The organism is Glycomyces albidus, from assembly GCF_009451885.1.
GTDB classification, from domain to species: Bacteria; Actinomycetota; Actinomycetes; order Mycobacteriales; family Micromonosporaceae; genus Glycomyces; species Glycomyces albidus.
The window spans coordinates 1-106,719 of the sequence record NZ_WIAO01000021.1 but is presented as its reverse complement, the minus strand read 5'-3'; the positions used below and the strand labels follow the sequence as shown (position 1 = coordinate 106,719).

The following is a 106,719-nucleotide window of genomic DNA, read 5'->3' as shown; positions in this document are numbered from 1 at the left end:
AGGCGTTCCCACTGCTTATCGGTCAGATCCCCGCGCCCTGATAGGCTCGACACAGAAGCCTCCTATTGAAATCGTTGCAGCACAACAGATTCAACAGGAGGCTTCCTCAGTTCGTAAACACGGCCTAGCGCCAGGCGGACAGAGGATTGTCCAGTCGGCCCGCGTAGATCAGGCTCTCCTCCTGGTTCTCCAGGTTCACCATCTGCTGGTTGTTCTTGAGCTGCAAGCGGTTCAGGCACGAGAGCGTGAACGACTCCTCGAACAGTGGGTACCGCTCGAACGCGTCGGCGAGCTCCGGGTGCGCGGCCTGGTAGTCCTTGAGCGCCTCGGCCGCGACCCGCCAGAACTCGTCCTCGCTGAGCACCCCGTCGATGTGCAGGATCCCGGCGAGGAACCGCAGGAAGCAGTCGGCGACGTCGGTGAGGATCGACAGGGCCCGCACGTCGTCGGGCACCTCGGCGCGGATCCGCGCGATCGCCTCGGGGACCTCGGTGGACGGCTCCAGGACCGCGCACTCCTCGCCGATGTCCTTGAGGAACACCCGCTCCACGGCCCCGTCCTTGAGCACGAGGATGATGTTCTCGCCGTGCGGCATGAACACCAGCCCGTACTTGTACAGGCAGTGCACGAGCGGCACCAGGTACGCGTCGAGATAGCCGCGCAGCCAGTCGGCCGGGCGCAGCCCCGAGCGGCGGATGAGCGCCGACGCGAACGGCTTCCCGTCGCGGTCGACGTGCAGCAGGGACGCCATGGTCGCAGCGCGCTCGCCCTTCGCGAGCTTGGGGACCGGGCTCTCGCGCCACAGGGCCGCGAGCATCTTCCGGTACGGCGAGCCCTTCGGGGCCTGCGAGTACGCCGGGTGCCGGTAGCCGACCGCGGCCCGCTCGCGCAGGACGGTGACGCCGTGGCGCTTCAACGTGGCGTCGCCGTGGACGAGGTCGGCGACCCAGTCGCAGATCGCGGGCGTGACCTCCATGTACTCGGTCGACAGGCCCCGCATGAAGCCCATGTTCAGCACCGACAGGGCGGTCTTGACGTAGTCGCGGCCCGGGTCGGTGCGGTTGAAGAACGTCCGGATCGACTGCTGCGCCTGGAACTCGTCGTGGCCCTCGCCGAGGGGGACGAGCCGCCCGGCGGCGATCTCGGGCGCGAACGTCACCGAGATCTTGTTGCGCCACTGCCACGGGTGGACCGGGATCAGGTAGACGTCGTCGTAGGTCAGGCCCCGGTCGGTGAGCATCGACGCGAAGTACTCGCGGGAGTCGGCGTCGACCTGGGTGTCCAGGAGCCACGTGAAGTCCAGTTCGGGCGAGGCCGCGAACATCGCGTGCTCGCGGAGGGCCGCCAGCCACATGAGCCGCACGCCCGCGCCGGCCTCGGGCGCGTACGCCTGGTAGTCCTCGGAGGTGAACCCGAGCCTGCCGGACCCGGCCACGAAGCACGGGTGGCCGCCGGTCATGGCCGCCTCGATCGCCTGGAAGCCCGAGCCGACGAGCGCCGCGGCGCTCGGCTGGTCCTCCGAGAGCTGGAACGCCCCGCGGTTGACCGTGGCGGCGACCTCCTCGAGGTAGACCGGGAGCACGGTGTCGCTCAGGCCGAGTTCGCCCCTGAACGCGAGGAAGAACGCGGCCGCGTCCGCCTCCAGCGCGGCGCCGCCGGCGCCGGTGCGCTCGATCGACGCGGGGTCGACGACCCAGTGGTCGAGCTTGAACCGCCGCGCACGGAAGCGGTACCGCTCGCGCTCGGCGCCCAGCACGTAGGCGTCGCCGTCCTTGACGGGCACGAGGAGGCGCTCGTGCGCGAACTCGCCGATCGCCTTGGCGAGCAGGTTCCTGGTGGCCGCCCGCCACAGCTCGGGGGTCAGGTGGTCGATGGCGCTCATGCGTTCACTCCCTTGGCGGCGGACCGCTCGAAGTCCATGCGGGTGCAGAAGCTCAGCAGCGCCTCCTTGTCCTTGAGGCGCACCGTCCTCTCCGGACGGAAGCCGACGTACTCGTTCAGGCGGTGGATCGCCTCGTTCCCGGTGTCCGGCTCGACGACGACCCGCCGGGCGCGGAACCCGTCGAACAGCAGGTGCATCACGGCGGTCATGACGCCCTTGGTGAATCCGGGGATCGGCTGGTCCGCGGGGGCGGTGAGCACGTGCATGCCGACGTCGCCCTCCTCGGGGTCGTACGCCGACGCCAGCTCCGAATGCGCGGGGTCGTACACCTCGACGAGGAACCGGGCCCGGTAGTGGTACAGGCCGATGTACGCGAAGTGGTGCGGGTCGGCCTCGATGGCCTCGTGCTCGGCGAGCACGTCGGCGACCGAGGCGTGCTGCATCATCCAGTACCGCGCTTTGGGGTGCGTGACCCATTCGTGCAGCAGCGGCGAGTCGGTCGGCGGGTCGACCGGGCGCAGCCCGAAGTCGCCGAGCCGCTCGTGCAGGTGGTAGAAGGTCTCGGGGGCAAGCATCTGCGTGGTCATGACGGTGATCCGAACTCCTGGAAGCCGATTCGCTGCTCGATGGGGTAGACCTCCCGGCCGGTCATCGACCGGATGATCCAGGAGTTGCGGTAGGCGGCCATGCCGAGGTCGGGGGCGGTGAACCCGTGGGTGGCGAGCTCGGCGTTCTGGACGAAGACCTCCCCCGCGCCCGCCTTGTCGACGCTGTAGTCGCGGCGGGGCTCCAGGCGCCCGGTCGCGTCGAAGCGCAGCCGGTCGCGCACGGGGTCGAGGAAGCCGGGGACGCGGTAACTGTAGCCGGTCGCGAGGACCAGGCCCTCGGTCGCCAGGTCGAAGCTGCGGTCCTGCTCGTGCTGGCGGACGCCGAGCCGGACGCTGCCGCATCCGGTCGCCTTCTCCACGGTGCAGTTGGTGAACAGCCGGGTCGGGACGGTCCCCATGGTGAACTTCTTCTCGTACAGCACGTCGTAGATGTCGTTGATCAGCTCGGCGTTGATGCCCTTGTACAGGCCCTTGTGCGCGTGGTTGAGCTCGTCGCGCTTGGCCGCGGGCAGGCCGTGGAAGTAGTCGACGTACTCCGGGCTGGTCATCTCGAGCGTGAGTTTCGTGTACTCGAGCGGGAAGAACCGCGGGGACCGCGTCACCCAGTTCAGCTCGTACCCGCCGGTGTCGATGCCGCCCAGGAGGTCCCGGTAGATCTCGGCGGCGCTCTGGCCCGAGCCGACGACGGTGATCGACTTGCAGGCCCGCAGCCGCTCGCGGTGCTCCAGGTACGACGAGGCGTGGCACACCGTGTCGGACTCGAGCTCGCGGCACGCCGGCGGGATCCACGGCGGGGTCCCGGTGCCGAGCACCAGGCGCTTCGCGAGGTCGATGCGCTCGCCGCCGGGGCCCTCGGAGCGGACGGCGTAGACGCCGTCCTCCCAGGTCACCTCGGTCACCTCGCGCTCGAACGCGAGGTTGTCGAGCTTCGCGGCGGCCCAGCGCAGGTAGTCCTGGAACTCGGTGCGGAGCTGGAAGAACGACTCGCGGATGTAGAACGGGTAGATCCGCCCGTTCTCCTTGAGGTAGTTCAGGAACGAGTACTCGGAGGTCGGGTCGGCCAGGGTCGCGAGGTCGGCCATGAACGGCACCTGCATGGTGGTGCCCTCGATGAGCATGCCCGGGTGCCAGTCGACGTTCGGCTTGCGTTCCAGGAAGAGCCCGTCGAGGTCGTCGATCGGGGCGGTGAGCGCGGCGAGGCCGAGGTTGAACGGCCCGAGCCCGATGCCGATGAAGTCGCGGAGGCCGGCGCGGCCCGGGGCGGTGCGGCCGGATGACGAGTGGACGGTCACACCGACTCCTGCACGGTCTTGCCGTGGCGGGCGAGCGCCTCCAGCACGGGGACGATGTCGTCGAGGCGGGTCTCGGGGTTGAGCAGCGTGAGCTTGAGCGCGATGCGGCCTTCGACGCGGGTGGCGGCGACCATGCCCTCGCCGGAGGCCGCGAGCGCCTCGCGGGCGAGGCGGTGCGTGTCGTCGTCGGCTCCGGCGAGGCGGAACAGGACGGTGGAGAGCTGCGAGGGCGGCGCGGCGACCTCGAAGCGGGCGTCGGCGGCGAGCCAGTCCCAGGTCTGGTCGGCGAGCGCGCAGACCCGGTCGAACATCGCGCCGACCGCGTCGGGTCCCAAGGTGCGCAAGGTCATCCACAATTTCAGGGCGTCGAAGCGGCGAGTGGTCTGGAGGCTCTTGTCGACCTGGTTCGGGAGGGCGCCCTCGGCCGGGTTGAGGTAGTCGGCGTGGTGGGTGACGTGGCGCAGGGCGGCCCGGTCGCGGACCAGGAGCGCGGAGGAGCTGACGGGCTGGAAGAACGACTTGTGGTAGTCGACGGTGACCGAGTCGGCGGACTCGATGCCGGCGAGGAGCGCCCGGTGCTCGCGGGAGACGAGGAGGCCGCAGCCGTAGGCGGCGTCGACGTGGAGCCAGACCCGGTGCGCGGCGGCGATCTCGGCGATCGGCGCGAGCGGGTCGACGGACCCGAAGTCGGTGGTGCCGGCGGTGGCGACGACCGCGGCGGGGATGAGGCCCTGCTCGCGGCAGGTCTCCAGCCGGGCGTCGAGTGCGGCGGGGTTCATGCGGTACCAGTCGTCGGCGGGGACGGTGACGACCGCGTCCTCGCCGAGTCCGAGGAGCCTGGCGGCCTTGACGACCGAGAAGTGGGAGTGCGGGGAGGCGAAGAGGCGGAGCCGGGGGAGCACTTCGACGCCGCGCATCGAGGTGCCGGTCTCGATGCGGTGCTTGAGGAGTGCGGCTTCGACGGCCTCGTCGCGGGCGAGGAGGAGCGCGTGGAGGTTCGACTGGGTGCCGCCGGAGGTGAAGACGCCGTCGGCGTCGGCGCCGAGGCCGATGCGCTGGGCGGTCCATTCGATGAGGCGCTGCTCGATGAGGGTGCCGCCGGCGCTCTGGTCCCAGGTGTCGACCGAGGTGTTGACGGCGGCGAGGACGGTCTCGGCGGCGACGGCCGGCAGCGCGACGGGGCAGTTGAGGTGCGCGAGGTAGCGCGGGTGGTGGAACCAGACCGCGTCGTCGAGGTACAGGGCGCCGACCTCGTCGAAGGCGGCCTCGAAGGACTCCAGGGGCCGGTCGAGGTCGACGGCCGCGACGGCGGGCGCGAGCGCCGCCGGGACGGCTCCGGTCCAGGGCCGCTCGACGGAGGCGAACCGGTCGGCGATGCGCTCGGCGACGTCGGCGATGAGGCCGCGGTAGGCGGCCGCCGAGTCGCGGCCGAGGAGGGCCGGTGGGGCGGTTCGGTTGCGCGGCGCGGGAGCCGGACGGAGGTCGGCGCTTGTCAGCACGGAGGTCGCCTTTCGTAGAGGAACAGCGCAGGGGACGTCTCTCTCGGGGAACGTGTAGGTTAGGCTAACCTAAGTGTTGGACGGGCGGAAGGGGTCTTCCCGAATGGTGATGTTCTCCACGCTTCTTTACCGGTTCATCCGCTAATCGGCTTTTGTGCGGCACCAAGGCGACACTGCGGTCGGCATCCACTCTGGACTCGACAGGCGATGAGGAGCGCATTGCGGCGCAATGGGATACGGCGCCTCTGCGGGGTGCGAGGGGGAGTTGCGGCGGCGCCCGGGGGGAGCCGCCGCCGCGCTCAAATCATCCCCAACCGGGACGGCACTGTCTGTCACCAATCCGACAACGACCGGTGCGGCCCCGCAGCTCGGCCCCGGTTCGAGCCGTTTCCGGAAGGGACGCAAAAGGACCGGCGGCGAACCGCCGGTCCTCGCCTCGCGTCCTATCGGGTTTCGGCGATCCACGCCTCCACGACGCCGGTCATCGTCTCCAGCGGGATCGACCCGCTGGTCAGGATCCGGTCGTGGAAGTGCCGCAGATCGAAGGCGCCCCCGAGCTCCCGCTCGGCGCGGGCCCGCAGGCCCTCGATGTGCTTGCGGCCGATCATGTACGCCAGCGCCTGGCCGGGCCAGGCGATGTACCGGTCGACCTCGTTCGCGATGTTCACTTCGGACAGCGCGGTGTTGTCGCGCATGAACTGCACGGCGCGCTCCCGCGACCACCCGAACGCGTGCATCCCCGTGTCCACGACCAGGCGGCAGGCCCGCCAGGCGTCGAACGAGACCATGCCGAGCCGGGCCAGGTCGCCGCTGTAGAGGCCGATCTCGTCGCACAGCCGCTCGGTGTAGAGGCCCCAGCCCTCGCCGAAGGCGGTGACGTACCCGAACTGCCGGAACTGCGGCAGGTCCTTCAGGGTCTGCCCGAGCGCGAACTGGAGGTGGTGCCCGGGGACGCTCTCGTGGAACGCGAGCGCCTCGTACTCGTAGCGGGCCCTGCTCTGCGGCGCATAGGTGTTCACCCAGTGCGTGCCCGGCCGCGACCCGTCCGAGGCGGGGACGGTGTAGTACGCGAGAGTCGAGCCCTTGGCGGCGGTCGCGGGGATCTCCTCGATGCTGCACGGCGCGATGTCGTAGTCCAGGAACGCGGTCGGCAGGGCGGCCTCGGCCCGCCGCAGCGCCGCGGTCACGTCGTGCAGGATCTGGTCGGCGGTCTCGTACCGCAGCGACGCGTCCCCGCGGAGCCGGTCGACGACCTCGGCGACGACGCCCGTCCCGAGCGCGCGGGCGCCGATCTCGGCGAACTCGCCGCGGAGCCGCTCGACCTCTTCGAGCCCGGTCCGGTGCACCGCCTCGGGATCGAGGTCGGTGGTGGTGAACTGCCGGGATGCGGCCCGGTATCCCTCGTCGCCGCCGGGCACGTTGCAGATCCCGACGGCCTCGTCGCCGCGCGCGACCGGCAGCAGCTCCCGCTCGAGGGCCTCGCGCCAGCGGGAGAGCGCGGGCCGGACCCGCTCGGCCACGAGCGCCCGGGCCTCGGCCTTCCACTCGTCCACGTCGACGCCCGTTGGTGTCGGCGCCGCCAGGACATCCCGTTCTATATCGGTGGCGAGGTAGTCGTCCAACTGCTCGATCACACCCTGTACCCCGGTCCGGGTCTGGTGCCGCCCTTCGGAGCCGGCCTGCCGGTACCGCTCCAGGACCGCGTCGAAGTACGCCCCGAGCTTGCCGAGCCTGACGAGGTAGTCCCGGCTCCGCTGCTCGGAGTCGAGACTCTGCCGCGGCAGCGACGACAGCATCGACGTGACCGGCCCGCTGATCGTGTTGCTCAGCGCGACCTCGCCGAGCCGCGCCCTGATGACCGCGGACTGGTCGCTCACGAGCCGGCCGAGCATCGAGTAGGTGATCCGGTCCTGCCCTTCGAGGGCCGTCGCGTCGAGCGCGGAGAGCCCCTCCGACACCTCGGCGTGATGCCCGAGCCGCACCTCGTCCCCGTCCCGACTCGGGTCCGGCAGCAGGTCGTCGTAGCCGGGAATCCCGTAGAAGCTGGCCGATGTGGGGTTGTCGGCCAGGTGAAAGTCGAAGTACCGCTGCGCCAGCGCAGCGAGCTGAGGATCGCCCATGTGCACCCTTTCCAGTGAGTGCCCCGACCCTAGCGTTCCCCCTAGCCGCCCGGCAAGTGCCTTCGGTGTCGAGACCGCGATCCCGGTCCGCCCTGCCGACCCGGCCCGCGCCGCGACTCCGGCGTCGAGCGCCCTCGGCTAAGGCGTTGCGCCGCCGCCGACGCGCGTGCGAAGCTGGCCCGATGTCCCTCCCCTCCACCCGCGACGAGGCGATCGCGTACGAACGCCGCGGCCGCACCCTCAAGTACCTCCACTTCTGGAACGAGCGGGCCCGATCCGACGGCGCCGTCGGCCGCGGGTGCCTCAGCCAGTGGTGGCCGAGCGAGTTCACCGACGACGGCCACCGGTACCGCACCGCCGAGCACTACATGATGGCGCACAAGGCATGGCTGTTCGGCGACACCGAGAACGCCGAGCGGATCCTCGCCTGCGGGCACCCCGCGCAGGCGCAGAAGCTCGGCCGCCAGGTGCGCGGGTTCGACCACGGCACATGGGAGGCCGAGCGCTTCGGGATCGTGGTCCGCGCGAGCCTGCTCAAATTCGGGCAGCACCCCGAACTCCTCGGCTACCTGCGCGGCACCGCCGGACGCGTCCTCGTCGAAGCGAGCCCCAGGGACCGCATCTGGGGCATCGGCCTCGCCGAGACCGACCCGGGCGCGTCCAGCCCCGCCGCGTGGCGCGGGCTCAACCTGCTCGGCTTCGCGCTCATGGAGGCCCGGACCCGGCTGACGGCATGAGCGAAGGCCGGTCGGAACCGACCGGCCTTCGCTCTCACGTCGTCCCTGCGGACTAACCCAGGCCGTTGTCCGCGAGCCACTGCGACGCGATGTCCGGCGTGGACGCCTGGTCGACCGTGCTCTGCACGTTGAGCGCCACCAGGCCCTCGGGCGTGAGCGCGGCGCTGACCGCGTTGACGACGTCGGCGATGTCACCGGCGACGGACTCGCTGACCAGCGGCACCACGTTCGAAGCCAGGAACAGCGACTCCGGGTCCTCCAGGACCACCAGGTCCTCGGTCTGGATCCGCGGGTCGGCGGTGTACACGTTCGCGACGTTCACAGTGCCGGCGAGAAGGTCCTCGACGGTCGTGTCCCCGGTCGCCGAGAACTCGACCTGCACGCCGTACGTCTCCTCCAGGCCCGTCGGGCCGTAGGGGCGCTCGGCGAGCTCCGGCGGGCCGCCCAGCGTCAGCGTCTCGGACACCCCGGCCAGGTCGGCGATCGTGGTGAGCGCGTTGGCGTCCGCGAACTCGCGCGTGACGGTGTACGAGTCCTGGTCGGTCGCGCTCGCCTGGTCGAGCACGGTGAGGCCCCCGGGCAGCGCCTCCTGGAGCGCCGCGTACACGTCCTCAGGGGACCGCGCGGCCGTCTCGGGGTCGAAGTACTGGAGCAGGTTGCCGGTGTACTCGGGGAACAGCGTGATGGCGCCGCCCTCGACCTCCGGCATGTACGCGTCGCGCTGGCCGATGCTGAACCGGCGCTCGACCTCGTGGCCGGCGCCTTCCAGGGCCTGCGCGTAGATCTCGGCGACGATCTCGTTGGAGTAGTACGCCTGGGAGCCGACGACGATGGCATCACCGGACGACTCCGACCGATCCTCCTCGCCGAGGGGGTCGTCGGAGGAGCAGCCGGTCAACGCGATCGCGGTGCCGAGGACCGCCGCGGCGGCCGCGGCGCGAACGCCTCGCACTCTGAACATGGGTCTTCCTCTCAAGGGTGGGTGTCTGCGGTGTCTGGGGTCGCGGGGGCGGCCGGTTCGGGGTCGAGGCGCCGCCCGGTCGGGTGCCCCTGGTCGGCGCGGATGCCGTGCGGCACCGCGGCCCGCTGGGCGAGCGCGAACAGCGCGTCGAGGACGAGCGCGAGCAGGGCGACCAGGATCGCGCCGCCGAGGACGACCTCGTAGCGGCGCAGGCTCAGTCCGGTGATGATCGGCAGGCCCAGCCCGCCGAGGTTGACGTACGCGGCGATGGTCACCGTCGCGACCACCTGAAGCACCGCGGAGCGGAAGCCGGCGACCAGCAGCGGCAGCCCGAGCGGGATCTCGACGCGCCACAGGATCTGCGCCCCGGTCATCCCGACCGCCCGCGCGGCGTCGACGACCCGGCGGTCGATCGCCTCGAACCCGGCGTACGCGCCGGCGAGGAGCGAGGGGATCGCGAGGATCACGAACGTGACCGTCGCGGCCTCCGGTTTGCGCAGGACCCCGAAGACCAGCACCAGGAGCACGAGCAGTCCGAAGGACGGGACGGCGCGTGCGGCGCCCGAGAACGCCACGGCCACTTCGCGTCCGCGTCCGGTGTGGCCGATCGCCCAGCCGAGCGGGACGGCGATGAGCGCGGCGATGGCGACCGCGGTCGCCGTGAAGGAGAGCTGCTGCGCGAGCAGGTGCTGGAGCGCGTTCGGGCCGGTCCACTGCTCGGGTGCGAAGAGCCAGGCGAACGCGTCGGCGAGCAGGTTCACGAGGCGGCCTCCGCGGCGGATCGGCGGGCGGGCGCCGCGCCGCGGGCCCACGGCATGAGCGTGCGCCCGGCGGCCATGAGCGCCAGGTCGATCAGGAGCGCGATCACGGCGACGGCGACGATCCCGGCCAGCACTTCGGGGACGATGCGCCGCTGGAGGCCGTTCGTGAACAGGTAGCCGAGGTTGGTGACGCCCACGAGGATGCCGACCGTCGCCAGCGAGATCGTGCTCACCGCGGTGACGCGCAGGCCCGCGAGGATCACCGGCCCGGCCAGCGGCAGGTCCACGGCCCAGAACCGGCGTGCGGCGCCGTAGCCGACCGCGGTCGCCGAGCGGCGCACCGCCGGGTCGACCGAGTCGAGGCCGTCCGTGACGGCGCGGACCATGATCGCGATCGCGTAGATCGTCAGCGCGATCACCAGGTTCGTCTCGCTCGTCGCCGGGTAGCCGGCGACCACCGGGAGGATCATGAGCAGCGCGAGCGACGGGATCGTGTACAGCAGGCCGGTCACGGTGATGACCCAGCCGCGCAGGAGCCGGTACCGCCAAGCGACCCAGCCCAGCGGCAGCGAGAGCGCGAACCCGGCGGCGATCGCGATGACGCTCTGCCGCAGGTGCTCGAGCGTCAGGGAGCCGATCAGGTCCAGGTTCTCGGAGACCCAGTCCATCTACCCCTCGCCTTCCACGAGGACGCCTTGCGTGCGGCCCTCGGCGTCGACCAGGACCCGGCCGCGCGGGGTCTGCTTGACCCTGAGGGCGCGCTTGCCGCGGTCGGCGCCGATGAACGCCGCCACGAAGTCGTCGGCGGGGTTCTCGGTGATCTCGCTGGGGCTGCCGACCTGGAGCCGCCGCGCGCCTTCGGCGAGGATCGCGACCTGGTCGCCGAGGAGGAACGCCTCGTCGACGTCGTGCGTGACGAACACGACGGTCTTGTCGAGGTCCCGCTGGAGCCTGATGAGCTCCCGCTGGAGTTCGGCGCGCACGATCGGGTCGACGGCGCCGAACGGCTCGTCCATGAGCAGGATGTTCGGGTCGGCGGCGAGGCCGCGTGCGACGCCGACGCGCTGCTGCTGCCCGCCGGAGAGCTGGCTCGGGTACCGGTCGGCCATCGCCGTGTCGAGGCCGACGACGTCCATGAGCTCGAGCGCCCTCGCCCGCGCGGCGCGGCGGGTCCGGCCGTTCAGGCGCGGGACGGTCGCGATGTTCTCGGCGACGGTGAAGTGCGGCATCAGGCCGCCGTTCTGCATGACGTAGCCGATGCTGCGCCGCAGTGCGACGCCCTGCTTCGCGGCGACGTCCTCGCCGTCGATCTCCACCGTGCCCGAGGTCGGCTCGACCATCCGGTTGATCATGCGCAGCAGCGTGGTCTTGCCGCAGCCGGACGAGCCGACGAACACGGTGGTGCGTCGCGAGGGGATGACGAGGTCGAACGAGTCGACGGCGACCGTGCCGTCGGGGAAGCGCTTGGTGACGTTCCGGAACTCGATCATCGGGCTCCTCCGGGTGCACGGATGCGCGGGACCTCGGCCGGTGCCCGCACATCGCCCCGGTCGGCCGGGCCTGCGCCCGCCATCGGGTCCGGGCGCTCACGCGACAATACCCGACTTGGACCGGTATCGATCATGCTCGGCGGCACGGGTGCTCCGGTCCCGGTGGGCCGAACCGGGACCGGCCCGAGGGCGCGCTCGCGGCGGTAGGGTTGGCGCCGAACGCGGGCGAGAGGAGCCGGACATGGCGGAGCAAGTGGACGTGGTCGTGGTGGGCATGGGCCCGGGAGGCGAGTCGGCGGCCGCCGAACTCGCCCGGGCCGGACTCTCCGTCATCGGCGTCGAGCGCCGCCTCGTCGGCGGCGAATGCCCCTACTACGGTTGCGTCCCGACGAAGATGATGGTCCGCGCCGCCGACGCGCTCGCCGAGGCCGGCCGCGTCGCCGGGCTCGCCGGAGCCGCCGACGTCTCTCCCGACTTCGCGCCGGTCGCACAGCGCATCCGAGGCGAGGCCACCGACGACTGGAACGACCAGGTCGCCGTCGACCGCTTCGAGGACGCCGGCGGGCGCCTCGTCCGCGGCGAGGCGGTCATCACCGGGCCCGGAGCGGTCCGCGTCGGCGACCGCGACTTCACCGTCGTGAAGGCGATCATCCTCAACACCGGCACCGAACCCGCCGTCCCTCCGGTCGCCGGCCTCGCCGACACTCCCTATTGGACGAACCGGGACGCGGTCGCCGCGACTGAGGCCCCCGAGTCGCTGATCGTCCTCGGCGGCGGCGCGATCGGCCTCGAGCTGGCGCAGGCGTTCTCGCGCTTCGGCACCCGGGTCGCGGTGTTCGAGGCCGCCGACCGGCTCCTGCCGCTGGAGGAGCCCGAATCGGGCGAACTGGTCGCCAAGGTGTTCGCCGCCGAGGGCATCGAGGTCAACACCGGCACCGCGGTCGAGTCGGTGGCGTACGACGCGGGCCGGTTCACCGTCAAGGCGGGCCCGCTCGAAGTCGACGCCGAGCGGCTCCTCGTCGCCACCGGCCGCAGGCCGAACATCGCGAACCTCGGCCTCGACGCGGTCGGCGTGGACGCGAGCGGCCGCTCCCTCGACGCCGACGAGCACCTCCGCCTCACCGACGGGGTGTACGCGATCGGCGACATCGTCGGCGAGGGCGCCTTCACGCACATGTCGATGTACCAGGCCAAGATCGTCGCCGACCACGTCCTCGGCAGAGGCGGCCCGGGCGCCGAGTACCACGCCGTGCCCCGCGTGACCTTCACCGACCCCGAGGTCGGCGCGGTCGGCCTGACCGAGCGGCAGGCCCGCGACCAGGGCATCGCGGTCGCGACCTCGGTCTCGGAGATCCCGAACTCCTCGCGCGGCTGGATCCACAAGGCCGGCAACGACGGCTTCGTCAAACTCGTCGCCGACACCGACCGGGGCGTCCTCGTCGGCGCCACCGCCGCCGGACCCGCCGGCGGCGAAGTCCTCTCGATGCTCACCCTCGCCGTCCACGAACGCACGCCCCTGGACCGCCTCCGCCGCATGATCTACGCCTACCCGACCTTCCACCGCGCCGTCGAGGACGCCCTCTCGCGCCTGTGATTCCGGAGCACGGGCGGCCGATCGAACCGGCGGCCTGTCAATTATCCGACTCGGCATCGCCGTATTCGCGGTGCGGTGCGCGAACGGCGTGCGCGGCGCCGACCCGGAGAACACAATTCGCGAGCCGAGACGCCAAGGGGCGCAAGCGGAACCGATTGCAGCGGCATTTTGTGCGAAAGCGCAGTTCACTGATGCTAACCGAATCGAAGTTAGTCGATCCTCATCAATGCGGCGGGCCGCAGCTCTGCCATCATTCGAAGTCTGGACGTTACAAGTGCAATGGCGCACTGAGAGAACGAATTCGATGGCAGAAGTGCGCCTTGGTCACCCCGATTCGCAGTGGCGCTTCCGCCTATTCCGTGGAGGTGCACGATGCCCAGAAGGCGATGGCCCACCGAGAGCGAACTGAACGAGCGCCTGTCCCTCGCCGCGGCATGGCTGCTGCGGCATCGGATCGCCGGCCGGCAGATATGGCCGGTGTCGGCCGGCGGCGACGAAGCGTCCCTGTGGGGAGGGACCGTCGACGCGGTCTGCGCGGTCGCCGCCCTCCGCCGATGCGGGCGGCAGATCGCCGCGGTCCTCGACGACGTCGACCTCGGGGCGACGAAGCGCTGGATCACCACCCAGCAGAACAAGGACGGCTCGTTCAGCAGCGGCGAGTTCGCGTTCGCCGGGGCGGAACCGACCGCGTGGGCGCTCATCGCCCTCTACGAGATCGCCCCCGGCACCAGGAGCCGCGAGATCGACCGCGGCCTGGCCTACCTCGAGACCTGCGTCGACACCGGCGACGGCTCGGTCGCCTCCACGCCCTCGGGCGAGCTGCCGCGCACGATGCCGTCGGCGCTGACGCTGTGGGCCTTCGCCCTGTGGCGGCACCGCGACGACCTCCAGGACAAGATCGTGTCCTACCTCCTTCGCTGCCAGGACAACGCGAGCCACGGCTGGGGCGTCACCAGCGCCGCCCGCCCCAACCCGGCCACCACCGCGCAGGTCCTGGTCGCGTTCCAGGCCGCCCGCGTCCCGGCCGAGGCGTTCCAGCTCGCGGTCGAATACGTGGTCGACCAGCAGCGCGACAGCGGACGCTGGCCGAACAGCCTCGACGAATGGCACACCGCCTACGACCGCACGGCCCTCCAGGTGACCAACAAGTGCGCCAACAGCGGCACCGCCTGGTGCCTGCTCGCCCTCGCGCGGCTCGAGGACCACCGGTCCCGGACGGCCTGCCTGCGCGCCGTCGACTTCCTGCTCAACACCGACCAGACGGTCTCGGGCCCGAACCTGGTCCGCGGCTCCTGGGCGCTGTGGGACGACGGCGCCCACCGGCACGTCTGGCTCACCGGCCAGGTCGTCGTCGCCATCGCGGCCTGGCGGGGCGCGCTCCCGCCGCGGGGCCTGCGCCGCGAGGGCATGCGACTCACGAACTGGCTCCTGAGCGTGGTCGACTTCCTCGTGAACCGTGCCCCGCTGATCTCGACGCTCGGCGTCATCGGCGCGGTCGTGGCCCTGACGATCGACACGTCCGACGCCGGCCTCCGCGACCGACTCGTCGGCGACGGCGTCACCTTCCGCCAGAGCCTCCTGACGTCAGGCCTGGGCACGGCGATGCTCGGCGCGATCTCATGGGTCTTCCGAGGCGCCCGCAACTGGCGGGCCCGAGCACGAGAATGAGCGCGGCCGACTTCCCGCCCGATGCCGGTGACACTGCGGCAACTGCCTTGGCCGCCGGGTCCGCCGGCCCATAGACAGCGGCCATGGCCCGCCTTGACTTAGAGGATTGCTGACTTAGAGCCATGCTAACTTAGAGAGCATCTGAGTCAGGTCGAAACCGGTCGGAGGCGGTCGTGCGCAAGGCTTCGTTCGTAGGGCGCAAACGGGAGATGGCAGACCTGCGGTGGCGGCAGGAACTGGTCGAACGTGACGGCGAGGGCGCCGCCGTCGCCATCCGGGGCCGTCGGCAGGCGGGCAAGTCGAGACTGGTCGAGCAGTATTGCGTCGAGGCGGCCCTGCCGAGGCTGTACTTCCAAGCAAGCAGAGGGGTCGGAACCGCCGAATCGCTTGAGCTGTTCATGGCCGCGCTTCGGGCCTCAGACCTTCCGGGGGCCGCTGCTCTGCCGAGCGCGGGACCTCGAACGTGGCTGGAGGCGTTCGAGCTGCTCGCGCTCGCCGTGCCCGAGGACCGGGTCTCGGTCGTCGTCATAGACGAGATCCCATGGTTGTTCCAGCAGGATTCGCGCCTCGAAGGCTATCTGCAGACGGCATGGGATCGGCTGCTCAAGCGCAAACCGGTGCTCCTGCTATTGGTGGGCAGCGATATCCACATGATGGAGGCGTTCATCGGTTATGACCGTCCGTTCTACGGGCGTGCGGATCCGATGGTGGTCAAGCCGTTGAACCCCGCGGACACTGCGGAGCTCACCGGCCTGGGCGGAGTCGACGCGCTCGACGCCTACCTGATCACCGGCGGATTCCCTGCGCTCTGCAGAACTTGGGGCGACGGTTCGAACGCCCTGGACTTCTTTGCCGAGCAGTGCCGCAGAGCGACGAGCCCGCTGTTCACCATCGGTGAGCAGATGCTGGACTCGGAGTTCCCGCAACCGGACCAGACCCGCAAGGTGTTCTCGGCGATCGGGAGCGGTGAGCGGACCTTCGGGAACATCGCCGCCCATGCGGGGCGGGGCCCCCACGAGCCGATCAAGTCGGGCTCGCTCGGTCCGATTCTCAACCGGCTCCACGACAAGCACGCGATCGCATTCGATCAGCCGCTCGCCACCCGACCCGGCAATGGCGGCAAGCTGTACCGCGTCGCCGATTCGTACCTGCGGTTGTACCTGGCGATGCTCGCCGGCGCCCATGAGGAAGTGAAGCGCGACCGTCATGCGCATGCGCTCCAGATGATCAAGCGGCGATGGGAGAGCTGGCGCGGTCGGGCGATCGAACCGGTGGTGCGGGAAGCGCTCGCTCGTGCGTCCGCTTCGGATGAATTCCCTTGGCCGGAGGCGGTCGAAGTCGGCGGCTGGTGGCCGCGAAGCTTCGATCCCGAGGTGGACCTCGTCGGTGCAGACCGCGGACCCGTGGCGAGGAAGATCTTCTATACGGGCTCGATCAAATGGCTCGGCACGCCCTTCGACCGCCATGATCTGAACAGTCTCAGGAAGTCCGCGAGGTCGGTCCCCGGGGCTTCGGAAGATGAGAGCGGCACGGTGGTGGTCAGTCGATCCGGTGTGGCAGACGGCGTGGTCGCCGACCTCGTGTGGGGGCCGGAGGACGTCTTGGCCGCATGGGAGTGATCCGCGCACCCGCAAGTCGGCCGCTACTCGGATCAGAGGGGGCGACGCGCCGGGGAAAGAAAGGACCCGGACGGCTTTCGCCGACCGGGCCTGTCCCACTGTCTCAAGGTGGCTCCCCAACTTGGACTCGAACCAAGAACCTGCCGATTAACAGTCGGCTGCTCTGCCAATTGAGCTATTGGGGAAGGGGTTCTAGCTCGGCTTCTGCCGTGCGGCGAACCGGATACGAGAGTACAGGAGCGGCGGGACGGGGTGCCACCGGGGTGGGTGTGGCGTGGGCCCCGCGGGAGTGGAAATCGGCGGCGCGTTTCCCGCATGGACCGGCGGGGCACCCCTTGATGCGGCAGAATGGCCGCTGTGTGCGGCAACGCACAGTGAACTCCAGAGCACAGGTCGATGAAGCAGCGTCCGGCCCGAGGGTCGGCCGGGGGAGGCAAATATGCGGAAGTGGTATCTCGTAGCCGGGTTCGCGGTCGGGTACATCCTGGGGGCCAAGGCCGGCCGGGAGCGGTACGAGGAGATCGTGGACTACACGCGCCGGTTCACCGGCAACGACAGGGTCCAGCAGGTCGCGACGTCGGTCCGCTCGCAGGCCAACAAGGCGGTGAACGCGGCGCAGGACAAGATCAAGGACACGAAGTTCGGTGAGATCATCGAGAACTTTACGGCCAGCGCCGACGAGCCGCCGAAGGCCGAGCCGTGGGACTCGGCGGGGGTGACCACCCCGGCCCGCAGCGATCGCGCCATCCGTGAGGATTCGCCCGGCTTCTGAATTCCGTGAACCGATGAAGACACGTGCGAGGGCCGAGACCCCAGGTCTCGGCCCTCGCGCTGTGCCTCGGTCAGGCCTTGAGGGCGGCTTCGAGCCGCAGGTCGTTCACGTTCCGGCCGGCCTTCGCCGTCCAGACGCCGCCGACGGCGGTCCAGGCGTGCGTCGCCTCGTCCCAGTACTGGAACGAGCGCTCCTCGAGCGGGATCGCGACCTCGACGGTCTCGCCGGGGGCCGCCTCGATCGCGGCGAAGCCGGCGAGGCGGGTCGGTTCGATGCCGCCGGGGACGTCGGCGGCCGGGTCGGGGGACAGGTAGAGCTGGACGACTTCGCGGCCCGTCCGGGTGCCCGTGTTCCTCACGGTGACCTTGGCTTCGGCGCCGTCGACGGTGAGGGTCTCGTACTCCCAGTCGGTGTAGGAGAGGCCGTGGCCGAACCAGAAGGCCGGCTCGGTGGTCCCGCGGTGCTGCCAGGCGCGGTAGCCGATGAAGACGCCTTCGTCGTAGTGGAGTTCGCCTTCGTCGGTGGGGACGACCCGGGTGACGGGGGCGTCGGCGAGGGTCTTGGGCCAGGTGGTGGTGAGGCGGCCGCCGGGTTCGGCGCCGAGGAGGACCTCGGCGAGGGCGCTGCCGCCCTCCTGGCCGGGGAACCAGGTGAGGAGGATGCCGGCGACGTCGTCGGCCCAGGGCATCTCGACCGGGGAGCCGGTGTTGACGACGACGACCGTGTTGGGGTTGGCGGCGGCGACGGCGGCGACGAGTTCGTCCTGGCGTCCGGGGAGGCGCAGGTCGCGGCGGTCGAAGCCCTCCGATTCGGTGAGTTCGGTGGTGGAGACGACGACCACGGCGATGTCGGCGTCGCGGGCGGCGGCGACGGCCTCTTCGATGAGCGTGTCCTCGTCGGGGCGCGGTTCGGTGTGCATGAGCCCGAACAGGACCGAGGGCGGGAATCCGGGCGGGAACTCGAACGGCGTGTACTCGTGGCGGACGCGCACCTGCTGTCCTGCGGTCAGGTGGATGCGGAAGCGCTCGACGCCGGGGCCGAAGAACGCCTCGAACGGGTCGTCGCCGGTGAAGACGTGGTCGCCTTCGAAGCGGGTGTCGCCGTCGATGAGGACCTTGTGGTGGCCGTTGCCGCGGGTGCCGAAGACGTGTTCGCCGGTGGTGGTCACCGTGTAGACGCCGTCGAGGACGGCGTGGTGGAAGTCGTCGGGGTCGACCTCGCCGGGCAGGTAGCCCATCCATTTGACGTCGCCGCTCGCGAGCGGTTCGGCGGGGGGTTCGGTGCCGTCGTTCCGGACCGGGCGCACGGTGAGGTCGAAGCCGCGCTTCGCGGGCAGGATCTGCTCGAACAGGTCGACGCCTTGGGCGTAGTGGACGCGGTCGCCCAGGGCGGCGCGGAGGCCGTCGAGGGGGGAGACGACGTGCGGCGGGAACACGGTCGCGGAGCCGCCGCCGAGGATGCGGGCCTCTTTGGCGGCCGGGCCGATGAGGGCGAGCCGGTGGATCGCGTCGGCGTGCAGCGGCAGGATGGGGGCCGCGTCGGTGCCGTCCTTCCCGGTGGGGGCGGCGTTCTTGGCGAGGACGAAGGAGCGGCGGGCGATCTCGCGGAGGAGCCCGTCGGGGTCGTCGATCGCGTCCTGGCGGCCGGCGACCGCGGCCTCGACGCCTTCGAGGGCGCCGACGCGGGCGGCGAGTTTGAGGATGCGGCGGACGTTCGCGTCGACGGCGGCCTCGGTGGTGCGGCCTTCGCGGACGGCGTCGACGAGGTGCTTGCCGAAGACGGTGAGGGGTCCGGGCATGGCCAGGTCGAGGCCGGCTTCGACGTCCTCGACGGTGTGGCGGGCGGCGCCCCAGTCGGAGACGTTGAACCCGTCGAAGCCGAACTCCTCGCGGAGGACGTCCATGAGCTCCCGGTGCGCGGTCATGGTGGTGCCGTTGACGGTGTTGTAGGCGGTCATGACGCCCCACGGGTTGACCGCGGCGGTGACCATCTCGAAGGGTCGGAGGTAGAGCTCGCGCAGGGCGCGCTCGCCGATGACGTTGTCGACGGTGAACCGGTCGGTCTCGGCGTCGTTGGCCACGTAGTGCTTCATGGTGGTGCCGACGCCGCGCTCCTGGACGCCCGCGACGTACGCCTCGGCGATGCGCCCGGTCAGGTAGGGGTCCTCGCTGAACGCCTCGAAGTGGCGGCCGCCCAGGGGCGACCGGTGGAGGTTGATGGTGGGCGCGAGCAGGACGTCGACGTCCTTGCGGCGGGACTCGGACGCGAGCAGGTTGCCGATGCGCCGCACCAGGACCGGGTCCCAGGAGGCGGCCTGGGCGGTCGGGCTCGGGAGGGCGAGGGAGGGGTCGGCGGCGGTCCAGAAGCGGCCGCGCACGCCGATGGGGCCGTCGGAGACGGTCATCGACCGCAGGCCCGCTTCGGGGGCGGCGACGGTCCGCCACATGTCCATGCCGGCCAGGAGGTCGGCCTTGGTCTCGAGGTCGAGCTTCGCGAGCGCCGCCTCAACGGCGTCGTCGTAGTCGGGCCTGTCGGCCGGGACGGTCCAGTCGCTCATGTCGGGGGTCCTCTCTGTCGGGGCTTCGCTGCGCCGGATCCGAGTCTGCCACCGCTACCGAGCGTCCGGTAGTGGCTGTGGCCGTATTGTGATTATCTATGCTGGAGGTCCATTGAGACCGAGCGCAGATCGGGGCGCCCCATGACGAATCCGCCGAGACCGCACGGCGTCCGCCACGGCGCCCGCGGGCAGGCCCGCCGCGAGGAGATCGTCCGGGCCGCGATGGAGGTCATCGCCGAGCGCGGCTACCGCGGCGCGAGCCTGGCCGCCGTCGCCGAGAAGGTCGGCCTGACCCAGCAGGGGCTCCTCCACTATTTTCCGTCCAAAGAGGACCTTCTGATCGCGGTGCTCACCATGCGCGACGAGTGGGACCGCGGCGACCGGGTCGCCGGCGGCGACCCGATGACCGTGGCCCAGACCGTCGGCGTGGTCGAGGCCAACGCGCACCGGCCCGCGATCATCCGCACCTTCTCGGCGCTCCTGGGCGAGTCCGTCACCGAGGACCACCCGGCCGAGACGTACTTCCGGGAGCGCTACCGCCGTGTCCGCCGCGAGATGGTCGCGACCCTGCGCGAGCGGTGGGGTGACCGGCTCCCTTCCGGGCTCACCCCCGAGGAGGCCGCGCCGCTGGCGGTCGCGATCATGGACGGTCTCCAGTACCAGTGGCTCCACGACCCCGAAAGCATCGACATGCCCGCATCGTTCCGCGACTTCCTGCGCCTGCTCGACCCTGCTTCCTTCAACGACGCTGCCCCTTACAACGACCCCGGCGCCCCCGACGAGCCCGGCTCCGCCGCGTGACGCTGCCCGCGCTCGCCGCGCTCGCCTGCCCCAACTGCGGCCAGGGCCTCGACCAGGCCGACCGGCGGCTCTCCTGCCCGTCCGGGCACTCGTTCGACCTCGCCAAGCAGGGTTACGCGCCGCTGCTCGCGCCCGGCTCGAACGCGACCACCGGCGACACCGCCGACCAGGTCGCCGCCCGCGAGGAGTTCCTGTCCTCCGGCGCCTACGACCCGCTCCTCGAAGCGGTCGCGAACGCCGCCGTCACCGGCGCGCCGGGCGTGATCCTCGAACCGGGCTGCGGCACCGGGCACTACCTGGCCGCGGCGCTCGCGAAGGACCCCGCGCGGGAGGGCATCGGCCTCGACACCTCGAAGTACGCGCTGCGCCGCTGCGCCAAGCGCGAGATTCCCCTCGGGGGACGGGAAGAACCGCGACGAGCCGCCGAACCTCGGGTGCGGCTCGCCGCGGTGCTCGCCGACGCGTGGAACCGGCTTCCGGTACGCGACGGCGCCGCCGCCGCGGTCCTCAACGTCTTCGCCCCCCGCAACGCCGACGAGATCGCACGCGTCCTCCACCCGGAAGGCGCCCTGGTGGTCCTCACCCCCCGGAGGGACCACCTGCGCGAACTCGTCGACGCCTTGGACTTGCTGAGCGTCGACCCCGCGAAACCGCAGCGGACCGCCGACCAGCTCGGCTCGGCGTTCGAGGCCGAGCGGACCGACGAGATCTCCTATGCGATCGGCCTCGGACACGATGCGGTCCGACGCCTCGTGGGCATGGGCCCCAGCGCCCGCCACGTCGACCCGGCCGAGCTGGACCGGGCCGTCGCCGCACTGCCCGAACCGTTCGGCGTCACCGTCTCGGCGACCGTCGCCCGCTGGCGCCGGCGGGGCTGAGAGCGGTCCGCGGGCCGCGCCCCGCCCGCGCCGCGGGTCCCCCCGCCTCCCGGTGCGCGGCAAGCGCGCCGCTTCACCTCTTGTCCTCGTTTGCCATGACCGATACGGTACGAGGCATCACCCCTGAACCACCTGGAGACGAGTTCAATGTTCGATGAGAAGCGGGCAGGCGGTCTCGCGCTCGCCGCCGCGGGGCTCCTCGCGCTCGCCGGGTGCAGCACCGGCGACGCCGCCGCGGAGGAGCGCGTGACCGTCCCCGAGGACGCGGGCGTCGAGGAGCTGTCGGTCGAGGTCCTCGAGACCTACGACCACGACCCCGGGTCCTTCACGCAGGGACTCGAACTCGGCGAGCACCCCGAGTTCGGCACCGTCCTCTACGAGAGCGCCGGCCTCTACGGCGAATCCGACGTGCGCATCACCGACCCCGGCACCGGTGACGTGCTCGCCTCCCAGGACCTCCCCGCCGAGGACTTCGCCGAGGGCCTCACCCTCACCGGCGACGCGGTCTGGCAGATCACCTGGCAGGAGCACCGCGCCTACAAGCGCGACCCCGTCACCCTCGAGGTCGTCGAGACCGTCGAGTACGAGGGCGAGGGCTGGGGGATCTGCTCCGACGGCGAGCGGCTGGTCATGAGCGACGGTTCGTCCACATTGACGTTCCGCGACCCGGTCACGTTCGCCGAGACCGGCACCGTCGAGGTCACGCTCGAAGGCGAACCGGTCTTCTCCATCAACGAGCTCGAATGCGTCGGCGGACAGGTCTGGGCCAACCTCTGGCAGACCGACCAGATCGTCCGCATCGACCCGGCCACCGGCGAAGTCGGCGCCGTCGTCGACGCCGCCGGCCTCCTCACCGACGAGGAGTCGGCCGGAGCCGACGTCCTCAACGGGATCGCCGCCGCCGCAGAGGAAGGCACGTTCTACGTCACCGGGAAGCAGTGGCCGAAGCTGTTCCTCGTGCGCTTCGTCTGATCACCGCTTCGTCTGATCACAGTGCTCGGACGGTGACGGTCCGGCGATTGCGCCGCTGGTCGGGGTGGGCCATGATGGCCTCATGGCCATCACCCCCCTTGACCGAATGCTGGAGTACAAGATGCACCTCTTGGCCGACTCCCGGCAGCCCCGCGTCTTCGCCGCCTGGTGGCAGGACCTCACGACCGCCGCGTTCTCGGCGTGGTTCATCGGCGGGCTGATCCTCGACGTCAACGCCCACGCCCGCGGCTGGGCCGAATCCTTCTTCACCTGGTGGCACCTGGCGTTCTACACCGGCTTCGCCGCCACCGCCGCATGGATCGCCTGGGTCCTCGTGCGCGCCCACCGCCGCGAGGGCCGCACCGGCATGGCCGCCGTCCCGCACGGGTACGGGCCCGCGATCATCGGCATCCCGCTGTTCCTCGTCTCCGGGATCGCCGACATGATCTGGCACGAACTGCTCGGCATCGAGACGAACCTCGACATCTTCTTCAGCCCCTCGCACCTCGGCCTCGCCGCGGCCGGCATCCTCATCACCCTCGCGCCCTGGCTCTCCGCGTGGCGCCGCGAGACCCTCTCGGTCGAGCCCGAACCGATCCCGATCGAGGCCCGCCTCGCCGCGCCCGCCCTCTCGCTCGGCTTCCTCGTCGCCAGCCTCGTGCTGTTCCTGAACTACCTGGTGCCGTTCACGAGGACGCCGCACGAGACCGGCATGGGCCTGTCCGGCCACGGCTTCTTCGACAGCGGCCCGGTCGCCGGCATCGTGTTCACCACGGTCCTCGTGCTCGCGCTCGCGGTGTTCGCCACCGGCCGGTTCCGGCTGCCGCTCGGGTTCTTCACCGTCGTGTTCGCGTACCCGTGCATCATGGCCGGGGCCTTCACCGGCTTCGCGAACGGCGCGTACGTCTGGGTGCTCCTGCTCGCCGGCGCCTGGCTCGACTTCCTGGTCTGGCTCATCCGTCCCGAGCTGCGCCGCCGCCGCGACCTCATCGTCCTCGCCGGCGCCTGGTCCCTCCCGGTGTGGGCGGCGTTCATGATCGCCACCGGCGCGGCCTCCGGGCACTGGCCCGCCGCCGAGATCGGCCTCGGCGCCCCCGTCGTCGCCGCGGCCGTCGGCTGCCTGTTCATGCTCGTGGTCCAGCCCGAGCACCGGGACGCGGTCCGGCCGACCCCGGCCGAACCGTCCCCGTTCGACGACGTCATCGCCCGCGCGAAGGCCATGACCGCCAACCGCGAGCAGCAGTAGCGCAGCGGCCGCCGACCGGTCGGCGGCCGCTCGCCTACTTCAGGGCCGCGAGGCTCTTCGCCATGAGCTCCTCGGTGATCAGCGCGGTGCTCGTGCCCCTGGTGCGGCACGCGTACGCGCCCGCGATGCGGCCCGCGTCGAGCGCCTCCGCGACGTCGCCGCCCTTGCCGCGGGCCCACAGGAGCCCCGAGACGAACGCGTCGCCGGCGCCGTTGGAGTCGACCGGCGCCCACGACGCCCACTCGGGCGAGACGTCGCCGAGCTCGGCGACCGGGTCGATCGCCCGGTACCGCTCGAGCGAGCCGCCGCGTTCGAGGACGTACCCGCCGTGCTCGCCGTCGGTCGCGACGACCAGCGAGGCCCGGCCGTGGTCGATGATCCATCGCATGGCCTTCTCGGGGTCGCCGCCGAGGCGGGCCGCCGACAGGGTCACGAGGTCCGCGCGGCGCGCGAAGTCCTTCTGGTGCTCGGCCTCGCCGTCCCAGCCGTGGAGGTCGGTGGAGACCGTGACGCCCTCGGGGATCGCCGCGAGCACGTCCCGGGTGTGGTTGGGGATCGACACGTGCACGTGGGCCGCCTCGGCCACATGGGGTCCGAAGAACTCGGCGGGCATCCGCAGGTCGGGGTCGTGCCGGTAGTCGTAGAACGAGTAGCGGCGGCCGCCCGCGTCGACCAGGTTCACCGACCGGGAGGTGCCCGCGGGGGAGATCAGGTACCGGAAGTCGAGGCCGTGCTCCTCGTAGTGGCGGCGCACCAGCGCGCCCTGCTCGTCGTCGCCGATGTAGTCGATGAACCGGGTGGCCAGGCCGAGGTGGAGGCAGCCGAGGGCGACCCCGTTCCCGGTGTGCGCCACGTAGTCGCGGATCGGCTCCACGGCGAGCGAGTCGCCCTCGCCGATCGCGATCTCCGGGACCCGCACGATCGTGTCGACGCCGACGCCGCCGACGACCAGGATGTCGAGCATGTGCTTCCTTTGAGAGTTCTGAAATAATTTGCAGGATTATCTGGAATGTGTTGCAAGGGCAACGGTATGGCAGCGGACGAGCCGGGTCAACACCGAATCCCAACGCTAAAGCGGGCCCCGGAGCCGGATGCTCCGGGGCCCGCGGCGCGGCCGGTCAGCGGGCCTCGACCACGCCGCGGCGGATCGCGTAGGCGAGCGTCGCCGCGCCGAGGGCCGGACCCCAGACGTAGAACGGGAAGGCCCACACCATCTCGAGGGCGTCCTGGCGGACCGCCAAGGCCACGAACGGGACCGACACGAACGTGAACAGCGCGGCCACCGTCGTCGCGGGGACGATCGCGACCTTCGGCGGGACCGGGCGGCCCTTGACCACCGGCATCCAGAACGGCCAGCGCGTCCCCCACCGGTAGGTCAGGCCGAGGCAGAGGAGGCCGCCGCCGAGGGCCGCGAAGCCGAGGAGCAGGCCCCAGACGCGGGTGCCGAGATCGATCTGCGTGGACTCGAGCGGGCCGCCCACCCAGACCCACGGGGTCAGCCAGGTCATTCGGGTGAGCCCGTACGGCAGGGCGCAGGCGAACGCGATCCAGCTCGCGACCCGGCCCCACCTCGCGGCCCGGTGCGGGGCGAGCCATTCGGGCGCGGGGCGGCCTTCGCGGCCGCCCAGCACGTGGCTGAGGGTCAGGGCGGCCCAGATGCCGCCGCCGGCGACGACCCAGACCTGGACGGCCATGTAGGCGCCGATGTCGGCCAGGGCGCCGCCGAGGTTCGCGAGGAAGTCGCCGACGGCGGCGTAGTCGATGACGCCGGTGAATCCGAGGACGGCCATGAGCGCGACGACCGCGGCGGCGGCGATGAGGCGCCCGGCCGTGCCGCGGGCCAGGAAGACCGGGATCCCGAGGATCGCGAGGGGCAGGAAGAAGGCGCACAGGTAGCCCGCGAACGAGATCGGCGAGACGGTGCTCAGCAGCATGCCGAAGACCACGGCGTACAGGGCGGTCAGCGGCCAGAGGGCGGGCTTGGCGCGGCCGGCGAGGAGGCCGAGGACGCCGGCGGCGATGAGCGCCGCGGGCGCGACCCAGTCGGGGACCGAGCCGGGGAGGGTGAACGTGGGTTGGTACAGCTCGTGGCTGAAGGGGCCGCCGGCGGGGTCGAGGAGCTGCCAGAGGCCGATCGGGACGGCGGTGAGGGACCAGAGGAAGGCCGCGATGACCGCGGCGCGTCCGGCCGGGCGCCGGGTGGCGGGTGCGGTGGTGAGTTCCGTTGTCATGCCTTCAGCCTCGCCGTCCCGGGGCTCCGCTTCCTCCCGCGCGGGGACGAACCGGCTCCCCCGGAGGGGGCGGGCGGCCTCCCCCTGGCGGGGGGGGGGGGGCGGGCCGCCATCCGTTGCGGGGGAGGGGAGTGCGCCGGAAACCGGGTGAAACCCGCGGTTCCCTTCTCCGCAAAGCGATTGCAACACCCGCTTCCGAAGGTCACGGTGTCATCACAAACAGGGCCGGGTGTGGTTACGGCGCATGCCATCGGCCCGGCCGCTGCAATAAGGTGTAACTCGGATCACGTCAACCTCCATTCCACCTGCGGATCCTTCTCGAACACTCAATAGGAGAGACAATGGCTCGCTTTTCCCGAGCACTGCTCGCTGTAGGCACCGCCGGTGTCACGGCGTTCTCGCTGGTCGCCTGCAGCGGCGAAGACGACGACCCGGGTGCGACCGGCGGCGAATGCACTGAGAGCGACGAGGGTCTGAAGGTCGGCACGATCCTGCCGCAGACCGGCTCGCTCGCCTTCCTGGGCCCGCCCGAGTTCGCCGGGGTCAACCTCGCCATCGAGGAGATCAACGAGGCCGGCGGCGTGCTTGGCGACTGCGTCCAGGTCTTCCACGAGGACTCCGGCGACACGTCGACCGACATCGCCAGCCCGGCCGCCGACGCCCTCATCGCCCAGGGCGTCCACACGGTCATCGGCGCGGCCTCGTCCGGTGTGTCGTTCCAGTTCATCGACAAGCTCTACGAAGAGGGGATCGTCCAGATCTCCCCGGCGAACACCTCGCCGGACTTCACCACGTACGAGCGCGGCGACTACTACTTCCGCACCGCGCCCTCCGACGTCCTCCAGGGCCGCGTCCTCGCCGACACGATCATCGCCGACGGACACGAGAAGGTCGCGATCCTCGCCCTCCAGGACGCCTACGGCACCGGCCTCGCCGACGCCGTCGAGCAGAACATCGTCGACTTCGGCGGTGAAGTGGTCCTGAAGACGATCTACGACCCGACCGCGACCGAGTTCAACGCCGAGGTCAGCGCGGTCGCCGCGTCCGGCGCCGACGCGCTCGTCCTGATCACGTTCAACGAGATCGTGAACCTGGGCCCGGCCCTCGCCGAAGGCGGCCTGAGCGCGCAGGACGTCCCGTGGTACTTCGTCGACGGCAACCTGTCCAACTACGGCGACCAGTTCGACCCCGGCTTCCTGCTCGGCACCAAGGGCACCTTCCCGGGCGCCGACCCGGCCGCAATCCAGGAGCGCCTCCTGGAGATCGACCCGGAGCTCCAGGACTTCACCTACGGCCCCGAGTCCTATGACGCGACCGCGCTGGCCGCGCTCGCCGCGATCGCCGGCGACGCGATCGACTCGGAGGTCATCAAGGACAACCTGGTCGACGTCTCCTCTGGCGGCACCAAGTGCGTCGGGTTCACCGAGTGCGCCGAGCTGCTGGCCGAGGACAACACCGCGGACATCGACTACGACGGCTACTCCGGCCCGATCGAGTTCTCGCCCGAGGGCGACGTCACCGCGGCGACGATCGGCGTCTACGAGTACAAAGAGGACAACACGTACGAGAACCTCGAGTACCGCTTCGGCGAGCTGAGCTAGCCCGCCGGCCCCGGCGCCGACGCACCGCGGGTGCGGAGGCGCCGGGAGGCCGGGGCACCGAAGCACCGAAGCACCGAGGCACAGAAGAAGCCCCCCGGGACCACAGGACCCGGGGGGCTTCCGCTCGCTCCTAGCGCGCCTTGCCGAGCGTGCCGAGGTAGAGCTCGACGACCTTGGGGTCGTCGATCAGGCCCGCACCGGGGCCGGTGTAGGCGCTGCGGCCCTGGTCCAGGACGTAGCCGCGGTCGCAGATCTGGAGGCACCGCCGCGCGTTCTGCTCGACCATGACCACCGTGACGCCGGCCTGGTTGATCTGCTTCGTGTTGAAGAAGACCTCGTCCTGCATCGCCGGGGACAGGCCCGCCGACGGCTCGTCGAGCAGCAGCACGGTCGGCTCCATCATGAGCGCCCGGCCCATGGCCACCATCTGCCGCTCGCCGCCCGAGAGCGACCCGGCCCGCTGCGTGCGCCGGTCCCCGAGGATCGGGAACAGGTCCGTCACGAACCCGAACCGCTCCCGGAACGCCTTGGGCCGCAGGAACACCCCCATCTCGAGGTTCTCCTCGACCGTGAGCGTCGGGAACACGTTGTTCGTCTGCGGGACGAACCCGACCCCGAGGGGCACCAGCTGGTGCGCCTTCCGGTTCGTGATGTCCTCCCCGCGCAGGGTCACCGTGCCGGAGGTGATGCCGACCAGCCCGAACATGGCCTTGAGCAGCGTCGACTTCCCGGCCCCGTTCGGGCCGATGATGCCGACGAGCTCGCCCTCGTTCGCGTACAGGTCGGTGCCGTTGAGGATCGACACGCCCGGGATGTACCCGGCCGTGACCTCGTCGGCGCGCAGCAGCGCGTTCCCCGAGGCCGACAGGTGGCCCTCGCGGCTGCACACCTCGGTCGACGACTCGATGCTCTCGTCGATCGGGACGCCCGTCGGAGCGATGCCCTCAATCTCGTTGTCGCTCATGTCGCCTCCTAATGCTGGGCCGCGTCGTGGTGGGCGCCCAGGTACGCGTCGATGACCCGCTGGTCGGCCGAGATCTGGTCCGGGGTGCCCTCGGTGATGAGCTGCCCGGCCGCCATCACGGCAACCCAGTCCGCGATCTCGTGGACCATGTCCATGTCGTGCTCCACGAACAGCACGGTCATGCCGTCCTCGCGCAGATCCTTGATGTGCTCCAGCAGCGACTGCTTCAGCGCCGGGTTGACCCCGGCCATCGGCTCGTCCAGCATGATCATCTTCGGTTCCAGCATGAGCGCCCGCGCCATCTCCAGCAGCTTGCGCTGACCGCCGGAGAGCTCGCCGGCGTAGTCGTCGCGCTTGTCGATGAGCTTGAACCGCTCGAGCAGGCTCAGCGCCCGCTCGCGGTTCGCGGCCTCCTGGCGCTTCCACAGGCGCGGGAAGAGCCCGGCCCACATGCGCTCGCCGATCTGGCTGTGCGCGCCGATGAGCATGTTGTCCATGACGCTCATGCGCGTCAGCGCCTTCGTCAGCTGGAACGTGCGGACCATTCCCGCCCGCGCCACCTGGTACGACCGCATCCGGTTCGCGCGGTGCCCGTCGAACTCCCACGTTCCCTGGCTCGGCCGGTCGAAACCGGTGAGCAGGTTGAAGAACGTGGTCTTCCCGGCGCCGTTCGGGCCGATGAGCGCCGTGATCGTGCCCCGCTGCACCTCGAGGTGGTCGACGTCGACCGCCACGAGGCCGCCGAAGGCCCGCCGGACCCCGCTCGCGGTGAGGATCGGATCCGGTTTCGACGCCCCCGGTTCGGGCGGGACGTCCTTGAGCGCCGCCTTCGCGGCGGTGATCCCGGCCTTCCCGGCCGGCGTGCCGCCGGCGGGCGGTGCCGTCTCAGCCGCCTGCTCGGCCGGTGCCTTCTCGGTCGGCGCAGTGTCGGACCGCTCGTTATCGGACCGCTCTTTATCGGACATCGAGCATCAGCTCCTTCCGGTTGCCGATGAGGCCCTGCGGCCGGTAGATCAGCAGGAGGACCATTCCCAGCCCGAGCAGGAAGAACACCAGCGGGCCGATCTGGGTCGTGGAGAGCATGCCCTGGGGGATGACCTCGGCGCGCACCGCCTGGATGAGCCCCTGCGAGAGCAGGTTGTACAGGAACCAGAACAGGGCCGCGCCGAGCACCGGCCCGAAGATCCGGGCCGCCCCGCCGAGGATGAGCACCACGTAGAAGTAGAACGTGAAGTCCGTGGTGAACGTGTCCGGCTGGACGTTCGCGCGGCTGAGCGCGAAGATGAAGCCCGCCACCGCGCCGATGATGCCGCCGAACACGAGCGCCTGCATCTTGTACGCGAAGACGTTCTTGCCGAGGCTGCGCACGGCCTCCTCGTCCTCGCGGATGCCCTTGAGGACCCGGCCCCACGGGCTGTGCACCAGTAGCGCCATGATCCCGAGGAAGAAGAGCACCAGCGCCCAGCCCACGGTCATGACCCACAGGTCCCGGTTCGAGTACTGGAGCGAGAAGATCCCGAAGTCGATCACGAGCCGCCCGGAGTCCATCGACACGAACAGGAACTCCCAGGTCGCGTCCGGGGGCCACGGGTTCATCTCGAAGAACGGCTCCGAGAAGCCGCGCATGCCGTCCGAGCCGCCGGTCGTGTCCGACCAGACCGTCGCCCGGGCGAGCCGCCGCACGATCTCCGCCGCCGCGATCGTCACGATCGCGAGGTAGTCGGCGCGCAGCCGCAGCGTCGGGATGCCCAGCAGTAGCGCCATCACGACCGCGGCCGCCAGCCCGATCGCGATGCCCCACCAGAACGGCAGATCGAACGCGACCACGGCCATCGCCAGGCCGTACGCGCCCATCGCCGCGAACGCGGCCTGGCCGAAGTTGAGCAGGCCCGTGTACCCGAACTGGAGGTTCAGGCCGATCGCGCCGAGGGCGTACACGAGCATCGTCGGCCCGATGGCCTGCGTGAGCGCCTGGCTGAATACGAATTGCCAATCCATCGCGTGGCCTCCTAACCGATTCGCTCGCGGCGGCCCAGGATGCCCTGGGGCCGGGAGAGCATGATGATGATGAGGACGACCAACGCGCCGACGTACTTCAGCTCGGGCGCGATCACGAGGGTCGACATCTGCACGAAGACGCCGATGATCATCGAGCCGACGAACGCGCCGAACGCCGTGCCGAGCCCGCCCAGGACGACCGCGGCGAACACGAGCAGCAGCAGGTGCTGGCCCATGTCGAACTTCACGCCGTCGCTGATGGACAGGAACACGCCGGACATCGCCGCGAGCGCGCCGCCGATCGTCCACACCAGGCGGATCACCTGGTTGACGTCGATGCCGGTGGACGCCGCGAGCGACGGGTTGTCGGCCACCGCGCGGGTGGCCTTCCCGAGCCGGGTGAACAGGAGCGCGCAGCCGACCAGGATGCAGACCGCGAGCGCGATGCCGCCGGTCACGACCTCCTTCGGCGTGATCACGAGCCAGCCGAAGTCCCACGGCTTCTGGCCCACGTACTGGTCGTAGCGCTCGCGCTCGCCGCCGACGAAGAACAGCGTCGCGAAGCGGATGAGCATGGCCACGCCGATCGAGATGATCATCATCGAGACCAGGCCGATGCCCTTGCGGCGCAGGCGGGCCCACAGGCCCCAGTCCTGGGCCCAGCCGAACGCCCCGCCGAGGATCACCGCGGCGATCGCGGCGAGCCACACCGGCACGCCGAACGTGATGTTGAACAGCAGCGCCATGATCCCCCCGAAGGTGACCAGGTCGCCGTGGGCGAAGTTGGTGAGGCCGGTGGTCCCGAAGACCATCGACAGGCCGACCGCCGCGAGGGCGATCATCAGGCCGAAGTGGAGGCCGGACACCAGGAGGCTGATGGCCCGGGTCGCCCCGCCCTCGCCTTCGACCTCGCTGACCTCGTCGGCGGCCGCGTCGTCGGCGGCGTCGGAGTCGTCGGTCTCGGAGGACTCGTCACCGGGGTCGCCGCCCGCGTCGGAGGTCGGCGAGTCGTCGCCGGTCGGGCTCTCGCCGGGCGTGCAGCCGTCCGTCTGCGTGTCGAGCGGGAACAGCGCCGTCCGGTCGGAGCTGATCGGGACTTCGAGCCGCGGTTTGCAGTTGCGGACGACGAGGCCCTCGGGCAGCGTCGACTCGTCGAGGATGACGACGTAGTCGCCTTCGGTCTCGAGCGGGACGGCCCAGGTGCCGTCCTCGGCCGTCACGACGGTGGCGATCTCGGTGCCGTTCGCGTCGGTCACGGTGATCGACACGCCGGCCACGGGCTGGTCCTGCTGGTCGTCGAGTGTGCCGTGGACGCCGAGCGCTTCCTGCGCGGTGGCGTTGCTGCTCACCCCCAGACACAGCAACAGGCCGGCCAGCGCAGCCGACAGCAGCATCAATGCTCGTCTCAATGGGCCCCCTCGGGAGGTTTCGGGCGTCGGAACCCGCCGCGTGCGATGTTCGAGAAACACAGAACGGCAGGAGTGAGTCGGATCTTAAAGAGACCTGTATAACAACAGCACCTGTCGTTATAGAACCGTTGCAAATGTGGCGCGAATGTTATCGCGTCGCAGCCAGGAGCCCCGCGGCCGTGCCACGAGCCTGTTTCCGACCGATTCGGCCCCAGTGAACACCGTGTGGCGATTCGCCCCGCCGCGGGACCCCGCTCCGCACCGTTCCCGGCGGCCCGCGGCCCTCGGGCCACCGCACCGACACGGGGTGTGAGAGGATATTGCCCGCTCGGGGCAGTAGCTCAGCTGGTTAGAGCAGGGGACTCATAATCCCTGGGTCGCGGGTTCAAGTCCTGCCTGCCCTACCACGATCCGCTCGCAGTGGCCCCGTCCCGGCGCGGGGCCCGCTTCGCCTGCGCGCCGCTTCCCCGGATTGCCGGAATCCGTTATGGTCGGAATCCGCACCAGTCCCTCCGACCTCCCGGGAGCCCATCCATGGCGGAAGACCCGTCCGACATCACCACGTACGACAAGCCCGGCGAAGACAGTGCCTGGAAGAAGGCCGGAGAGTCCGTCCCCGGTATCAAGCAGTTCCTCAACAGCGCCGACGTCATCAACAAGGCCATCGAGGACGAGGAGGTCACCGCCGGCAACGCCGCGATGACCGTCATGGCCGACATCGCCAGCCTGGGCCTCGAAGGCTTCGCCGCGTTCAAGAACCCGCTCGGGATGCTCGTCAACGTCGGCCTCGACTTCGTCCTCAACCTGTTCGAACCGGCCAACAAGCTCCTCACGTGGCTCTCGGGCGACCCGAACCAGATGCAGGACCTCCAGGAGCGGTGGCGGCAGTTCAAGGACGTCCTCGTCGCCCTGCGGGACGAGATCGACGCGGCCTGGCAGGACTCGCTCCAGACCTCCCAGTCGCCGACCACGGACGCCGCCAAGGACAAGGTCAACGGGATGGCTGCGGCGCTCGGCGGGATCGCCACCGCGATCTCGCACATCGAGTCGCACATCGGCATGGCCCAGATGCTGTCGAAGGCGGTCTTCGAGCTCATCAAGGCGCTCCTGTCGGCGCTGATCGAGCAGGTCATCATCTACGGCCTCGTCGCGCTCGCCTCCGCGTGGGTGACCGCGGGCAGCTCGATCGCGACGTTCCTGATGTGGGTGACCCAGAAGTCCGCGATCGACACCGCGACCATGTTCCTGCGGGTGTCGCTCGCGCAGTTCACCGGCAAGCAGCTCGCGCACATCGGCACCGAGATCCTCGGCTCGACGTTCCGGCAGTCCTCCGCGGAGATGCTGCAGTGGGCCGGCGGGATCGTCTCCAACTGGGCCGGCGGCATCCAGAGCACCGGCGCGCCCGGCCGCGGCAACCCGACGCCCGCCTCCTCGAACCCGTCCGGGGACATGGCGACGTACACCAGCGTCGACCCCGACGAGTTTGACGGCGTCGCCGAGAAGCTCCAGGGCATCCGGGGCGACGCCGACGCGCTGTCGCAGGCGGTCAACAGCGACACCGAGACCGACTTCTTCACGTGGGGCCTCGCCTGCCAGGGCTGGGTCGAGGGCTACAACCAGCAGCGCGTGGAGCTCGCCGGCGACGTCGCGCTCATCTCGCCCGCGCTGGAAGGGAACGCGACGCGGTTCACCGAGGTCGCGGCCGCCTACCGCGACGCCGACATCAAGGCCGCCGAGGACATCAAGGTCGCCGGGGGCAAGTAGTGCAGGGCATCGACCGCAAGGCCATCCCCAAGAACCTCGGCGAGTCCTACAGGCGCGGCCGCGGCATCTACGCGGACCTGCTGGGACGGCCCCTGCGCTCGAAGCCCCTGCTCCACCGCGACGCCGCCGTCGAGGCGGTGCCCTCGCCCCATGAGACGGCGCTGACGCGGCCGGTCCCGCCCGCCGGTTCCGGCGTGCTCGAACTGGTCCTGGACTCGGCCGCGACCATGCCGGTCGCGGCGGTCGACGAGACGCCCGTCGCGGTCGGCGACGGCACCGTCTTCGTCGTGCTCCCGGCGGGGCCGCACGTCGTCGACGTGCAGAGCGGCGCCGCCGCCAGCCCGGTCGTGGTCCGCATCGAGGACGGTGCGACCGCGACCCTCGTGTGGTGGGAGGAGGCCGACCGGCACACCGTCCGCTTCGGACCCGAAGCGGTCGACGCGCTGCCGCCGGCGTCCCGCGTGTACCTGTACGAGTGGGCGGCCATGGTCGTCCTGGTCTGCGGGCTGCCGCTCGGCGCGGTGAACGCCTTCAGCCTCGACGCCACCGGCAGCCGGGTCGTTCTGGCCGTGCTCGCGGTCCTGATCCTGGCGCTGATCCCGCTGGCGTCGTGGCGCAAGCGCGAACGCGCCCGCCTCGCGGCGCTGCGCCTCGAACGCCAGGGGCCCGCGCAGTCGACACCGGTCCGGTACCCGTGGGACGGCGCCGACACGCCCGACCGGCCCGCGCTCGTCGGCGACCGGCCCGAGTCGCTCCCCGCGTTCGCGCCCGGCCACGGCGCGCTCCTGGTGCGCTCCAGGGCCCACCGGCACCTGTGGAAGGACGGCGACGGCGTCGTCGTCCGCGACCCCGAGCTCGCGGCCCTGCGGGCCGCGCCGCCGCGCGTCCGCATCGACGGCCTCGAGCTGCCCGCGACCTGGGGCAACTGGTGGTACCCGCTGCGGCCGGGCGTCCACACGCTCGAATTCGAGGCCGACGGGACCAGCGAGCGCCTCGAATGCGAGATCCGCGACGGCGAGGCGGCCGCGGTCCGCGCCGACGCCCACCTGTACGCCCACCGCGACGCCGACCGCCGCATCGTCCGCGAGGACCCGCGGCTGCGCCTCGAACCCGAGGAGTTCCGCCCCGAGTGGATGGGCGATCCCGCGAAGCGGCTCGCGTACTGGAACTGAGCCCGCGCCCCCGCACGTCAAGGAAGGAGAGCCGTCCAATGCACGGCGACATACACAGCAAACTGGCCGAGGCCCAGCGGCTCGCGGCCGAAGTCGAGGTCGAGGCGGTGTCCGAGGACGGCGCCGTGCGCGTCGTCGCCGGCCCCGGCGGCGACGTCAGGACCATCGACCTGCGGATGAACGCGTTCGAGCTCAGCGGGCTCGAACTGGGCGAACTGACCGCCGCCACCGTCAAGACCGCCACCGACGAGGCCGACCGCGAGCTGTCCGAGCAGATCCGCCGGACCCTCGCCGACGTGTTCGCCGCCGAGCGCGAGGAGGGGCAGCGATGAGCGACAGGCCCACGCCCGAGCAGATCATGGCCGAGTTCGAGCGGATGCGCAGCGAAGCCGAGGCCACGCTCCGCCGGTACGAGGAGGTCAGCGCCGAGCTCGGCGCCGACGCCGTCGAGGTCTTCTCCGATGACGGCCTCCTCCGCGTCAAGCTCGACGCCAACGGCAAGGTCGACGAGATCGGCGTCAACGAGGCCGCGATGCGCTACCGCCAGTCGCTCGGCCCGTCCATGGTCGCCCTGATCCGCCGGGCCCGCGACGAGTACGCCCTCAAGGCCGCCGAGATGGCCCGCCGCCTCGTCGGCGACAAGCTCGACGTCGACGCGATCCTGTCCCAGTACCTCCCCAGAGACGGCCAGGGCCCCGGCCGGCCCGTCCGCTAGGAGAGCGTGACCCCTCGTGACAGATGAAGACCAGCGCCTCTTCGACGAGGACCCGGCCCGGATCGACCGCGAACGAATCTCCAGTAACCATCTGCTGAGGATCCGGGCCGAGTTCCTGTCACTGGTGGTGATCGGGCTCGGCACCTCGGCCGCCTACGCCGTGTGGACCCTGGGGTACTTCCTGGGCTCGGCTTGGCAGCCGCTGTTCACCATCGCCGGCCTGCTGTTCGCGGCGGGTCTGCTGATCGCATTCATCAAGATCTCGAAGGCGATGTTCGGGGATCGTTCCAGCGCATTCCCTCCCCGGCCGGGCGGGCTACCGGTCGGAATCGCCATTGCGGCGGGCTGCTCGTCGTTCGCCATAGCCATGGCGGCCATGGGGACCGGGAGATTCCTGGGCTTGACGGTCTCGCTCGCGGTCTTCTCCACAGAGTTCATCGTGTGGTCGCTCGTCGGCATCCTGATCGTGTTCCGTCGGCGACCGGTCTGACGGCAGGCGAAGGGCCCCCGCCGCGGCGGGGGCCCTCCACTTGCCGTCTACCAGGGGACCGCGACTACCAAGGGACAGTGGTGTCCGCGTGGTATTCGAGGCCCTCCTGGAAGAAGCCGCCGTTGGGGCCGTCGTCGTCGATCAGGGCGAGGTCGATGGCGACCTTCGCGGAGATCGCCGGGTCGCGCCAGCCCTGGTTGTGGTTGAGGTCGGTCTTGGTGTAGCCGGGGGTCATGGCGTTGATCTTGACCGGGCCGTCCTTGAACTCCTTCGAGTAGGAGACCGTCAGCATGTTGAGGGCCGACTTGGACGCGCCGTAGGCGCCGCCCTGCATCTGGGCGAACTCGTGGTCGCCGGTCATGAAGCCGAGCGAGCCGACCTCGCTGGAGACGTTCACGATGCGAGGGGCGGGCGAGTTCCGGAGGATCGGCAGGAACGCGTTGGTCACTGCGATCACGCCGATCACGTTGGTCTCGAAGACCTTCCGGGCGGTCGCCACCGTGAGTTCGCTTGTGTTCCAGTCGCCGTCGGCGAGCGCCACGGCCGCGTTGTTCACCAGGATGTCGAGTCGGTCCACCGCAGCGGCCGCCTTCGCGATCGAGTCCTCGTCGGTCACGTCGAGCTGGAGGAACGCCGCCTCGACGCCCTCCGCCCGCAGCTTCGCCGCCGCTTCCTCGCCCCGCTCGGGTGAGCGGGCCCCCACCAGGACCTTGACGCCTCTGGCGCCGAGCCCCTTGGCGATCTCGTAGCCGATTCCCTTGTTCGCGCCCGTGACGAGCGCCGTCTTCTGTTCCATGCCACGAGCCTGCGCCGGATTCCGGCACCTGCAAAGAGGACTCTTTATGGTGGTACATCCGGTACCTGGTTGCGGGGCGCGAACCGGGGGAGGATTGCCGCATGGACCGACAGCAGCTCGCCGACTTCCTCCGCACCCGCCGCGCCGCCATCCAGCCCGGCGACGTGGGGCTGCCGGCCGGGACGCGCCGGCGCACGCCCGGGCTCCGGCGCCAGGAGGTCGCACAGCTCGCGGGGATCTCCGTCGAGTACTACATCCGGCTCGAGCAGGCCCGCGGCCCCAAGCCGTCGCGGCAGGTCCTCGGGGCGCTCTCGCGGGCGCTCGTGCTCGACCGGGACCAGCGCTCGCATCTGTTCCACCTCGTGGAGCAGCCGCCGCAGTCGGAGCTGAGCCGCGAGGTGACCCCGACGATCCGGAACCTCCTCGACGGGCTGAGCGACTACCCGGCCTACGCGATCGACGCCGCCTACGACATCATCGCCTGGAACGAGATGTCCGAGCGCCTCATGGGCTACCTCTCGCACCTGACCCCCGACGAGCGGAACATCCTGCGGACCAACTTCAGCGGACCGGACACCGCGCTGCGCCTCGCGAACCCGAGCACGCGCGAGTTCCTCCGCTACTGCGTCTCCGACCTGCGGGCCTCGCTCGCCTGCAATCCGGGCGACCGGAAACTGCGGGGGCTCGTCGACGAGCTGCTGCGCACCAGCCCCGAGTTCGGCGAGATGTGGGCCGACCACGAGGTGGCGGTGCGGCGGGCCCAGACGAAGCGGGTCGTCCACCAGTCGCTCGGGCCGCTGGAGTTCGACTGCCAGGTCCTCGAGGTGCCCGGGAGTGCGCTGCGCCTGATCTTCTATGTGCCGCAGCCGGGTTCGCCGACCGCGGCCGCGTTCAGGACGTTGTCGGGCGTCACTTCCGAAACCCCCGCGTCGCACGCGTAACCCGGCGGCGACGGACATCACGCGAGGATTTCACTCCAGGGACTTTTACTCGTGCGGCGAGTGTTATTACGCTTGATCGCGGAGGCCCCGCCTCCCGATCTTGATCAGCGACCGGTACGGCAAGGAAGCAGCCGGTGACAGCCTCAGCGTTCTCACCCTCCTTCTCATCCCACCGGAGCTGCTTTCCATGCGCATGCCCCTGTTCGCCATGTCCATCGGCGCGTTCGGCATCGGCACTGCCGAGTTCGCGATCATGGGGATCCTTCCCCAGGTCGCCGCCTCCCAGGGCGTCTCGCTCGCCCAGGCCGGCCTCGCCGTCTCCGCCTACGCGGTCGGCGTCGTCCTCGGCGCGCCCCTGCTCACCGTCGCCACCACCCGCGTCCCGCGCAAGCCCTTGCTGATCGGCCTGATGCTGGCCTTCGCCGCCGCGAACCTCGCGACGGCGCTCGCGCCCGACTTCGGATTCCTGCTCGGTTCCCGGTTCATCGCGGGCCTGCCGCACGGCGCGTTCTTCGGGGCCGCCGCCGTCGTCGGCGCCAGCCTCGTCTCCTTCGACCGCCGCGCCCGCGCGATCTCCGGCATCATGTCCGGCCTGACCGTCGCGACGATCATCGGCGTGCCGCTCAGCGCCCTGGTCATCGGCCAGTTCTCGTGGCGCTGGATCTTCGCGGCCGTCGCCGCGCTCGGCCTGGTCGCCGCCGCCGCCATCTGGGCCACCGTGCCCGACACGCGCGGCGTGATCGTGCCGACCAAAGCCGCCGACGAGATCCGCGCGATCCGCTCCAAGCGCGTCGTGCTCCCACTCGTCACCGGCGCGGTCGGCTTCGGCGGCATGTTCGCCGCCTACACCTACCTGACGCCGATCCTCGAGGACGTCACCGGCATGGGCCCCGTCGCCATCGCGATCACCCTCGCGGTCTTCGGCGTCGGCCTCACGCTCGGCAACGTCCTCGGCGGCCACGTCGCCGACAAGGCCCCGATCCAGGGACTGTTCGCGGCGTTCGCGTCGATCGCGACCGTGCTCCTGGCGATGTACTTCTCCATGGACAACCCGGTCCTGGCGATCGCGGGGGTCCTGCTCATGGCCACCTCGTCGTCGCTGGTCGGCCCGGTCATGCAGCGGCTGCTCCTCGACGGCGCCCACGCGGCCCCGTCGCTGGCGTCCTCGCTGCACCACGCGGCCTTCAACCTCGCGAACGCCAACGGCGCCTGGCTCGGCGGGCTCGCGCTCACGCTCGGTCTGAGCCTGACCGCGCCGATCCTGGTCGGCGTCGGCCTGGCCCTGGCGGGCCTGGTGCTCTCGATCCCGCTGGCCCGCGCGCACGCCGAAGCCGCGGTCCCGAACATCGCGCCCGCGGAGCTCGTCACCGCTTCATAGGCGGCAGGGCTTCACAGGCTTCATGAACGACGAGGCGAAGGCCCCTCGGCACCGCGTCGAGGGGCCTTCCGCGTTCGTCACGGGACAAGCACGACCTTGCCCGTGGTCCCCCGGTTCTCCAGGGCGCGGTGGGCTTCGGCGGCTTCGGCGAGCGTGAACCGGTGCACGGCCGGGCGCAGCCGCCCGGCCGCGAGCTCGGCGAGCGCCCGCTCTTCGAGGGCCCGCAGGCCGCCGAGCTTCTCGAGCAGCTTCGGGCCGAGCGCGCCGGAGACGGACAGGCCGCGGCCCACGATCTCCTCGACCGTGGCCTCGGTGGCCTTCCCGGCGGACCAGCCGAAGACCACCATGCGGCCGCCGAAGCCGAGCCGCTCGAACACGGCCCGGCCGACCTCGCCGCCGACCGAGTCGAAGAACAGCGTCGCCTCGCGTCCTTCGAGCGCCCGGTCGAGGACGTCGGTCCAGTCCGCGGCCTTGTAGTCGATCGCGGCGTCGGCGCCGTTCGCGGCCACCTGGCGGACCTTGTCGGCGCCGCCGGCCAGGCCGACCACGTACGCGCCGGCGTGCTTGGCGGCCTGGACCAGGAGGGTCCCGAGGCCGCCGGCGGCCGCGGGGACGATGACGACGTCGTCGGCGGCGACGGGGCCGACCGAGAGGACCATCAGCGCGGTCCGGCCGGTGCCGATCATCGCGACGGCCTCGCCGAAGTCGACGCCTTCGGGGATCTCGTGCACGGATTCGACCTCGCGGACCGCCTTCTCGGCGTAGCCGGCGGAGGCGAAGCCCAGGTGGGCGACGACGCGCTTGCCGATCCACGACGGGTCGACACCGTCGCCGACGGCGTCGACGATCCCGGCGGCCTCGCGGCCGGGGATCATCGGCAGGTCGGGCAGCGGGTAGGGGCCGTTCTTGTCGCCGCTGCGGAACGTCGTGTCGAGCAGGTGGACGCCGGCGGCGCGGCTGTCGATGCGGACCTGGCCGGGGCCGGGCTCGGGGTCGGCGACCTCTTCGTACACGAGGACCTCAGGGCCGCCGAACTCGTGCTGTCGGATCGCGTGCATGTCGTGCCTCTTCCATGTCGGTGGGTGTGCCGCAACTGTATGGGGGCCCCGACTGGGACCGCATCCGTCGACCGACTGGAGCCGCCGCGTCAGACCGGCGAGGGGATCCCCAGCGCGGTGAAGAGGTCCCGGGCCTCGCCGCGGGCGTCCTCGGCCTCCTTGCCGAGCCCGGCCGCGTCGTAGGCGGCGGCGAGGGCGACGAGGGCGCGGGCGTGGCGGAGCGGGTCGGGCATCGCGGCGAACACGTCGCACGCCTGGCGGCCCATCCGGATCGCCCGCGCGGGGTCGCCGACGGCCGTGAGGAGCCGGCACATGACGCGGGCCTTGACCGCGAGCGTCTCGGAGGTCTCGTACTGGCCGAGGTGGGCGACCCGGCCGAGGGCGTCGCGAGCGTGGTCGATCTGCCCGGTGTCCATGTAGAGGTCGGCGAGCCAGTACGTGTAGACGAGCTGGTGGCGCCAGTTGTTGATCTGCTCGGCGAGTTCGATGCCGCGCAGCAGCGCGGCCTCGGCGCGCGGGTGGTCCTCGTCGGCGCGGTGGACGGCGAACTGCCGGAAGTAGAGCCGCGACCGGTAGTACTTCGACGGGTGGTCGCGCAGCATCTCGGCGATCTCGCGGCACAGCTCCTCGGCGGCGCTGATGCGCCCGAGGTCGACGTACAGCTCCGAGAGCGCCAGCAGCGGGTACGGCGCGGTCGGGCCCTCGGGTGCGGCGGCGTCGAGGTCGCGGGCCTTGCGGAGCTGCGCTTCGGCTTCGAGGAAGATCCCCATGCGGCGCAGCACGGTCCCGAGCGAGGTGAGGACCTCGACGTGGACCCAGCGCTCCCCGGAGGTCTCGGCGGCCAGGAGGGCCTCGCGGAGGATCGACAGGGCCTCCCGGTAGCGGCCGAGCTGGGTGAGCGTGGTCGCGAGGTCGTTGCGGGCCTTGCCGGTCCGGTCGCCGTCGGGGGTCCGGCGCAGGTATTCGAGGGTCTTCTCGGCGTAGAGCTTGGACTGGTTGAGGTCCCCGGAGGCGTACGCGACGGCGTCGGCGAGCGCGTAGGCGCGGGCGGCGTCCATCGGGTCCGTCGAGCGGACGCCGGTCTCGATGCCCTGCTCGGCGACGTGCGCGAGTTCGGGGAGCTCGTACAGGGAGTCGGCGAGGGCGGTCTCGTCGCGGTAGCCGGCGTCGGCGAAGGCGATGAGCCGCCGCAGGAGCCGCGAGACCGTCGGGTGCCCGTTCCATTCGAGGAAGGTCGCGACGATGTTGCGGTACTCCTCGACCGGCAGCCGGGTCGAGCTCTTCGCGTACCACTCGACGGTCTGCTCGCGCAGGCGCTGGAGCGCTGCCGGGTCGAACGCGGCCTCGGCCTTGCGGCGGGCGTACTCGCGGACGAGGTCGTGGAACCGGTAGCGGCCGGGCCGGTACTCGTCGATGCGGTGCGCGGTGACCAGCCGCGCGAGGAGCCGCTCGGCCGCCCGGGGCTCCCAGGTCACCAGGGACGTCGCGAGGTCCTTGGAGAAGTCCGCGCCCGGCAGGAACGCCAGGTTCAGGTACAGCAGCTCCTCTTCGGGGTCCAGGGCCTGGAACGACAGGTCGAACGCGGCCGCGACGGTCGTGGTCGGGTCGCCTTCGACGGCGAGGTGCGCGAGCCGGTCGTGGCCGGCGAGCGCGGCCGCGGTGTCGGCGAGGGAGACGTGCTGGGTGGCGAGGTTGGTCCCGACGATCCGCAGCGCGAGCGGGAGCCCGTCGCACAGGCCGGCGATGCGGGCCGCGGCCTCGGGCTCGGCGCCGACGCGGCGCTCGCCGATGAGGCTCTCGAGCAGCCGGACCGATTCGACCGCGTCGAGCGTGCCGACGGTGACCTGCCGGACGTCGCGGAGCGCGGCGAGGTCGGGGAGCCGGGAGCGGCTGGTGACGACCGCGACGCAGCCGGCGGTCGCGGGCAGCAGCGGGAGGACCTGCTGGGAGTTGCGGGCGTTGTCGAGGACGACGAGCGTGCGCGTGTCGGCCAGGCGCGACCGCAGGAGCCCGGCGGCCTCGTCCGGGTCGGACGGGATCGCCTCGGTCGGGACGCCGAGCGCCCGCAGGAAACCGGCGAGCGCGTCGAGGGGCGTGAGGGGCGCGGCCCGGTCGAACCCGCGCAGGTTCACGTAGAGCTGCCCGTCGGGGAACTGCTCGCGGACCCGGTGGGCCCAGTGGATCGCGAGAGTGGTCTTGCCCGAGCCGCCGATCCCGGACAGGACCGCGACCTGCGGGCCGGGGCCGAGGAGCGCGTCGAGGGCGGTGAGCTGCTCGCTGCGGCCGGTGAAGTGGATGCTGTCGGCGGGGAGCTGCGCCGGGGCCGGGAGCGGCTGCACGACCGGCATCTGCGCGGGCGCGGGCGGCGGCGCGGACTTCGGGGCCGGGCGCAGGGACGGGTCGTCGCGGAGGATCGCGGTGCGCAGGTCCTTGAGGCGCTGGCCGGGGTCGATGCCGAGTTCGTCGTCGAGCTGGCGGCGGATCGCCTCGTACGCGTCGAGGGCCTCGGCGGGCCGGTCCTCGCGGTAGAGCGCGGTCATCAGGAGTTCGGCGGCGTGCTGGCGGTACGGGTGGCGTTCGAGGACCCGCCGCAGGTCCGGGACGACGGAGACCCCGGTCGCGAGGGCGAGTTCGAGTTCGGCGCGCGCTTCTTCGGCGGCGGCGCGCTCCTCGTCCCAGCGGAGCGCGCCGGCTTCGATGACGCGGCCGGTGAGTCCGGCGAGCGCCGGGCCGCGCCACTGGTCGAGGGCCTCCCGGAGGCTTTCGAGGCCCGCTTCGGGTTCGGAGGCGGCGACCTGCTCGCGGGCGATCCGGGCGGCGCGGTGGAACCGGAGCGCGTCGAGGTTCTCGGGGCGCACGCGGAGCCGGTATCCGTCGCCGACGGTCTCGATCTCGCTGGTCCCGGCCTGCAGCAGCAGGCCCCGCGCGGTGGCGACGGTGTTCTGGATCTGCCGCTTCGCCGTCGCGGGCGGGTCGTCGCCCCACACGGCGTCCACCAGGCGGTGCAAGGGGATCACGTGGCCGGGCTCCAAGAGCAGCACGGCGAAGAGCCTGGGCAGGGTCCGGCCCGGGAGCGGCACGGGCAGGCCGTCCAGTGCCAGTTGCAGCGGGCCGAGGATGCCGAAGTCCAAGGGCGCCACCTCCAGGGGAGCCGAGGTGCGGCCGAGCAGATTCACCCCAGTCTATGGGCATTTCTTGATCATTTGGGAACGCTCGCAAGGCTGTTCGCTCAGTGAGCGAGCAGCTGCGCACGAGAGTCGGATCTGCATGTGCATGCTGCTCGTGAAGGACTCGTGAACCCGTTGACATGCCCGTATCGGATTCTCGAATCGTCGAGCAGCACAACGAGGAGGAGCGATGTTCACGAGACAGCGTCCTGAAGCGCAGGTCGGTCCCCGCGAGGCCCGCGCCCGGTTCCGCCGCGGCCTGGTCGCCCACACCAGCGGGTGGTCCCATGGATACGTCCAGGCCAACCTGGTGAGCGTGCCGCGGATGCACGCGATCGCCTTGCGCCGCTTCGCGGTCCGGAACCCGCGGGCCTGCCCGCTCCTGGACGTGGTCGGCGCCGGGAACTACTGGACCGACCTCGCCTACGGCGCGGACCTGCGCCGGGACCTCCCGGCGTACCAGGTGTGGCGCAAAGGCGACCTGATCGCCGAGCCGACCGACGTCCGTGACTACTGGAGGAGCGACCTGGTCACCTTCCTGACCGGGTGCACCTTCACGTTCGAGCCGTTCCTGGAGCGCGCCGGCATCCCGCTGCGCCACCTCGAGCAGGGGGTCAACGTGCCGATGTACCGCACCAACCGCAAGGCCATGGGCGCCAGGCGCTTCCGCGGACCCGTCGTGGTCTCGATGCGGCCGGTGCCGGCGGCGATGGTCGACCAGGCGGCCTCGATCACCCGGGACATGCCGTTCGCGCACGGCGAGCCGGTCCACATCGGCAGCCCGGCGGCGATCGGGATCCGCGACCTCGCCCGCCCCGACTTCGGCGACCCGGTGCGGCTCCACGACGGCGACGTCCCCGTGTTCTGGGCCTGCGGCGTGACGCTCCAGGAGGCGGTGGTCAAGGCGAAGCTGCCGTACGCCATCACCCACGCGCCCGGGCACATGCTCATCACCGACCGCCGCGCGAAACCGAACGGGACCGGCGAGATCCCGGTCTAGCAGGGACCGGTCGAGCCGGTCCGGGACACCGGGCGGGCCCTAGACCGGTCCCGTGCCCGCCGAGGCCGGGGCCGGCTCGGGGAGGCGGAACATGCCGAGGAACCGCTCGGCCATCGCCTGGTCGCCTTGGACGGTGACGCGCCCGGCGTGCAGCGACACGTCGAGGCTGCGCCCGCCCAAGGTCAGGCGCTTCAACGTCTCCGCGTCGGTGCGGATGACCGCGTGCGGGTGCTCGGGCCGGCCCGGGGCGAGGATGAGCTGCGCGTCGATGATCTCGGCGATGAACGGGCGGTCCCCGACCCACAGCTCGAACGCCGCGTCGAACCCCTGCGCCGACTGCGGCATGAACAGGCTCCGCATCGACAGGATCAGCGCGTCAGCGCCCATCGGCGCGTCGAGCGGGATCGCCGCTGACCGCGCGCCCCACCGCAGCAGCAGCACGATCGCGCCCTCCAGCTCCCGGCCCCACTCGGTCAGCTCGTACACTTTCGACGCCGCCGGGGGCGGCAGCCGCCGCTTGGTGATCACCCCGTACGACTCGAGTTCGCGCAGCCGCTGCGACAGCACGTTGGCGCTCGCGCCGTGCAGGCCGCTGCGAAGATCCGTGAAACGCTTCGGGCCGAGCAGGAGTTCGCGGACGATGAGGAGCGACCAGCGCTCGCCGACGAGGTCGAGCGCGTGGGCCGCGGGACAGCCTTCGCCGTACGTGCGCACGGTGGCCTCCAAGTTCCTGAGAGGGACGAACCCGCAGGTGAATCGCAATGCGGTAGTTCCCGTTCATCATATGGTCCCATTCTGCGAGCGACAAGTCCTCCTTAATGACCAGAAGATCTCGGAACGGTAACGTGAGGTCGGTAAAAGGTGCGTGACGGTCCGCCCGTCGCGCTTGCGCCGCCACGGATCGTGCGGCACCATTCATGGCGTGCCAGAACTGACCGCCTCCACGCTCATGGAGCACCACGAAGCCGCCAAGACGCTCGTCGCGCTCCTCGAAGGAAACGGCCGCTTCATCGCCGGCGAACCCCGCTACAAGCGCGACATCACCTCCGCGCGCCAGCAGGCCGCGGGCCAGAAGCCGAGCGCCGCCGTCTTCACCTGCATCGACTCCCGCGTCACCGCAGAATCCGTGTTCGACTGCGACTTCGGCCAGCTCCTGGTCGTGCGCACCGCCGGGCACGTGCCCGACCGGGCCGCCGTCGGCTCCCTCGAGTTCGCCGCCGCCGAACTCGGCGTCGGACTCGTGGTCGTCCTCGGGCACGAGCGCTGCGGCGCCATCAACGCCGCCCTCCACGCGGTCGAGGCCGACACCCACGACCCGCGCACCGACTACCTCGTCGAGCAGCTCTGGCAGCCGGCCTCCCAGGCGCTCGCCGAGACCCCCGAAGGCGAGGACGCGGCCCCGAAGGCACTGCGCCTCCAGGTCCGCCGCACCGTCGCCGACCTCGGCCGCCGCGAGAACCTCGACGGCGTCCTCGTCGTCGGCGCCGTCTACGACCTCGACACCGGCGAAGTGACGCTCATCGAGGAGACCTGAGCCGCTCGGGCTGCGACAATCGGGGTATGAGCGACCAACCCTTGACCGAAGGCGAGATCGAACTCGCCCTGTCCGAGCTGCCCGGCTGGAAGCACGTACGCGACCGCCTCGAAGCCACGTGGACCTTCGACGGCCACCTCCAGGCGCTCGTCGCCGCCACCGGCGTCGGCCTGCTCTCGGAGCGACGAAACCACCACGCGGACTTGACGATCGCGTACAACAAGCTCACCGTCTCCGTCACCACGCACTCGGCCGGGAGCAAGGTCTCCGCGAAGGACACCGACCTCGCCCGGGCGGTGAGCGCGCTCCTGGACTGAACCGCCTGGCGCGCAACCCGATCCGCTCCGCGTCCCAATGTGTACGAACGGCGCGGACGGGGAACCCCCGCGGGGAACCGACCCCGCGGGAGCACGTCATGGACGCATTCGCCATCCGCCCCACCAGGGCCCACCGGCGCATGGCCCTCTACCGGCTCGCCCAGGCGCGCCGGCGCGGGGCGATCGACGCCGACGAGTACAAGCTGCGCCGCCAGCTCGCCAGGCGCGCCGAGACCCTCGCCGACCTCCAGGCGCTCCTGGAGGACTTCGCGACCGACTACGAGCAGGGACGCGACCACTGGCGCTACGGGCGCTGGCGTCGGCCCGTGCGCGAAGGCCACGAACTGGAGATCCAGCGCTACATCGGCATCGCGATCGTCGTCGTGGTCCTGGCGGCGCTGATCGCCCTCGTCTACGGGATCTCCACGGTCGTCGACCGCGTGAACTGAGCCCCGACCACGTGAAGTGAACCGGGCGGCGCTGCCGCATCGGCCTCGGCAGCGCCGCCCGGCGCTCTACTCAGACGCGGTGAGCGCCTGAAGCTTCTCCTTGAGGCCCTCCAGGGCCTCGGCGATCCACGGCATCTCGACCGGATCGCCGGACACGAGCGCCGCGAGGCGCTCGGAGTCGGACTCGCCGTAGATCCCCGGCACCGCCACCCGGACCGTGAGCGCCTCCGGGTCGTCCCCGAACGCGCTGCCCGGCAGGACCACGATCCCGAACCGCTCCAGCAGGACCCGAGTGAGATCCGCACCCGTGGCGATACCCCGGCGGGCCGCGAGCGAATCACGCAGCGGCGCGAAATCCGCCCACACGTAGAACCCGCCCTGCGGCGGCATCACCTCGCAGCCGGCGCCGGTGAACACCTCGGCGACCGCGTTCGCGACCGAGCCGTGCAGATTCCGGGCCAGCGCCACCCGCTCGACCAGCTCCTGCGGGTCCGACCAGGCGTACGCGGCGGCGTGCTGCATCGGCATCGGCGTGGACGACCAGAGCTCGGAGGCGGTGCCGCGCACCGACTCGCGCAGCCGCTCCCCGAGCGGGGACGCGGGGAAGCGCGCGGCGCCGACGCGCCAGCCGCCGAGCGCGTAGTTCTTCGACAGGGACGTGGTGGTCACGGTCCGCTCGGGGGCCCACGCGGCGGGGGAGGGGAACGCGCCGGGCTCGAACACGAGGTCGCGGTAGATCTCGTCGGCGGCGATGATCAGGTCGAGTTCGCGGGCGGCCTCGCAGAGGGCCTTGACGGACTGCTCGGACGCGAGGCGCCCGGTCGGGTTGTCGGGGAGGGTGACCACGACGATCCGCGGGTCGCGCCCTGCCGCGCGGGCCTCGCGCACGGCCGCGTCCATGGCCTCCGCGTCCGGTACGCCGCCTTCCCCGGCGGGCACGGGGACGCGGATCGGGTCGCGGCCGAGGAGCTGCGACTGGGCCGCGTACGACACCCACGCCGGCTTCGGCAGGACCACGTCGCCGCCGGCGGCGTGGAGCAGCGCGAACAGCAGCGGCTTGGAGCCTGGGCCGAGGAGCACCTGGTCGGCCTCGGTCGGGATCGCGCGCCGGGTCCAGTACCCGGCGGCGGCCTCGCGGGCCGGGCCGATCCCGGCCACGGGCCCGTATCCGGTCTGACCGGCGGCCTTCGTCAGGCGCTGCCGCAGCAGAGGATGCACGGGGATGCCGGCCTCGCCGAACCCGAGCGCGAGCACCTCCTGCCCGGCGGCGCGGCGTGCGGCGACGGCTTCGTTGGCGGCGAGGGTGGCGGAGACGGTCACGATGACTCCTCGGTGGATTGCCGTATGGACGGTCCCCACCCTCCTCTTCAGGAAGCATCATCGCAAGTATTTCTCCCTGTTGCCGAGGATAAGATTGACTTATGCTCGACGTTCGCCGCCTGCGACTCCTCTACGAATTCGCCGCCCAGGGATCGATATCCGCCACTGCCGCGGCCACCGGCCAGACCGCGTCCGCGGTCTCGCAGCAGCTGGCGGCCCTGGAGAAGGAGGCCGGCGTGTCGCTCCTCGAACGCACGGCCCGCTCGGCCCAGTTGACCGACGCGGGGCGCCGGCTGGTGGAGCACACCGCTGTCATTCTGGAGGCGATCGACGCGGCCGAGACGGACCTCGCCGCCGAGTCGGCCGAACCGCGGGGGCGGGTGACCGTGACGGCGTTCCCGACCGTCGCGGTGGCGCTGGCGGGTCCGATCGTGCGGCGCCTGCGCCGCTACCCGGAGTTGCAGATGGTGCTGCGGCAGCAGCACACGGTCTCGGAGTCCCTCGCGCGCGTGCGCTCGGGCGAGATCGACCTGGCGCTCATCGACGACTGGTCGGGCCAGCGCCGCCCGGCCGCGGTCGGGCCGCTGACGTTCCACCACCTCGTGAAGGACCCGCTGGTCGCGGTCCTGCCGGCGCGGCACCGGCTGGCGGCCAAGGAGGTCCTGTCGGCGCACGAGCTCTCCGGAGAGCCGTGGATCGCCTCTCCGGAGGGGGAGCCGTCCCGGTCGGCCCTGGACCGGCTGTGGCGGGCCGAGGGGATCTCGGCGCCGGTCTCGGAGTTCGAGGGCCTCGACACGATCCTCACGCTGGTCGCGAAGGGCCTCGGCGTGACCGTGGCGCCGTGGATGGCCGCGGCCGAGCGCCGCGACGTCGCGGTCCGCGCGATCGCCGAGGAGCTGCGCGGCCGCGACGTCTACGTGGTCCACCGGACGGCCTCCACCGGCCGTCCGGCGGTGATGACGGTCCTCCAGGCGCTGCACCAGGCGGCGAGGAAGCTCATGACGGCCGCGGAGCGCTTCTGAGCAGCGTGCCCGGACGGACGCCCCCCTGCGGATTGTCGTACCCGCGCGTCACCCTCGAATCAGGGGCGCGGCGGCCCGACACTCGCGACCTCGGGGGCCGGTCATCGCAGATGTGAAGGCGGGTAAGGCGAGTCGTCCTCGTTCCAGTCGGCGCCCTCGGGCCTCGGCTTCGGGCGGGGGTGTTTCGGTTCCTTCTCCTTGGGCTCCTTGGGCTTCGGATTCCAGCGGACCAGGTACGCGGCGAGCCAGGTGGTGATCGGCACGGCCGCGATGAGGCCGAGGGTGCCCGCGACGGACCGGACGATCTCGGTCGCGATCGTCTGGCTCGTGAGGATCTGCGCCAGGGGCCGGTTCGCGGCGGCGATGAGGACGAGCAGCGGCAGCGAGGCGCCGGCGTACGCGAGCACCAGCGTGTTCACGACCGATGTGAGGTGGTCGCGTCCGACGCGCATGCCGGACTTGAACAGCCGCCCGGAGTTCCATTTCGGGTTGGCCTTCGCGACCTCGTCGACCGTGGCCGCCTGCGAGACCGTCACGTCGTCGATGACGCCGAGCGCGCCGATGAGGATGCCGGCCAGCAGCAGCCCGGACATGTCGATCGGGTACTGGAGCGCCAGGTTCGTCGTGTTCTCGTCGAGGACCCCGTTCAACTCCGCGAGCTGCACCGCGGCCTCAGCGAGGAGCACGGTGAGCACGAGCGAGGCGAGCGTCCCGAGCACCGCCACCGTCGTGGTCCGGTTCCAGCCGTGCGCGATGTACAGCGAGAGCAGCATGATCGCGGCCGCGCCGACCATCGCGACCATCACGGGGGAGGAGCCGTCGAGGACCGCGGGGACCATGAACAGCAGCACGATCGCGAACGTCAGCCCCAGGCTCACCAGGGACCGCACTCCCTTCCACCGTCCGAACGCGACCACCGCGAGCGCGAACGCGATCACCAGCGCCCAGAGCGCGCCGGCCCGGTCGTGGTCGATGATGTGGTACTGCTGGCCCGACACCGAATCGGGCGTGAAGATGAGGATGACGTCGTCGCCGGTCGCGATCGCGGGCGCGCCGGGGCCGCTCGGGATGTCGACGATGACCTCCTCGCCGGCCTGGTCGCCGCTCTGGAGGGTCACGACCGCCTCGCCGCACACCGTGAGGACCTCGGCCTCCTCGGCGGTGCACTCGCGTTCGGTGACGGCCAGGACCCGTCCGTCCACTTCGGTGCCGTACTCGTCGGTGACGGCGTCCTCGACCCCCTGGGGCCACATGAGGACGAGCCCGAGGATCGTGGCGACCGCGGCGGGGACCAGGATCCACAGCGCGGCGCGGGGGACGGCGTCGTTCGGGGAGGAATGACTGTGCTTCACATCGACCTGGTTCACGTCGGTGAGCTTACGGTCCCCGGGCCGCTCGGGCGCGCAGCAGCGCGCCACGACCGGCCAGAGCGGACGAATGCCCGCAAACCCGCTCGATGTACCTGCGGTTCCGTTCTGTAGCGCTCCAGTCGCTATGCGTCAGGGTTTCAAACGTCTACGGGATCGACCCACCGGACCGCGGAGTAATTGCGCCACAAGTGGAGCAGTGCCGGGTCTCCGTGAATGGCGAGGTCGTCGAACGGCAGTCGGTTCCACAGCGCCAGGTACAGCAGCTCCACCGGGCCCTCGATGACGCAGTGCGGGGATTCGACCTCGCTGAACGTCACGAGCGGGCCCGTGTCGGTGGGGTGGACGTACCAGTCGCCGCGTCCCGGCGGCAGATCGGTGGCGTGGATGTGGAGCACTGACGGCCGCAGTGCCCGCACCCTGCTCGACGGGCGGCCGTGGAAGCCCAGCAGCAGCTCGTCGATGCCGTCGGCCGCGAAGTCGGGGCCGACCGGTGATATCTCGTCGCCTCGCGCCTGTTCGGCGTCGACGCGGTGGATGGTCGTCTCGTGGGCCTGTCTGCGGACCCAGAAGCGCCGTGACGACTGCGCGGGGAACACCTGCCAGCACTCGAGGTCGTCGGGAGCCGCCTCCAGGACGGCAGCGAGCCGCAAGAGACCTTCCCTGACCCAGTCGACCAGCAGGTCGTCGTGCGGCATGGGCCCCACGATCCGCTGGAAGTCCTGCTTTCGGGGATCGTAGGGCAAGGCTCCGCCCACGATCGCCGCCGCCCAGCGATGGACGGTCCCGATATGGGTCAAGAGGTCCTTGACGATCCACCCCGGGCAGGTGGGCACGAGCGCGTTGAGTGCGAGTTCCCCACCAGCGACAGCGATCCGCTCCCCTTCGGTCCGCAGCACGTTGATTTGATCGCCGATGTTCATCTACTGAAGTTTCGCACCTGTGTCGTGAATTACGCAAGTTCGAGGCGTGGACCGATACACAACAGTTAAACCAGCCCGACACTGGCGAGTCGGACACCGGAGGACTTTGTGAACACCGGACTCATCACGCACTCGTGTGCGAGGCGTAAGTTCAGAGGTATGCAGCACCGGCTCATCGTCGTCACCGACCGCCGCGACTGCCCGCGGCCGCTGGCCGAACAGGTCGCGCTCGCCCTGCGCGGCGGACCGTTCGCGCTCATCCTGCGCGACAAGGACCTCCCGTGGGAGGAGCGGCACCGGCTCGCCGCCGGCATCGGGATGCTCGTCGCCGAGGCCGGAGGCGTCCTCATCGTCGCCGACCCCGAAGGGCCCGTGGCCGCCGCGCACCTCTCCGCGGCCCGCCCGGTCCCCGACCCGCGGCCGGTCCTGGTCGGACGTTCGGTCCACACCGGCGAGCCGATCGACCCCGCACTGGACTACGTCACGTACTCGCCCGTGTGGGCCACCGACTCGAAACCCGGCTACGGCCCGGCGATCGGGCCCGCCGCGCTGGCGCGGACCTGCGCGGCGAGCCCGGTCCCGGTGTACGCGCTCGGCGGCGTGAACGGCCCCGATCGGGCCCTCGCTGCGCGGGAGGCGGGTGCGGCGGGGGTCGCGGTCATGGGCGCGGTCATGCGCGCCGACGACCCGGAGCACGCGATCCGCGCGCTCCGGGGCGCGCTCGTGTAGGGCCGCGCCCTACCGGTCGAGGCCGTTGTCGGCGATGACCTGGGAGTAGAACTTCGCGCTCGCCTTGGGCGTGCGCTTCTGGGTCGCGTAGTCGACGTGGACGATGCCGAACCGCTTGTCGTAGCCGAAGGCCCACTCGAAGTTGTCCATGAGCGACCAGGCGGTGTAGCCGCGGACGTCGGCGCCGGCCTCGATCGCGTCGTGGACGGCCGCGATGTGCGAGCGCAGGTAGTCGACGCGCTCGACGTCGTTCACCTCGCCGTTCTCGTCCGGTCCGGTCGGGTAGGCCGCGCCGTTCTCGGTGACCATGGTGGCCACGCCGTAGTCCTTGTGGATGCGCACGAGGAGGTCGGTCAGACCGGTCGCGTCGACCGCCCAGCCCATGTCGGTGAACGACAGGCCCTCGGGCGTCCATCCCTCGACCCCGGCCGAGCCGGGGTTGACCTGGTTCTCGGGGGCGTCGGGGTTCATCCGCAGCCAGGTGGGGCTGTAGTAGTTGACGCCGAGCAGGTCGATCGGCTGGTTGATCTGCTCCAGGTCGCCCTCCTGGACGAAGGACCAGTCGGTGTGGTGCCGCGTGCGCTCGATGACGTCGGCCGGGTACTCGCCGCGCAGCAGCGGGTCGAAGAAGATCCGGTTCGCGACGCCGTCGACGATCCGCACCGCCTCCTCGTCGCCGCGGCACTGGGTCGGGTTGAGCACGATCGACACCTGGCCGGCGCCGGCCGCGCGCAGCGCCTGCACCGCCAGGCCGTGGCCGAGGTTGAGGTGGTGGGCCGCGGCCAGGGACGCGGCCGGCTCGGTGCGCCCGGGCGCGTGGTGGCCGTTGCCGTAGCCGAGGAACGCCGAGCACCACGGCTCGTTCAGCGTCCACCAGGTGTGGACCCGGTCGGACAGGCGCGCGCCGACGATCGCGGCGTACTCGCCGAACCGCTCGGCGGTCTCGCGCTCGGGCCAGCCGCCGCGGACCTCGAGGTTCTGGGGCAGGTCCCAGTGGTAGAGGGTCGGCATCGGCTTGATCCCGGCCGCGACCAGCTTGTCGACCAGGCGGTCGTAGAAGTCGAGTCCGGCCGGGTTGGCCGGTCCCGAGCCGTCGGGCTGGATCCGCGGCCACGCGATCGAGAACCGGTAGGTGTCGACGCCGAGCGAGGCCATGAGCGCCACGTCCTCGTCGACCCGGTGGTAGTGGTCGCAGGCCACGGCCCCGGACTGGCCGCGCCAGGTCTTGCCCGGGGTCGCGGAGAACACGTCCCAGATGGACGGGCCCCGGCCGTCCTCGTTCGCCGCCCCCTCGATCTGGTAGGAGGCCGTCGCGGTCCCCCACAGGAATCCCCCGGGGAAGGTCAGCTGCGTCATCGGTCGACACCTTTCTCCGCCGCGCGTCCGGGACCGGCCCAGGCGCGGCGCTGGATGGAAACGAGTTGCCGGGCCCCGGAATGATACGTCATTGGAATCGCTCCCATGGATTGGGTGGGCACAGATATCGATCCAATCGCAACCAGTAACGATTCGGCAATGCACACTTGACTTTCAGTGTTACCCAGAGCACCATTGCCAGCGTCGCCCCAACGGCGGGTGAGGCAGTCCCTACCAGGGGCGGAACCGGTGAGAGCGGTTCCCCGACCGGTACGGGACAGGGAGGCAGTCGGACTCGCCGGGCGCACGAAACCTGCGAAGAGAGGGAAACCCCGATGAGCAAGACCCGACGAATTTCCTGCCTAGCGGCTGCCGCCAGCGTGATCGCGCTTGCCGCGACCGCGTGCGGCGCGCCGGAGGACGAGGACGAGGGCCGCGGCGCCGTACCGGACGACGCCACCGACTGCGCCAACTACGAGCAGTACGGCGACCTCGAGGGCGAGACCGTCACGATCCTCGGCTCGATCCGCGACACCGAGGCCGACGAGATGATGGAGGCCTGGAGCTACTTCGAGGAGTGCACCGGCGCCACCATCGAATACGAGGGCACCGGCGAGTTCGAGGCCGACATGGCCATCCGCGTCGACGGCGGCAACGCGCCCGACATCGCGCTGTTCCCGCAGCCCGGCCTCATGTCCAACTTCGCCGACAGCCTCGTGCCGGCCTCCGAAGAGGTCACCTCGCTCGCGACCGAGGGCTGGACCGAGGACTGGCTCAACTACGGCACCGTCGACGGCACGCTCTACGCCGCGCCGCACTCGTCGAACGCGAAGTCCTTCATCTGGTACTCGCCGAGCTACTTCGCCGACAACGGCTACGAGGTCCCGCAGACCTGGGACGAGCTGATCGCCCTCTCCGACCAGATGGTCGCCGACGGCATCCAGCCGTGGTGCGTCGGCTTCGAGTCCGGCGGCGCCACCGGCTGGCCCGGCACCGACTGGATCGAGGACATCGTCCTCCGCGAAGGCACCGACCTCTACGACCAGTGGGTCACCCACGAGATCGCGTTCAACGACCCGCAGATCGTCGCCGCCATCGAGAAGGCCGGCACCATCCTCACCAACGAGGAGTACATCTACGGCGGCACCGACACCATCAGCGCCACGCCCTTCCAGGAGGCCGGCTACCCGATCCTCGACGGCGGCTGCGCGCTGAGCCGCCAGGCGTCCTTCTACGGCGCCATGTGGCCCGAGGGCACCAACGTGGCCGAGGACGGCGACGTGTTCGCGTTCCGCTTCCCCGAGTCCAACGAGGGCGACAACACCATGCTCGTCGGCGGCGAGTTCGTGGCCGCGTTCGACGACTCGGAGTCCACCGAGATGGTCCGCCAGTTCCTGGCCTCGGAGCTCTACCACAACGCCCGTCTCCAGACCGGCCCGTGGAGCACCGCCCGCCAGGGCGTGGACCCGGCCAACGCCACCACGCCGATCAACGAGTTCGCCACCGAGATCCTCACCGACCCCGAGGTCACCGTCCGCTTCGACGGCTCCGACCTCATGCCGGGCGCCGTCGGCGCCTCGTCCTTCTGGACCGGCGTGGTCGAGTGGGTCAGCGGCGACAAGACCGCCGAGCAGATGGCCACCGACATCGAAAACTCCTGGCCGTAAGATCCGGCCCGTGTAGCAATCGAGAAGCCGAGCGGGGCCCGACCGGCCCCGCTCGGCCCATTGCCCGGACTACTGGAGTCGCTCAACGTGGACATCTCCGCATACCTCGACAGGTTCGGCCTCCTCGCCGTGGGCCTGGTCGCGTTCGTCGCGATCCTCATGGCCCTCTACGGACTCGCCGAACTCGCATCCCGCCGCGACCGCAGCCGCGTGGTCGCCACCGTGTTCCTCGCGCCGGCCGTGCTCTTCCTGCTCATCGGCCTGGTCTACCCGGCCGTGCGCACCTTCGTCATGTCGTTCTTCGACGCCGAGGGCACCGGCTTCGTCGGCCTGAAGAACTACGCCTGGGCCGTCAGCGACCCCGACGCCCTGCAGATCCTCATCAACACCGCCCTGTGGATCATCGTCGTCCCGCTGGTCTCCACCGCCCTCGGCCTCGTCTACGCCGTCCTCATCGACGGCCGCGCCGGCGAGCGCGTCTACAAGGCCCTGGTCTTCCTGCCCATGGGCATCTCGTTCGTCGGCGCCTCCATCATCTGGAAGTTCGTCTACCAGTACAGCGGCACCGGCGAGAACCAGATCGGCCTCCTCAACGCGGTCCTCCGGGCCCTGGGGATGCAGCCGGTCAACTGGCTCACCGAGTTCCCCATGAACAACTTCCTGCTCATGGTCGTCCTCGTCTGGATCGAGGTCGGCTTCGCCACCGTGGTCCTCTCGGCCGCCCTCAAGGGCGTGCCCATCGAGATGATCGAGGCCGCCCGCATCGACGGGGCCAAGCCCGCGCAGATCTTCTGGAACATCACCGTCCCGTCGATCCGCTCGGCCATCATCGTCGTCGCCGTCACCGTCTTCATCGCGACGCTGAAGCTGTTCGACATCGTGCGCGCCATGACCCAGGGCCACTACGGCACCGACGTCCTCGCCCACAACATGGTCGAGCAGGCGTTCCGGCTCAACGACGACGGCCGCGGCGCCACCCTGGCCGTCCTGCTGTTCCTCCTCGTCGTCCCCGTCGTCATCTACCAGGTGCGCAACATGCGCCGCCAGGAACTGGAGGCCCGATGAGCACGGTCCCGATCGGCACGTCCCTCCCCGAGGACACCGGGCCGCGCGAGAAGCCCGCCCGCATCGGCGAGACCCGCGGCGACCGCCTGCGACGCGTCCTCTCGAGCCGCCTCGCCAGCGTCGTCGCCCTCCTGATCGCAGCACTGTGGACGATCCCGACCTTCGGGCTGTTCATCAACTCGCTGCGCCCCGACGACGAGATCCGCACCTCGGGATGGTGGAACTTCTTCACCGATCCCCAAGTGAGCCTGTACAACTACAACTACGTCCTGTACTCGGACTCCCAGGGCGGCGGACTCTTCCTCAACCTGATCAACACGGTCGTCATCACCGTCATCGGCGTGATCGTGCCGGTCGCCTTCGCGGCGCTGGCCGCCTACGCGCTCTCGTGGATCAACTTCCGGGGCCGGAACGCACTGTACGTGGGCATCTTCGCCCTCCAGGTCGTCCCGCTCCAGATGGCGCTCATCCCGCTGCTGTCGATCTTCAGCCGCGGCCTGCACATCGGCGACTTCACGATCATGCCCGCCTGGGAACTCGACGGCGTGTACACGATCGTGCAGGTCTGGATCGCGCACTCGATCTTCGGCCTCCCGCTGGCGATCTTCCTGCTGCACAACTTCATGCGGGAGCTCCCCGGCGACGTCATGGAGGCCGCGCGGATCGACGGCGCGAGCCACTCGCAGATCTTCCGCAAGGTCGTGCTGCCGCTGGTGACCCCGGCGCTGGCGTCGATCGCGATCTTCCAGTTCCTGTGGGTGTGGAACGACTTCCTGGTCGGCCGCACCTTCGCCCCGGGCGAGGCCACGCGGCCGCTGACCGCGGTCCTCGGCGACATGGCCGGCACGTGGGGCTTCGGCTGGACGCGGCTGCCTGCGGCGGCCTTCATCGCCATCGTCGTGCCGCTCGTGGTCTTCCTGCTGCTCCAGCGCTACTTCGTGCGCGGGCTGCTCGCGGGCTCCGTCAAGGGCTGACGAACGCACTCGACGAACGCACAGGCGGGGAGGGACTGCGGTCCCTCCCCGTTCCGCTACCTCGCGGACCACCACAGCCGCTGGAAGAAGTCCGCGTACTCCGCGGCGACGGTCGGGTCCGCGACGCTGAGCAGGTTGTCGTCCGCGTGCCTCATGCCGTTCCCGTTGAGGTTGTGCGTCCCGGTCCACACCACGGCTTGATGGACGTCGCCGAACTCCGCCTCCGCGACGATGAACTTGTTGCGGTGCGCGTCGTGGACGCGCACGTTGCGCGCGCCGAGCCGGTCCTCGAGCCAGCCCGGGTGGGCCGTCTCCGTGTCGACCACCACGACCCGCACCCGGCAGCCGAGGGCCTGGATCCGGTCGAGTTCGGCGCGCACGGCCGGGCGCTTCGACTGGAAGTTCGCGTGGGCCACCAGGACTCGGTCGCCGATGCCGCACCCGGTGATCGCGGCGAGCTGCTCCGCGATCGGGTCGGCGCCGCGCGGGAACACCCACGCCCGCCCCAGGTCGCCCGCGACGGCCTTGTGCTCCTCGGTCCACCCGTCCCAGGTCCCGGAGTGCAGGCGGTCCCAGTAGGACGCGTAGAAGTCGTACAGCTCGCGGTCGCCGTGCACGCCGAGGAGGTTGTTCGCCTGCGTCGTGTGCCAGCGCACGAAGCTGAGGCTCGTCACCAGCACCGTCGGGGCGCCGTCGTCCTCGATGAGGAAGAACCGGTTGTGGTCGGGGCCCTTGCGGGTGCCGTCCGCGTTCGGCAGGCACGCGTCCGGGCACTGCTTCACGAGGATCCCGGCGGCCGTGAGCCGGTCGATCAGCGGGTCGTTCGCGGTCGGGTTGGCGCCGAGCCGGCCGACCACCGCCGCGACGTCGGCGCCGCGCAGCTTCGCGTTCACCATCGCGTCGGCGAGCGGCGTGACCGGCTTGTCGAGCGACCACTGGTAGACCGCCGCGCGGACCGTGTCGCCCTCGCCGGCGGCGTCGATCCGGCGCACGATCTCGGCGATGATCGAGGTGTCCTTCACGTACCCGCCCGGGTCGGCGCTGCACACCGTGTACTCCGGGGTGCGGGTGCAGCCGGTCGCCGCGGCCGGTGCGGACGACGGGACGGTGAACGCGAGCAGGAGCATGCCTGCCACTGCCAGTGCGAAGCGTGTGCGGTTCATCTCGACCCCCGTCGTCTTGACATGCCGTCGTGCCTGGACATGAAGATGCCACGTCTTCGGTGACGGCGTGGCGACTTCCGGCGGCAACGGGACGGACGGCGAGGCAGGGCCGTCACGGCCTTGTAATTTCCAATAGGTCGAATTCGCGGTCTTGTCAGGCGGATTCCGGGAAACGTCAGTCGGATAGCCGACGATCTCTCGACAATTGAACGAGCAACCCGGAACTCGTCGTCAGGAGAATCCCATGAGCTCGTACGCGGCAAGAGATCTGCCAGAGGAGTTCCGCAGGGCGCAAGGCGGCCGTGGCCAGGACTCCGAGCACGATGAACCGATCCTCGCAGAGGACCTGCCCCGCCAACCGGAGTTCGTGGGAAACGCGTGGCTCCTGCTGGGCATTCTGCTCCTGGTCGCCGTGGGCGTCCTCATGCTGCTCATCTTCGCGTCCGGCGGGAAGGCCGACTCGTCGATGATGCTGTAAGGGACGGCTCATGCGGTCGCGTCCGGATGGCCGCCGCCTTCGGTCGGTGAGAAGATCGTCCACGTGGAAACCTGGCGTGGAATAGACGCGACTCCAGAGGGCTGGCCCGCATCCGTCGTGGCGATCGGCGTGTTCGACGGCGTCCACCGCGGACACGCCGCGCTCGTCCGGACGGCCGCGAAGGCCGCCGCCGAGCGCGAGGCGCACAGCCTCGTCGTCACCTTCGACCCGCACCCGACCGCCGTGGTCGCACCGCACGCGGTGCCGGCCCAGCTCACCACCATCGAGCGGCGCATCGCGCTGCTCGGCTCGCTCGGCGTCGACGCGGTGTGCGTGATGCCGTTCACGAAGGAGCTCTCGCAGCTCAGCCCGGACGACTTCGCCCGGCGGGTCCTCGTGGACGCCCTGCACGCCAAAGCGGTCGTCGTGGGGGAGAACTTCCGCTTCGGGCACAAGGCGGCCGGCGACGTCGCGATGCTGGTCGAGCTCGGCGCCGAGCTCGGGTTCGAGGTGCTGCCGCAGACGCTCGCCGCCGACGCGGAGGCGTACTCCTCGACCCGCGTCCGGAAGCTCGTCGCCGCCGGCGAGGTGGCCGCGGCCGCCGAGATCCTCGGGCGCGACTTCGGGGTCGAGGGCACCGTGGTCCACGGCGCCGGGCGCGGCGGCACGGCCCTGGGCTTCCCGACCGCGAACCTCGACGTCCCCGAAGGGATGGCGGTCCCGGCCGACGGTGTCTACGCCGGCTGGCTGTTCCTCGGCTCGCGCCGCGTCCCCGCCGCGATCAGCGTCGGCACGAACCCGACGTTCGACGGCGACGCCCGCACGGTCGAGGCCCACCTGCTCGACTTCGACGAGGACATCTACGGCGAGCGGGTCCGCCTCGACTTCACCGCGCACCTGCGCGGACAGGTCGCCTTCGACGGGCTCGAGCCGCTCATCGCGCAGATCGAGACGGACGTCGCAGACACGCGCCGGGCCTTGGAGCTGGGCTGACGGCCCTGCTAGCCTGGACCGGTCTCTGACCAGTCTGCTCGGCACCGCGGACTGGCCGCATATCAAGTGAAAGGTGTTCGAACATGGCGCTCGACGCTGCGAAGAAGGCCGAGATCATCAAGGAGTACGCCACCTCTGAGGGCGACTCCGGCTCGACCGACGTCCAGGTGGCGATCCTGACCCACCGCATCAAGGAGCTGACCGCTCACGTCCAGACGCACAAGCACGACCACCACTCGCGTCGTGGCCTGCTGCTCCTGGTCGGCAAGCGGCGCCGCCTCCTCAAGTACCTGAAGAAGGAAGACATCACGCGCTACCGCGGCCTCATCGAGCGCCTCGGCATCCGCGACAACGCCTAAGACGGACTCGACGAAGGGAGCGCCCCGCCCGGGGCGCTCCCTTCGCCGTCCCCGGCCCTGCTCGGCAGTGTCCGGCCCGTGCTTCGCGGCGCCCGTGAAATCGGACTGCAAGTCGGGAATCACCTTTCCTTCGGGGAGGCGAGGAAGTCAAGTAGGCTGGGCGTTGAGCATCATGCTCCACCGCAGCGCCTCGGATCGAGGCGCGGCGCGGCCCGCCTGAGACCGCACCGGTCCTCGGTAGTGGCATCCGGAACGCCCCTCAGGGGCCCGACTCCGAGTGCTTCGATCGAAGACCGGAAAGCGTGGCGGGAGACGCGCTTCCGAACTACACAGTGCTTCGGCACGACAAGGAGATCGACACTCTATGTCCGATAACGACCGGACACCCGAGGCGTTCAACCTCGGGGATCACCACGCCACCGCCGTCATCGACAACGGCGAGTTCGGCACCCGCAAGATCGTCTTCAGCACCGGCCGCCTCGCGAAGCTCGCCCAGGGCTCCGCCATCGTCCAGATGGACGACACCGTCGTCCTCTCGACCACGGCCGCCTCGAAGAACCCGAAGGACCACTTCGACTTCTTCCCGCTGACCGTCGACATCGAGGAGCGGATGTACGCCGCGGGCCGCATCCCCGGCTCGTTCTTCCGCCGCGAAGGCCGCCCCAGCGAGAACGCGATCCTCACCTGCCGCCTCATCGACCGCGGCCTGCGCCCATCGTTCGTGTCGGGCCTGCGCAACGAGGTCCAGGTCATCGGGACCATCCTCTCGGTCGACACCCGCGACGAGTACGACGTGGTCGCCATGAACGGCGCCTCCATGTCGACCCAGCTCGCCGGGCTCCCGTTCTCGGGCCCCCTGGGCTCGACCCGCATCGTCCTCATCGACGGCACCTGGGTCGCGTTCCCGACCCTCGAGCAGATCGAGAAGGCCACCTTCGACATGGTCGTCACCGGCCGCGTCCTCGAGTCGGGCGACGTCGCGATCATGATGGTCGAGGCCGAGGCCACCGAGAACACGATCAGCCTCATCGCGGCCGGCGGCACCAAGCCGACCGAGGAGGTCGTCGCCGGCGGCCTCGAGGCCGTCAAGCCGGTCATCGCCGAACTGGTCCGCGCGCAGGCCGAACTCGCCGCCGTCGCGGCCAAGCCGGTCGCCGACTACCCGCGCTTCCCGGAGTACATGGACGACGCCTACGCGGCCGTCGAGGCCGCCGTGTCGGCCGAACTCGACCAGGCGCTCCAGATCGCGGACAAGACCGCCCGCCAGGACGAGCTCGACCGCGTCAAGAGCCTCATGCTCGAGAAGGTCGGCGCCGACTTCGAAGGCCGCGAGGGCGAGCTGGGCGCGGCCCTGCGCTCCCTCACCAAGAAGCTGGTCCGCAAGCGCGTCATCACCGAGGGCGTCCGCATCGACGGCCGCTCGGCGGCGTACATCCGGCCGCTCGCGGCCGAGGCCGGCATCCTGCCGCGCGTCCACGGCTCGGCGCTGTTCGAGCGCGGCGAGACCCAGATCATGGGCGTCACCACGCTGAACATGCTGCGCATGGAGCAGGCCATCGACACGCTGTCGCCGGTCAGCAAGAAGCGCTACATGCACAACTACAACTTCCCGCCGTACTCGACCGGTGAGACCGGCCGCGTGGGTTCGCCCAAGCGCCGCGAGATCGGCCACGGCGCGCTCGCCGAGCGGGCGCTCGTGCCGGTGCTGCCGACGCGCGAGGAGTTCCCGTACGCGATCCGCCAGGTCTCCGAGGCGCTCGCGTCGAACGGTTCGACCTCGATGGGCTCGGTCTGCGCGTCCACGATGTCGCTCATGGACGCCGGCGTGCCGATCAAGGCGCCGGTCGCGGGCATCGCGATGGGCCTCATCTCCGAGGAGGTCGACGGCGAGACCAAGTACGTCACGCTGACCGACATCCTGGGCGCCGAGGACGCTTACGGCGACATGGACTTCAAGGTCGCCGGCACGCCCGAGTTCGTGACGGCCCTGCAGCTCGACACGAAGCTCGACGGCCTGCCGTCGGACGTGCTGGCGCAGGCGCTCCAGCAGGCCAACGACGCCCGCCACGCGATCCTCGACGTCATGCTCGAGGCCATCTCGGAGCCGGGCGAGCTGGCGAGCACCGCGCCGCGGATCACCACGCTGAAGATCCCGGTCGACAAGATCGGCGCGATCATCGGCCCGAAGGGCCAGACGATCAACCAGATCCAGGACGACACCGGCGCGGACATCACCGTCGAGGACGACGGCACGATCTACGTGTCGGCGGAGAACGGCGAGGCCGCGCAGGCCGCGGTCGAGACGATCAACGCCATCGCGAACCCGACCCTCCCGAACGTGGGGGACCGGTTCCTCGGCACGGTAGTCAAGACCACCGACTTCGGCGCGTTCATCTCGCTGGTGCCGGGCCGCGACGGCCTGCTCCACATCTCGAAGGTCGGCGACGGCAAGCGCGTCGAGCGGGTCGAGGACGTCCTGGGCGTCGGCGACAAGATCGAGGTCGAGATCGGCGACATCGACAACCGCGGCAAGATCTACCTCGACAAGGTCTACCCCGAGGGCGAAGAGCCCGAGGGCTACAAGAAGGGCCGTCCGGCCGAGCGCAAGGAGTCCCGCGGCGACCGGGGCGACCGCGGCGACCGCGGACCCCGCCGCGACCGCGAACGCGGTGACCGCGGCGGCGACCGGGGCGAGCGCGGCGGTGACCGCGGTGGCGAGCGCGCGAGCGCCGACCGCGGCGGCGACGGCGAGCGCCGTCGGCGCCGCACCCGCCGCACCGAGGACGCCGGAGGCTCGGAAGAGTAGATGAGTCGTCCCCAGACTCGCACGCTCATCGACGATCCGCTGGGCGGCACGGTCCGACTGACCGTGCTGCCCGGCGGTTTGCGTGTGCTCACCGAAACCGTCCCCACCATGCGCTCGGCCTCGGTCGGCGTGTGGGTCGGGGTGGGGGCCCGCGACGAGGCCCCCGAACTCGCCGGCGTCTCGCACTTCCTGGAGCACTTGCTGTTCAAGGGCACCGCGAAGCGCACGGCCACGGAGATCGCCGAGGCGATCGAAGCGGTCGGCGGCGAGTCCAACGCGTACACCGCGCGGGAGCTGACGTGCTTCTACGCGCGGGTGCTCGACGACGACCTGCCGATGGCGGTGGACGTCCTCGGCGACGCCATGTGCGCGTCGCTGGTGACCCCCGCCGACGTGGAGGTCGAGCGCGACGTGATCCTCGAGGAGATCGCCGCATCGGCCGACGAACCGTCCGATGTGGTGCACGAGCTGTTCTCGCGGGCGCTGTTCGGCGACGGCGCGCTCGGGCGCGACATCGCCGGCGACCCGAAGACGGTGCGCCGGCTGACGCGCGGGCAGATCAACGACTTCTACCGGCAGCACTACCAGGCCCCGAACCTGACGGTGTGCGCCGCGGGCGGGGTGGACCACGGCGAGACCGTGAAGCTCGTGCAGGAGGCGTTCCGGCCGCTGCTCGGCGGCACGGCCGTCCCGCGGCAGCGCCGCCACGACGAGTCGGTCCTGCCCGAGCCGCGGCTGCTCCTGGTGGAGCGCCACGACACCGAGCAGGCGCACCTGGTGGTCGGGTGCCGCACGTTCTCGCGGCACGACCCGCGCAAGGACGCCTTCGAGGTGCTCAACAACGTCCTCGGGGGCGGCATGTCCTCGCGGCTGTTCCAGTCGGTGCGCGAGCAGCGCGGCCTGGCGTACACGGTGTACTCGTTCACGTCGTACTTCGCCGACACGGGCATGTTCGGCGTCTACGCCGGCTCGAACCCCGACCGGGTCCGGCAGGTGCGCGAGCTGGTGCTCGCCGAACTGGAGCGGGTCGCCTCGGAGGGCATCACCGACGAGGAGCTCTCGCGCGGCAAGGGCATGAGCAAGGGTGGCATGGTGCTGTCCATGGAGGACTCCGGGTCGCGCATGAACGCGCTGGGCCGGGCCGAGCTGCTGTACGGCGAGCACTTGAGCCTGGAGCGGGAGCTGTCCGACATCGAGGCGGTCACGTCCGAGCAGATCCGCTCGGTGGCCGCGGAGATCCTGTCGCAGCCGATGACGACCGCGGCCGTGGGGCCGTTCGACCAGAAGGAATTCCGATGATCAAGGTGGGGGTGCTCGGCGCCCGGGGCCGCATGGGCCGGGCGGTGTGCGAGGCGGTCGACGCCGCCGACGACCTGGAGCTGGCCGCGACCGTGGGCCGCGACGAGCCGCTCGAGAAGGTCGCGGGCGTCGACGTGGTCGTGGACTTCACGCTGCCGGACGTCGTCATGGAGAACCTGGCGTGGTGCACCGACCGCGGGATCCACACGGTCGTGGGCGTCTCCGGGTTCGACGCGAAGCGGCTCGAGGCGGCCCGCGACATCCTCGCGTCCGACCCCGAGGTCGGTTCGGTGATCGCGCCGAACTTCGGGATCGGCGCGGTGCTGATGATGCAGTTCGCCGCGAAGGCCGCCAAGCACTTCGACTCGGCGGAGATCATCGAGGCGCACCATCCGCGCAAGGTCGACGCGCCCTCGGGCACGGCCGTGCACACGGCGCGGCTCATCGCCGCGGCGCGCGCCGACGCCGGGCTGGACGGGATGCCGGACGCGACCGAGACGGACCCGCACGGCGCCCGCGGCGCCGACGTGGAGGGCGTGCACATCCACGCGATCCGCTCGGCCGGGTACGTCGCGAGCCAGGAGGTCCGCTTCGGCGGCCCCGGCGAGCGGTTCGTCATCGCGCACGACTCGCTCGACCGGGAGTCGTTCATGCCGGGCGTCCTGCTCGCGGTCCGCGAGGTCGTGAAGCGGCCGGGACTGACCGTCGGGATCGACGACCTCCTCGACTGAGTCCGTGCGCTCAGGGGCTTTGCACTGAGGGACATCGCTTCAGGGGCTCCGGGTTGCGATGCGCGCCGCGAATTCACGGTCGGCGCCGGTGAGCCGGGCGTAGACGGGTGTGCTGGGCGATCCGGTCAACCAGGAGCTTCTCAAGGAGCCTTCTCGACCCGGTTGTCGACCGGGTCTCTCCGGTCTCCTCGACCGACTGTCCGCGACACCGCCGGCCGGCTTTCGGGTCAGCCGGCGGTCGTGCTCTCGGGGGCGGGGCTGGTCTCGTCCTGCGTCTCAGGTGCGGGTGTGGTCGCGGTGCCGCCCTGGCCGGTGTCGGCCGACGGGCTCTCGCTCGGCGTCTCGGACGCCGACGGCGACTCGCTGGGGGAGGCGCTCGCGCTGGGCGTCTCGGACGGGGACGCGCTCGGCGAGGGCGATTCGCTCGGTGACTCCTCGGCGGTCGTGCCGTCCTCGGCCGGGCTCTCGACGATCACCGTCGTGGTCGAGTCCGGGACGGTGGTGATGAGCCGCTCGGGGTCGCCGGTGAGCGCGCCGAAGGCGTAGAGCGTGCCGACGGTGAGGCCGAAGACGAGGACGCTGGAGACGAGGATCGCCAGCAGGGTCCGCTTGCCGGAGGCCGATTTCGCGACGTGCGTCTCCGGTTCGGGGGCGGGGATCGCGGCGGTCGTCTCGTCGCCCTGCTCGTCTGTGCCCTGCGAGTCTGCTGCGGCGTCGGCGACGGCCTCGCCGGGGAGTTTCGCGGTGGCCCTCGCCTCGCCGGGGTCGCCGGTGCCGTTCGGGTCGAGCTCGACGGTGACCGCGGTGCCGCGGGCGGGGCCGCGCGGGGCCATGGCCTGGATCTGGGCCTTGACGCGGTCGCCGGTGCGGCGGATGGCCCGGAGGATGAGGACCGAGCCGATCGCCGAGAAGACGCTGAGGAACGCCGTGCCGGGGATCGTGCCCCAGAGGTTGAGGAGCTTCGCGAGGACCGCGCCGAGGACGGTCGCGCCGGCGGCGGCCAGCACCTGTCCGACGCTCAGCTCCAGGTTCGGGTCTTTGTCCTTGTGGCCCTTGCTCTTCGATTGGTACTGAGTCACCCGTCCCCCTTCCGCGCGGCATCGTCCGGCAGGGCGTGCGTTACCGGACCGTGATCAGCGAAGGGTTCCCAGAATACGGGCCGTGCACGTGGGGACTACGGTTTGTGCGCGAAGTAACGGCGCTCGCCGGTGGAGTACTTCCGCAGTGCGCGCCACTGCACCAGCCACAGCAGACCGGCGATGACGACGAGCGAGGCGATGCCCGCGACGAGGAACGCCCGGCCGTCGTTCTCGACCGCGGTCGCCCGCAGGTCGTACTCCTCGCCGGGGACCATGGTCCAGGTGACGGTGCGGCCGTCGAGCTCGCCGTTGTGGTCGGTGACCCGGGCGGGGAAGTTCACGCTGATGAGGATCTCCGCGTCCTCGAACGACTCCGGGTCGATGAACCCGGCCGCGCGCAGGTCCCAGTAGCCTTCGAGGCCGTACTCGCGGTCTTCGTGGGCGATGCGCAGGTAGCCCCATTCGTCGCCGCCGAACTCGGCGAACTCCGACAGCGGCCGGTCCGTGAACGTCGCGGTCTCCCCGACGAAGCCGCCCTCGTCGAATGGGGTCCGCTTCCCGCCGGGGACGCCGTCGAGGAGCGCGTCCATGAACGCGTCGAGCTCGGCCCGGTCGAGGCCCTGCTCCTCGGCCTGCTCCAGGAAGTCGCGGCTCCAGGCCGCGGTGAACTCCCCGCCGACCGTGTCGTCGGAGCGGACTTCGAGGCCGAGGTCGAGCCGGACGCAACCGGAGGCCGCGACCAGCAGCCCGACCGCTCCGGCGGCCGCGAGCACCCGGCGCGCATGTTCTCCCAGCATGGTCCGAGCCTAAGCCCGCGAATCGGACGAATCAGCGCTTTCGCCCCCGCGAGGCGGCGATTTGTCGGCTCCGGAGGTGCCGGCCCCGACCGGTGCGCCCGCTCCCGCCGTCTCGGACACCGGCCGGCGGCCCTGTCGCACCTCCATGCCACCGTAGAGGACCGGGCCCGGCGGACGGGACCTCGCGGCTCTCGCCGTGCCCGGCGACCGCCCGCCGCCCGCTAGGCTGTTCGGTGAGGAGGGCTTGTGTGCGCAGTCGATGAGGTGACCCTGGAGTCGCGGCCGGAACCCGGGCGGGCGCCGCGCAGGCGCGGCAACCCGGTCAAGCGCTGGGTGACCGACGTCGTCGTGCGGCCCTGGTTCGCGCCGCTCGCGATCCTCTCGTGCTTCGCGGCAGCGGCCGCCGGCGTGGCCGCCACCGACCCGACCGACAACACCGGCCAGACGACCTGCCTGTTCAAGCTCGCCACCGGCTTCGACTGCCCCGGCTGCGGTGGGACCCGCGCCTTCTACTACGTGATCACCCTGAACCTGCCCGAGGCCGCGCGCCACCACGTCATGGCCGTGTTCGCCGCCCCGTTCCTGGCCTGGATGTACCTCGCGTGGGCCCTGCCGCGGATCTTCCCGAAGCGCACCTGGCGGCTCCCCACGTTCCACCTCACCCCCGGGCTGCTCACCGCGTTCCTCGCCGCGTGGGCCGCGTTCACCGTCCTGCGGAACCTCCCGTGGGAGCCGTTCACGTTCTTCTACGTGTGAGATCGGGACACGAAGCGGCCCGGCCGCCGAGGCGACCGGGCACGCATTGTGGGTGTTGGAATGAAGTCTTAAGCGAACGCGCTCGCACGGTGCAGGTAGATGTCGCCCGACACCGATCGCGCCCGCACCTCCAGGCTCGTGCCGTCGGTCGACGGCGCCGGCGAGGTGTCGCCGGTGGCCAGCTCGGAGGTCACCGAGCCCGCCTTCGCGTCCAGGTCCACCCAGAGGTCGGTGCCGGGGACCACGCCGAGGCTGATGCGCCCCGAGACCGTGTTCGCCTTGACCGAGCCGGAGCGCAGCGCCCCGAGCTCGATGCCGCCCGAGAGGGTGTTCACGTTCGCGTTCGAGTCGAGCCGCTCGGCCGTGATCGAGCCCGCCACCGTCTTCGCGGAGAAGTCCCCGCCGACGTGGTCGGCCCGGACCTGGCCCGAAGCGGTGTTCGCGCGGAAGTCCTCGATCGCGTCGATGACGCTGATCGAACCCGACACGGTGTTCGCCCGCACGCTCGTCGCGCTCTCCACGGTCGCCGACCCGGCGACCGTGTTGATCGAGACCGCGCCGAGCTTGCCGTGGAGGCTGATCGGCGCCGACGTCGTCTTGACCGACACCTCCGAGCGGACCGGCAGCCGGACCGAGAGGTGCACGCCGATCTCCTTGCGGAAGAACCAGTTCTGCGGCTTCTCGGGCGCCACCACGCGCAGGTGGCCGTTCTCGAACGACACGCTCGCGAGGTCGGCCGCGTCCGAGTCGCCCTCGGTGCGGCGCTGCGCGGGCTTGATCTCCACGAGCACGGTGTCCAGCTCGTGGGCGGTGACGGTGACCGAGCCGTCGGCGAGGGTGATCGCCGCCGTGACCGGGCCGTCGTGGGTGAATTCGGTGTACTCGTTCATCCTTGGTGCTCCTAAGCCCGGGCGTAGCCGGTGATGCGCTGGCTGTACTTCGCGCCGGCGGGCTGGCCCGAGGTGCGCGAGGCGTGGACCGCGTTGTTGATCGCGCGGACCAGCCAGGCGTTGACCGAGAGGCCGTCCTTGGAGGCCGTGCGTTCCACGTCCTCCTTGAGCGACTCCGGCAGGCGCAGCGTGATCCGGGCGACGTCGTCGTCCACCGGCGGGGCCGGCGGCGGCGCGGCCTCGGCGGTCTCGCCGCCACTGACGCGCAGGTCGACCTCCTTGCCGCGCACCCGCAAGTCGACCGACGCCGAAGAGCCCGCCTGGTCGAGCCCGGCGGTGATCTCGGCGGCGGCCTCGGAGAGGGCCTCCATGAGCGCCAGGCGCGCACCGGCGTCGAGCGCTTCCGACAGCAGTTCCGCGGTCCGCGCGGCGTCCTCCCCGCCCGGCGCGGCGGCGGCGGTGAGGCTCCGGCGGAGCGATTCGATATACGGCGTCAAGTCCATGACACCATCATGACATCATTTCTGACGTCTGTCAAGCGGCGCGCTGGAGCCGAAGCGCGGCGCCCGCCACGCCCGCCCCATCAAGAACACGCGATCCCCTCGCGCAGCCGGGCGCGTGCAGGGACACACTCGCCCGCCGAGTACCCTCAGGGAGTCGAGAACCAGCAGTAACAGGCACCAGACACGAAACGAGGGGGAGCGGGGATGCCCGAGATCGTACCGATGGACGTCCGACTCATCGCCTGGACGCACTTCGAGGCCCCGCCCGACGTCCCCTGGGAGACCGACGCCGACGGCGGCCAGGCCCTCGCCGAATTCGCCGGCCGCGCCTGCTACCAGTCCTGGACCAAGCCCAACCCCAAGACCGCCACCAACGCCGGTTACCTCGACCACATCCTCCAAGTCGGACACCTCTCGGTCCTCGAGCACGGCACCGTCAGCTTCTACATCAGCGGCATCTCCCGCTCCCTCACCCACGAGCTGATCCGCCACCGCCACTTCTCGTACTCCCAGCTCTCGCAGCGCTACGTCCCCGAGCGCGACGCGCACATGGTCGAGCCCGAAGTGATCGCCGCCGACCCCGAACTCCACCAGCGCTTCCTCGCCGCGGCCGACGCCGCCCAAAGCGCCTACAACGACCTCCTCGAAGGACTCGAGAAGAAGTTCGCCGACATCGCCAACCCCACGCTGCGCCGAAAGCAGGCGCGCCAAGCGGCGCGATCGGTACTCCCCAACGCCACCGAGACCCGCATCGTCGTGACCGGCAACTACCGCGCCTGGCGCCACTTCATCGCCATGCGCGCTTCCGAGCACGCCGACGTCGAGATCCGGGCGCTGGCAGTCGAATGCCTCAAGCAGCTCCAGGACAAGGCCGCGAACGTCTTCGCCGACTTCCGGATCACGAAGCTCGACGACGGCACCGAGGTCGCCTCCAGCCCCTACGTCACCGAGGGGTAGAGCCGCCAGGCGCACCGCCCGCAGCCGCCGGACGCGGTCCCCGATCCGCGCGGACCGGTTCGCAGCCGCGGGCGCACGAAACTTGAGACAGTTATACGAAGCGAGCGGCCGGGCGCAGGCGCCCCCGCCGCCGGAATCAGCATTGGTGAAAGCAGATGCGCAACGCAACGCGCCCCTTCGGGCGAACACTCGCGGCGATGATCACGCCGTTCACGCCGTCAGGGGAGCTCGACGTCCCCGGCACGGCGGCCCTCGCGCGCCACCTCGTCGACGAGCAGGGCTGCGACGGCCTCGTCCTCAACGGCACCACCGGCGAATCGCCCACCACCACCGACGCAGAGAAGACCCAGGTCATCGAGACCGTCGTCGACGCCGTCGGCGACCGCGCCCACATCGTCGCCGGCGCCTCCACCTACGACACCCGTCACTCGGTGCACCTCGCGCAGGCCGCCGCGAAGGCCGGCGCGCACGGGCTGCTCCTCGTCACCCCGTACTACAACAAGCCCACCCAGGCCGGCATCGCCGCCCACTTCGAGGCCATCGCCGACGCCACCGAGCTGCCCGCGATGCTCTACGACATCCCGCCGCGCTCGGTCCTCGGCATCGCCGAGGACACCTACGAGCGCCTCGCGAAGCACGACCGGATCATCGCGGTGAAGGACGCCACCGGCGACCTCGTCAAGGCCCAGCGCGTCCGCGTCGCCACCGGCCTCGCCTTCTACTGCGGCGTCGACGAGCTCAACCTCGCCGCCTACGCCACCGGGCAGATCGGCGTCGTCTCCGTCGTCGCGCACCTCCTCGGCCGCCAGATCAACGCCATGTTCGACGCGTTCGACGACGGCGACCCCGCCAAGGCGTCCCAGATCAACGACGCGATCCTCCCCGCCGTCTGCGCCCTCATGGGCCAGGGGCCGGGCGTCGTCGCGGTCAAGTCCGGCCTCGCCTCCGCGGGCCTGCCCGCCGGCGAGCCGCGCCTGCCGCTGCTCCCGGCCGACACCGACCTCTCCGCCCTCATCGCCGCCCGACTCGCCGACCTGAAGGAGGCCTGATGGGCCTGACCCGACCCAAGAACCTCGGCGCGCCCGCCGCCCTCCCCGACGGGGCCCTGCGGGTCATCCCGCTCGGCGGCCTCGGCGCCATCGGGCGCAACATGACGCTCTTCGAGTACGACGGGCGGCTGCTCATCGTCGACTGCGGCGTGCTCTTCCCCGACGTCGACCAGCCCGGCGTCGACCTCATCCTGCCGGACTTCACGCCGATCCTCGACCGCCTCGACGACATCGAGGCCATCGTCGTCACCCACGGCCACGAGGACCACATCGGCGCGATCCCGTTCCTGCTCGAGCACAAGAACGACATCCCCGTCGTCGGCTCCCGCTTCTCGGTCGCCCTCGTCGAGGCCAAGCTCCGCGAGCGGCGCATCAAGCCCGCCGGGATCGTCGTCGCCGAGAACGAGACGCTCCAGCTGGGTCCGTTCGGCTGCGAGTTCCTCGCCGTCAACCATTCCATCCCGGACGCGCTCGCCGTCGCGATCCGCACCGAGGCCGGCCTGGTGCTCCACACCGGCGACTTCAAGATGGACCAGCTCCCGCTCGACGGGCGCATCACCGACCTCGCCGGCTTCGCGCGCCTGGGCGACCAGGGCGTCGACCTGCTCCTGTCGGACTCCACGAACGCCGAGATCCCCGGCTTCGTGACCTCCGAGCGCCAGATCGGCGCCGTCCTCGACAAGCTCTTCGAGGACGTCAAGGGCCGCATCATCGTCGCGTCCTTCGCCAGCCACGTGCACCGCGTCCAGCAGGTCATGGACGCCGCCTACGCGCACGGCCGCAAGGTCGCGTTCGTGGGCCGCTCGATGGTCCGCAACATGGCGATCGCCCGCGACCTGGGCCTCATGCACGTCCCCGACCACCTGCTCGTGAGCATGGACGAGGCGGTGCGCCTGCCGAACGACGAGATCGTCTACATGTCGACCGGATCGCAGGGCGAGCCGATGAGCGCCCTCGGCCGCATGGCCTCCGGCGACCACCGGCACATCACCGTCGAGCCCGACGACACGGTCATCCTCGCGTCGTCCCTGGTGCCCGGCAACGAGACCGCGGTCTACGGCGTCATCAACCGCCTCGCGCGCACCGGCGCCACGGTGATCCACAAGGACGTCGCGAAGGTCCACGTCTCCGGCCACGCCCCGGCGGGCGAGCTGCTGTACGTGCTCAACGTCGTGAAGCCGTCCAACATGATCCCGGTCCACGGCGAGGCCCGCCACCTGCAGGCGCACGCGCGGCTCGCGATCGAGTCCGGCGTCCCCGCCGACCAGGTCATCGTCATCGAGAACGGCGACGTCGTCGACCTCGTCGACGGGCGCGCTCGCCTGGTCGGGCACATCCCGAACAACCTGATCTACGTCGACGGCCTCTCCGTCGGCGACGTCGGCGAGCCGGTCCTCAACGAGCGCCGCGTCCTCGGCGACGGCGGCTTCATCGCCGCCACGGTCGTCATCGACTCCGAGAACGGCAAGGTCGTCGGCGGCCCCACCGTCTCGGCGCGCGGCTTCTCCGAGGACCCGAAGGCGTTCGACGGCGTCCTGCCGCTGATCGACGACGCCATGGAGCGCGCCGCGCAGGACGGCATCACCGACCCGCACCAGCTCCAGCAGATCCTCCGGCGCATCGTCGGCAAGTGGGTCAACGACACCTACCGCCGTCGGCCGATGATCGTGCCGCACGTCCTCGAGGTGTGACCGCCCGGGGAGTCTGAGTGGGACTCATGTACGCGGCGGGACCGCGGCCACCAGGCCGCGGTCCCGCCGCGTTGTCGTACCCTCGCGCTATTTTTGTGCCAGGGGTCCCTTATGGGAGATTTATCGGTTTAAATCATGATTTGTCAGTTCTTCGAGCGGATCGGGAGCGGATTCGGCGGTTCCGTCCGCAGCTCGTTCACGACCATGTCCGCCGGGGCGTCGAGCACCGTCATGATCGTGGTCGCGACCGTGTCCCGGCTCATCGCGCGGGCGGGGTCGTAGTCGGCGCCGTACTGGTCGCGGAGGCCGCGCTGCATGTCGGTGTCGAAATGCGACGGGTAGAAGCTCGTGACCCGGATGCCGTTCGCCTGCTCCTCGGCGCGCAGCGCGTCCGCGATCGCCTTGAGGGCGTGCTTGCTCGCCGCATAGGAGCCCAGCCGCGGCGCGGCGCTCAGGCCCGCGCCCGAGTTCAGGAACAGCACATGGCCGCGCGCCGCGCGCAGCGCCGGCAGCAGGAGCCGGGTCAGTTCGGCCACGGCGACGACGTTGACCGCCATCGTCCGCTGCCACCACTCGAGGGTCTCGTCGGCGACCGCGTTGACATTGAGGACGCCGGCATTGTGGACCAGCGCGTCCAGCCGCTCGACGCCGAGCGCGGCGACCGCCTCGGCGAGCGAGCCGGGGTCGGCGAGGTCCGCGACGAGCGCCTGCGCGTGCGGCACGCCTTCGAGCGCGGAGGCGGTGCGGGCGTGCGCGATCACGGTGTCGCCGCGCTCGCTCAGCCGCTCGGCCAGGGTCCGGCCGAGCCCTCGTCCGGCACCGGTGACCAGGATCGTTTTTGACATGCAGTCACATTAGTCCCTCCCGTGGGGCCCTTCACGTCGATGCCGAGCGGCGTGCGGGCGGTAACGTATGCACCATGATGGCCAGGACGAGCGGAAAGGGCGGCACCGCCCGCAAGGGGAGTGCACCCGCGGCGCGCCGGAAGGCCGCCCCCAAGAAGTCCTCGAACACCGCGGCGAAGAAGACCGCTGCCAAGAAGACCGCGGTCAAGAAAACCGCGGCGAAGAAGGCCGGCGCGAGCCAGACCGCCAAGCGCACCGCGAAGAAGACCGCGGCGAAGAAGCGCGCCGACGCGATCCCCGGGCCGCTCGAAGCGCTCGGGATGGGCCTGCGCGGCCTGTGGATCGGGACGGCCCGCACCACCGGCTGGATGGCCCGCTCGGTCGGCAAGGAGGCCGCGACCGCCCGCGAGATCGACCCCGCGCACCGCCGGGACGGCCTCGGGCTGCTCCTCGTCGCCGCCGCGATCGTCCTCGCCTGCGCCGTCTGGTTCGACGTGGCCGGGCCGGTCGGCGAGCGGTTCGCGTTCATCCTCGACTGGCTCCTCGGCCTCGCCACCCGGGCGCTCCCGGTCCTGCTGGTGCTGTGGGGCGTCCGCGTGATGCGCCAGACGCCGCCCGAGGGCGCGCACGGCCGCTCGCTCGTCGGCTGGACCGCGATCTGGCTCTCCAGCCTCGGACTGCTGCACCTCATCTCGGGGCTGCCGGCCGACATGGGCGAGCGGATGGCCGCCGGCGGCCAGATCGGCTGGATCGTCGGCAGCGGCCTCGCCGCCGGCGTCTCGGCGTACGTGGCGTTCCCGCTCCTGGTGCTCCTCCTGCTGTTCGGGGTCCTGGTCGTGACCGCGACGCCGCTGAACCAGGTGCCCTCGAAGCTCGCGCATCTGTGGGGCCTGGCCACCGGCAAGGTCGAGGACTACGAGGACGACGAGGAAGCGGCCGAGCCGCGCCTCACGCGCGCCGAGAGCCGTGAAGCGAAGCGCCTCAAGGAGGAAGAGGCCCGCCGCGCCCACCACCCGACGACCGTCCTGCCGCGGCTGGCGCCCGAGGAGGTCCCGGACCTGGGCGCCGACGAGCCGGAGGCGCCGCCGCGCCGCTCCGCGCCGATCTCCGAGCCCGAGCCGGTGCGCGAGCCGCCGAAACACTCGCCGCCGCCGGTGAAGACCGAGCAGCCGACCCTCTCGGACGGCGCCTCCGACGGCGACTACCGGCTCCCGCCCATGGACATCCTGCCGACCGGCCCGGCCGCCAAGAAGCGGTCCAAGGCCAACGACGTCGTCATCGCGGCGCTCCAGGAGGTCTTCGCGCAGTTCAATGTGGACGCCGCCGTCACCGGTTTCACCCGGGGGCCGACGGTCACCCGGTACGAGGTCGAGCTCGGCCCGGCTGTGAAGGTCGAGCGGATCATCCAGCTCGCCAAGAACATCGCGTACGCCGTCAAGAGCGCCGACGTCCGGATCATCAACCCGATCCCCGGCAAGTCCGCGGTCGGCATCGAGATCCCGAACACCGACCGCGACGACGTCGCCCTCGGCGACGTGCTGCGCTCCCCGCTGGCCCAGTCCGACCCGCACCCGATGATCGTCGGCCTCGGCAAGGACGTCGAGGGCGGCTACATCCTCACGAACCTGACCAAGACCCCGCACTTGCTGATCGCCGGGTCGACGGGCTCAGGCAAGAGCTCATGCATCAACAGCCTCCTGGTCTCCACGCTCATGCGGGCCACGCCCGAGCAGGTCCGGATCCTCCTCATCGACCCCAAGCGGGTCGAGCTGGCGACCTACGAGGGCATCCCGCACCTGGTCCACCCGATCGTGACCAACCCGAAGAAGGCGTCCGACGCGCTCCAGTGGGTGGTCAAGGAGATGGACATGCGGTACGAGGACCTCGCCGCCGCCGGGGTCCGGCACGTCGACGACTTCAACCGCAAGGTCCGCGCCGGCGAGGCGAAGGCCCACCCGGCCTCGGGCCGCGAGTTCCGGCCGCACCCGTACCTACTGGTCATCGTGGACGAGCTGGCCGACCTCATGATGGTCGCCGCCCGCGACGTCGAGGACTCGGTCGTGCGCATCACCCAGCTCGCGCGCGCCGCCGGCATCCACCTGGTGCTCGCCACCCAGCGGCCCTCGGTCGACGTCGTCACCGGCCTCATCAAGGCGAACGTGCCCTCCCGCCTGGCGTTCTCGACCTCCTCGCTCGCCGACTCGCGGGTCATCCTCGACCAGCCCGGCGCCGAGAAGCTCGTCGGCCGCGGCGACGGCCTGTTCCTGCCGATGGGCGCCTCGAAGCCCGAGCGGATCCAGGGCGCCTGGGTCTCCGACAAGGAGATCGAAGCGGCCGTGGCGCACGCGAAGGCCCAGATGGACGCCCAGTACATCGAGGAGGTCACCGCCCAGCCCGGCTCGACCCGCGAGATCGACCCGGACATCGGCGACGACCTCGAACTGCTCATCCAGGCGATCGAGCAGGTCGTCACCACCCAGTTCGGTTCGACCTCGATGCTCCAGCGCAAGCTCCGCGTCGGCTTCGCGAAGGCCGGGCGGCTCATGGACCTCATGGAGACCCGCGGCGTCGTCGGCCCCTCCGAGGGCACCAAGGCCCGCGACGTCCTCGTCAAGCCCGACGAGCTCGACGCCGTCATCGCCTCGATCCAGGGCGAATAGCGAAGGGCCGGTCCGCCGCGGACCGGCCCCTCAGCGCAGGTTTACTCGAAGCTCGCCGTCAGCTCGTGGGTCTTGTCGCCGGAGATCGGCATCGAGACGCCCTCCTCGGGCCACTCGACCGGGCCGTCCGGGTGGAACTTCAGCGTGAACACGAGGCTGTCGGCCGGGATGTTGTACAGCATCGTGTACGTCCGCCAGATCCCGTCGCCCCACTCCTCGTCGACGTGCTCGACCGAGACCGCGGTCAGCCCGCCGTTCGCGTCGGAGACCTTCAGGGCCTCCTTCGGGTCGATGTTCCACTCCAGGCCCGAACCGGACTGCAGCCACCCGAAGCTGATGTTGAGCACGGCCGCGTCGGGGGCGGACACCCAGCCCTTGCCGGGCCGGTAGACCTCGCGGGTGAGCGTGAACTCCGTCGAGTACTGCCAGTCGTCGAACCAGTACTCGTAGCTGCCGCTGGTGGTGCGGCCGTCGACCGAGTTCTCCACGACCTCGGTCGTGACGGTGTCGGTCGAGCCGTTGTACAGCGCCTCGATCAGGCCCTCGCGGGTGCGCGAGCGCAGGTCCATCGTCTGGGCCCGCTCGGAGTCGACGACCTCCAGGGTCACGGGCGCGTCCTTCTCGGCGACCGCGAAGTACACCGATCCGGGCTGAGGTGCCTCGCCGGCGAAGTCCCACTGCTCCTCGCCGATCGTGAGCGTCGCGCTCAGCTCGGTGAGGTCGTCGACCGCGTACGGCGCCTCGACGCCCGGCTCGGGTGCGAACTGCACCAGCGTGAACTCGTACCCGTCGGGCGGCGGCAGCAGCCGGTAGCCGTCGGCGAGCAGGTACTCGAGCTGGAAGTCCTCGGGGACCTCCTCGAACGACGCCAGGCACTCGACGCGGAGCGCGAAGTGCGCGCCGCGGAGCAGGCCCTCGTCGCCCTCGAACCGGTTCTCGCCCTCGGCCGGGCAGATCGACACGGGCACGTCGTCACTCGAAACGGTGTATCCGGCGGGCGTGTTGACGGTGCCGGTGGGCACCGCGCCGCAGGCGGCGGCGGTGAACGCCGCGGCGGCCGCGACGACCGCGTACGCGGACCTGCGGGCACGGCGAATTCGGGGGCTCCTGTGGGCGGGGGCGATGCCTTTGGGGGACATGGAACAAGCCTAGGGTATGGCCGCAACGGCCGTCGACGCGATGTTGCCCCAGCACAGGAGGGACGAGAATGACCCGAAACGTCCTATCCGCATTCGGTGCATACCGTCAGTGACCGGACGGGAGCGGCCGCAGAGTAAGACGCGCCACTCTACCGCCCCGGCGAGGGTGACCCTGCCCGCCGCCCCGGGCGCTCACCGCCCGCTCCTGGGTACGCTTTCCTGGTGTCATCAGCTCATTCGACCCGATCCCAGGACTCGGCGACGCGCGACGCCTCCAAGAGCGTCGCGCTCCTGACGCTCGGCTGCGCCCGCAACGAGACCGACTCCGAGGAGCTGGCCGCCCGCCTGGCCGCCGGCGGCTGGCGGATCAGCGACGACGGCGAGAACGCCGACGTCGTCATGGTCAACACGTGCGGCTTCATCGAGCAGGCCAAGGCCGAGTCCATCGACGTGCTCCTGGAGGCGTCGGGGACCGGCGCCAAGGTCGTCGCGACCGGCTGCATGGCCGAGCGCTACGGCCGCGAGCTCGCCGAGAGCCTCCCTGAGGCCGACGCCGTCCTCGGCTTCGACCACTACCCGGACATGGCCGCCCGCCTCGACGACATCCTCGCCGGGCGCACGGTCGAGTCCCACCAGCCGTCCGACCGCCGCAAGCTCCTGCCCCTGGCTCCGGCCGCGCGCCAGAGCGCCGCCGCGGTCGTCCCCGGTCACTCGCGCGCCGCGCAGGCCGACGGCGCCGCACTCGCCGAAGGCGCCCCCCGTCACCTGGCGGTCGTCCGTAAGCGCCTCACCGACGGCCCGGTCGCCAACCTCAAGCTCGCCTCGGGCTGCGACCGCCGCTGCACGTTCTGCGCGATCCCGACCTTCCGCGGCTCGTTCGTCTCCCGCACCCCCGAGGAGATCCTCGCCGAGGCCGCCTGGCTCGCCTCCGAAGGCGTCAAGGAGCTCAACCTCGTCTCGGAGAACACCACCTCCTACGGCAAGGACCTGCCCGACCCGCAGGCCCTCGAGCACCTGCTCGAAGGCATGGCCGCGATCGACGGCATCGAGTGGATCCGCCTCTCGTACCTTCAGCCCGCCGAACTGCGCCCGAGCCTGATCGAGTCGATGCTCCGCACCGACAAGGTCGTCCCGTACTTCGACCTGTCCTTCCAGCACTCCTCGGCGAAGGTGCTGCGCCGGATGCGCCGCTTCGGCTCCACCGAGAACTTCCTCGCGCTGCTCGACCAGATCCGCGAGCGCGCCCCGCTCGCCGGGGCCCGCACCAACGTGATCGTCGGCTTCCCCGGCGAGACCGAGGAGGACGTCGAGGAGCTCATGGGCTTCCTCGAGGCCGCCCGCCTCGACTCGACCGGCGTGTTCGCGTACTCCGACGAGGACGGCACCGAAGCGGTCGCCCTCGACGGGCACGTCGACGAGGACGTCGTCTCCGAGCGGCACACCCGCGTCGCGATGCTCGTCGACGAGCTGGTGAGCCAGCGCGCCGCCGAGCGCGTCGGCGAGACGATGACCGTCCTGGTCGAGTCGGTCGAGGACGACGGCGTGGACGGCCGGGGCGCCCACCAGGCGCCCGAGGTCGACGGCACGGTCGCCCTCGTGGGCGAGGTCGAGGGCCTGGAGGTCGGCGACTTCGTCACCGCGAAGGTCGTGGACTCGCACGGCGTGGACCTGGTCGCGGAGATCGTGGAGGAGGTCTGGTGACCACCGACCAGCCGGTCTCGCCGTGGAACATCGCGAACGTGGTGACCGTGGCGCGGATCTTCCTGGTGCCGGTGTTCGCGGTGTTCACGGTCCTGTCGGGGATGGAGCACTCGGGCTGGCGGGTCGCCGCGTGCCTGCTGTTCGTGTTCATCTCGGCGACCGACTTCGTGGACGGCTGGCTGGCGCGCTCGCGCGGCCTGGTGACCGATTTCGGCAAGCTCGCCGACCCGATCGCCGACAAGGCGATGATCGGCACCGCGCTGGTCCTGCTGAGCTACTACGGGGCGCTCCCGTGGTGGGTGACCGTCGTCATCCTGGTGCGCGAGCTGGGGATCACGGTCTGGCGGATGGCGGTGGTGCGCCGCACGGTGATCGCCGCGGACCGCGGCGGCAAGCTGAAGACCGTCCTGCAGATCACGGCCGTGTCCTGGTATCTGTTCCCCTGGCCGGAGCCGCTCGCCGCGGTGGGGCCGTGGCTGATGGGGGCCGCGCTCGTCCTCACGGTCCTGACGGGAATGGATTACCTCTGGAAAGCATTCAAATTGAGGAAGAGCGAGCCGAACCGGACGAGCTAGGCTTGCGGGACCCGTTTAGGCTCGAGTGAGCGATCGCGGCGGTGAGGAGAACCCTATGGTGTTGTTGCGGGAACTGCTGGGAGAGACCCTGCGGCGCCGCCGCCGCGCGCAGAAGCGGACGCTGCGGGACGTGTCGAAGCAGGCCAATGTGAGTCTCGGCTACCTCTCGGAGATCGAGCGGGGCCACAAGGAGCCGTCGAGCGAGCTGCTCGCCTCGGTGTGCGGTGCGCTGCAGGTGCGCCTGTCCGAGGTGCTGGCAGAGGTCTCGCGCGAGGTCGCCGCGCACGAGCGGGGCGAGGCGCAGGGGCAGCAGCCTTCGCCGCAGGGCCGCCAGGTCGCGGTGCTGCCGCTGCCGCGCGAGCAGGCCGCCGCGGAGGAGTCGCGCCGCCGGCGCAAGCAGATGTACGGGGCCGGGGGTTTCAAGGCCGCGCCGCCGCAGTCGCCGATCGCGCAGGTCCGTTCTCGCCACCGTCGTGGCGAGGTGACCGATTCGGTGGTCAGTGCGGCTGCCTGACTGCGTACCTGTGGGGCGCACCCGATGATGTAGTTTTGCGATTGAGGCGTCACCCCTGTCCCGCATGAGTGGCGCCGATGTCCGACACTAGAGGCAAGTCGGCGTTGCCTTAACCAATTCATGGCTCGCGAGCTTCGCCAAGGCTCACCGGAAGGACCCCGATAATGGCCAATCCGTTCGTCAAGGGCTGGAAATACATGATGGCGCTCTTCGGTGCGAAGATCGACGAGTACGCCGACCCCAAGATCCAGATCCAGCAGGCGATCGAGGAAGCGCAGAAGCAGCACCAGGCGCTGGTGGGGCAGGCCGCTTCGGTGATCGGGAACCAGCGTCAGCTGGAGATGAAGCTGAATCGTGCGATGTCCGAGGTGGAGCGGCTGCAGGCGCAGGCGCGCCAGGCGCTGGTGCTGGCCGACAAGGCCCGTGCCGACGGCGATGAGGCGAAGGCGCAGCAGTTCGAGTCGACCGCTGAGATCCTCGCGGGGCAGCTGGTCTCCACTGAACAGTCCCTCGAGGACATGAAGGTGATGCACGACCAGGCGCTCACCGCTGCGGACCAGGCGAAGAAGGCCGTTGAGAACAACCAGATGATCCTGCAGCAGAAGCTTCAGGAGCGCACGAAGTTGCTGGGCCAGCTGGAGCAGGCGAAGATGCAGGAGACGATCGCCGCGTCCCTGGAGTCGATGTCGCAGACGGCCGCTCCGGGCAACACCCCGAACTTCGACGAGATCCGGGACAAGATCGAGGGCCGCTACTCGAACGCGATGGGCCGCGCCGAGCTCGCTTCGAACTCGGTCGAGGGCCGCCTGCTGGAGGTCAACCGGGCCACTCGCGACATGGCGGGCGCCTCGCGCCTGGAGCAGATCCGCGCGTCGCTTGAGGGCGACCAGCTCTCGGGCGGCAAGGAGAAGGCGCAGATCGAGTCGAAGGAGTCGGTGACGAACGCCCGGCTCGCCGACATCCGCGCGTCCCTCGGCGACGAGGGCACCGCGGAGGCGGACAAGACCAAGAGCTAGGAGCACCCCCCGGTGGACGCCAAGGAGCGCAAGCGCGCGTTCAAGCGCCTGCGGTCCCGCCTGGCCTCCGCCAAGGGCTGGACCACCACTGCCGGCGGCGCTGTCGCCGGCAGTGCGTTCTTCATCCCGTACGAGGGCATGGGCGGCCCGGACGGGGTCTGGGTGACCGTGGCGGGGTTCTCCACCGCGATGGCGGTGGTCCGCTGGCTCGACTACCGGCGCCTGGCGCGGGCGCTGCCGGCGGCGGAGCGGGACTCGCTCGAGCTCCACGGCCCGGCGAAGCTGTCGAAGGAGGCCCAGGGCCTGTTCGGCGAGGCGGCGCAGGCGATCCAGCGGGGCCGGATCCGGAACCAGTTCAAGCACAGCCGGGCCCTGCGCCACTACGAGCGCTTGGAGCAGGCGTCGCTGGCCGCCGAGCGGATGGCCGAGCGCCTCAAGGGGAACGAGGAGGCGGTGGCGATCCTCGCGGGGGCCGGGAAGGCCGGGCGGGAGCTGTACCAGCTCGCGCTGAGCGTCAAGGACGTCGAGCAGGCGATGGCGGTCTCGCCGTCGATGAAGCGCCCCGGTCTGCAGGACGGGCTCGACCGGATGGTCGACCGGCTGGACGCGGGCGTGACGGCGTACGAGGACATGGTGAGCGCGGCGGGGGAGTGCCTGGCCGGGTCGATCGGGCTGCAGCACGAGTTGTCGGCGCACCGCGCGGACGAGACCCTCGACATGCTCACGGACGCGGCCGACCGGCTGCGTGCGGCGGGGGACGCCGCCAGCGAGATCCGCGGCAGGATCGGTCCGCCGCGCTGAGCACCGAGTACGTGAGACTGTGTCATTTGATGTAATTCGAGCGTGAAAGCCCGAATTGCCTGTGCCGCCGCGCTCGCCGCGGCCGCTCTCCTGGGCTCGGCCGCAGCCGCGCAGGCCGAACCCGTACCCGAGGAGCCCTCCCGGCTCTTCCTCAAAGACCACGAGGACATCCCGCTCGCCGTGTCCGGCGGCGAGGCCGTCCTCAGCGCCGACGCCGACCTGTGGACGCTCCGCGCCGTCGAGGCGCTCCTCGACCTCGGCGAGTATCAGATCGTCCACGACGAGTCCGGGCAGTGCCTGACCGCCGACACCTCCGGCGGCGAAGCGGCCGTCCCGGTCGTGCTCGCCGACTGCGCCGACGCCGTCGCCTGGGGCGTGGTCTACCACGACGTGCCCTCGCACCGCGACTTCCGGTTCACCGGCCCCGACGGCTACTTCCTCGGCCTGCTCGACGACGCCTCGGCAGTCGAAGGCGCCGCGGTCCTCGCCGTCGCCCCCGAGACGGACCACAGCCTGCACTTCCAGGAGTGGCGATTCGCCGCCGCGGACGCCCCGCCGCCCACGTCGGCGCCGCCGAACGAGGCCGTGTCGGCCTCCGAGGCCGCGACCAGCGCTGCGGCCCAGCCGAAGCTCCCGAGCACCGGCGGCGCCGCCGGTGCGGCGGTCGGCGCCGGCGCGGTCGCCCTCGCCGGCGGCACCGCGCTCGTCCTGTGGTGGCAGCGCCGGCGGGCGCTCCGCAGCCACTGGTAGGCGGCGATGCCCCGCGCCGCAATCCCGTCCGGTGCGATGACGCTTCGCGCGGCCGAATCGCCACCGGGCCCGGAGCCGCGGCGCGGCACAGCGCCGCTCGACGCCGAGGCGTCGCTTCTTCGCGATGCGGCACCGCTCCGCGGTCACGTGGCGCGTCATGGCGCATCCCTTCGCGGGGCGGCACCGCTCCGCGACGCAGCGCCGCACGACACACTGAATCCCACGATTCGGGAAATGCTGGTTCGGTCCCATGGCCGGTGGCATACTTCGATTCGTGACTTTCCAGCTCGTGATTAGCTGCGGGCGTTCCGCGAGGCAATAGATGCCATCGCCGAACGCCAGACCTCCTGCGCCCGCAGGGGGTCTTTTTCGTTCAGGGCAAACGAACGTTCAGGTCCGACGCGCAGGACTGGACCTATCGGCAAAGAGATCTTGGAGCACCAAGTGACGCAAGCAGACTCCGTATCGACGACCGGTGCGACGGCTACCGGTCCCGGAGACTTCCACGTCTTCGACACCACGCTCCGCGACGGCGCGCAGATGGAGGGCCTCCGCTACTCCGTCGCCGACAAGCTCGCGGTGGCCGAACTCCTCGACGAGCTCGGCGTCGACTACATCGAGGGCGGCTGGCCCGGCGCGATCCCCTCGGACACCGAGTTCTTCGCCCGCGCGGCCGACGAACTGAACTTCAAGCACGCCAAGCTCGTCGCCTTCGGCATGACCCGGCGGGCCGCCTCCACCGCCGCCGAGGACCCCGGCTTCCAGGCCCTCCTCGACTCCCGCGCCCCGGTCCTGTGCCTCGTCGCCAAGTCCGACATGCGCCACGTCCACCAGGCCCTGCGGACCACCCCCGAAGAGAACCTGGCCATGATCACCGACTCCGTCCGCACCGGGCGCGAGCAGGACCGCCAGGTCTTCATCGACTGCGAGCACTTCTTCGACGGCTTCCGCCACGACCCGGTCTACGCGACCCTCGTCGTCAAGACCGCGCTCGAAGCCGGCGCCGAAGCGGTCGTCCTCTGCGACACCAACGGCGGCCGCATCCCCTCCGACATCACCGCCGCCATCACCGACCTGCGCGCCCGCCTCGCCGCCGACCTGCCGCCCGAGCGCATCCGCCTCGGCATGCACGCCCAGAACGACACCGGCTGCGCCGTCGCGAACACCATCGCCGCCGTCGAGGCCGGCGTCATGCACGTCCAGGGCACCGCCAACGGCTACGGCGAGCGCCCCGGCAACGCGAACCTGTTCACCGTCATCGCCAACCTCGAGACGAAGCTCGGCATGAAGGTCCTCCCCGACGGCGGCATGGAGCAGCTCACCCGCGTCTCCCACGCCATCGCCGAGATCGCCAACATGGCCCCCGACGAGCACGCCCCGTACACCGGGCACGCCGCGTTCGCCCACAAGGCCGGCATCCACGCCTCCGCGATCAAGGCCGACCCGGCCCTGTACAACCACATCGAGCCCGAGCGCGTCGGCAACGACATGCGCATCCTCGTCACCGAGATGGCCGGCCGCGCCTCCGTCGAGCTCAAAGGCCGCGAACTCGGCATCGACCTCGCCGGCGACAAGGACGCGCTCGACCGGATCACCAAGCGCGTCAAGGAACTCGAATCCAAAGGCTGGTCCTTCGAGGCCGCCGACGCGTCCTTCGAACTGCTCGTGCGCGACGAGGTCGAAGGCGGCCTGCCCCGGCCGTTCACCCTCGACACATACCGCGTCATCGTCGACCACGACCCCAACGGCGCCACGGTCGCCGAGGCCACCGTCCGCGTCTACATCCACGGCGAGCACGGCGAAGCCGACGAGCACCGGATCTCCACCGCGCAGGGGAACGGCCCGGTCAACGCGCTCGACGCGGCCCTGCGCTCCGCGCTCGCCGAGCGGCACCCCCGCCTGGCCGAGCTCACCCTCTCCGACTTCAAGGTCCGCATCCTCGCCGGCTCCACCGGCACCGACGCGGTCACGCGCGTCCTCATCTCCATGAGCGACGGCGAGGCCGAATGGACCACGGTCGGCGTGGCCCCCAACCTGATCGAGGCCTCCTGGAACGCGCTGGCCGACGGCCTCGCGTACGGCCTCAACCGCCGCTAGTCCTCGATTCCGACACCGCCACAAGCGAACGCGACACGCGGCCGGTCCACGAGACCGGCCGCTTCAGCCGGCCCGCGCCGATCGTGCGGGAGGTACGGGAAAGGGGTCCGATCAGCCGATCGGACCCCTTTCCCGTACCCGGGATCAGTCGAAGACCGCGAGGCGCTTCTGCTCCATCGTGCCGCCGCCGAAGGTCGTGAACGAGCCGCCGACGCTGAGGTTCGCGTTCGACGGGTGGGCCGTGGCGTCCCAGGCGCCGACGACGCCGTTCGCGCCCGGGTTCCACGGCAGCAGCTTGCCGTTCAGGTCCACCGCGAGGAGCTTGCCGCGGGCGGCCCGGACGCCGTCGACGCACTCGCCGAGCGGCCCGGCGTGGTTCGTCGTGCACGCCTTGTCGAAGTGGCCGCCGCCGATGACGGAGTCGCCCCAGACCTCGACGGTCTGCATGCCGCCGTCCACGGCCTGGTACCAGAGGGTCGAGCCGCTGGTGGTGAAGGCGCGGATCTCGCCGCCGCGGCCGTCGAGCGCCGCGTACACGCGGTCGCCGGCCACGACGACCTCGCGGGTGAGGACGAACACCTTGGACACGAAGCCGGTGACGACCGCGCCGGAGGCCGGGTCGACGGCGCCGAGCTTCCCGAACTGCTCCTCACCGCCGATGGTCGCGAACCCGCCGGCGACGTAGAGGCGGCCGTGACCGAACTGGAGGTCGCGGACGCCGCCCCCTTCGACGACGGGCGCGAACGAGGTCACCGGCGCGCCGGTGTCGGCGCTGACGGCGGCGACCCGCGGCTGCGGGTGGCCGCCGACCCGCAGGAACGTCCCTCCGAGGTAGACGGTCGAGCCGACCGGCTCGATCGAGTAGACCGTGGCGCTCGGCCGGGGCCGCCATTCCTCGTCGAGCTCGCCGGTGCTGAGGCTGAACCGGGCCACCCGCGAGATGGCGACCCCGTCGATCTCGGTGAACGGCCCGGCGACGTACAGGTAGCCGCCGCCGGTCTTGACCTCGTGGACGGGGCCGTTGACGGCCGGCGCGAACGGGAGCAGCGCGCCCGTGCGCGAATCGACGGCGGCGAGGTGGCTGCGGTTCGCGAAGGTGCCGTCGGTGCGCTTGGCGCGGGTGAAGCGGCCGCCGGAGTAGACGATGTCGCCGTCGTAGGCCACCTTGAAGACCTGGTCGTTGAAGGACGCGGTCGCCAGGGGCAGGCTCGAGTCGACCGCCGAGACGGGCAACTGGACGAACAGGAGGACCGCGAACAAAGCGGAGAGTGTGATCAGACGACGCATTCCGGCAGTTTCGCACGCGTACGGCGCCGCGCCGGGTATTCGTGACGGCGCGTCAGGGGACAGCGGCCCCACAGGTCCCGCGCCCGGGCGGCCTCCACACGCGACGGCCCCGCCGATCGGCGGCGGCGCGAACGATGCACGCGGTGACCGCGTCCGTTGCCGCGCCGTACTAGAGTTGAGGTGTGACTTCCTACAAGACCGATCGCGCCCGCGCGGCCGCCCAGGCCGCGGACTCGGCCGTGTACGGACGCCGCCGCTTCGGGGCCGGGTTCTTCCTCGGCCTCGTGATCCTGGTGATCCTCGCCTTCGTCCTGGGCTTCGTGCTCGTCGGCGGCTTCGGCGAGACCCTGCGGGTGCGCCTGGGCGCGACCGCCCTGTCGCTGCTGGTCGCGACCCCGCTCACGTTCGTCCTCGGGTTCTTCGTGGGCATGTTCGGCCGGGTCCGCCGCATGGGCATGGGCATCGTCGTGGGCGCGCTCGTCGGCACCGTCATCCTCGCGGGACTGTTCCTGCTCCTGCGGTAGGTGACCGACCGTTCTGGAGCGCGAGAGCGACGCACTGCGCCCGGCCGCGCGAACTAAGCTGAGGCCGCAAGCTTCCGATCCAGTCTTAGAGAGGGGCCGACTGTGCGGATCGCGCGGATCGCTCACCCCACCGGCATGTCGTTCGCAGTCCTCGAAGGCGAGGGGCCCGGGGCCACCGCCGCGGAGATCGACGGGCACCCCTTCGCGCAGATCAAACTCACCGGCCAGCGCTGGGCGCTCGACGACGTCCGGCTGCTCGCCCCCATCCTGCCGTCCAAAGTGGTCTGTGTCGGGCGCAACTACGCCGACCACGCCGCCGAGCTCGGCAACGAGGTCCCCAAAGAGCCCCTGATCTTCCTCAAGCCCTCGACCTCGGTGATCGGCCCGAGCGAGGCGATCCGCCTCCCGGTCATGTCCGACCAGGTCGAGCACGAGGCCGAGCTCGCCGTCGTCATCGGCCTGCACGGCGCGCGGAACCTCGACCGCGAGGCCGCCAAGGGCGCGATCTACGGCTACACGTGCGCGAACGACGTGACCGCCCGCGACCTCCAGCGCCAGGACGTGCAGTTCACGCGCGCGAAGGGCTTCGACTCGTTCTGCCCGCTGGGCCCGTGGATCGAGACCGACGCCGACATGGCCGACTCGGAGGTCCGCTGCGAGGTGAACGGCGAGGTCCGCCAGCTCGGCTCGACGAAGGACATGGTGTTCGACCCGGCCGCGCTCGTCGCGTACGTCTCGCAGATCATGACCCTGATCCCCGGCGACGTGGTGCTCACCGGCACGCCCGCGGGCGTGGGGCCGCTCCAGGCCGGCGAGGCCGTCTCCGTATCCGTCGCCGGCATCGGCACGCTGACCAACAAGGTGATCGCCAGTGAGTAACGTCCGAACCCGCTTCTGCCCCAGCCCGACCGGCGCCCCGCACGTCGGCCTGGTGCGCACCTGCCTGTTCTCGTGGGGCTACGCCCGCGCCAAGGGCGGCGAGTTCGTGTTCCGCATCGAGGACACCGACGCAGCGCGCGACAGCGAGGAGTCGTACCAGCAGCTCCTCGAGGCGCTCTCGTGGCTGGGCATGACCTGGGACGAGGGGCCCGACATCGGCGGCCCGTACGCGCCGTACCGGCAGTCGCAGCGGCTCGACGTGTACGCCGACGTGGTCAAGCGGCTCCTCGACGGCGGGTACGCGTACGAGGCGTTCTCGACCAATGAGGAGGTCGAGGCCCGCCACCGCGCCGCCGGGCGCGACCCGAAGCTCGGCTACGACAACTTCGACCGCGACCTCACCGAGGAGCAGAAGGCCGCCTTCCGCGCCGAGGGCCGCAAGCCGGTGGTGCGCATGCGGATGCCGGACGAGGACATCGCGTTCCAGGACGCGGTGCGCGGCGAGGTCCGCACGCCCGCCGGCACCGTGCCGGACTACGTGATCGCTCGCGGCGACGGCTCGCCGCTGTACACGCTGACCAACCCGGTCGACGACGCGCTCATGAAGGTCAACATGGTCACCCGCGGCGAGGACCTGCTGCCGTCGACGCCGCGCCAGATCGTCATGTGGCGGGCGCTGGTCGAGCTCGGCCTGGCCGACTCGATCCCGGAGTACGCGCACCTGCCGCTGATCGTGGACGAGCGCGGCAAGAAGATGTCCAAACGCGACCCGCGCTCGAACCTGCTGCAGTACAAGGAGGCCGGGTACCTGCCGGAGGGCGTCCTGAACTACGTGGCGACGCTCGGCTGGTCGATCTCGGGCGACCGGGACACGTTCACGGTGGCGGAGTTCCTGTCGGCGTTCGACCTGCACGACGTGAAGTCGAATCCGGCCCGGTTCGACGAGAAGAAGTTCGACGCGATCTGCGCCGACCACTTCCGCATGACCTCGCCTGCGGAGCTGACCCGCCTGCTGCTGCCGCGCCTGCGCGCGGCCGGCCTGATCGGCGACGCCCCGACCGCGGCCGAGGTGCACATCCTCGAGGTGGCCGTGCCGCTGGTCCAGGAGCGGTGCACCACCCTCTCGCAGGCCGTGGAGATGCTGCGGTTCCTGTTCTGCGGCACCGAGGTCGCGATCGACGAGGACAGCGCGAAGAAGACGTTCAAGGACGACGCCGCGCAGGTCCTCGACGCCTCGATCGCCGCCGTCGAGGACATCGAGTGGACCACCGAGGCCATCGAGGCGGCGCTGAAGGCCGCGCTCGTCGACGGCATGGGCCTCAAGCCGCGCAAGGCGTTCGGGCCGGTCCGGGTCGCGATCAGCGGCAAGACGGTCTCGCCGCCGCTGTACGAGTCCATGGAGCTGCTCGGCAAGGACGTGAGCCTGGCGCGCCTGCGCGCCGCCCGCGCGACCATGTGAGTCGGCCTGAACGACCTTGTAAGCGGTCCTAGTCGATCCGGTCCCGCGCTCCGGCGCGGGGCCGGATTTTCTTCTTCGGCTTCCGCGTAGCGCACTACTGTGCAATGCATGGTACTGTCGTATGTGTGGACCGATCGCAACTGCTCAAGGGACTGCTCGACATCATCGTGCTGCGCGTGCTCGACACCGATGACGGCTACGGGTACGAGATCCTGCACCGACTCCGCAAGGCCGGGTTCGACGACCTCGGCGACGCCTCGGTCTACGGCACGCTCCGGCGCCTGTACCGGGCCGGCTACCTCTCCACCTACGTCCAGCCCAGCGAGTCGGGGCCGCACCGCAAGTACTACTCGCTGACCGAGCCCGGACGGAAGTACCTCCGCCAAGCGCACGACGCCTGGGAGGACGTCAGCGCCAAGATGCGGGTCCTGTTCGACACGCCCGGGAAGGGCCGACCATGACCGGCGCCCCCGTACTCGCCGACACGGTCCCGCCCGGGCGGCGGCTCCCCGCAACGGCGCACCGGCGACCGACCGAGACCACCGAACCCTGACATCCGCGGCTCCAAGAAGGACACCACCATGACCACCACACCCGACCGCAGCACGGAGATCGCGGCCTACCTGGCCGCCGTGGACCGCCACCTGAGCGACCTCCCCGACCCGATCCGCGACGACCTCATGTCCGACCTCGACTCCCACCTCGCCGAAGTGGCGGCCGACCTGGCGCCGGGCACCTCGCTCAGCGACCTGCTCGGCGGCCCCGAGGCGTACGCCCGCGAGCTGCGCGAGACCGCCGAGACCGCGAAGGTCCCGGCAGCCGACCGGGTGCGCCGCCGCCTCCGCGAGACCGCCGCACCCGTGCTGGCCCGCGCCAAGGCCGCCGCGGACGGCTTCGCCGCCTCCAGCGGCCACGCCGACGCCGCCGAACTCGGCGAGCGGCTGCGCCCCGGCTGGTGGGCCGTGCGCGGCGCGGTCGCCGCGCTCATCCTCCTGTACTGGATCTCCTCGGCCCAGTACGGCTACACCGACTACTGGGTCTTCGGCTCGCTCCCCGGCATGATCTTCGGGGTCGCCACGGTCCTGCTCGGCGTCTGGGTCTCGCTGCGGATCGGCGCGGCCTCGCGCGACTGGGGGCGGCGCCGCCGGCGGTGGACCGCCTGGATCGGCGCGGGCATCGTCGTGATCGCCGCCTACCAGTTCTCGTGGGTGTACACCGGAGCGCTGCCCAACCGGTACGTGCCGACGTCGAGCTACGACGGCGCCTCCGACGGCTCGTACGTCAGCGACGTCCGCGCGTACGACGAGAACGGCGAGCCGATCGAGGACTTCTACCTGTTCGACCAGGACGGCGAACCGCTGTTCATCGGCGACCCGTTCAACTGCCCCTTCAGCACCGACCACGAGGCCGCCGAGGAGTTCGACGCGCCGGTGCCCGAAGGCGCCGAGGAGGAGTTCGGCTACCTCTACCCGCTGTGCGAGACGCCGGCCGAGGCGCTCGCGGAAGAGACCCCGACGCCCGCCGAGTCCGAGAGCCCGTCCGCGGACGCGACGCCGACCGAGGGCACGGCGACTCCTACGGGTGCGGCGACGCCGTCGGACGAGCCGACCGCGTCCGCCGATCCCGGCACCGCGACCCCGTCCGAGTCGCCGAAGTAGCCGCCGAACGAGCGGCACACCTGCACCACCGGCCCCGCCTGTATCACGGCGGGGCCGGTACGCTGCCCGGTGTGACATTGCTCTCGATGGACCTAAGTGGAAGAAGGTCGAGCGACTCGGGCAGCGTCAATGGGCCGTTCGGAGGAACGGGCGGCACGCGCTTTCCGGCGTAAGGGGCAGCTCGCTCGATACGGTCGCTATCGGGCGAGACGGGCAGGCGAACCGTTCCGGTACAGGCGGCAATGTGCCGTATTGTCGCCGTTACTGAGCGGTACGGCTCCGGGTTTACGGGCTCTTAGGGTTACCCCCGATGTTTACCCGTGAGAAGACGACCCGAGCCAAGCACCGCTCCGACGAGCGCCGCCCCGGCGGCCTCCGGCACGTGGTGCGCAACCGCGTGTTCGTGGCCTCGGCAGCCGCACTGTTCGCAGTCGGCTCGGCGGGCACCGCCAGCGCCGCGATCATCGCGACCGACGACCCCACGGCCGAGGAGCAGCTCGCCGCGGAGATCGTCGCCGACGCCGGCAGCGCCGACCGCCAGTGGGACGACGTGGCGACGATGGAGAGCATCCTGCCCGAGAAGGCGGAGGCCGCTCCTGCGACCGCGCAGTCCGACCCGGCCGAGGTCCCGGTCGAAGAGGAAGAGGAACCGCCGCCCGCGGAAGCGGAGGAGGAGTCCTCCGGCGGCTCGTCCGGCCCGAGCGTCGACATCTCGGCCGAGTGCTCGGACTACTCCGGCAACCAGGCCATCGGCTGCACCATGACGCTCGACGCCGGGTGGGACATGGGCGAGTTCGGCTGCCTCGTCGACCTGTGGAACCGCGAGTCCGGCTGGGACGAGACCGCCTACAACTCCGGTTCGGGCGCGTACGGCATCCCGCAGTCGCTCCCCGGCGACAAGATGGCCTCGCACGGCGACGACTGGGAGACCAACCCGGCCACCCAGATCGCCTGGGGGCTGGACTACATCGACGGCCGCTACGGCAGCCCGTGCAGCGCATGGTCGCACAGCGAGTCCAACGGCTGGTACTGATCGACGCATAGTCTCGACACCGAGCGGACCCGGAGTTCGCTGACCCTGGGAGGTCCTAGCGCAATCGCGCTGGGGCCTCCTGTCGTTCCCCCAGCGCCCCTTCGAGCCGGTTGAGCAGGAACTGGAGCGACCCGCGCAGGTGTGCCTCGTCCTGTCCGGGCTCGCCGGCGAGCGCCGTGAGGACGTACTGCTCCGTGTAGTCCAGGCGGGTGCCGCCGGCTTCGGGTGCCAGCGCGACGGTCACCAGGGAGACGTTGCGGCGCAGTCCGTCGACGCTCAGCTCGTAGGCGAAGACGATCCGGCGGTGCTCCTCGAGGTCGAAGATCCGCGAACGCCACTCGACGAGCTCCGGTTCGCCCGACGGTGCGAAGACCCCGGTCGCGGTCTCGCCGCCGCCGACGCGGAAGTCGAGTTCATGGCGGCTCTCCTTGCCGGGGATGCGGAACCAGCGGTCGCGCAGGCCGAGGTCGGCGAACGCCGCCCACACCCGGTCGGGCGGGGCGGCGAGGTCGCGCGTGAGGGTCGCGGTCCCGTGGACGGGTGCATCGAGTTCCATGGCAGTCCGAACAACGACCGGGGCCGGGGGCTTCCCCCGCGGCCGGGCGCGTCAGCCGCCGGTCTCCATCGAGGCCGCGCGGACCGAGCGCAGCAGCAGCCGCGGGTCGCCGAGCATGCGCTTCAGGCGCCGCTCGAGGCCGGCGATCGGGGTGAGGTTCTGGGGCGCGCGGGCGTCCTTGTGGGCCGCGGAGCCGAGCGGCGGGAGGGACGCGGCGGTCGCGTCGGCCAGGGCGATCGCCGCCTCCTCGGTGAGGTCGTCGGCCGCTTCGAGGCGTGCGACGCCGGCCCAGCCGCGCGAGCTGGTCCCCGGCAGCCGCAGGTACCACGTGTAGCGCGGCCAGCCCGACATCAGGTGGAACACCGGGGTGCGCTGGCCGGGCCGCAGCCGCTCGACGACCGCGTTCAGCTCGCCTTGGAGATAGGACCGGTGGTGGCTCTTGACGTACCCGACCGAGTTCGGCAGGCGCGTGCGGCCGCGCAGGGGCCCGTCGAGGACCGACAGCTCCGCGTCGAGCGCGACCATGGCCGCCACCTTCGCCTCGAGCTCGGCCATGGCCGCCTGGGCGGCGGCGATGAGCTCGCCGGGGTCGGCGGACTCGACCTTGCGGTACGGGTAGCGACCGAAGTCGGCGCCGGGGTCGACGGCCGCGAACAGGCCGCGAGCCACGTCGGCCTCCGCGACGGCCGAGACCTGCCCGTCGAGGTCGCAGGCGACCGCGCCGGCGGCCCACGAGACGCACAGGCCGGGCCAGCGCTCGCCGTCGTCGAGGAGTTCGACGCGGGCGTCGATGCGGCGGACCCCGTCGACGACGACGATGCGGCGCGGGCCGCTCGCGGGCGCGTCCACGGGCCGCCAGTCGGCGGGTTCGAGCTCGACGTCGGCCCGGACCACGGCCCGGTCGGAGCGCGAGGGCGACTCGGGGTTGTCCGCGAAGGACGGGTCCCAGGCGTCGACGGTGATCTGCAAGACGCACCTGCTTTCAGGTCGATTGCGGCCCAGCCTACTTCGCCGCGTCGATGCGCAGGCGGCCGATGGAGGCCCGGGCCGGGGCGCCCCCTCGCGCCCCGGCCCGGATCATCACGCCTCGACTGTCAGGCCGCCACTGTCATGCCTCGATCTCGGTGACGAGACCGGTCTCGAGGGAGTAGACGGCGCCGACGATCGTCAGCTCGCCGTCGGCGACGAGGGTGGCGAGGTTCGGGTGCTCGGCGAGGGCGGCCATCGCGAGGCGGACGTTCGCCTCGGTCATCGCCGCGATCGGGTCCCCGGGCGCGCCCTTGCTCGCCTCGTAGGCGGGTCGGAGCGCTTCCACGGTCTCGGGGAGCGCGTACTCGTGCTCTTCGGCCTCGTGGCCTTCCTCGGCCGCGGAGAGCGCTTCGTGGGCGGCGGTGACCGCTCCGCACTTCTGGTGGCCGAGGACGACCAGCAGGGGGGACGCGAGGGCGGCCGGGCCGTACGAGACGGACTCGGCGACCAGGGGGTTGAGGACGTTGCCGGCGGTGCGGGTGACCATGATGTCGCCGACGCCGGTGTCGAAGACGAGTTCGGGGGAGACGCGGGAGTCGACGCAGCCGAAGACCGCGGCGCGGGGCTGCTGGCCCGCGACGAGGGTCTTGCGCCACCGGACGCTGGTGTGGGGGTGGGTGGCCCGGCCGCAGGCCCAGCGCTCGTTGCCGTCCAGGAGGGCTTCCCAGACCTCCTCGCCGGTGTGGCCGTCGTGGAGGCTCAGGGCGGCCGTCTCCGCGGTCGCGGGCGCGGCTTGGGCGCCGGTGGCGCCGAGGGCGAGGACGGAGGCGGCGCCGAGGCCGACGGTGCCGGCCCCGGTGATCAGCGTGCGGCGATCGCCGCGAATGTGCAAAGTACTCATGTCCTCAGAGGTACTTGAACATTCAAGATTAACCGCAGATGAACCACGCTCATGTGGTATGCGACATAACGGGACAATTCACCGATAGGCGCGCGTCAGTATTGCGCGAGCGGATGACGTCCGTTGCGCCTTAACGAAGCCAACAGGGTGAACTTACTCCTGTGTGGGAGTCGGGGGAGTGCCAGCTCAGGGCCGAATCGGGACGCATTAATGCGATCGTTCTCACAGGCATCCCCGTCGCATTCGCCGGGGCACCCCAAGGAAGACGCGAAAGGCGCGAAACGGGCGGCGAAACCGGGTCGTCGCGCGGCATCACCGACGCCCGGCAGCCCGCAAGACGGCGGAGCGCGGCGCCCCGGCCCTCGCCGTTCGCGGCAACACGGCTCCGCCCGAGTGGCGGTCGATACGGCACGGCCGCGGGACCCTGGTCCTCACCGGCCGCGGCAGCGCGGCGGTCGAGACCGCACGGGCCGAAAGACCCGGATCCCCACCGGCCGCGGCAGCGCGGCTCCGCCCGAGGGCCGGTCGGTCAGGACCACGTCTTCTCGACGTGCGAGCCCTTCGCGTCCTTCGTGATGTGGAACCGCACCGGGACCCGCTCGGCCAGTTCGGCCACGTGCGTCACCAGGCCCACGGTCCGCCCCGCCGAGAGCGTCAGGGCCTCGAGCGTCGTCGCGACCGCGTCGAGCGTCTCCGGGTCCAGCGTCCCGAAGCCCTCGTCGAGGATGATCGACTCCAGGCTCGCCCCGTGCCGCGCCAGGCTCGCGAGCTGGTCCGAGAGCGCGAGCGCCAGCGACAGCGACGCCGCGAACGTCTCGCCGCCCGACAGGCTCCGCGCCGGCCGGGCCATGTCCGCGTCGTGGTGGTCGACCACCCAGAAGTCCTGGTCCCGGTAGATCAGGTCGTACTGCCCGCCCGTGATCCGGTTGAGCATCACCGTCGCCCCGGCCACCAGCTCGTCGAGCGCCTCCGACAGGAGCCACTCCATGAACCGGCGCGCCTCCAGGTGCCCGGCGAGGGCCTTCGCGACCTCGGCCTCGCTCGCGTACTTGCGCACATCGGACTCCAGGTCGATCCGCTGGCGCCGCGCCTCGGCGAGCCGCGCCGACGCGGCCCGCGCCGACTCGACGGCGGCGGCGTGCCGGCCGACGTAGTCGCCGCCGGTACCGGTGCGCGGCACTTCGATGTCGAACTCGCCCAAGGCCAGTCGCAGCTCGCCGCGGAGCGTGGCGGCGCGGCCGTCGAGCCCGCCCAGCTCGGTTCGGGCGGCCTCCCGTTCGCGGTCGGCCCGCTCCAGTGACGACTTGGCCCAGTCGACGAGGGCGTCCCAGCTCGCGGCCAGGTCGTCGCCTGCCGCGGGCGGGGCCAGGACGGCCACCTGGTCGCGGGCGTGCTGGAACTCCTTCCATGCCCGCTGCTGCCGCTCGTCGGCGGTCTGCTTGCGCTTCTCGGCCTCGCGCATCGCCCGCCGGGCGGCCTTGAGCGCGGCGCCGGTGCCCGCGAGCTGCTGGCGCGCCTCCTCGGAGGACGCCCGCCTGGCCTGGAGCGCGGCCGGCTCGGCGACGCCCTCGAGCTTCTTCTTCAGGCGCCGCTCGGCGAGCTCGAGCTCGGTGAGCCGCTCCTCGTAGTTCTCGAGCTTGGTCTGGAGGGCGACGACGGCGGCCTGCGCGTCGCGGTACTCCGCGGTGGCCGTGCGGGACGCCTCCTCGGCATGCTGCATGGACTCCGAGAGGTCGTGGTCCGGAACGGTCTCGACGGGGCGGTCGCAGACCGGGCACTCGTCGCCGACCGCGAGCCCGGCCCGGAGCGTCCCGGCGAGCTCGGCCATCCGGACCTTGTGGAGGGCCGCGTGCTGGATCTCGATCTCCTCGCCGGCGGCCTCCTCCAGCTCCTTCGCCTCGGCGAACTGGTCGCGGAGCTCCTCGGTCAGCTCCCGGCCCGTCTTCAGCTTCGACTGCGTCTCGGCGAGCTCGGCCCACGCCTTGAGCTGGCGTTCGATGAGCCCCAGGTCGAGGCCGTCGAGTTCGGAGCGGAGCCGCTCGTCCTCGGCCTCGGTCGCCTCGACCTCGGCGGCCTTCGCCGCGACCGCGGCGGCCGCGTCGGCGACCTGCGCGGCGATGTCGGCGACGCCCTCGGGCCGCTTGATGTAGGTGAGCGAGGCCAGGTTCGACTCGGCCTCGGCCAGGCGGCGGCGGGCCGCGTCCACGGCGGCGGCGAGCCCGTCGAGGGCGTTCGCCTTGTCGCGCACCGGCTCGGTGAGCTTCTCGAGCTGCTCGACCCGCTCGGCGGCGGCCGCGAGTTCGGCGTCCGTGACGGCCGGGATCCGCGCGAGCTGGGCTTCGAGCGTCCTCATCGCGGTGGTCGCCGCGTCCCGCTTCGCGCCCGCGAGCTGCTGGACCCGCCGGTACACGCTGTGGCCCAGCAGGTTCTCGAGGATCTTGCGCCGGTCGGCGGGGGAGGCGTGGAGGAACTCCGCGAACTCGCCCTGGGGGAGCAGCACGCACTTGGTGAACTGCTCGAACGGCAGGCCGATCACGCGCTCGGCGGCGGCGCTCACCTCGCTGGGGCTGCCCGCGAGCGCCCGCCCCAGACCCTCGACCAGGGCCTCGTCGTCGGCCGGGTCGACCCCGTCCGGGAGCTGCTCGAGCGCGGCGGTGGTGGTCTTGACCTTGCCGTTCCGGTCCCGGCGCAGGATCCGGGTGGCGACGTAGTGGCTGCCGGCCGCGGCGAACACCAGCCGCACCCGGCCCTCCACAGCGGACGGCGCGATGGCGTTCTGCGTGGTGTTCACGCGCCAGCGCGGCGTCCGCCCGTAGAGGGCGAAGCACATCGCGTCGAGCACCGTCGACTTCCCGGCCCCCGTGGGCCCGGTGAGCGCGAAGAAGTCGACGTCCGTGAAGTCGAAGGTCTCGGCCCCCGTATAGGACGCGAACCCGTTGAGGTCCAGCCGGATCGGACGCATCAGGCCTCCTCGGCGACGGTCTGGGTGTCTTCGTAGAGCTGCGAGAAGAGCTTGGCGACGGCGGGGTCGTCGTGGCCGTTCTCGGCGAGGTAGGTGCCGAACAGCTCCCCGGGGCTGCGCCCGGAGCGCCGCTCCCGCGGGGCGGTCGCGTCGGCGCGCATCACCGGGTCGATGTGGATCTGGACGGCGCCCGGGAACAGGTCGGCGACCTCGGCGCGCAGTCCCGCCCGCGCCGGCTCGGTCACGAAGACCCGCAGCCAGGCCCGCTCGTCCGGCTTCGCCTTGCCGAGCTGCTCGAGGCTGCCGCGGACGGTCTGGAGCGGGACGGCCGCGGTGAGCGGCACCGTCCGCACCTTCGCGGGGATGCCGGGGCTGACCTCGACGAGGGCGACGCTCGGCGTGTGGTCCTCCTCGCCGAAGTCGACCGCGATCGGCGCGCCCGAGTACCGGATCGGGCACGGCCCGGTCACCGCCTGGGCCCGGTGCAGGTGCCCTAGGGCCACATAGGAAGTCGTGGGCGGGAAGATCGCCGCCGGGACCGCGTAGTCGGCGACGGTGTGGACCTCGCGCTCGCCGCCGCCGACCTTGCCGCCGACGACGGTCAGGTGGCCGGTGAACAGGTTGACCGTGTCCGCGCCGAAGTCCTGCGTGAGCGCGGCGACGAGGCGGCGCAGGTGGTCGGCGTAGTTCGCCTCCGCGCCTGCGGCGCCGAGCTCGAACAGCTCGGCCGCGCGCACCGCGTGCCGCTGGGCGATGAACGGCAGGGCCGCGCACTTCCACCGCTCGCCGTCGCCGGTGGTGCCGGTGATGAGGTGGTCGGCGGCCTTGCCGAGGCTGCCGCGCAGGTGGATCCCGGCGGCGTGGGCCCACTCGCGCAGGGCGTCGAGGGCCCTGCCGTTGTCGTGGTTCCCGGCGATGACGACCACTTCGGCGCCGGTGCGGCGCAGCGCCGAGAGCGCCGCGGTGAGGAGCTTCTGCGCCTCGCTCGAAGGCGAAGCGGTGTCGAACAGGTCCCCGGCGACGATCACGAGGTCCACGGCCTCGGCCTCGGCGACGTCGACGATCTGCTTGAAGACCGCGCGCTGCTCGTCGAGGCGCGGGCGTCCCTTCAGCGTGACGCCGACGTGCCAGTCGGATGTGTGGAGAATCCGCAACTCGAGCTCCTCTTGGCGGTGCGTGCGAGCCCTCTGGCTCAGAAGGGAATGTCGTCTTCGTCGTCGCCGGCGAGGTCGAACGGGTCGACCCTCGCCGTCACCGACCGCGCCGTGGCGGCCGGGGCGGACCCGGCCTCGGCCGGCCGGGTGGCCCAGGCGGGGAACGGGAAGTTCACCACCAGCGGGACCGGCAGCTCGGGCTGGGCCACGAACATGGTCCCCGGCTTGGCCATGAGCACCCGCATCCGCTGCGCCTGGGTGAGGAACCCGTACTCGGGCCGGGTGGCCTCGGCCGCGTCGAGGCGGCCGACCACCCGGATCGCCGAGTTCGACGCGATCCGCCGCTCCACTTCGGACGCCGTCTGCTGGGCGCCGATGAGGATCACCCCGAGGGAGCGGCCGCGCTCGGCGATGTCGAGCAGGATGTCCTTGATCGGGCTGGTGCCCTCGCGCGGCGCGTACTTGTTCAGCTCGTCGAGCACGACGAACTGAAGCGGCCGGGCGGTGCCCGCCTTCTCCTTGCGCTCGAACTCGCTGCGCAGCACCACGCCGACGACGAACCGCTGCGCCCGGTCGGGCAGGTTGTGCAGGTCGACCACCGTCACCTGCGCCTCCGAGGAGAGCACCGCGCCCTTCGGCGGCAGGTCGCCGCGGATGAGGCGGCCGATGTCGCGCCCGGAGGCGATGAGCCGCCGGATGAACGCGTTCACCGTGCCCAGGCCGATCGCCGACCCGGCCCACTCGGCGCGGGTCTCGTCGTCGGCGAGGCGCTCGCAGATCAAGTCCACGAGGTCCCGGTAGCTCGTCAGCAACCGACCGTCGACGCTGATCGCGCCGTTGTCCTTGGGCCGAGCCTCCTTGCGCAGCCGGGCCGCGACCTGGTGGACGACCATCGTGTACTGCTGGCGGTCGTCGTCGCCGTCGGCGAACACGAACGGCAGCAGGCTGAGCTGGCAGAACTCCGCGAGCGTCCAGTAGAACGCGTCGACCCCGGTGGACCGGCACGCCACGTCCGGGATGCCGTTCGCGTCGCCCTCGCGCGGCGGGGCGAGCACCTCCACGGACTTGAACGCGCCCGGCTCCATGCCCAGGCGCCGGTACGAGTCGCGCACGGTCTCGTCGATCTTCGTGTTGTCGTGGTCGAGGAGCAGCAGGTCCTCGCCCTTGACGTTGAAGATGAGCGCCTTCGTGTTCGCGGCCTCCGCGCCCAGCGCCCCCGAGTGCAGCAGCGAGTACAGCATCCAGGTCGCGAACGACGTCTTCGTGGCGACACCCGAGATGCCCGAGATCGACACGTGGGCGCCGCGGGTGCCGTCGAGGAAGTCCGGGTTCAGGAACACCGGCTGCCCGTCGCGCGAGAACCCCAGCGGCACTTGACGGGTCATGCCGTCGAAGTACAGGGCCCGGTCGCGGTCCTCACCGGCGGCCCGCTGGACCTCGGCGCCGGGGCGCGGCGGCACGAACACCTCCGGCTCGACCCGCGTCACCGTGACCTCGGCGGCCTCCTGCACCTGCGCCGGGAGCAGGCCCCCCGCGATGTCGAACACGTCCGAGTCGAACTGGGCGCCCTCGTGGCGGCTGCGCACCGCCGTGACCACGCCCGAGATCCGCACGGTCCCGACCCCGGGGACCTGCCGCTCGGTGGTGAGCACGTCGTCGAGCTGCGCGTACGACTCCGGGCCGACGCCGACCCAGAACGACAGGGGCGTCGCGTCCTCCGTGCCGAGCACGCGGCCCACCGAATCACTCATCGCTCGATCCTCGCACGTAGCGCAGGATGAGGTTGCCTCCGGCTTCGAGGACGTGTCGCAGCCGAAGCGGCGTCGCCTCCTCCGCCGGAGCACCCTCGGCGATCCGCATCGGGCCCGCGCCGACGAGCTTCGGCGAGATCGTCACATCCAGCTCGTCCGCCAGGCCCGCCGCGATCAAGTCGCCGAACACGTGCGGCCCGCCCTCGCACAGGATCTGCCGCAGACCCCGCTCGCGCAGCGCCGCCACGGCCGCAGCGTAGTCCACCGCGCCGGTGCCCACGGCGACGACGTCGGCGACCTCCCGGAACGGCTCCACCCGAGAATCCGGCAGGTCCGCAGGGCAGATCAGGATCGGCCGCCGCGGCGCCTCCGTGAAGATCCCCGACGCCGGGTCGAGACTCGCCGTCCGGGTCGCGATCGCCATCACCGGCACCTCCGGCAGCCCCTGGGACCGCCGCCACGCCATCCGCTCCGCGGAGAGCACCAGCGGCCCGTACCCCTCGGCCCGGACCGTGCCCGACCCCGCCAGCAGCACATCGCACCTGGCGCGCAGCACCTTGAAGACCCGCTTGTCCTCCGCGCCCGAGAGCGGACCCGACAGGCCCTCCAGGGTCGCCGCGCCGTCGGCGCTGGCCACGAAGTTCACCCGCAGCCAGTCCGGCTCCGGCGGCGCGTACGCCGCATAGACCTCGTCGTCGGTCAGTTCATCGAGTTTTCGGAAGACCACCTCAGCCACGGCCACAACGTAGCCCACTCCACCGACAAGCCGGCAGCGGGAACTTCGCCGAACCCGCGGCGGCGCCGTCAGCCCGCGTCGGGCAGGTCGCGCTTCCACCGCTCGTGGTGAACCCGCCAGGCGAGGTAGCCCCACCGCAGGAGCAGCCCGCCCGTGATCAGCCCGCCCGCCCACGCGAGCCCCCCGCAGTAGCGAATGCTCATGGGGGACCGTAATTGGGCTCCACGCGGGACTCCAGGTCGTAGGCAACGCGCGGGGTGCATGCAGCGGCACGGGTGGTACCATCGGTGGCATGAGCCGCAAGAAGAGCACCATCTACCTCGACGAGGCCGCAGACATGCGCCTCGAAGCGGTCGCGCGCAAACTCGGGTCGTCGAAGGCCGAGCTCATGCGCCGGTTCATCGACGAGGGCCTGCTCCGGGCAGACGAGACCGAACCGCCGCTGCCTCCGCTGCCGAAGTACCGCAGCGAGCGCGCCCTCACGGTCGAGGAGATGGATGAGGCGATCTACCAGAGCATGAAGCGGCGCGCGCAGAAACGATGATCATCGTCGCCGACACCTCCGCGGTGCTCGCCGCGTTCGACGAGAACCAGCCGCATCACCAAGCGGCCGAAAGGATCATGGAGACCGAGTCCCTTCTCGTCTCCCCGCTCGTCATGACCGAACTCGACCACCTCGCGAACCGCGAAGGCGGATTCGACTTCGCAGTCGCGGTAGCCGAAGCGCTCCTCGCGCGATTCGAGCGCGGCCGCTACCAGCTCGCCTCCATCCGGTTCGAGGACTTCGCGACGGCGAACAGGCTCCGGCTCCACTACCGGGGACTCAAACTCGACCTCGCCGACACGGTCGGCGTGGCCCTCGCCGACCGCTACGAGACCAACCGGATCTTCACCCTCGACCAGCGGGACCTCCGCGCGATCAAGCCGCTCACCGCCGGCTTCGACGCGTTCGAGGTCCTGCCGTTCGACTGGGCGGGCTAGTCGCCCAGCACCCGGTCCAGGTACGCGTTCGCGAACCGGCGGTCCGGGTCCACCTCGTCCCGCACTCGCCGGAAGTCGTCGAAGTGCTTGTACCGCCGCCAGAGCTGCTCCGCGCCCAGCGAATGCATCTTCCCCCAGTGCGGGCGCCCCTCCGCCGCGTCGAACACCGCCTCGCAGTCCCGGAAGTACGGCACGTGGTCGTGCCGGTGGAACTGGTGCACCGCCACGTACGCCGTCCGCCGGCCCTGCGCCGTCGACAGCCAGATGTCGTCCGCCGCCGCGAACCGCACCTCCACCGGGAACGACACCGTGTGCCCCTCCCGCTCCACCATCGCGTGGAGCTCCCGCAGCACCTCCGGCAGCGCTTCCCGCGGCAGCGCGTACTCCATCTCCCGGAACACCACCGACCGCGGCGACGCGAACACCCGGTGCGAGCGGTCCGTGTACTCGCGGGCGCTCCACACCCGACCGGCCAGCCGGTTCAGGCCCGGCACCATGCCCGGGAACCGCACCCCGACCCGGTTGCTCGCCGAGAACAGCGCGTTCTCCGTGAACGTCTCGTTCCACCAGTACGACAGGCGGCCCGGCGCCCTCGCCGGCTCCGACATCGCGTGCCGGTTGTTCCGCTTCGTCAGCGTCCGGTCCGTGTGCGGGAACCAGTAGAACTCGAAGTGGTCGTTCTCGGCCACCAGCTCGTCGAGCCCCTCCAGGACCGCGTCGAGCCGCTCGGGCCGCTCCACCGCGTGCAGCCGGAACGCCGGCACGCACTGGAGCGTCACCTCCGCGATGACCCCCAGCGCGCCCAGACCCAGGCGCGCCGCCGCGAACAGCTCCGGCCGCTCGAACTCCGTGCACTGCACCGCTTCACCGTTCGCGAGCACCAGCTTCAAGCCCTTGACCTGCCACGCGAAGCCCCGGTACCGGTCGCCCGTGCCGTGCGTCCCGGTCGAGATCGCCCCCGAGATCGTCTGCGCGTCGATGTCGCCCATGTTCTCCAGCGCCAGCCCGTGCCCGTCCAGCACCCGGTTCAGCTCCTTCAGCGTCATCCCGGCCTCGACGGTCACCAGCCCCGACTTCGAGTCCGCTGACACGACCTGGTCGAGGCCGCTCATGTCCACCCGCACCCCGTCGGGGACCGCGATCCCGCTGAACGAATGCCCCGACCCGACCGCCTTGACCCGCAACCCGTCCGACGCCGCCGCGGTCACCGCCGCCGACAGCTCCTCGGCGCTCGCCGGCCGCACGGTCCGCACCGGCTCGGCGGCCTCGGTGCCCGACCAGTTCTGCCAGCGCGGGTTCACGACGGGGGTGCTCATGGGGACGGTCCTTCCAACGGCTCTGTTGAATACGTGGTGTACTTCACGGTAGCTTTCATCTAACCCCAGTTGACCTGCTGAAGGGAAGTCGGATGGGTATCCAGGGAGTAACGCGTGCGCCCGCGGCCGGCGCGGCCGCCGACCAGCGGTTCGGCGTCCTCGACGGCGCCACCGCAAGCCTCCAGCCGCCGTTCGCGGCCGTCGACCTGGACGCCTTCGACACCAACGCGGCCATTTTGCGCCGCAACGCCATCGGCAAACCGCTGCGCCTCGCCAGCAAGTCCCTGCGGTGCCGCGCCCTCATGCGCCGCGCCCTCGCCCAGCCCGGCTTCAAGGGGATCCTCGGGTTCACGCTCCCTGAAGCGCTGTGGCTGGCGGAGGAGTTCGACGACATCGTGGTCGCCTATCCGACCGCCGACACCGACGCGCTCCGCGCGCTGGCCGCCGACGACGAGCTCGCCCGCCGCATCACCCTCATGGTGGATTCGGTCGAGCACCTCGACTTCCTGTCGCGCCACGTCGAACCGAACCCGTCGCGTCCGCTGCGGCTGTGCCTCGAACTCGACGTCTCCCTCGAACTCCTCGGCGGCCGCGTCCACATCGGCGCCTACCGGTCCCCGGTGCACACCCCGGACCAGGCCCTGGACATGGCGCACGAGATCGACAAGCGCCCGGGGGTCAGTCTGGTCGGGGTCATGGGCTACGAGGGCCAGATCGCGGGCGTCCAGGACGCCTACAGCGCTGCGGCCCTGCGCTATCCGCTGGTGCGGCTGATGCAGGCCGTCTCGCGGACCGAGCTCGCCGAGCGCCGCGCCGAAGCCGTGGCGGCCGTCCGGCGCGTCACCGACCTCGAGTTCGTCAACGGCGGCGGCACCGGCTCGGTCGTCTCGACCGCCGCAGACCCGTCGGTCACCGAGATCGCGGCCGGGTCCGGGCTCTACTCGCCCGCGCTGTTCGACGGCTACCGGTCGATCCGGCCGCTCCCGGCCGCGTTCTTCGCGCTGCCGGTGGTGCGGCGCCCCAAGCGCGGCATCGTGACCGCGCTCGGCGGCGGCTGGATCGCCTCGGGCGTGCCCGGCCCCGACCGGCTCCCGAAGCCGGCGTTCCCCGAAGGGCTCCGCTACTCCAGGACCGAGGGCGCCGGGGAGGTCCAGACGCCGCTGCGCGGCCGCGCGGCCGACGCCCTCGCCATCGGCGACCGGATCTGGATGCGCCACGCCAAGGCCGGCGAGCTGGCCGAGCGCGTCAACTCGATCCACCTGGTCCAGCGCGGCGAGCTCGTCGACGAGGTCCCGACCTACCGCGGCGAGGGCCGCGCCTTCGTCTGAGGCGCAACGCGAACGGGCCCGGCGGTCTCCCGCCGGGCCCGTTTCACGTGCGGCTAGTCGTCGTTTCCGCCGCCACCACCGCCGCCGTTGCCTCCGCCGCCGTTGCCGCCCCCGTTCGGGGTGCACCAGCCGAGCGCCTCCATGATCGGCGTGCACTGCTCACCGCCGCCGCCGTTGCCGCCGCCCTGGGGCGGGGCGCAGTGGCTGTCGGTCGGGTTGGCGGCGCAGAACGCGCTGCCGGCGTCGACCATGCCGTTCTCGTTCAGGATGTCGTCGATGATCGGGCTGCCCACGGGATCGGCGGTCTGCCACTCCTCCCGGGGGTACTCCTTGGCCTCGATGGCGCCTTCCATGAACTGCTTCCACACCGGGTAGCTCAGCGTGCCACCGAAGACGTTGTCGGTGCCCCCGTCGGGGTTCAGCAGCGGGGCCGACTCGGCCGTGGCGTTGCCGACCCACGCGGCGATGCTGAGCTGCGGGATCGCGCCGACGTACCAGGTGTGCGCGTTGGCGTCCTCGTAGCCTTCGGCGGTGGCCTCCCACGTACCGGTCTTACCGGTGTAGGCGCGGTCGATCGCGCCGGCCTCGCCGTCGATGGTCGAGCCGACCCACTGGAGGTTGCGGGCGATGCTCGCGTCCAGCGCGGGGGTCTCCTCGAGCGCGCGGATCGGCTGGACTTCGTTGCCGTTGCGGTCGAGGACCTTCTCGACGAAGTGGGTCTCGTTGTAGGTGCCGTCGTTCGCGATCGTCGCGTACACGGTCGCCATGTCCAGGACCGAGGTCGGGTACTGGCCGAACGAGATGTGGTAGTAGAACGGCGAGTTCGGGGACTCCAGGTCGAGCGGGGTCCGCACCGGCGTGCCGTCCTCGTTCACCTCGTCGAGCGGGGCGAGCGGGTCGACGTTGCCGTTCGCGTCGGTGACGAACGAGCCGTCCTCGTTCTCGCGGACGCCGTGCCGCGAGTAGGTGATGGTCTCGTCCTCCTCGATGTAGAACTTGTAGGTGACCGAGACGCCGTCCTCGTTCTGGTTCAGGGTCCGCAGCCCCATCTCGATGGCGTTCACGAGGATCGCGGTGGCGCCCCACTTCTCGGCGATCGCGTACATCGGCGTGTTGCGCGAGTCGCGGACGGCGTCGGTCAGGGTCTTGTCGATGTCCTCGGTGCGGCCGGCGTTCGAGATGGTGCCGTCGCCGATGCCCTCCATGGTCTCGAATTCGCGCGGCGAGTCCGAGTTCCACCAGGACTCGATGGAGGCGCCGTTCTCGATCGCGGTGGCGGCGGTGATCATCTTGAAGGTCGACGAGGGCGGGTGCGGGTTCTCGATGCCGGCCTTGTCGATGCCGAGGCCGTTCTCGCCGCCGTAGTAGGCGAGCACCCGGCCGGTGCCGGGCTCGACGGCCACGACCGCGTTGGCCATCGACAGGTTCTGGTCGGCGAGCGCGGCCTTGTCGTTCGTGTTCTCGAACTCGAAGAAGCCGTCGTCGTTCTCGTACTCGTCGGCCGCCGCCCGGTCGGTGACCACCGCGCCTTCGGCGTCGACGAAGTCGCCGTTCTCGTTCGTCTTGCGTTTGAGGTCGCCGCGGCTGGCGGTCTCGTACGCGACGTTCTGGAGGGTCGGGTCGAGGGTGAGCTGCACGGTGTACCCGCCGGTGTTCGCCTCTTTGCCGTAGAACTGGTCCTGGGTGAGGCCGTAGCGGCTCTCCAGCTCGTCCCAGATGTAGCCGTCGATCGGGTTGGTGATGAAGCCGGTGGCCTCGTCGTGGCCCCACGAACCGGGGTTCTCCAGGGCCTCGAGGGTCGCGGGCATCCCGGCGTCGAGCTCGGCCTGGACCTGGGCGAGCTGCTCCTCGCTCAAGTCGTCGGTCATGGTGAGGAGCTGCTCCATGCCGTAGGTCCACCGGTCCTGCGGCGCGGTGTCGCCCTCTTCGACCAGGCGCGGGTCGAACGAGCCGTCGCCGGCCTTGACCTGCATGGCGAGCAGGACGCCCTGGCCCCAGGTGAGCTCGGCGACCGGGACGCCGAACCAGATCTCGGAGGCGGCGGCGATGCCGTAGGTGCCGCGGCCGTAGAAGTTGAGGTTCAGGTAGTGGAGGAGGATGTCCTTCTTGGAGTACTGCTGCTCCAGCTTCATCGCCATGACGGCCTCGCGGGCCTTGCGGCCGTACGACATGTCGTCGCGGATTTCCATGACCATGCCCGCGTACTGCTGGCTGATCGTGGACGCGCCCTGGGTGTCGCCGCCGGAGAGGTTGTTGACCAGGGCGCGCATGGTGCCCTTGTAGTCGACGCCGTCGTGCTCGAAGAAGTCCTTGTCCTCCAGCGCCAGCAGCGACCAGATGATCTGGTCCGGCAGTTCGTCGTAGCTGTCGACGAGCTTGCGGGTGTACTCGCCGTAGCCGGCGACGACCGTGCCGTTGGCGTAGGTGATCGTGGTGGACTCGCCGAACCGGAGGTCCTTGGGGGCGGGCACGTTCTGGAAGAACCAGGAACCGGCGACGGTGACCGCGCCGAGCAGCATCAGGCACACCATGATGAGCGCCGCGTAGACGCGGCGGCGGCGCACGGAGATCTGCTTCTTCTTCTTTTTCCCTCCGGGCGGCGGCGTACCGGGGGCCGTCTTCGGCCGGGACGCGCTGACGACGGAGGCGCGGCCGACGCCGGCGCGCCCCGCCGGCGGGCCGGCGGGCGGGGGACCGGCGGGCGTGCCGGCG

Annotated in this window: 95 protein-coding genes and 2 tRNA genes; 54 read left to right on the top strand and 43 right to left on the bottom strand. The window is 71.1% G+C overall.

Annotation, left to right across the window (positions count from 1 at the left end):
* Positions 1–124 precede the first annotated feature (124 nt).
* The 5 genes from GFD30_RS17035 to GFD30_RS17015 all read right to left on the bottom strand — a co-directional run bounded on the left by GFD30_RS17035 (position 125) and on the right by GFD30_RS17015 (position 7,401).
* Complete coding sequence (locus GFD30_RS17035; RefSeq protein ID WP_153026391.1) at positions 125–1,882, bottom strand: IucA/IucC family protein; 1,758 nt, start codon at positions 1,880–1,882, stop codon at positions 125–127.
* Entirely contained in the window at positions 1,879–2,469 is a 591-nt protein-coding gene (locus GFD30_RS17030) for a GNAT family N-acetyltransferase (RefSeq protein WP_227996498.1), read from the bottom strand. Before GFD30_RS17030 ends, GFD30_RS17035 begins: the two co-directional genes overlap by 4 nt.
* Complete coding sequence (locus GFD30_RS17025; protein ID WP_322633345.1) at positions 2,466–3,782, bottom strand: lysine N(6)-hydroxylase/L-ornithine N(5)-oxygenase family protein; 1,317 nt, start codon at positions 3,780–3,782, stop codon at positions 2,466–2,468. Before GFD30_RS17025 ends, GFD30_RS17030 begins: the two co-directional genes overlap by 4 nt.
* Positions 3,779–5,278, bottom strand: coding sequence for a pyridoxal phosphate-dependent decarboxylase family protein (locus GFD30_RS17020; RefSeq protein WP_153026402.1), 1,500 nt, complete (start codon positions 5,276–5,278; stop codon positions 3,779–3,781). The genes GFD30_RS17025 and GFD30_RS17020 overlap by 4 nt, the downstream gene beginning before the upstream one ends.
* 446 nt (positions 5,279–5,724) lie before the next feature.
* On the bottom strand, positions 5,725–7,401 hold the full coding sequence (locus GFD30_RS17015; RefSeq protein WP_153026390.1) for a DUF885 domain-containing protein: 1,677 nt from the start codon (positions 7,399–7,401) through the stop codon (positions 5,725–5,727).
* 182 nt (positions 7,402–7,583) lie between these two features.
* Between GFD30_RS17015 and GFD30_RS17010 the strand changes: the two genes are divergently transcribed.
* Positions 7,584–8,138: an NADAR family protein gene (locus GFD30_RS17010; protein WP_153026389.1), complete on the top strand. Its 555-nt coding sequence runs from the start codon at positions 7,584–7,586 to the stop codon at positions 8,136–8,138.
* Between the two features lie 52 nt (positions 8,139–8,190).
* On the opposite strand, the gene GFD30_RS17005 is transcribed toward GFD30_RS17010, so the two are convergent.
* From GFD30_RS17005 to GFD30_RS16990, 4 genes are read right to left on the bottom strand one after another with little or no spacing between them, the layout of a single operon-like run.
* Positions 8,191–9,099, bottom strand: a complete 909-nt coding sequence (locus GFD30_RS17005) for an ABC transporter substrate-binding protein (protein WP_153026388.1) — start codon at positions 9,097–9,099, stop codon at positions 8,191–8,193.
* Positions 9,100–9,110: 11 nt separating this feature from the next.
* The gene (locus tag GFD30_RS17000) at positions 9,111–9,860 is read right to left on the bottom strand and encodes an ABC transporter permease (protein WP_322633343.1); all 750 of its coding nucleotides are present in this window, start codon (positions 9,858–9,860) and stop codon (positions 9,111–9,113) included.
* Positions 9,857–10,528, bottom strand: coding sequence for an ABC transporter permease (locus tag GFD30_RS16995; protein WP_153026387.1), 672 nt, complete (start codon positions 10,526–10,528; stop codon positions 9,857–9,859). The genes GFD30_RS17000 and GFD30_RS16995 overlap by 4 nt, the downstream gene beginning before the upstream one ends.
* Positions 10,529–11,350, bottom strand: a complete 822-nt coding sequence (locus GFD30_RS16990) for an ABC transporter ATP-binding protein (protein WP_153026386.1) — start codon at positions 11,348–11,350, stop codon at positions 10,529–10,531. It abuts the gene before it with no gap.
* Between the two features lie 241 nt (positions 11,351–11,591).
* Here GFD30_RS16990 and GFD30_RS16985 point away from each other — a divergent pair, with 241 nt between their 5' ends.
* The 3 genes from GFD30_RS16985 to GFD30_RS27985 all read left to right on the top strand — a co-directional run bounded on the left by GFD30_RS16985 (position 11,592) and on the right by GFD30_RS27985 (position 16,231).
* Entirely contained in the window at positions 11,592–12,944 is a 1,353-nt protein-coding gene (locus GFD30_RS16985) for a dihydrolipoyl dehydrogenase family protein (protein ID WP_153026385.1), read from the top strand.
* A gap of 372 nt (positions 12,945–13,316) precedes the next feature.
* Positions 13,317–14,612, top strand: a complete 1,296-nt coding sequence (locus tag GFD30_RS16980) for a prenyltransferase/squalene oxidase repeat-containing protein (protein ID WP_153026384.1) — start codon at positions 13,317–13,319, stop codon at positions 14,610–14,612.
* 173 nt (positions 14,613–14,785) lie between these two features.
* Positions 14,786–16,231 (top strand): AAA family ATPase, encoded by a 1,446-nt coding sequence (locus tag GFD30_RS27985; protein WP_322633342.1) that lies wholly within the window; start codon positions 14,786–14,788, stop codon positions 16,229–16,231.
* A 109-nt stretch (positions 16,232–16,340) separates the two neighbouring features.
* Here GFD30_RS27985 and GFD30_RS16970 read toward each other — a convergent pair.
* Positions 16,341–16,416 (bottom strand) — tRNA-Asn (locus tag GFD30_RS16970).
* A gap of 254 nt (positions 16,417–16,670) precedes the next feature.
* On the opposite strand from GFD30_RS16970, the gene GFD30_RS16965 reads away from it, so the two are divergent.
* Positions 16,671–17,003, top strand: a complete 333-nt coding sequence (locus tag GFD30_RS16965; protein ID WP_153026383.1) for a YtxH domain-containing protein — start codon at positions 16,671–16,673, stop codon at positions 17,001–17,003.
* Between the two features lie 70 nt (positions 17,004–17,073).
* Here the strand turns inward: GFD30_RS16965 and GFD30_RS16960 are convergent, their stop codons facing one another.
* A complete protein-coding gene (locus GFD30_RS16960) occupies positions 17,074–19,560 on the bottom strand; it encodes a glycoside hydrolase family 3 protein (protein ID WP_153026382.1) in 2,487 nt (828 codons plus the stop codon).
* A 141-nt stretch (positions 19,561–19,701) separates the two neighbouring features.
* Here GFD30_RS16960 and GFD30_RS16955 point away from each other — a divergent pair, with 141 nt between their 5' ends.
* The 4 genes from GFD30_RS16955 to GFD30_RS16940 all read left to right on the top strand — a co-directional run bounded on the left by GFD30_RS16955 (position 19,702) and on the right by GFD30_RS16940 (position 23,457).
* Positions 19,702–20,361 carry a TetR/AcrR family transcriptional regulator gene (locus GFD30_RS16955; protein ID WP_153026381.1) on the top strand — a complete coding sequence of 220 codons (660 nt, stop codon included), beginning with the start codon at positions 19,702–19,704 and terminating at the stop codon, positions 20,359–20,361.
* On the top strand, positions 20,358–21,239 hold the full coding sequence (locus tag GFD30_RS16950; RefSeq protein ID WP_322633341.1) for a putative RNA methyltransferase: 882 nt from the start codon (positions 20,358–20,360) through the stop codon (positions 21,237–21,239). The genes GFD30_RS16955 and GFD30_RS16950 overlap by 4 nt, the downstream gene beginning before the upstream one ends.
* 147 nt (positions 21,240–21,386) lie before the next feature.
* Complete coding sequence (locus GFD30_RS16945; RefSeq protein ID WP_153026380.1) at positions 21,387–22,211, top strand: glutaminyl-peptide cyclotransferase; 825 nt, start codon at positions 21,387–21,389, stop codon at positions 22,209–22,211.
* Between the two features lie 82 nt (positions 22,212–22,293).
* Entirely contained in the window at positions 22,294–23,457 is a 1,164-nt protein-coding gene (locus tag GFD30_RS16940; protein ID WP_153026379.1) for a hypothetical protein, read from the top strand.
* Between the two features lie 34 nt (positions 23,458–23,491).
* Here the strand turns inward: GFD30_RS16940 and GFD30_RS16935 are convergent, their stop codons facing one another.
* Together GFD30_RS16935 and GFD30_RS16930 are read right to left on the bottom strand one after the other, a co-directional pair.
* Positions 23,492–24,421 (bottom strand): carbohydrate kinase family protein, encoded by a 930-nt coding sequence (locus tag GFD30_RS16935; RefSeq protein ID WP_153026378.1) that lies wholly within the window; start codon positions 24,419–24,421, stop codon positions 23,492–23,494.
* Between the two features lie 154 nt (positions 24,422–24,575).
* Positions 24,576–25,688 (bottom strand): hypothetical protein, encoded by a 1,113-nt coding sequence (locus GFD30_RS16930; protein ID WP_153026377.1) that lies wholly within the window; start codon positions 25,686–25,688, stop codon positions 24,576–24,578.
* A gap of 341 nt (positions 25,689–26,029) precedes the next feature.
* On the opposite strand from GFD30_RS16930, the gene GFD30_RS16925 reads away from it, so the two are divergent.
* Positions 26,030–27,289 (top strand): ABC transporter substrate-binding protein, encoded by a 1,260-nt coding sequence (locus GFD30_RS16925; protein ID WP_153026376.1) that lies wholly within the window; start codon positions 26,030–26,032, stop codon positions 27,287–27,289.
* Between the two features lie 130 nt (positions 27,290–27,419).
* Here the strand turns inward: GFD30_RS16925 and GFD30_RS16920 are convergent, their stop codons facing one another.
* The 4 genes from GFD30_RS16920 to GFD30_RS16905 are packed head-to-tail and all read right to left on the bottom strand — an operon-like array spanning position 27,420 to position 31,660.
* A complete protein-coding gene (locus tag GFD30_RS16920) occupies positions 27,420–28,253 on the bottom strand; it encodes an ABC transporter ATP-binding protein (RefSeq protein ID WP_153026375.1) in 834 nt (277 codons plus the stop codon).
* 8 nt (positions 28,254–28,261) lie between these two features.
* Positions 28,262–29,218 carry an ABC transporter ATP-binding protein gene (locus tag GFD30_RS16915; protein WP_153026374.1) on the bottom strand — a complete coding sequence of 319 codons (957 nt, stop codon included), beginning with the start codon at positions 29,216–29,218 and terminating at the stop codon, positions 28,262–28,264.
* Positions 29,208–30,251, bottom strand: a complete 1,044-nt coding sequence (locus GFD30_RS16910; RefSeq protein ID WP_153026373.1) for a branched-chain amino acid ABC transporter permease — start codon at positions 30,249–30,251, stop codon at positions 29,208–29,210. The genes GFD30_RS16915 and GFD30_RS16910 overlap by 11 nt, the downstream gene beginning before the upstream one ends.
* An 11-nt stretch (positions 30,252–30,262) precedes the next feature.
* The gene (locus GFD30_RS16905) at positions 30,263–31,660 is read right to left on the bottom strand and encodes an ABC transporter permease subunit (RefSeq protein WP_153026372.1); all 1,398 of its coding nucleotides are present in this window, start codon (positions 31,658–31,660) and stop codon (positions 30,263–30,265) included.
* Between the two features lie 330 nt (positions 31,661–31,990).
* Between GFD30_RS16905 and GFD30_RS16900 the strand changes: the two genes are divergently transcribed.
* From GFD30_RS16900 to GFD30_RS16880, 6 genes are all read left to right on the top strand, one after another.
* A tRNA-Ile gene (locus GFD30_RS16900) sits at positions 31,991–32,067 on the top strand.
* A gap of 127 nt (positions 32,068–32,194) precedes the next feature.
* Entirely contained in the window at positions 32,195–33,424 is a 1,230-nt protein-coding gene (locus GFD30_RS16895; RefSeq protein WP_153026371.1) for a hypothetical protein, read from the top strand.
* The gene (locus GFD30_RS26340; protein ID WP_194201999.1) at positions 33,424–34,596 is read left to right on the top strand and encodes a hypothetical protein; all 1,173 of its coding nucleotides are present in this window, start codon (positions 33,424–33,426) and stop codon (positions 34,594–34,596) included. The genes GFD30_RS16895 and GFD30_RS26340 overlap by 1 nt, the downstream gene beginning before the upstream one ends.
* Positions 34,597–34,634: 38 nt before the next feature.
* On the top strand, positions 34,635–34,928 hold the full coding sequence (locus tag GFD30_RS26335) for a YbaB/EbfC family nucleoid-associated protein (RefSeq protein ID WP_194201998.1): 294 nt from the start codon (positions 34,635–34,637) through the stop codon (positions 34,926–34,928).
* Entirely contained in the window at positions 34,925–35,311 is a 387-nt protein-coding gene (locus tag GFD30_RS16885; protein ID WP_153026369.1) for a YbaB/EbfC family nucleoid-associated protein, read from the top strand. Before GFD30_RS26335 ends, GFD30_RS16885 begins: the two co-directional genes overlap by 4 nt.
* Positions 35,312–35,327: 16 nt before the next feature.
* Entirely contained in the window at positions 35,328–35,801 is a 474-nt protein-coding gene (locus GFD30_RS16880; protein ID WP_153026368.1) for a hypothetical protein, read from the top strand.
* A 64-nt stretch (positions 35,802–35,865) separates the two neighbouring features.
* On the opposite strand, the gene GFD30_RS16875 is transcribed toward GFD30_RS16880, so the two are convergent.
* On the bottom strand, positions 35,866–36,597 hold the full coding sequence (locus GFD30_RS16875; RefSeq protein WP_153026367.1) for an SDR family oxidoreductase: 732 nt from the start codon (positions 36,595–36,597) through the stop codon (positions 35,866–35,868).
* A gap of 101 nt (positions 36,598–36,698) precedes the next feature.
* Between GFD30_RS16875 and GFD30_RS16870 the strand changes: the two genes are divergently transcribed.
* Positions 36,699–37,538 (top strand): helix-turn-helix transcriptional regulator, encoded by an 840-nt coding sequence (locus GFD30_RS16870; RefSeq protein ID WP_153026366.1) that lies wholly within the window; start codon positions 36,699–36,701, stop codon positions 37,536–37,538.
* 187 nt (positions 37,539–37,725) lie between these two features.
* On the top strand, positions 37,726–38,916 hold the full coding sequence (locus tag GFD30_RS16865; protein ID WP_153026365.1) for an MFS transporter: 1,191 nt from the start codon (positions 37,726–37,728) through the stop codon (positions 38,914–38,916).
* Positions 38,917–38,993: 77 nt separating this feature from the next.
* On the opposite strand, the gene GFD30_RS16860 is transcribed toward GFD30_RS16865, so the two are convergent.
* Together GFD30_RS16860 and GFD30_RS16855 are read right to left on the bottom strand one after the other, a co-directional pair.
* A complete protein-coding gene (locus tag GFD30_RS16860) occupies positions 38,994–39,974 on the bottom strand; it encodes a zinc-binding dehydrogenase (RefSeq protein WP_153026364.1) in 981 nt (326 codons plus the stop codon).
* A gap of 89 nt (positions 39,975–40,063) precedes the next feature.
* On the bottom strand, positions 40,064–43,150 hold the full coding sequence (locus GFD30_RS16855) for an AfsR/SARP family transcriptional regulator (protein ID WP_153026363.1): 3,087 nt from the start codon (positions 43,148–43,150) through the stop codon (positions 40,064–40,066).
* A 181-nt stretch (positions 43,151–43,331) separates the two neighbouring features.
* Between GFD30_RS16855 and GFD30_RS16850 the strand changes: the two genes are divergently transcribed.
* Positions 43,332–44,141, top strand: a complete 810-nt coding sequence (locus GFD30_RS16850; RefSeq protein WP_153026362.1) for a putative hydro-lyase — start codon at positions 43,332–43,334, stop codon at positions 44,139–44,141.
* A 39-nt stretch (positions 44,142–44,180) separates the two neighbouring features.
* On the opposite strand, the gene GFD30_RS16845 is transcribed toward GFD30_RS16850, so the two are convergent.
* Positions 44,181–44,855, bottom strand: coding sequence for a winged helix-turn-helix transcriptional regulator (locus GFD30_RS16845; RefSeq protein WP_322633340.1), 675 nt, complete (start codon positions 44,853–44,855; stop codon positions 44,181–44,183).
* A gap of 208 nt (positions 44,856–45,063) precedes the next feature.
* Here GFD30_RS16845 and GFD30_RS16840 point away from each other — a divergent pair, with 208 nt between their 5' ends.
* The 3 genes from GFD30_RS16840 to GFD30_RS16830 all read left to right on the top strand — a co-directional run bounded on the left by GFD30_RS16840 (position 45,064) and on the right by GFD30_RS16830 (position 46,441).
* Positions 45,064–45,675, top strand: a complete 612-nt coding sequence (locus GFD30_RS16840) for a carbonic anhydrase (protein ID WP_322633339.1) — start codon at positions 45,064–45,066, stop codon at positions 45,673–45,675.
* A gap of 26 nt (positions 45,676–45,701) precedes the next feature.
* Positions 45,702–45,992, top strand: coding sequence for a 4a-hydroxytetrahydrobiopterin dehydratase (locus GFD30_RS16835; RefSeq protein WP_153026360.1), 291 nt, complete (start codon positions 45,702–45,704; stop codon positions 45,990–45,992).
* A 98-nt stretch (positions 45,993–46,090) separates the two neighbouring features.
* On the top strand, positions 46,091–46,441 hold the full coding sequence (locus GFD30_RS16830) for a DUF1707 domain-containing protein (protein WP_153026359.1): 351 nt from the start codon (positions 46,091–46,093) through the stop codon (positions 46,439–46,441).
* A gap of 66 nt (positions 46,442–46,507) precedes the next feature.
* On the opposite strand, the gene GFD30_RS16825 is transcribed toward GFD30_RS16830, so the two are convergent.
* Positions 46,508–47,761, bottom strand: coding sequence for a pyridoxal phosphate-dependent aminotransferase (locus GFD30_RS16825; RefSeq protein ID WP_322633338.1), 1,254 nt, complete (start codon positions 47,759–47,761; stop codon positions 46,508–46,510).
* A 101-nt stretch (positions 47,762–47,862) separates the two neighbouring features.
* Between GFD30_RS16825 and GFD30_RS16820 the strand changes: the two genes are divergently transcribed.
* Complete coding sequence (locus GFD30_RS16820) at positions 47,863–48,783, top strand: LysR family transcriptional regulator (protein ID WP_153026357.1); 921 nt, start codon at positions 47,863–47,865, stop codon at positions 48,781–48,783.
* A gap of 101 nt (positions 48,784–48,884) precedes the next feature.
* Here the strand turns inward: GFD30_RS16820 and GFD30_RS16815 are convergent, their stop codons facing one another.
* Complete coding sequence (locus GFD30_RS16815) at positions 48,885–50,150, bottom strand: YibE/F family protein (protein ID WP_322633337.1); 1,266 nt, start codon at positions 50,148–50,150, stop codon at positions 48,885–48,887.
* Between the two features lie 140 nt (positions 50,151–50,290).
* On the bottom strand, positions 50,291–51,073 hold the full coding sequence (locus GFD30_RS16810; RefSeq protein ID WP_153026356.1) for a maleylpyruvate isomerase family mycothiol-dependent enzyme: 783 nt from the start codon (positions 51,071–51,073) through the stop codon (positions 50,291–50,293).
* A gap of 159 nt (positions 51,074–51,232) precedes the next feature.
* Between GFD30_RS16810 and GFD30_RS16805 the strand changes: the two genes are divergently transcribed.
* Positions 51,233–51,802 carry a thiamine phosphate synthase gene (locus GFD30_RS16805; protein WP_153026355.1) on the top strand — a complete coding sequence of 190 codons (570 nt, stop codon included), beginning with the start codon at positions 51,233–51,235 and terminating at the stop codon, positions 51,800–51,802.
* Between the two features lie 9 nt (positions 51,803–51,811).
* Here the strand turns inward: GFD30_RS16805 and GFD30_RS16800 are convergent, their stop codons facing one another.
* Positions 51,812–53,158, bottom strand: a complete 1,347-nt coding sequence (locus GFD30_RS16800) for a GH1 family beta-glucosidase (protein ID WP_153026354.1) — start codon at positions 53,156–53,158, stop codon at positions 51,812–51,814.
* A 335-nt stretch (positions 53,159–53,493) separates the two neighbouring features.
* Between GFD30_RS16800 and GFD30_RS16795 the strand changes: the two genes are divergently transcribed.
* The 3 genes from GFD30_RS16795 to GFD30_RS16785 all read left to right on the top strand — a co-directional run bounded on the left by GFD30_RS16795 (position 53,494) and on the right by GFD30_RS16785 (position 56,864).
* Positions 53,494–54,825 carry an ABC transporter substrate-binding protein gene (locus GFD30_RS16795; protein ID WP_153026353.1) on the top strand — a complete coding sequence of 444 codons (1,332 nt, stop codon included), beginning with the start codon at positions 53,494–53,496 and terminating at the stop codon, positions 54,823–54,825.
* Between the two features lie 87 nt (positions 54,826–54,912).
* Entirely contained in the window at positions 54,913–55,890 is a 978-nt protein-coding gene (locus GFD30_RS16790; RefSeq protein ID WP_322633336.1) for a carbohydrate ABC transporter permease, read from the top strand.
* Positions 55,887–56,864 (top strand): carbohydrate ABC transporter permease, encoded by a 978-nt coding sequence (locus GFD30_RS16785; protein ID WP_153026352.1) that lies wholly within the window; start codon positions 55,887–55,889, stop codon positions 56,862–56,864. Before GFD30_RS16790 ends, GFD30_RS16785 begins: the two co-directional genes overlap by 4 nt.
* 56 nt (positions 56,865–56,920) lie before the next feature.
* On the opposite strand, the gene GFD30_RS16780 is transcribed toward GFD30_RS16785, so the two are convergent.
* Positions 56,921–58,027 carry a phospholipase D-like domain-containing protein gene (locus tag GFD30_RS16780; protein ID WP_153026351.1) on the bottom strand — a complete coding sequence of 369 codons (1,107 nt, stop codon included), beginning with the start codon at positions 58,025–58,027 and terminating at the stop codon, positions 56,921–56,923.
* Between the two features lie 244 nt (positions 58,028–58,271).
* Between GFD30_RS16780 and GFD30_RS16775 the strand changes: the two genes are divergently transcribed.
* From GFD30_RS16775 to dapB, 6 genes are all read left to right on the top strand, one after another.
* Positions 58,272–58,505, top strand: a complete 234-nt coding sequence (locus tag GFD30_RS16775; RefSeq protein ID WP_153026350.1) for a hypothetical protein — start codon at positions 58,272–58,274, stop codon at positions 58,503–58,505.
* Between the two features lie 63 nt (positions 58,506–58,568).
* Entirely contained in the window at positions 58,569–59,498 is a 930-nt protein-coding gene (locus GFD30_RS16770) for a bifunctional riboflavin kinase/FAD synthetase (protein ID WP_322633335.1), read from the top strand.
* A gap of 83 nt (positions 59,499–59,581) precedes the next feature.
* Positions 59,582–59,857: a 30S ribosomal protein S15 gene (rpsO, locus tag GFD30_RS16765; protein ID WP_153026349.1), complete on the top strand. Its 276-nt coding sequence runs from the start codon at positions 59,582–59,584 to the stop codon at positions 59,855–59,857.
* A 364-nt stretch (positions 59,858–60,221) separates the two neighbouring features.
* Complete coding sequence (locus GFD30_RS16760) at positions 60,222–62,663, top strand: polyribonucleotide nucleotidyltransferase (protein WP_153026348.1); 2,442 nt, start codon at positions 60,222–60,224, stop codon at positions 62,661–62,663.
* On the top strand, positions 62,664–63,962 hold the full coding sequence (locus tag GFD30_RS16755) for a M16 family metallopeptidase (RefSeq protein WP_153026347.1): 1,299 nt from the start codon (positions 62,664–62,666) through the stop codon (positions 63,960–63,962). It begins immediately after the preceding gene.
* Positions 63,959–64,693 (top strand): 4-hydroxy-tetrahydrodipicolinate reductase, encoded by a 735-nt coding sequence (dapB, locus tag GFD30_RS16750; protein ID WP_153026346.1) that lies wholly within the window; start codon positions 63,959–63,961, stop codon positions 64,691–64,693. Before GFD30_RS16755 ends, dapB begins: the two co-directional genes overlap by 4 nt.
* 227 nt (positions 64,694–64,920) lie before the next feature.
* Here the strand turns inward: dapB and GFD30_RS16745 are convergent, their stop codons facing one another.
* Together GFD30_RS16745 and GFD30_RS16740 are read right to left on the bottom strand one after the other, a co-directional pair.
* Positions 64,921–65,772, bottom strand: a complete 852-nt coding sequence (locus GFD30_RS16745) for a hypothetical protein (protein WP_153026345.1) — start codon at positions 65,770–65,772, stop codon at positions 64,921–64,923.
* 95 nt (positions 65,773–65,867) lie between these two features.
* Positions 65,868–66,569 carry an LppM family (lipo)protein gene (locus GFD30_RS16740; RefSeq protein WP_153026344.1) on the bottom strand — a complete coding sequence of 234 codons (702 nt, stop codon included), beginning with the start codon at positions 66,567–66,569 and terminating at the stop codon, positions 65,868–65,870.
* A gap of 246 nt (positions 66,570–66,815) precedes the next feature.
* Between GFD30_RS16740 and GFD30_RS27980 the strand changes: the two genes are divergently transcribed.
* Complete coding sequence (locus GFD30_RS27980) at positions 66,816–67,325, top strand: DUF2752 domain-containing protein (RefSeq protein WP_322633334.1); 510 nt, start codon at positions 66,816–66,818, stop codon at positions 67,323–67,325.
* A 68-nt stretch (positions 67,326–67,393) separates the two neighbouring features.
* Here GFD30_RS27980 and GFD30_RS16730 read toward each other — a convergent pair whose 3' ends face one another.
* Positions 67,394–68,215, bottom strand: a complete 822-nt coding sequence (locus GFD30_RS16730; RefSeq protein ID WP_153026343.1) for a DUF4097 family beta strand repeat-containing protein — start codon at positions 68,213–68,215, stop codon at positions 67,394–67,396.
* A gap of 11 nt (positions 68,216–68,226) precedes the next feature.
* Positions 68,227–68,718: a hypothetical protein gene (locus GFD30_RS16725; RefSeq protein ID WP_153026342.1), complete on the bottom strand. Its 492-nt coding sequence runs from the start codon at positions 68,716–68,718 to the stop codon at positions 68,227–68,229.
* Positions 68,719–68,922: 204 nt separating this feature from the next.
* Here GFD30_RS16725 and thyX point away from each other — a divergent pair, with 204 nt between their 5' ends.
* From thyX to GFD30_RS16710, 3 genes are all read left to right on the top strand, one after another.
* Complete coding sequence (gene thyX / locus GFD30_RS16720; RefSeq protein ID WP_153026341.1) at positions 68,923–69,675, top strand: FAD-dependent thymidylate synthase; 753 nt, start codon at positions 68,923–68,925, stop codon at positions 69,673–69,675.
* Between the two features lie 155 nt (positions 69,676–69,830).
* Positions 69,831–70,724, top strand: coding sequence for a 4-hydroxy-tetrahydrodipicolinate synthase (gene dapA, locus GFD30_RS16715; protein ID WP_153026340.1), 894 nt, complete (start codon positions 69,831–69,833; stop codon positions 70,722–70,724).
* Entirely contained in the window at positions 70,724–72,415 is a 1,692-nt protein-coding gene (locus GFD30_RS16710; protein WP_153026339.1) for a ribonuclease J, read from the top strand. Before dapA ends, GFD30_RS16710 begins: the two co-directional genes overlap by 1 nt.
* Positions 72,416–72,558: 143 nt before the next feature.
* Here GFD30_RS16710 and GFD30_RS16705 read toward each other — a convergent pair whose 3' ends face one another.
* Positions 72,559–73,260: an SDR family oxidoreductase gene (locus GFD30_RS16705; protein WP_153026338.1), complete on the bottom strand. Its 702-nt coding sequence runs from the start codon at positions 73,258–73,260 to the stop codon at positions 72,559–72,561.
* A gap of 74 nt (positions 73,261–73,334) precedes the next feature.
* Between GFD30_RS16705 and GFD30_RS16700 the strand changes: the two genes are divergently transcribed.
* Positions 73,335–75,920, top strand: coding sequence for an FtsK/SpoIIIE family DNA translocase (locus GFD30_RS16700; RefSeq protein WP_227996496.1), 2,586 nt, complete (start codon positions 73,335–73,337; stop codon positions 75,918–75,920).
* A 41-nt stretch (positions 75,921–75,961) separates the two neighbouring features.
* On the opposite strand, the gene GFD30_RS16695 is transcribed toward GFD30_RS16700, so the two are convergent.
* Positions 75,962–77,059, bottom strand: coding sequence for a hypothetical protein (locus GFD30_RS16695; protein ID WP_153026337.1), 1,098 nt, complete (start codon positions 77,057–77,059; stop codon positions 75,962–75,964).
* A gap of 222 nt (positions 77,060–77,281) precedes the next feature.
* On the opposite strand from GFD30_RS16695, the gene rimO reads away from it, so the two are divergent.
* The 7 genes from rimO to cimA all read left to right on the top strand — a co-directional run bounded on the left by rimO (position 77,282) and on the right by cimA (position 84,513).
* A complete protein-coding gene (rimO, locus tag GFD30_RS16690) occupies positions 77,282–78,760 on the top strand; it encodes a 30S ribosomal protein S12 methylthiotransferase RimO (RefSeq protein WP_322633333.1) in 1,479 nt (492 codons plus the stop codon).
* A complete protein-coding gene (gene pgsA, locus GFD30_RS16685) occupies positions 78,757–79,335 on the top strand; it encodes a CDP-diacylglycerol--glycerol-3-phosphate 3-phosphatidyltransferase (RefSeq protein WP_322633332.1) in 579 nt (192 codons plus the stop codon). Before rimO ends, pgsA begins: the two co-directional genes overlap by 4 nt.
* A 55-nt stretch (positions 79,336–79,390) precedes the next feature.
* The gene (locus GFD30_RS27975) at positions 79,391–79,849 is read left to right on the top strand and encodes a helix-turn-helix domain-containing protein (protein WP_153026335.1); all 459 of its coding nucleotides are present in this window, start codon (positions 79,391–79,393) and stop codon (positions 79,847–79,849) included.
* A gap of 164 nt (positions 79,850–80,013) precedes the next feature.
* Positions 80,014–80,865 (top strand): PspA/IM30 family protein, encoded by an 852-nt coding sequence (locus GFD30_RS16675; protein WP_153026334.1) that lies wholly within the window; start codon positions 80,014–80,016, stop codon positions 80,863–80,865.
* A 12-nt stretch (positions 80,866–80,877) separates the two neighbouring features.
* Positions 80,878–81,666, top strand: a complete 789-nt coding sequence (gene pspM / locus GFD30_RS16670) for a phage shock envelope stress response protein PspM (protein WP_153026333.1) — start codon at positions 80,878–80,880, stop codon at positions 81,664–81,666.
* Positions 81,667–81,708: 42 nt separating this feature from the next.
* A complete protein-coding gene (locus tag GFD30_RS16665) occupies positions 81,709–82,416 on the top strand; it encodes an LPXTG cell wall anchor domain-containing protein (protein WP_153026332.1) in 708 nt (235 codons plus the stop codon).
* Between the two features lie 444 nt (positions 82,417–82,860).
* On the top strand, positions 82,861–84,513 hold the full coding sequence (gene cimA, locus GFD30_RS16660; RefSeq protein WP_322633331.1) for a citramalate synthase: 1,653 nt from the start codon (positions 82,861–82,863) through the stop codon (positions 84,511–84,513).
* A 144-nt stretch (positions 84,514–84,657) separates the two neighbouring features.
* On the opposite strand, the gene GFD30_RS16655 is transcribed toward cimA, so the two are convergent.
* On the bottom strand, positions 84,658–85,800 hold the full coding sequence (locus tag GFD30_RS16655; protein ID WP_153026331.1) for a PQQ-binding-like beta-propeller repeat protein: 1,143 nt from the start codon (positions 85,798–85,800) through the stop codon (positions 84,658–84,660).
* Positions 85,801–85,982: 182 nt separating this feature from the next.
* On the opposite strand from GFD30_RS16655, the gene GFD30_RS16650 reads away from it, so the two are divergent.
* From GFD30_RS16650 to GFD30_RS27055, 6 genes are all read left to right on the top strand, one after another.
* Positions 85,983–86,324, top strand: coding sequence for a hypothetical protein (locus tag GFD30_RS16650; RefSeq protein WP_153026330.1), 342 nt, complete (start codon positions 85,983–85,985; stop codon positions 86,322–86,324).
* Between the two features lie 102 nt (positions 86,325–86,426).
* The gene (locus GFD30_RS16645; protein ID WP_322633330.1) at positions 86,427–87,203 is read left to right on the top strand and encodes a fumarylacetoacetate hydrolase family protein; all 777 of its coding nucleotides are present in this window, start codon (positions 86,427–86,429) and stop codon (positions 87,201–87,203) included.
* Positions 87,196–88,662, top strand: coding sequence for a glutamate--tRNA ligase (gltX, locus tag GFD30_RS16640; protein ID WP_322633329.1), 1,467 nt, complete (start codon positions 87,196–87,198; stop codon positions 88,660–88,662). Before GFD30_RS16645 ends, gltX begins: the two co-directional genes overlap by 8 nt.
* Before the next feature lie 125 nt (positions 88,663–88,787).
* Positions 88,788–89,123 (top strand): PadR family transcriptional regulator, encoded by a 336-nt coding sequence (locus tag GFD30_RS16635; protein WP_322633328.1) that lies wholly within the window; start codon positions 88,788–88,790, stop codon positions 89,121–89,123.
* 120 nt (positions 89,124–89,243) lie between these two features.
* Positions 89,244–90,320, top strand: a complete 1,077-nt coding sequence (locus GFD30_RS16630) for an HAAS signaling domain-containing protein (RefSeq protein WP_153026327.1) — start codon at positions 89,244–89,246, stop codon at positions 90,318–90,320.
* A 310-nt stretch (positions 90,321–90,630) separates the two neighbouring features.
* Positions 90,631–91,353, top strand: a complete 723-nt coding sequence (locus GFD30_RS27055; RefSeq protein ID WP_227996489.1) for an aggregation-promoting factor C-terminal-like domain-containing protein — start codon at positions 90,631–90,633, stop codon at positions 91,351–91,353.
* Positions 91,354–91,408: 55 nt separating this feature from the next.
* On the opposite strand, the gene GFD30_RS16620 is transcribed toward GFD30_RS27055, so the two are convergent.
* The 8 genes from GFD30_RS16620 to GFD30_RS27570 all read right to left on the bottom strand — a co-directional run bounded on the left by GFD30_RS16620 (position 91,409) and on the right by GFD30_RS27570 (position 100,585).
* Complete coding sequence (locus GFD30_RS16620) at positions 91,409–91,909, bottom strand: SRPBCC domain-containing protein (protein ID WP_153026326.1); 501 nt, start codon at positions 91,907–91,909, stop codon at positions 91,409–91,411.
* A gap of 51 nt (positions 91,910–91,960) precedes the next feature.
* Positions 91,961–92,878 (bottom strand): hypothetical protein, encoded by a 918-nt coding sequence (locus GFD30_RS16615; RefSeq protein WP_153026325.1) that lies wholly within the window; start codon positions 92,876–92,878, stop codon positions 91,961–91,963.
* 139 nt (positions 92,879–93,017) lie between these two features.
* Positions 93,018–93,779: a carbonic anhydrase gene (locus GFD30_RS16610; protein ID WP_153026324.1), complete on the bottom strand. Its 762-nt coding sequence runs from the start codon at positions 93,777–93,779 to the stop codon at positions 93,018–93,020.
* Positions 93,780–94,308: 529 nt separating this feature from the next.
* Positions 94,309–96,741 (bottom strand): AAA family ATPase, encoded by a 2,433-nt coding sequence (locus tag GFD30_RS16605; protein ID WP_153026323.1) that lies wholly within the window; start codon positions 96,739–96,741, stop codon positions 94,309–94,311.
* Positions 96,741–97,895 carry an exonuclease SbcCD subunit D gene (locus GFD30_RS16600; protein ID WP_153026322.1) on the bottom strand — a complete coding sequence of 385 codons (1,155 nt, stop codon included), beginning with the start codon at positions 97,893–97,895 and terminating at the stop codon, positions 96,741–96,743. Before GFD30_RS16600 ends, GFD30_RS16605 begins: the two co-directional genes overlap by 1 nt.
* Before the next feature lie 38 nt (positions 97,896–97,933).
* Positions 97,934–99,646, bottom strand: a complete 1,713-nt coding sequence (locus GFD30_RS16595; RefSeq protein WP_153026321.1) for an ATP-binding protein — start codon at positions 99,644–99,646, stop codon at positions 97,934–97,936.
* Positions 99,639–100,382, bottom strand: coding sequence for a pyrimidine reductase family protein (locus tag GFD30_RS16590; RefSeq protein ID WP_322633327.1), 744 nt, complete (start codon positions 100,380–100,382; stop codon positions 99,639–99,641). Before GFD30_RS16590 ends, GFD30_RS16595 begins: the two co-directional genes overlap by 8 nt.
* Positions 100,383–100,450: 68 nt before the next feature.
* Positions 100,451–100,585 (bottom strand): hypothetical protein, encoded by a 135-nt coding sequence (locus tag GFD30_RS27570; protein WP_265575438.1) that lies wholly within the window; start codon positions 100,583–100,585, stop codon positions 100,451–100,453.
* A gap of 89 nt (positions 100,586–100,674) precedes the next feature.
* Here GFD30_RS27570 and GFD30_RS16585 point away from each other — a divergent pair, with 89 nt between their 5' ends.
* Together GFD30_RS16585 and GFD30_RS16580 are read left to right on the top strand one after the other, a co-directional pair.
* On the top strand, positions 100,675–100,926 hold the full coding sequence (locus GFD30_RS16585; protein WP_153026319.1) for a ribbon-helix-helix protein, CopG family: 252 nt from the start codon (positions 100,675–100,677) through the stop codon (positions 100,924–100,926).
* Entirely contained in the window at positions 100,923–101,363 is a 441-nt protein-coding gene (locus GFD30_RS16580; RefSeq protein WP_153026318.1) for a PIN domain-containing protein, read from the top strand. The genes GFD30_RS16585 and GFD30_RS16580 overlap by 4 nt, the downstream gene beginning before the upstream one ends.
* Here GFD30_RS16580 and GFD30_RS16575 read toward each other — a convergent pair.
* Entirely contained in the window at positions 101,360–102,679 is a 1,320-nt protein-coding gene (locus tag GFD30_RS16575; RefSeq protein ID WP_153026317.1) for a D-arabinono-1,4-lactone oxidase, read from the bottom strand. The two genes, GFD30_RS16580 and GFD30_RS16575, sit on opposite strands and share 4 nt — an antisense overlap.
* 92 nt (positions 102,680–102,771) lie before the next feature.
* Between GFD30_RS16575 and GFD30_RS16570 the strand changes: the two genes are divergently transcribed.
* On the top strand, positions 102,772–104,007 hold the full coding sequence (locus GFD30_RS16570; RefSeq protein WP_153026316.1) for an amino acid deaminase/aldolase: 1,236 nt from the start codon (positions 102,772–102,774) through the stop codon (positions 104,005–104,007).
* A gap of 53 nt (positions 104,008–104,060) precedes the next feature.
* Here the strand turns inward: GFD30_RS16570 and GFD30_RS16565 are convergent.
* The coding region (locus GFD30_RS16565) for a transglycosylase domain-containing protein (protein WP_227996487.1) at positions 104,061–106,719 on the bottom strand (2,659 nt) is incomplete at its 5' end.

What these genes read in the sequence shown, in the direction of transcription:
- GFD30_RS17035 (WP_153026391.1), bottom strand. Translation starts at nt 1,882, where the DNA reads ATGAGCGCCATCGACCACCTGACCCCCGAGCTGTGGCGGGCGGCCACC.
- GFD30_RS17030 (WP_227996498.1), bottom strand. Translation starts at nt 2,469, where the DNA reads ATGACCACGCAGATGCTTGCCCCCGAGACCTTCTACCACCTGCACGAG.
- GFD30_RS17015 (WP_153026390.1), bottom strand. Translation starts at nt 7,401, where the DNA reads ATGGGCGATCCTCAGCTCGCTGCGCTGGCGCAGCGGTACTTCGACTTT.
- GFD30_RS17010 (WP_153026389.1), top strand. Translation starts at nt 7,584, where the DNA reads ATGTCCCTCCCCTCCACCCGCGACGAGGCGATCGCGTACGAACGCCGC.
- GFD30_RS17005 (WP_153026388.1), bottom strand. Translation starts at nt 9,099, where the DNA reads ATGTTCAGAGTGCGAGGCGTTCGCGCCGCGGCCGCCGCGGCGGTCCTC.
- GFD30_RS16995 (WP_153026387.1), bottom strand. Translation starts at nt 10,528, where the DNA reads ATGGACTGGGTCTCCGAGAACCTGGACCTGATCGGCTCCCTGACGCTC.
- GFD30_RS16990 (WP_153026386.1), bottom strand. Translation starts at nt 11,350, where the DNA reads ATGATCGAGTTCCGGAACGTCACCAAGCGCTTCCCCGACGGCACGGTC.
- GFD30_RS16985 (WP_153026385.1), top strand. Translation starts at nt 11,592, where the DNA reads ATGGCGGAGCAAGTGGACGTGGTCGTGGTGGGCATGGGCCCGGGAGGC.
- GFD30_RS16980 (WP_153026384.1), top strand. Translation starts at nt 13,317, where the DNA reads ATGCCCAGAAGGCGATGGCCCACCGAGAGCGAACTGAACGAGCGCCTG.
- GFD30_RS16965 (WP_153026383.1), top strand. Translation starts at nt 16,671, where the DNA reads ATGCGGAAGTGGTATCTCGTAGCCGGGTTCGCGGTCGGGTACATCCTG.
- GFD30_RS16960 (WP_153026382.1), bottom strand. Translation starts at nt 19,560, where the DNA reads ATGAGCGACTGGACCGTCCCGGCCGACAGGCCCGACTACGACGACGCC.
- GFD30_RS16955 (WP_153026381.1), top strand. Translation starts at nt 19,702, where the DNA reads ATGACGAATCCGCCGAGACCGCACGGCGTCCGCCACGGCGCCCGCGGG.
- GFD30_RS16945 (WP_153026380.1), top strand. Translation starts at nt 21,387, where the DNA reads ATGTTCGATGAGAAGCGGGCAGGCGGTCTCGCGCTCGCCGCCGCGGGG.
- GFD30_RS16940 (WP_153026379.1), top strand. Translation starts at nt 22,294, where the DNA reads ATGGCCATCACCCCCCTTGACCGAATGCTGGAGTACAAGATGCACCTC.
- GFD30_RS16935 (WP_153026378.1), bottom strand. Translation starts at nt 24,421, where the DNA reads ATGCTCGACATCCTGGTCGTCGGCGGCGTCGGCGTCGACACGATCGTG.
- GFD30_RS16930 (WP_153026377.1), bottom strand. Translation starts at nt 25,688, where the DNA reads ATGACAACGGAACTCACCACCGCACCCGCCACCCGGCGCCCGGCCGGA.
- GFD30_RS16925 (WP_153026376.1), top strand. Translation starts at nt 26,030, where the DNA reads ATGGCTCGCTTTTCCCGAGCACTGCTCGCTGTAGGCACCGCCGGTGTC.
- GFD30_RS16920 (WP_153026375.1), bottom strand. Translation starts at nt 28,253, where the DNA reads ATGAGCGACAACGAGATTGAGGGCATCGCTCCGACGGGCGTCCCGATC.
- GFD30_RS16915 (WP_153026374.1), bottom strand. Translation starts at nt 29,218, where the DNA reads ATGTCCGATAAAGAGCGGTCCGATAACGAGCGGTCCGACACTGCGCCG.
- GFD30_RS16910 (WP_153026373.1), bottom strand. Translation starts at nt 30,251, where the DNA reads ATGGATTGGCAATTCGTATTCAGCCAGGCGCTCACGCAGGCCATCGGG.
- GFD30_RS16895 (WP_153026371.1), top strand. Translation starts at nt 32,195, where the DNA reads ATGGCGGAAGACCCGTCCGACATCACCACGTACGACAAGCCCGGCGAA.
- GFD30_RS26335 (WP_194201998.1), top strand. Translation starts at nt 34,635, where the DNA reads ATGCACGGCGACATACACAGCAAACTGGCCGAGGCCCAGCGGCTCGCG.
- GFD30_RS16885 (WP_153026369.1), top strand. Translation starts at nt 34,925, where the DNA reads ATGAGCGACAGGCCCACGCCCGAGCAGATCATGGCCGAGTTCGAGCGG.
- GFD30_RS16875 (WP_153026367.1), bottom strand. Translation starts at nt 36,597, where the DNA reads ATGGAACAGAAGACGGCGCTCGTCACGGGCGCGAACAAGGGAATCGGC.
- GFD30_RS16870 (WP_153026366.1), top strand. Translation starts at nt 36,699, where the DNA reads ATGGACCGACAGCAGCTCGCCGACTTCCTCCGCACCCGCCGCGCCGCC.
- GFD30_RS16865 (WP_153026365.1), top strand. Translation starts at nt 37,726, where the DNA reads ATGCGCATGCCCCTGTTCGCCATGTCCATCGGCGCGTTCGGCATCGGC.
- GFD30_RS16860 (WP_153026364.1), bottom strand. Translation starts at nt 39,974, where the DNA reads ATGCACGCGATCCGACAGCACGAGTTCGGCGGCCCTGAGGTCCTCGTG.
- GFD30_RS16850 (WP_153026362.1), top strand. Translation starts at nt 43,332, where the DNA reads ATGTTCACGAGACAGCGTCCTGAAGCGCAGGTCGGTCCCCGCGAGGCC.
- GFD30_RS16835 (WP_153026360.1), top strand. Translation starts at nt 45,702, where the DNA reads ATGAGCGACCAACCCTTGACCGAAGGCGAGATCGAACTCGCCCTGTCC.
- GFD30_RS16830 (WP_153026359.1), top strand. Translation starts at nt 46,091, where the DNA reads ATGGACGCATTCGCCATCCGCCCCACCAGGGCCCACCGGCGCATGGCC.
- GFD30_RS16820 (WP_153026357.1), top strand. Translation starts at nt 47,863, where the DNA reads ATGCTCGACGTTCGCCGCCTGCGACTCCTCTACGAATTCGCCGCCCAG.
- GFD30_RS16810 (WP_153026356.1), bottom strand. Translation starts at nt 51,073, where the DNA reads ATGAACATCGGCGATCAAATCAACGTGCTGCGGACCGAAGGGGAGCGG.
- GFD30_RS16805 (WP_153026355.1), top strand. Translation starts at nt 51,233, where the DNA reads ATGCAGCACCGGCTCATCGTCGTCACCGACCGCCGCGACTGCCCGCGG.
- GFD30_RS16800 (WP_153026354.1), bottom strand. Translation starts at nt 53,158, where the DNA reads ATGACGCAGCTGACCTTCCCCGGGGGATTCCTGTGGGGGACCGCGACG.
- GFD30_RS16795 (WP_153026353.1), top strand. Translation starts at nt 53,494, where the DNA reads ATGAGCAAGACCCGACGAATTTCCTGCCTAGCGGCTGCCGCCAGCGTG.
- GFD30_RS16785 (WP_153026352.1), top strand. Translation starts at nt 55,887, where the DNA reads ATGAGCACGGTCCCGATCGGCACGTCCCTCCCCGAGGACACCGGGCCG.
- GFD30_RS16780 (WP_153026351.1), bottom strand. Translation starts at nt 58,027, where the DNA reads ATGAACCGCACACGCTTCGCACTGGCAGTGGCAGGCATGCTCCTGCTC.
- GFD30_RS16775 (WP_153026350.1), top strand. Translation starts at nt 58,272, where the DNA reads ATGAGCTCGTACGCGGCAAGAGATCTGCCAGAGGAGTTCCGCAGGGCG.
- rpsO (WP_153026349.1), top strand. Translation starts at nt 59,582, where the DNA reads ATGGCGCTCGACGCTGCGAAGAAGGCCGAGATCATCAAGGAGTACGCC.
- GFD30_RS16760 (WP_153026348.1), top strand. Translation starts at nt 60,222, where the DNA reads ATGTCCGATAACGACCGGACACCCGAGGCGTTCAACCTCGGGGATCAC.
- GFD30_RS16755 (WP_153026347.1), top strand. Translation starts at nt 62,664, where the DNA reads ATGAGTCGTCCCCAGACTCGCACGCTCATCGACGATCCGCTGGGCGGC.
- dapB (WP_153026346.1), top strand. Translation starts at nt 63,959, where the DNA reads ATGATCAAGGTGGGGGTGCTCGGCGCCCGGGGCCGCATGGGCCGGGCG.
- GFD30_RS16740 (WP_153026344.1), bottom strand. Translation starts at nt 66,569, where the DNA reads ATGCTGGGAGAACATGCGCGCCGGGTGCTCGCGGCCGCCGGAGCGGTC.
- GFD30_RS16730 (WP_153026343.1), bottom strand. Translation starts at nt 68,215, where the DNA reads ATGAACGAGTACACCGAATTCACCCACGACGGCCCGGTCACGGCGGCG.
- GFD30_RS16725 (WP_153026342.1), bottom strand. Translation starts at nt 68,718, where the DNA reads ATGGACTTGACGCCGTATATCGAATCGCTCCGCCGGAGCCTCACCGCC.
- thyX (WP_153026341.1), top strand. Translation starts at nt 68,923, where the DNA reads ATGCCCGAGATCGTACCGATGGACGTCCGACTCATCGCCTGGACGCAC.
- dapA (WP_153026340.1), top strand. Translation starts at nt 69,831, where the DNA reads ATGCGCAACGCAACGCGCCCCTTCGGGCGAACACTCGCGGCGATGATC.
- GFD30_RS16710 (WP_153026339.1), top strand. Translation starts at nt 70,724, where the DNA reads ATGGGCCTGACCCGACCCAAGAACCTCGGCGCGCCCGCCGCCCTCCCC.
- GFD30_RS16705 (WP_153026338.1), bottom strand. Translation starts at nt 73,260, where the DNA reads ATGTCAAAAACGATCCTGGTCACCGGTGCCGGACGAGGGCTCGGCCGG.
- GFD30_RS16700 (WP_227996496.1), top strand. Translation starts at nt 73,335, where the DNA reads ATGATGGCCAGGACGAGCGGAAAGGGCGGCACCGCCCGCAAGGGGAGT.
- GFD30_RS16695 (WP_153026337.1), bottom strand. Translation starts at nt 77,059, where the DNA reads ATGTCCCCCAAAGGCATCGCCCCCGCCCACAGGAGCCCCCGAATTCGC.
- GFD30_RS27975 (WP_153026335.1), top strand. Translation starts at nt 79,391, where the DNA reads ATGGTGTTGTTGCGGGAACTGCTGGGAGAGACCCTGCGGCGCCGCCGC.
- GFD30_RS16675 (WP_153026334.1), top strand. Translation starts at nt 80,014, where the DNA reads ATGGCCAATCCGTTCGTCAAGGGCTGGAAATACATGATGGCGCTCTTC.
- GFD30_RS16655 (WP_153026331.1), bottom strand. Translation starts at nt 85,800, where the DNA reads ATGCGTCGTCTGATCACACTCTCCGCTTTGTTCGCGGTCCTCCTGTTC.
- GFD30_RS16630 (WP_153026327.1), top strand. Translation starts at nt 89,244, where the DNA reads ATGACCACCACACCCGACCGCAGCACGGAGATCGCGGCCTACCTGGCC.
- GFD30_RS27055 (WP_227996489.1), top strand. Translation starts at nt 90,631, where the DNA reads ATGTTTACCCGTGAGAAGACGACCCGAGCCAAGCACCGCTCCGACGAG.
- GFD30_RS16620 (WP_153026326.1), bottom strand. Translation starts at nt 91,909, where the DNA reads ATGGAACTCGATGCACCCGTCCACGGGACCGCGACCCTCACGCGCGAC.
- GFD30_RS16610 (WP_153026324.1), bottom strand. Translation starts at nt 93,779, where the DNA reads ATGAGTACTTTGCACATTCGCGGCGATCGCCGCACGCTGATCACCGGG.
- GFD30_RS16605 (WP_153026323.1), bottom strand. Translation starts at nt 96,741, where the DNA reads ATGCGTCCGATCCGGCTGGACCTCAACGGGTTCGCGTCCTATACGGGG.
- GFD30_RS16595 (WP_153026321.1), bottom strand. Translation starts at nt 99,646, where the DNA reads ATGAGTGATTCGGTGGGCCGCGTGCTCGGCACGGAGGACGCGACGCCC.
- GFD30_RS27570 (WP_265575438.1), bottom strand. Translation starts at nt 100,585, where the DNA reads ATGAGCATTCGCTACTGCGGGGGGCTCGCGTGGGCGGGCGGGCTGATC.
- GFD30_RS16585 (WP_153026319.1), top strand. Translation starts at nt 100,675, where the DNA reads ATGAGCCGCAAGAAGAGCACCATCTACCTCGACGAGGCCGCAGACATG.
- GFD30_RS16580 (WP_153026318.1), top strand. Translation starts at nt 100,923, where the DNA reads ATGATCATCGTCGCCGACACCTCCGCGGTGCTCGCCGCGTTCGACGAG.
- GFD30_RS16575 (WP_153026317.1), bottom strand. Translation starts at nt 102,679, where the DNA reads ATGAGCACCCCCGTCGTGAACCCGCGCTGGCAGAACTGGTCGGGCACC.
- GFD30_RS16570 (WP_153026316.1), top strand. Translation starts at nt 102,772, where the DNA reads ATGGGTATCCAGGGAGTAACGCGTGCGCCCGCGGCCGGCGCGGCCGCC.